114 protein-coding genes, 11 tRNA genes, 1 rRNA gene and 1 pseudogene are annotated in these 110359 nt (G+C 40.2%); 6 read left to right on the top strand and 121 right to left on the bottom strand.

Features of this window, described 5'->3' with window-relative positions; translation table 11 throughout:
- The 15 genes from KH286_RS08230 to KH286_RS08160 form a co-directional block, all read right to left on the bottom strand.
- Window positions 1–72, bottom strand: a 16S ribosomal RNA gene (locus tag KH286_RS08230); the annotation flags it as partial.
- Window positions 73–406: 334 nt separating this feature from the next.
- Window positions 407–482, bottom strand: a tRNA-Lys gene (locus KH286_RS08225).
- A 4-nt stretch (window positions 483–486) separates the two neighbouring features.
- Window positions 487–561, bottom strand: a tRNA-Gln gene (locus tag KH286_RS08220).
- A 24-nt stretch (window positions 562–585) separates the two neighbouring features.
- Window positions 586–661: transfer RNA gene (locus KH286_RS08215), tRNA-His, on the bottom strand.
- Window positions 662–879: 218 nt separating this feature from the next.
- Window positions 880–1719: a polyamine aminopropyltransferase gene (gene speE, locus KH286_RS08210; RefSeq protein WP_008715076.1), complete on the bottom strand. Its 840-nt coding sequence runs from the start codon at window positions 1717–1719 to the stop codon at window positions 880–882.
- Between the two features lie 83 nt (window positions 1720–1802).
- Window positions 1803–2432, bottom strand: a complete 630-nt coding sequence (locus KH286_RS08205) for a hypothetical protein (protein WP_008715074.1) — start codon at window positions 2430–2432, stop codon at window positions 1803–1805.
- Window positions 2433–2436: 4 nt separating this feature from the next.
- Window positions 2437–2871, bottom strand: a complete 435-nt coding sequence (locus KH286_RS08200; protein ID WP_004695336.1) for a peptidylprolyl isomerase — start codon at window positions 2869–2871, stop codon at window positions 2437–2439.
- Window positions 2868–3575: a tRNA threonylcarbamoyladenosine dehydratase gene (locus KH286_RS08195; RefSeq protein ID WP_195394831.1), complete on the bottom strand. Its 708-nt coding sequence runs from the start codon at window positions 3573–3575 to the stop codon at window positions 2868–2870. Before KH286_RS08195 ends, KH286_RS08200 begins: the two co-directional genes overlap by 4 nt.
- Window positions 3575–3949, bottom strand: a complete 375-nt coding sequence (locus tag KH286_RS08190; protein ID WP_004695332.1) for a VOC family protein — start codon at window positions 3947–3949, stop codon at window positions 3575–3577. The genes KH286_RS08195 and KH286_RS08190 overlap by 1 nt, the downstream gene beginning before the upstream one ends.
- A 92-nt stretch (window positions 3950–4041) precedes the next feature.
- Window positions 4042–7125 carry an AAA family ATPase gene (locus KH286_RS08185; protein WP_278617823.1) on the bottom strand — a complete coding sequence of 1028 codons (3084 nt, stop codon included), beginning with the start codon at window positions 7123–7125 and terminating at the stop codon, window positions 4042–4044.
- Window positions 7126–8358: an exonuclease SbcCD subunit D gene (locus KH286_RS08180; RefSeq protein ID WP_278617822.1), complete on the bottom strand. Its 1233-nt coding sequence runs from the start codon at window positions 8356–8358 to the stop codon at window positions 7126–7128.
- Window positions 8359–8593: 235 nt separating this feature from the next.
- Window positions 8594–9430, bottom strand: coding sequence for a deoxyribonuclease IV (locus KH286_RS08175; protein WP_278617821.1), 837 nt, complete (start codon window positions 9428–9430; stop codon window positions 8594–8596).
- 193 nt (window positions 9431–9623) lie between these two features.
- Window positions 9624–10043 carry a Fur family transcriptional regulator gene (locus tag KH286_RS08170; protein ID WP_004695325.1) on the bottom strand — a complete coding sequence of 140 codons (420 nt, stop codon included), beginning with the start codon at window positions 10041–10043 and terminating at the stop codon, window positions 9624–9626.
- 170 nt (window positions 10044–10213) lie between these two features.
- Entirely contained in the window at window positions 10214–11779 is a 1566-nt protein-coding gene (locus KH286_RS08165; RefSeq protein WP_278617820.1) for a DEAD/DEAH box helicase, read from the bottom strand.
- A gap of 699 nt (window positions 11780–12478) precedes the next feature.
- Window positions 12479–13429, bottom strand: coding sequence for a hypothetical protein (locus KH286_RS08160; protein ID WP_278617819.1), 951 nt, complete (start codon window positions 13427–13429; stop codon window positions 12479–12481).
- A gap of 304 nt (window positions 13430–13733) precedes the next feature.
- Between KH286_RS08160 and KH286_RS08155 the strand changes: the two genes are divergently transcribed.
- Entirely contained in the window at window positions 13734–14309 is a 576-nt protein-coding gene (locus KH286_RS08155) for a hypothetical protein (protein WP_278617818.1), read from the top strand.
- Between the two features lie 62 nt (window positions 14310–14371).
- Here the strand turns inward: KH286_RS08155 and KH286_RS08150 are convergent, their stop codons facing one another.
- The 5 genes from KH286_RS08150 to recQ all read right to left on the bottom strand — a co-directional run bounded on the left by KH286_RS08150 (window position 14372) and on the right by recQ (window position 21838).
- Window positions 14372–15856, bottom strand: a complete 1485-nt coding sequence (locus tag KH286_RS08150; RefSeq protein ID WP_004696787.1) for an aldehyde dehydrogenase family protein — start codon at window positions 15854–15856, stop codon at window positions 14372–14374.
- A 261-nt stretch (window positions 15857–16117) separates the two neighbouring features.
- Window positions 16118–18430, bottom strand: coding sequence for a Tex family protein (locus tag KH286_RS08145; protein ID WP_278617817.1), 2313 nt, complete (start codon window positions 18428–18430; stop codon window positions 16118–16120).
- A complete protein-coding gene (locus KH286_RS08140; protein ID WP_008715045.1) occupies window positions 18427–18921 on the bottom strand; it encodes a dihydrofolate reductase in 495 nt (164 codons plus the stop codon). The genes KH286_RS08145 and KH286_RS08140 overlap by 4 nt, the downstream gene beginning before the upstream one ends.
- A 131-nt stretch (window positions 18922–19052) precedes the next feature.
- Window positions 19053–19844 carry a thymidylate synthase gene (locus KH286_RS08135; protein ID WP_012864704.1) on the bottom strand — a complete coding sequence of 264 codons (792 nt, stop codon included), beginning with the start codon at window positions 19842–19844 and terminating at the stop codon, window positions 19053–19055.
- 125 nt (window positions 19845–19969) lie between these two features.
- Entirely contained in the window at window positions 19970–21838 is a 1869-nt protein-coding gene (recQ, locus tag KH286_RS08130) for a DNA helicase RecQ (protein ID WP_278470433.1), read from the bottom strand.
- 317 nt (window positions 21839–22155) lie between these two features.
- On the opposite strand from recQ, the gene putP reads away from it, so the two are divergent.
- Complete coding sequence (gene putP, locus KH286_RS08125; RefSeq protein ID WP_024061612.1) at window positions 22156–23643, top strand: sodium/proline symporter PutP; 1488 nt, start codon at window positions 22156–22158, stop codon at window positions 23641–23643.
- A gap of 46 nt (window positions 23644–23689) precedes the next feature.
- Here putP and KH286_RS08120 read toward each other — a convergent pair whose 3' ends face one another.
- The 3 genes from KH286_RS08120 to nifJ all read right to left on the bottom strand — a co-directional run bounded on the left by KH286_RS08120 (window position 23690) and on the right by nifJ (window position 30489).
- Window positions 23690–24718: a helix-turn-helix transcriptional regulator gene (locus KH286_RS08120; protein ID WP_278617816.1), complete on the bottom strand. Its 1029-nt coding sequence runs from the start codon at window positions 24716–24718 to the stop codon at window positions 23690–23692.
- Between the two features lie 360 nt (window positions 24719–25078).
- Window positions 25079–26695 (bottom strand): methyltransferase regulatory domain-containing protein, encoded by a 1617-nt coding sequence (locus KH286_RS08115; RefSeq protein ID WP_024061614.1) that lies wholly within the window; start codon window positions 26693–26695, stop codon window positions 25079–25081.
- Window positions 26696–26952: 257 nt separating this feature from the next.
- Entirely contained in the window at window positions 26953–30489 is a 3537-nt protein-coding gene (gene nifJ, locus KH286_RS08110) for a pyruvate:ferredoxin (flavodoxin) oxidoreductase (protein ID WP_278617815.1), read from the bottom strand.
- A gap of 386 nt (window positions 30490–30875) precedes the next feature.
- Between nifJ and KH286_RS08105 the strand changes: the two genes are divergently transcribed.
- The gene (locus KH286_RS08105; RefSeq protein WP_008602616.1) at window positions 30876–31799 is read left to right on the top strand and encodes a LysR family transcriptional regulator; all 924 of its coding nucleotides are present in this window, start codon (window positions 30876–30878) and stop codon (window positions 31797–31799) included.
- Window positions 31799–32218 (top strand): hypothetical protein, encoded by a 420-nt coding sequence (locus KH286_RS08100; protein ID WP_012864710.1) that lies wholly within the window; start codon window positions 31799–31801, stop codon window positions 32216–32218. Before KH286_RS08105 ends, KH286_RS08100 begins: the two co-directional genes overlap by 1 nt.
- A 158-nt stretch (window positions 32219–32376) precedes the next feature.
- Here the strand turns inward: KH286_RS08100 and KH286_RS08095 are convergent, their stop codons facing one another.
- From KH286_RS08095 to rpsD, 49 genes are all read right to left on the bottom strand, one after another.
- Window positions 32377–32994: an SAP domain-containing protein gene (locus KH286_RS08095; protein ID WP_012864711.1), complete on the bottom strand. Its 618-nt coding sequence runs from the start codon at window positions 32992–32994 to the stop codon at window positions 32377–32379.
- 131 nt (window positions 32995–33125) lie between these two features.
- The gene (locus KH286_RS08090; protein ID WP_012864712.1) at window positions 33126–34439 is read right to left on the bottom strand and encodes an MFS transporter; all 1314 of its coding nucleotides are present in this window, start codon (window positions 34437–34439) and stop codon (window positions 33126–33128) included.
- Window positions 34440–34681: 242 nt separating this feature from the next.
- Entirely contained in the window at window positions 34682–35038 is a 357-nt protein-coding gene (locus tag KH286_RS08085) for a cupin domain-containing protein (RefSeq protein WP_012864713.1), read from the bottom strand.
- A gap of 28 nt (window positions 35039–35066) precedes the next feature.
- Window positions 35067–35942, bottom strand: a complete 876-nt coding sequence (locus tag KH286_RS08080) for a DUF4261 domain-containing protein (protein WP_024061617.1) — start codon at window positions 35940–35942, stop codon at window positions 35067–35069.
- Window positions 35943–35966: 24 nt separating this feature from the next.
- Window positions 35967–36965, bottom strand: a complete 999-nt coding sequence (locus KH286_RS08075; protein WP_012864715.1) for a hypothetical protein — start codon at window positions 36963–36965, stop codon at window positions 35967–35969.
- Window positions 36966–36997: 32 nt separating this feature from the next.
- Window positions 36998–37498: a hypothetical protein gene (locus KH286_RS08070; RefSeq protein WP_008602610.1), complete on the bottom strand. Its 501-nt coding sequence runs from the start codon at window positions 37496–37498 to the stop codon at window positions 36998–37000.
- Between the two features lie 225 nt (window positions 37499–37723).
- The gene (gene citF / locus KH286_RS08065; RefSeq protein WP_024061618.1) at window positions 37724–39271 is read right to left on the bottom strand and encodes a citrate lyase subunit alpha; all 1548 of its coding nucleotides are present in this window, start codon (window positions 39269–39271) and stop codon (window positions 37724–37726) included.
- Window positions 39261–40226 carry an HpcH/HpaI aldolase/citrate lyase family protein gene (locus KH286_RS08060; RefSeq protein ID WP_004695279.1) on the bottom strand — a complete coding sequence of 322 codons (966 nt, stop codon included), beginning with the start codon at window positions 40224–40226 and terminating at the stop codon, window positions 39261–39263. The genes citF and KH286_RS08060 overlap by 11 nt, the downstream gene beginning before the upstream one ends.
- Entirely contained in the window at window positions 40226–40495 is a 270-nt protein-coding gene (citD, locus tag KH286_RS08055; RefSeq protein WP_008715023.1) for a citrate lyase acyl carrier protein, read from the bottom strand. The genes KH286_RS08060 and citD overlap by 1 nt, the downstream gene beginning before the upstream one ends.
- Window positions 40496–40617: 122 nt before the next feature.
- Window positions 40618–42021, bottom strand: a complete 1404-nt coding sequence (locus KH286_RS08050; RefSeq protein ID WP_008715021.1) for an anion permease — start codon at window positions 42019–42021, stop codon at window positions 40618–40620.
- A gap of 385 nt (window positions 42022–42406) precedes the next feature.
- The gene (locus tag KH286_RS08045) at window positions 42407–43318 is read right to left on the bottom strand and encodes a LysR family transcriptional regulator (protein WP_060919687.1); all 912 of its coding nucleotides are present in this window, start codon (window positions 43316–43318) and stop codon (window positions 42407–42409) included.
- A gap of 13 nt (window positions 43319–43331) precedes the next feature.
- On the bottom strand, window positions 43332–44075 hold the full coding sequence (locus tag KH286_RS08040; RefSeq protein WP_004695271.1) for a Bax inhibitor-1/YccA family protein: 744 nt from the start codon (window positions 44073–44075) through the stop codon (window positions 43332–43334).
- A gap of 35 nt (window positions 44076–44110) precedes the next feature.
- Window positions 44111–45859 (bottom strand): pyruvate kinase, encoded by a 1749-nt coding sequence (pyk, locus tag KH286_RS08035; RefSeq protein ID WP_008715016.1) that lies wholly within the window; start codon window positions 45857–45859, stop codon window positions 44111–44113.
- Window positions 45860–45952: 93 nt separating this feature from the next.
- The gene (locus tag KH286_RS08030; RefSeq protein ID WP_278617814.1) at window positions 45953–49360 is read right to left on the bottom strand and encodes a DNA polymerase III subunit alpha; all 3408 of its coding nucleotides are present in this window, start codon (window positions 49358–49360) and stop codon (window positions 45953–45955) included.
- Window positions 49361–49372: 12 nt separating this feature from the next.
- Window positions 49373–50140 (bottom strand): M48 family metallopeptidase, encoded by a 768-nt coding sequence (locus KH286_RS08025; RefSeq protein WP_042975903.1) that lies wholly within the window; start codon window positions 50138–50140, stop codon window positions 49373–49375.
- 245 nt (window positions 50141–50385) lie between these two features.
- Window positions 50386–51150 carry a DUF3969 family protein gene (locus KH286_RS08020; protein ID WP_039965274.1) on the bottom strand — a complete coding sequence of 255 codons (765 nt, stop codon included), beginning with the start codon at window positions 51148–51150 and terminating at the stop codon, window positions 50386–50388.
- Window positions 51151–51287: 137 nt separating this feature from the next.
- Window positions 51288–52160, bottom strand: a complete 873-nt coding sequence (locus KH286_RS08015; protein WP_004696814.1) for a hypothetical protein — start codon at window positions 52158–52160, stop codon at window positions 51288–51290.
- Window positions 52161–52198: 38 nt separating this feature from the next.
- Window positions 52199–53086: an immunity protein YezG family protein gene (locus KH286_RS08010; protein WP_278617813.1), complete on the bottom strand. Its 888-nt coding sequence runs from the start codon at window positions 53084–53086 to the stop codon at window positions 52199–52201.
- A gap of 75 nt (window positions 53087–53161) precedes the next feature.
- Window positions 53162–53506 carry a hypothetical protein gene (locus KH286_RS08005; protein WP_278617812.1) on the bottom strand — a complete coding sequence of 115 codons (345 nt, stop codon included), beginning with the start codon at window positions 53504–53506 and terminating at the stop codon, window positions 53162–53164.
- Between the two features lie 224 nt (window positions 53507–53730).
- Window positions 53731–54192, bottom strand: coding sequence for a helix-turn-helix domain-containing protein (locus tag KH286_RS08000; protein ID WP_278617811.1), 462 nt, complete (start codon window positions 54190–54192; stop codon window positions 53731–53733).
- A 46-nt stretch (window positions 54193–54238) separates the two neighbouring features.
- Entirely contained in the window at window positions 54239–55543 is a 1305-nt protein-coding gene (gene hemL / locus KH286_RS07995; protein ID WP_278617810.1) for a glutamate-1-semialdehyde 2,1-aminomutase, read from the bottom strand.
- 9 nt (window positions 55544–55552) lie between these two features.
- Window positions 55553–56527, bottom strand: coding sequence for a porphobilinogen synthase (gene hemB, locus KH286_RS07990; protein WP_008602583.1), 975 nt, complete (start codon window positions 56525–56527; stop codon window positions 55553–55555).
- Between the two features lie 9 nt (window positions 56528–56536).
- Window positions 56537–58045: a uroporphyrinogen-III C-methyltransferase gene (gene cobA / locus KH286_RS07985; RefSeq protein WP_205113009.1), complete on the bottom strand. Its 1509-nt coding sequence runs from the start codon at window positions 58043–58045 to the stop codon at window positions 56537–56539.
- Window positions 58042–58980 carry a hydroxymethylbilane synthase gene (hemC, locus tag KH286_RS07980; RefSeq protein ID WP_120055999.1) on the bottom strand — a complete coding sequence of 313 codons (939 nt, stop codon included), beginning with the start codon at window positions 58978–58980 and terminating at the stop codon, window positions 58042–58044. The genes cobA and hemC overlap by 4 nt, the downstream gene beginning before the upstream one ends.
- Before the next feature lie 4 nt (window positions 58981–58984).
- The gene (gene hemA / locus KH286_RS07975) at window positions 58985–60256 is read right to left on the bottom strand and encodes a glutamyl-tRNA reductase (RefSeq protein ID WP_004695233.1); all 1272 of its coding nucleotides are present in this window, start codon (window positions 60254–60256) and stop codon (window positions 58985–58987) included.
- Window positions 60225–60872 (bottom strand): precorrin-2 dehydrogenase/sirohydrochlorin ferrochelatase family protein, encoded by a 648-nt coding sequence (locus tag KH286_RS07970; protein WP_008714985.1) that lies wholly within the window; start codon window positions 60870–60872, stop codon window positions 60225–60227. The genes hemA and KH286_RS07970 overlap by 32 nt, the downstream gene beginning before the upstream one ends.
- A gap of 57 nt (window positions 60873–60929) precedes the next feature.
- Window positions 60930–61715 carry an RNA-binding protein gene (locus tag KH286_RS07965; RefSeq protein ID WP_008714983.1) on the bottom strand — a complete coding sequence of 262 codons (786 nt, stop codon included), beginning with the start codon at window positions 61713–61715 and terminating at the stop codon, window positions 60930–60932.
- Window positions 61716–61717: 2 nt separating this feature from the next.
- Window positions 61718–62512, bottom strand: a complete 795-nt coding sequence (proC, locus tag KH286_RS07960; RefSeq protein ID WP_038125708.1) for a pyrroline-5-carboxylate reductase — start codon at window positions 62510–62512, stop codon at window positions 61718–61720.
- A gap of 26 nt (window positions 62513–62538) precedes the next feature.
- Window positions 62539–63036: a cell division protein SepF gene (locus KH286_RS07955; RefSeq protein WP_004695224.1), complete on the bottom strand. Its 498-nt coding sequence runs from the start codon at window positions 63034–63036 to the stop codon at window positions 62539–62541.
- A 53-nt stretch (window positions 63037–63089) separates the two neighbouring features.
- Window positions 63090–63776, bottom strand: coding sequence for a YggS family pyridoxal phosphate-dependent enzyme (locus KH286_RS07950; protein WP_021148483.1), 687 nt, complete (start codon window positions 63774–63776; stop codon window positions 63090–63092).
- 176 nt (window positions 63777–63952) lie between these two features.
- Window positions 63953–64807, bottom strand: a complete 855-nt coding sequence (locus KH286_RS07945; RefSeq protein WP_155086561.1) for a polyphenol oxidase family protein — start codon at window positions 64805–64807, stop codon at window positions 63953–63955.
- Window positions 64808–64816: 9 nt separating this feature from the next.
- On the bottom strand, window positions 64817–66544 hold the full coding sequence (locus KH286_RS07940) for a TIGR03960 family B12-binding radical SAM protein (protein ID WP_278617809.1): 1728 nt from the start codon (window positions 66542–66544) through the stop codon (window positions 64817–64819).
- A 115-nt stretch (window positions 66545–66659) separates the two neighbouring features.
- A complete protein-coding gene (locus KH286_RS07935; protein WP_278617808.1) occupies window positions 66660–67364 on the bottom strand; it encodes a DUF421 domain-containing protein in 705 nt (234 codons plus the stop codon).
- Window positions 67365–67376: 12 nt separating this feature from the next.
- Window positions 67377–67838, bottom strand: a complete 462-nt coding sequence (locus KH286_RS07930; protein WP_008602566.1) for a DUF3290 family protein — start codon at window positions 67836–67838, stop codon at window positions 67377–67379.
- Window positions 67839–68011: 173 nt separating this feature from the next.
- Window positions 68012–69019, bottom strand: a complete 1008-nt coding sequence (ilvC, locus tag KH286_RS07925) for a ketol-acid reductoisomerase (protein WP_004695212.1) — start codon at window positions 69017–69019, stop codon at window positions 68012–68014.
- 141 nt (window positions 69020–69160) lie between these two features.
- Entirely contained in the window at window positions 69161–69946 is a 786-nt protein-coding gene (locus KH286_RS07920) for an ABC transporter ATP-binding protein (RefSeq protein WP_008714969.1), read from the bottom strand.
- An 11-nt stretch (window positions 69947–69957) separates the two neighbouring features.
- On the bottom strand, window positions 69958–70446 hold the full coding sequence (ilvN, locus tag KH286_RS07915) for an acetolactate synthase small subunit (protein ID WP_278617807.1): 489 nt from the start codon (window positions 70444–70446) through the stop codon (window positions 69958–69960).
- On the bottom strand, window positions 70446–72155 hold the full coding sequence (ilvB, locus tag KH286_RS07910; RefSeq protein ID WP_038125703.1) for a biosynthetic-type acetolactate synthase large subunit: 1710 nt from the start codon (window positions 72153–72155) through the stop codon (window positions 70446–70448). The genes ilvN and ilvB overlap by 1 nt, the downstream gene beginning before the upstream one ends.
- 18 nt (window positions 72156–72173) lie before the next feature.
- On the bottom strand, window positions 72174–73397 hold the full coding sequence (ilvA, locus tag KH286_RS07905; protein ID WP_004696872.1) for a threonine ammonia-lyase: 1224 nt from the start codon (window positions 73395–73397) through the stop codon (window positions 72174–72176).
- Window positions 73398–73439: 42 nt separating this feature from the next.
- Entirely contained in the window at window positions 73440–75110 is a 1671-nt protein-coding gene (ilvD, locus tag KH286_RS07900) for a dihydroxy-acid dehydratase (protein WP_278451808.1), read from the bottom strand.
- A 535-nt stretch (window positions 75111–75645) separates the two neighbouring features.
- The gene (locus KH286_RS07895) at window positions 75646–77049 is read right to left on the bottom strand and encodes a DASS family sodium-coupled anion symporter (protein WP_008602554.1); all 1404 of its coding nucleotides are present in this window, start codon (window positions 77047–77049) and stop codon (window positions 75646–75648) included.
- 16 nt (window positions 77050–77065) lie between these two features.
- Complete coding sequence (locus tag KH286_RS07890) at window positions 77066–77509, bottom strand: cupin domain-containing protein (protein ID WP_278451807.1); 444 nt, start codon at window positions 77507–77509, stop codon at window positions 77066–77068.
- Window positions 77510–77577: 68 nt separating this feature from the next.
- Window positions 77578–77886, bottom strand: a complete 309-nt coding sequence (locus tag KH286_RS07885) for a heavy-metal-associated domain-containing protein (protein WP_278451806.1) — start codon at window positions 77884–77886, stop codon at window positions 77578–77580.
- Window positions 77887–77900: 14 nt separating this feature from the next.
- A complete protein-coding gene (locus KH286_RS07880; RefSeq protein ID WP_008602548.1) occupies window positions 77901–78143 on the bottom strand; it encodes a Sec-independent protein translocase subunit TatA/TatB in 243 nt (80 codons plus the stop codon).
- Window positions 78144–78179: 36 nt separating this feature from the next.
- Complete coding sequence (pgl, locus tag KH286_RS07875; protein WP_077707619.1) at window positions 78180–78935, bottom strand: 6-phosphogluconolactonase; 756 nt, start codon at window positions 78933–78935, stop codon at window positions 78180–78182.
- A gap of 170 nt (window positions 78936–79105) precedes the next feature.
- Entirely contained in the window at window positions 79106–79897 is a 792-nt protein-coding gene (locus KH286_RS07870) for an enoyl-CoA hydratase (RefSeq protein WP_004695189.1), read from the bottom strand.
- 187 nt (window positions 79898–80084) lie between these two features.
- Window positions 80085–80477, bottom strand: coding sequence for a 30S ribosomal protein S9 (gene rpsI, locus KH286_RS07865; RefSeq protein ID WP_004695188.1), 393 nt, complete (start codon window positions 80475–80477; stop codon window positions 80085–80087).
- Window positions 80478–80497: 20 nt separating this feature from the next.
- Complete coding sequence (rplM, locus tag KH286_RS07860; protein ID WP_227037376.1) at window positions 80498–80938, bottom strand: 50S ribosomal protein L13; 441 nt, start codon at window positions 80936–80938, stop codon at window positions 80498–80500.
- 214 nt (window positions 80939–81152) lie between these two features.
- Window positions 81153–81740 carry a 30S ribosomal protein S4 gene (rpsD, locus tag KH286_RS07855; RefSeq protein WP_008602541.1) on the bottom strand — a complete coding sequence of 196 codons (588 nt, stop codon included), beginning with the start codon at window positions 81738–81740 and terminating at the stop codon, window positions 81153–81155.
- Between the two features lie 297 nt (window positions 81741–82037).
- Between rpsD and KH286_RS07850 the strand changes: the two genes are divergently transcribed.
- Complete coding sequence (locus KH286_RS07850; RefSeq protein WP_004695178.1) at window positions 82038–82937, top strand: LysR family transcriptional regulator; 900 nt, start codon at window positions 82038–82040, stop codon at window positions 82935–82937.
- A 222-nt stretch (window positions 82938–83159) separates the two neighbouring features.
- Complete coding sequence (locus tag KH286_RS07845) at window positions 83160–83399, top strand: YnfA family protein (protein WP_423838150.1); 240 nt, start codon at window positions 83160–83162, stop codon at window positions 83397–83399.
- Window positions 83400–83413: 14 nt separating this feature from the next.
- On the opposite strand, the gene KH286_RS07840 is transcribed toward KH286_RS07845, so the two are convergent.
- The 49 genes and pseudogenes from KH286_RS07840 to tuf all read right to left on the bottom strand — a co-directional run.
- Window positions 83414–83488 (bottom strand) — tRNA-Glu (locus tag KH286_RS07840).
- Window positions 83489–83496: 8 nt separating this feature from the next.
- A tRNA-Asn gene (locus KH286_RS07835) sits at window positions 83497–83572 on the bottom strand.
- A gap of 7 nt (window positions 83573–83579) precedes the next feature.
- Window positions 83580–83654 (bottom strand) — tRNA-Gly (locus tag KH286_RS07830).
- Between the two features lie 3 nt (window positions 83655–83657).
- Window positions 83658–83733: transfer RNA gene (locus tag KH286_RS07825), tRNA-Val, on the bottom strand.
- A gap of 5 nt (window positions 83734–83738) precedes the next feature.
- Window positions 83739–83813 (bottom strand) — tRNA-Glu (locus tag KH286_RS07820).
- 5 nt (window positions 83814–83818) lie between these two features.
- Window positions 83819–83894 (bottom strand) — tRNA-Lys (locus KH286_RS07815).
- Between the two features lie 3 nt (window positions 83895–83897).
- Window positions 83898–83973 (bottom strand) — tRNA-Asn (locus tag KH286_RS07810).
- A gap of 5 nt (window positions 83974–83978) precedes the next feature.
- A tRNA-Gly gene (locus KH286_RS07805) sits at window positions 83979–84053 on the bottom strand.
- A gap of 198 nt (window positions 84054–84251) precedes the next feature.
- A complete protein-coding gene (locus KH286_RS07800) occupies window positions 84252–85370 on the bottom strand; it encodes a nicotinate-nucleotide--dimethylbenzimidazole phosphoribosyltransferase (protein ID WP_008602537.1) in 1119 nt (372 codons plus the stop codon).
- Window positions 85367–86404, bottom strand: coding sequence for a nicotinate-nucleotide--dimethylbenzimidazole phosphoribosyltransferase (locus KH286_RS07795; protein WP_008602535.1), 1038 nt, complete (start codon window positions 86402–86404; stop codon window positions 85367–85369). Before KH286_RS07795 ends, KH286_RS07800 begins: the two co-directional genes overlap by 4 nt.
- A 123-nt stretch (window positions 86405–86527) precedes the next feature.
- Window positions 86528–87415: a prephenate dehydrogenase gene (locus tag KH286_RS07790; RefSeq protein ID WP_008602533.1), complete on the bottom strand. Its 888-nt coding sequence runs from the start codon at window positions 87413–87415 to the stop codon at window positions 86528–86530.
- Window positions 87416–87522: 107 nt separating this feature from the next.
- Window positions 87523–88869 carry an MATE family efflux transporter gene (locus KH286_RS07785; RefSeq protein ID WP_008602531.1) on the bottom strand — a complete coding sequence of 449 codons (1347 nt, stop codon included), beginning with the start codon at window positions 88867–88869 and terminating at the stop codon, window positions 87523–87525.
- Between the two features lie 205 nt (window positions 88870–89074).
- Entirely contained in the window at window positions 89075–89947 is an 873-nt protein-coding gene (locus KH286_RS07780) for a 2-oxoacid:ferredoxin oxidoreductase subunit beta (RefSeq protein ID WP_008602530.1), read from the bottom strand.
- A 1-nt stretch (window position 89948) separates the two neighbouring features.
- Complete coding sequence (locus KH286_RS07775) at window positions 89949–91700, bottom strand: 2-oxoacid:acceptor oxidoreductase subunit alpha (protein WP_004698101.1); 1752 nt, start codon at window positions 91698–91700, stop codon at window positions 89949–89951.
- A 296-nt stretch (window positions 91701–91996) separates the two neighbouring features.
- Window positions 91997–92782: a tRNA pseudouridine(38-40) synthase TruA gene (gene truA / locus KH286_RS07770; protein ID WP_008602528.1), complete on the bottom strand. Its 786-nt coding sequence runs from the start codon at window positions 92780–92782 to the stop codon at window positions 91997–91999.
- A complete protein-coding gene (locus KH286_RS07765; protein ID WP_008602525.1) occupies window positions 92779–93582 on the bottom strand; it encodes an energy-coupling factor transporter transmembrane component T family protein in 804 nt (267 codons plus the stop codon). The genes truA and KH286_RS07765 overlap by 4 nt, the downstream gene beginning before the upstream one ends.
- Complete coding sequence (locus tag KH286_RS07760; RefSeq protein ID WP_024062823.1) at window positions 93572–94432, bottom strand: energy-coupling factor transporter ATPase; 861 nt, start codon at window positions 94430–94432, stop codon at window positions 93572–93574. The genes KH286_RS07765 and KH286_RS07760 overlap by 11 nt, the downstream gene beginning before the upstream one ends.
- The gene (locus tag KH286_RS07755; RefSeq protein WP_039965263.1) at window positions 94432–95340 is read right to left on the bottom strand and encodes an energy-coupling factor transporter ATPase; all 909 of its coding nucleotides are present in this window, start codon (window positions 95338–95340) and stop codon (window positions 94432–94434) included. The genes KH286_RS07760 and KH286_RS07755 overlap by 1 nt, the downstream gene beginning before the upstream one ends.
- Before the next feature lie 283 nt (window positions 95341–95623).
- Entirely contained in the window at window positions 95624–95959 is a 336-nt protein-coding gene (gene rplQ, locus KH286_RS07750; protein ID WP_004695155.1) for a 50S ribosomal protein L17, read from the bottom strand.
- 12 nt (window positions 95960–95971) lie between these two features.
- A complete protein-coding gene (locus KH286_RS07745; RefSeq protein ID WP_008602523.1) occupies window positions 95972–96976 on the bottom strand; it encodes a DNA-directed RNA polymerase subunit alpha in 1005 nt (334 codons plus the stop codon).
- A gap of 70 nt (window positions 96977–97046) precedes the next feature.
- Window positions 97047–97436, bottom strand: coding sequence for a 30S ribosomal protein S11 (rpsK, locus tag KH286_RS07740; RefSeq protein WP_004695151.1), 390 nt, complete (start codon window positions 97434–97436; stop codon window positions 97047–97049).
- 19 nt (window positions 97437–97455) lie between these two features.
- Entirely contained in the window at window positions 97456–97824 is a 369-nt protein-coding gene (gene rpsM / locus KH286_RS07735; RefSeq protein ID WP_004695149.1) for a 30S ribosomal protein S13, read from the bottom strand.
- 23 nt (window positions 97825–97847) lie between these two features.
- Complete coding sequence (gene rpmJ / locus KH286_RS07730; RefSeq protein WP_004695148.1) at window positions 97848–97961, bottom strand: 50S ribosomal protein L36; 114 nt, start codon at window positions 97959–97961, stop codon at window positions 97848–97850.
- 26 nt (window positions 97962–97987) lie between these two features.
- Window positions 97988–98206, bottom strand: a complete 219-nt coding sequence (infA, locus tag KH286_RS07725) for a translation initiation factor IF-1 (RefSeq protein ID WP_004695147.1) — start codon at window positions 98204–98206, stop codon at window positions 97988–97990.
- Window positions 98207–98228: 22 nt separating this feature from the next.
- The gene (map, locus tag KH286_RS07720; protein WP_008602519.1) at window positions 98229–98999 is read right to left on the bottom strand and encodes a type I methionyl aminopeptidase; all 771 of its coding nucleotides are present in this window, start codon (window positions 98997–98999) and stop codon (window positions 98229–98231) included.
- A 3-nt stretch (window positions 99000–99002) separates the two neighbouring features.
- Window positions 99003–99566 (bottom strand): adenylate kinase, encoded by a 564-nt coding sequence (locus tag KH286_RS07715; protein ID WP_004695145.1) that lies wholly within the window; start codon window positions 99564–99566, stop codon window positions 99003–99005.
- A 12-nt stretch (window positions 99567–99578) separates the two neighbouring features.
- Window positions 99579–100841 (bottom strand): preprotein translocase subunit SecY, encoded by a 1263-nt coding sequence (gene secY / locus KH286_RS07710; RefSeq protein WP_004695143.1) that lies wholly within the window; start codon window positions 100839–100841, stop codon window positions 99579–99581.
- Window position 100842: 1 nt separating this feature from the next.
- A complete protein-coding gene (gene rplO / locus KH286_RS07705; RefSeq protein WP_004695141.1) occupies window positions 100843–101289 on the bottom strand; it encodes a 50S ribosomal protein L15 in 447 nt (148 codons plus the stop codon).
- A 22-nt stretch (window positions 101290–101311) separates the two neighbouring features.
- A complete protein-coding gene (gene rpmD / locus KH286_RS07700; RefSeq protein ID WP_004695138.1) occupies window positions 101312–101491 on the bottom strand; it encodes a 50S ribosomal protein L30 in 180 nt (59 codons plus the stop codon).
- A 14-nt stretch (window positions 101492–101505) separates the two neighbouring features.
- Window positions 101506–102009: a 30S ribosomal protein S5 gene (rpsE, locus tag KH286_RS07695; protein WP_004695136.1), complete on the bottom strand. Its 504-nt coding sequence runs from the start codon at window positions 102007–102009 to the stop codon at window positions 101506–101508.
- 18 nt (window positions 102010–102027) lie between these two features.
- On the bottom strand, window positions 102028–102408 hold the full coding sequence (rplR, locus tag KH286_RS07690) for a 50S ribosomal protein L18 (RefSeq protein WP_005385510.1): 381 nt from the start codon (window positions 102406–102408) through the stop codon (window positions 102028–102030).
- 17 nt (window positions 102409–102425) lie between these two features.
- The gene (gene rplF, locus KH286_RS07685; protein ID WP_004695131.1) at window positions 102426–102971 is read right to left on the bottom strand and encodes a 50S ribosomal protein L6; all 546 of its coding nucleotides are present in this window, start codon (window positions 102969–102971) and stop codon (window positions 102426–102428) included.
- A 24-nt stretch (window positions 102972–102995) separates the two neighbouring features.
- Window positions 102996–103382 (bottom strand): 30S ribosomal protein S8, encoded by a 387-nt coding sequence (gene rpsH, locus KH286_RS07680; RefSeq protein WP_004695128.1) that lies wholly within the window; start codon window positions 103380–103382, stop codon window positions 102996–102998.
- A gap of 27 nt (window positions 103383–103409) precedes the next feature.
- Complete coding sequence (gene rpsN, locus KH286_RS07675) at window positions 103410–103679, bottom strand: 30S ribosomal protein S14 (protein WP_004695122.1); 270 nt, start codon at window positions 103677–103679, stop codon at window positions 103410–103412.
- Between the two features lie 16 nt (window positions 103680–103695).
- Entirely contained in the window at window positions 103696–104235 is a 540-nt protein-coding gene (gene rplE, locus KH286_RS07670) for a 50S ribosomal protein L5 (protein ID WP_004695119.1), read from the bottom strand.
- 23 nt (window positions 104236–104258) lie between these two features.
- Window positions 104259–104579, bottom strand: a complete 321-nt coding sequence (gene rplX / locus KH286_RS07665) for a 50S ribosomal protein L24 (RefSeq protein WP_004695118.1) — start codon at window positions 104577–104579, stop codon at window positions 104259–104261.
- 18 nt (window positions 104580–104597) lie between these two features.
- Window positions 104598–104966 carry a 50S ribosomal protein L14 gene (gene rplN / locus KH286_RS07660; protein WP_004695117.1) on the bottom strand — a complete coding sequence of 123 codons (369 nt, stop codon included), beginning with the start codon at window positions 104964–104966 and terminating at the stop codon, window positions 104598–104600.
- Between the two features lie 24 nt (window positions 104967–104990).
- Window positions 104991–105251, bottom strand: a complete 261-nt coding sequence (rpsQ, locus tag KH286_RS07655) for a 30S ribosomal protein S17 (RefSeq protein ID WP_004695116.1) — start codon at window positions 105249–105251, stop codon at window positions 104991–104993.
- A 39-nt stretch (window positions 105252–105290) separates the two neighbouring features.
- Window positions 105291–105494 carry a 50S ribosomal protein L29 gene (rpmC, locus tag KH286_RS07650; RefSeq protein ID WP_004695115.1) on the bottom strand — a complete coding sequence of 68 codons (204 nt, stop codon included), beginning with the start codon at window positions 105492–105494 and terminating at the stop codon, window positions 105291–105293.
- Window positions 105484–105921 carry a 50S ribosomal protein L16 gene (gene rplP, locus KH286_RS07645; protein ID WP_004695114.1) on the bottom strand — a complete coding sequence of 146 codons (438 nt, stop codon included), beginning with the start codon at window positions 105919–105921 and terminating at the stop codon, window positions 105484–105486. Before rplP ends, rpmC begins: the two co-directional genes overlap by 11 nt.
- Window positions 105921–106589: a 30S ribosomal protein S3 gene (gene rpsC / locus KH286_RS07640; RefSeq protein ID WP_004695113.1), complete on the bottom strand. Its 669-nt coding sequence runs from the start codon at window positions 106587–106589 to the stop codon at window positions 105921–105923. Before rpsC ends, rplP begins: the two co-directional genes overlap by 1 nt.
- Before the next feature lie 16 nt (window positions 106590–106605).
- Window positions 106606–106941, bottom strand: a complete 336-nt coding sequence (gene rplV / locus KH286_RS07635) for a 50S ribosomal protein L22 (RefSeq protein ID WP_004695112.1) — start codon at window positions 106939–106941, stop codon at window positions 106606–106608.
- A 13-nt stretch (window positions 106942–106954) separates the two neighbouring features.
- Window positions 106955–107236, bottom strand: coding sequence for a 30S ribosomal protein S19 (gene rpsS / locus KH286_RS07630; RefSeq protein ID WP_004695110.1), 282 nt, complete (start codon window positions 107234–107236; stop codon window positions 106955–106957).
- Between the two features lie 23 nt (window positions 107237–107259).
- Window positions 107260–108090, bottom strand: a complete 831-nt coding sequence (rplB, locus tag KH286_RS07625) for a 50S ribosomal protein L2 (protein WP_004695109.1) — start codon at window positions 108088–108090, stop codon at window positions 107260–107262.
- Between the two features lie 26 nt (window positions 108091–108116).
- Window positions 108117–108401: a 50S ribosomal protein L23 gene (gene rplW, locus KH286_RS07620; protein ID WP_004695108.1), complete on the bottom strand. Its 285-nt coding sequence runs from the start codon at window positions 108399–108401 to the stop codon at window positions 108117–108119.
- Window positions 108401–109024 (bottom strand): 50S ribosomal protein L4, encoded by a 624-nt coding sequence (rplD, locus tag KH286_RS07615; protein WP_004695105.1) that lies wholly within the window; start codon window positions 109022–109024, stop codon window positions 108401–108403. The genes rplW and rplD overlap by 1 nt, the downstream gene beginning before the upstream one ends.
- A gap of 26 nt (window positions 109025–109050) precedes the next feature.
- The gene (gene rplC / locus KH286_RS07610) at window positions 109051–109692 is read right to left on the bottom strand and encodes a 50S ribosomal protein L3 (protein WP_004695102.1); all 642 of its coding nucleotides are present in this window, start codon (window positions 109690–109692) and stop codon (window positions 109051–109053) included.
- A 12-nt stretch (window positions 109693–109704) separates the two neighbouring features.
- Window positions 109705–110016 carry a 30S ribosomal protein S10 gene (rpsJ, locus tag KH286_RS07605; protein WP_004695100.1) on the bottom strand — a complete coding sequence of 104 codons (312 nt, stop codon included), beginning with the start codon at window positions 110014–110016 and terminating at the stop codon, window positions 109705–109707.
- A gap of 180 nt (window positions 110017–110196) precedes the next feature.
- Window positions 110197–110359 (bottom strand): annotated as a pseudogene (tuf, locus tag KH286_RS07600) (elongation factor Tu); the annotation flags it as partial.

Raw genomic sequence — 110359 nt, 5'->3', positions numbered from 1 at the left:
TCTTCGTTCGACTTGCATGTGTTAAGCACGCCGCCAGCGTTCGTCCTGAGCCAGGATCAAACTCTCCAAGATATCTTGAAGCTATTTGAATAGCTCATTCGTTTTGTTGTCGCTACATTGAAGTAGCTTTGAATTATGGTTGGTTTTGACTATGTCAAAACCCGCACTCTGGCATATGTTCAATCATATGATTGATTACCTATCATTGTTCAGTTTTCAAAGATCTGTTACGTTAGTTCTGCGCCCTAACGACTTGTATAGTATATCAATCTAACCTTAAATCGTCAACCTCTTTTCCAAAGATTTTTTCAACCGATTTTTGATTAAATTTATACTCACAATCATAACCAAAATCTCTAAAAATAGAGATAGAAAACTCACAAACCGAAGTTTGTGAGTTTTAATTTGGTGACTCACCCGCGACTCGAACGCGGGACACCCTGATTAAAAGTCAGGTGCTCTGCCAACTGAGCTAGTGAGTCATGTTGGCAGGGGTGGCTGGGATCGAACCAGCGCATAACGGAGTCAAAGTCCGTTGCCTTACCACTTGGCGACACCCCTACAGTGATTACGATGTGTAGGTTATGGGGTGAGTAGTGGGGATCGAACCCACGCGTAACGGAGCCACAATCCGCCGTGTTAACCGCTTCACCATACCCACCACCTTGTAGGTATCGAAGACATTGTCTTCGTAACAAAGAGAATTATATCTTTTCTAGAGATTTGTGTCAACACCTTTTTCTCAATTTCATTAATTTTTACAAACGAAACTTTTAATTGTGTTATCTCTAATATAAGCCCTTTAATCCCCATATAAATAAGGAAGCACTATCGGAAACTTTCGTTTCACAAATGGTGCTTCCCCATTATACATATTATTTACTTAGTTGGCAAATAATTTTTTACAAAATTTGGCAATGCAAATGCAGCTTTTTGAATATCCGCATTATAATACTTAGTTTCAAAGTTTTGTTCACGGTTTGGAGTCCATGTTAGAGGATCAAATGTTTTGGAACCCAATGTAAAACAATGCATTCCTGCAGGATAGATTGGAATAAAAGCTGTATATAAGCGAGCAATTGGGAAATGGCTATTAACGTAACCAAAAACTTTTTCCACTAATGGTTTATGTAACATCGGAGATTCTGTTTGTTGTACAAACAAGCCATCAGCTTTCAAAGCTTTTAATGTATTCTTATAGAATTCTTCTGTAAATAAGCCTTCACCAGGACCGATTGGATCGGAACAATCCACGATAATTACATCATAGTAATCTTCTGCTTCTGCCATGAAACCAATACCATCACCAATTTTTACAGTCAATTTAGGGTGGTTTTCAATCATAGCTTTAGCAATAGTTGGTAGATATTGTTTTGCCAACTCTACAACCTTACCATCGATTTCAACCATTGTTACTTCTTTTACACAATCATGACGTACACATTCTCTAGCTACGCCACCATCACCACCACCGATAATCAAGACACGTTCAGGATTAGGATGTAAGAACAAAGGGATATGGCTCATCATTTCATGATAGATAAACTCTTCACGCTCAGATGTTTGAAAAACGCCATCTAAAGCGAGCATCATACCATACTCTTTTGATTTAAAAACTTCAATTTTTTGAAACTCAGATTCCCCAGAGTAAAGCACTTCTTCCGCTTCAGCGCTTAGACGTAAGTGAGGTGTTTGTTCCTCAGTAATCCATTGACTCATGTAGTACCTCCTACTATTTATACTACAATACGCATCGCAAATCACTGCGATGCGTATATATATTACTTTAATTACCCTGTTACTTACTCTTTGCGACTAATGTAACAGAATCCACCGCCTAAAATAGTGTCTTTCATCCAATTCGCCAAAGAAAAATCACGAATTTCACCTTCATCAAAGATGCCACAGCGGATATCATCACCGTCCATAAACATCTTGTGAATCGGAACCCAATGCCATGTATAAAGAGCCTTTTCTTTTCCTTTATGACGATTCAAAAATGCTACAGGCACATCTTGTTCCAAGGCATCATGAATAAATTGAGCTGCAGCCTCCACCTCTACGCGTGATGCACAGAAAGGAGATACATTTAGCATATGCACATCATAAGACAAACCTTCGTCCTCTAATAAACGAACAAGGCCTCGTTCCATCCATTGAGTTTTATAAACACCGCCACCAAAGCGTGGTTTTACATATTTCCAAACTAAGTTCATCCGTTCTAAAGCAAGCGTTTGGTCGGATGTGGTTTCTAGATCTAATAAGCCATCCCTAAATAGCGAATAGCCCAATACTTGTGATGCCGATGTAGGCCCACAACCAGACAAGCGTTGCCACTCATCAGTGAACCACTCTTGGTCATACCCATATGATGTTTTACCATTTACATCGATATATAGCCATTCTGGATGTTTAATAGATACTTCATTCATGAGATTAACCTTCGATTACTTCTACAGTTTCCATGATAGCACCTTGTTGGATACCATCAACTACATCCATACCTTCAATGACTTTACCAAATACGGTATGTACACCATCTAAATGAGGTTGTGGCTCATATACAATAAAGAACTGACTACCACCAGTATTAGGGCCACGGTGAGCCATAGATAAAGCACCGCGCTCATGTTTATGCGGATTGCCAACTAATTCATCTTTAATTGTATAACCAGGACCACCTGTACCGTTGCCATTAGGACAACCACCTTGTGCTACGAAACCAGGAATTACACGGTGAAAACGAAGACCATTGTAGAAGCCTTTGTTAATCAAGTCGATAAAGTTTTGTACTGTGCCAGGCGCTTCTTTTTCAAATAATTCAATTACGATATCGCCGCCGTCAGCCATATGGATTTTCGCTTTTTTCATTGTTCAGGTACCTCCAAAATTGTACGCAACACATGTGCTGCTAATATAAAACCTGCCATGGGTGGCACAAAACTACATGTCCCAGGACTTGTGGCATCACCACGGAACTGTGGTTTTTTCGGTTTTTCAGTAGAAAATAAAACTAATTGTTTTTTTATACCCCGTTTTTTGAGTTCCCGACGCATAACGCGTGCCAAAGGACATGTATGAGACTTATTGATATCTGCAATCATAAGTTTTTCTGGGTAAAAGCGATTACCTCCGCCCATACAAGAAATAACAGGGATGCTTTCACGTTGACAAACCTCAATGATATTAAGTTTCGCCGTTACCATATCGATGGCGTCAATAACATAATCAACGTTCAAGCTTTGAATAAATCCAGGATAGTTTTCCTCAGTATACATAATATCATGAGTTTCTATCACCACATCAGGATTGATAGAAAGAGCTCGCGCCTTTGCTACCTCTACCTTACGTTCCCCAATCGTATTATGAGTCGTAATCATTTGACGGTTCAAATTGCTAGGCGCTATGGAATCTCCATCGATAATGACGATGCGACCTACACCAGCTCGCACCAATGCCTCAAGGGCACCACCACCTACGCCACCTACACCAAAGAGCGCGATAGACGTGTCTCTTAATGTTTGGATTTTATCAGGACCAACCAACCACTCTAAACGGGTTAACATATATTCCATTAATATTTCCCCGCCGGAATGATTTCTGTCCAATATCCATCTGGATCTGCTATGAAATAAATACCCATATCAGCATTCTCATAAGCAACAACGCCCATTTCTTTATGCTTTTTAAGAGCCGCTTCATAGTCATCTACATAGAATGCCAAGTGGAATTCATTATCCCCCAAATTATAAGGACGATCCCAGTCACGCAACCATGTAAGTTCTAATTCATGTGCTGTATAAGGACTTTTTAAATACACGAGGGTAAAAGCACCGCTTGGGTCTTCCAAACGACGAGACTCCTCGAGCAATAACGCCTCTTTATAGAATGCTAGACTTTTATCAAGGTCTTTAACATTTATATTATTATGAGCAAACGAAAACTTCATAGAACCCCCTTCGTAAATACAGGATGTTTTTGTAGGAATTCTCCTCTTTTTATAGTAACACATTTGGCAAATCTATATCTAGTTTATGATATCTAGTTAACAACAAATTTTGCCGTACTACCGTCGTCACCTCGAGTCACTTCTAAATGAGCAGGTATACGAGACTTTAACTCAGGTACATGAGAAATGATGCTGATGAGACGTCCTGACGATTGCAACTGTAACAATGTTTCCATGGCGAGTTCCAACGTATCTGGATCGAGTGTACCAAAACCTTCATCAATAAACATCGTATCCATATGGATGCCACCAGCATAGCTTTGGATAACATCCGCTAATCCCAAGGCAAGCGCCATAGAGGCCAAGAATGTTTCACCACCAGATAAGGTATTTGCTGGTCTAGATTGGCCTGTAAAAGCATCCATAACCGCCAAGTCGAGGCCTTGCTTGCCACGACCACCACCTGTATAGTCGGATCTTTCCAAAGAATATCTGTTGCGACTCATCTTTTGAAGTCGTAAATTAGCAGCATATACAACCTCATCTAAAATCGCCCCCAGTACATAGCGTTCAAAGGTAACATTTTTAAAGCCTTGCTCCCCACCATTAGCGAGATCATTTAATCGGCTTAAGAACTTCACCTTTTCACGAGCCTCACCCATAGCAGCTTCAAGTTCTTCTAATGAGTTGAGCGTAGTTTCAATATGCTTTGTTTCTTTATCCCATGCCGCTAAATTACCTACTAGTGTATCCCGATGCTCTACTGCTGTAGAATAAATTTCATCAGTAATAATATCACTTGGCTTAACCACAGTTTCTGTGGCTTTTAATGCCGCATCATATACAGCTTGTGCTTTATTAAAGGCTTCAGTCAAAACGTTCAGCTGTGTTCTATAGATCTCTATCTCTTTAATCTCACGTAAAGACTCTACAAAATCATTCTCTGTTAAAGAAATGGATTGTAATGACTTTGTATAATTCTTATACATCAAAATAAGATTTTTTGTTTCTTCTTTTACTTGAGAGGACAAAGTTTCTAAGCGTCCGCGTTTGGCATTCAATTGTTCTCGAGCAGTATCTAAATTAGTTTTGCTAACTTTCACCTGCTCATCGTAGAGTGTAATATCACTATCCAATGACTCTAGCTGTTTTTGCCATGCATCTATATCCGCGGTTGGTAAGGTTTTAGATAGAGCATCAATATTAGCTTGTACTGAGCTAATGCGAATCTCCAAGTCGTGTAGATTTTTAAGTAATTCATTATGGGCAAGCTCTAAAGTTGCCAACTTATCTCTAGCTACTTTTAACTTGTGCTCATTGTCAGCTATAGTGTTACTTAACAATTCAGACTTATCACGTAAAACTATGAGTTGATCCATTTTAGCTAATAAATCTTGTTGAACAGATATAGCGCTCTCCTCAGAAAAAGCGTCCATAGATAACTTTAGCGTAGAAACTTGCGCGGCTACTTGCTTAGTTAACTCATCAAGACGAGTAACTAAGGTTTTCTGTTGTCCCACTTCGCTAGCTTGCTTTTGCAGTGCCACGTCACGGGTTTTGCGAGCCTCTTCAATTTCATCCTTAGTCGGATACATCTCCGGCTTAGCAGCTAACCGTGGATGATCTGTAGAGCCACAAACCGGACAAGGCTCATTATCTACAACTAAATGAACTAGCTCAAAGGCACGTCCTTCTTGCATTAGATGCTCTAATCGTTCAAGATGTACCTTTGCAACCTGCAAGGTTTCATCTAAAGACGCTAACGTTTGACCTTTATCGTCGATTTCTTTTTGTACCTTATTAATTTCTTCTAGCAATTCAGAATATCTATATAAATCATTTAGTTGCCCTTGAATAACAGTAGTATTCTCTAAAAATTTATTATTATCTTGTAACTGTTTACGCAAAGCTTCTAAGTCGTTTTCTAAAGTCTTTACAAGCTTCCGTTGTTTAGCTAAGGCATCTTCGCTTTTTTTACTATCTAATTCTTCTAAATTACTCTGTAATGTGGACAATTCCTTTTTCAATACATCTAATTCATTAAACTTCTCTGCTTGTTGTTGAAATTGAGCCAAAGTAGTTCTTTTATCTTGTATACTTTCAGCTCGACCTTCTAAGTCACTGTATAAGTCTAAACATTTAGCCTCATGTTGAGTTGCTAGTTCTACATGTTCTTTCGCATCTGAAAGGGCCTGTTCTAAAGTTCTTAATACAGCTTGTTTCTCAATATATTGTTTATATAATTCATGAGTTGGTGCCAAAGAGTTAAGGAACTGAACCTTTTCGCTTAGATTTACACGCTCAGTTTCCCTTGCTTTCACGAGTTCAAGTTTCGAAGTAGCCTCAGCAAAAGATTGTTGAGCCTGATTATATAAAGACCATTGATTTCGGAGCACATTAAACTGTTCTACCACGGTTACTGCCTCATCTCGTTCTACAGCGAGAGCATCTCGATGTGGGCCCCGATTCGCTAGTAACTCACGCACATGCTCAATGGTTACCATTGGAGTCGCTCCATCATGAGGGATAGACTGCATAAATACAGTTTGCTTAGTTAGATTTTCTTCAATACCTGCCTTTGCTTCATCATAGGCAGCCTTTAGTGTTTCTTGTAATTTTCGATATAGCTCCGTTTTAAAGAGTGTATGTAGTAATTCCTCACGTTCACTCGTAGAGGCAACTAGCAACTTTCGGAATTCCCCTTGAGGTAATAGCACAACTTGTAAGAACTGATCCTTGCGAAAGCCTATAATTTGCTGAATGGTATCGCGAATGGCGGCAGCCGAGGTAGCAATAACCTTCCACTCACCATCTTTCTTTTCATATACAGTAGCGCTAGCATTCTGCTCACGCATCCCTGTACCACGTTTCTTTGCTACCATCTGTTTCGGTAACCGTTCAACACGATATTGTGCATCGCCAATAGCAAAGGAGAAATCGACACGAGTCATACGATGAGGTTCTGCAAAGTCACTGCGAATAGCATCTGTTTTACGGACTTCTCCACTCGGCTCACCATACAAGGCATACACCATGGCATCTAAGATTGATGTTTTCCCTGCCCCCGTAGGGCCAGCAATAAGAAACATGGAATGGTCTTGGAGCTCGTTAAAGTCCAATGTCACCGAATCACGATACGGACCAAAGGCTTCTATAGTTAATAATATAGGCTTCATTTAGTCCTCCTTAAGAATTCGGTCCCATACAGAGTTGATATATTGCTGTTCTTGCTCTGTTAAAGGTTCCTTCCACACAGTTTCTGCAAATTGATTAAATAATTGACGCTCATTTAATTCTTTAAAAACCGCATCGCCCATCTCTGCTATTGGTCCTGCCACGCGACCAACTAAATCAATGGTCATACAACGATGATAAACCTGTCGCAATTTAGCCATCCCATCCATAATCGGCATCGTATCAAGTAAACGAGCTTGCACATAATCATCCCTATGTTTAGCCTGTAATACTTTATCATTTAACAGGTCTTCAAAATATCCTTCCAAAATGACTACGTCTCGCTTCGCCTCTACAGGAATCGTGTTAATTTCTACGCTTCCCTTTGTATCCATATCAATGATGGTGAAAGACTTCTTCTGCATATGTTCATCAAAGGAATATTTTAATGGAGATCCACTATAGCGAATATGATCAGCTCCCATTCGCTGAGGCCCATGCAAATGTCCCAAAGCAGTATAGTGAAAATCTTTAAAGACTTGAGGATTTACCTGTTCACTACCACCTACAGACAAGGTACGCTCTGAGCCCCCTACTTCACCTCCCATAACAAAGGCATGGCTAATGGCGATACTGCACATCCCCTTAGGTACTTGTTTATACAGGTAATTACTCCAAGCCTGATACATTTGGTCATAATTATGCAGGTTCAAAGCGCTTTCACAATTTTGTTCATAACACGGTGTTACTATGTCAGCAATTTCAGTATCGGTAGTTTCTGTATTAGTAGACTCTACATCAGCAAATAAAGCCTCTCCTATGCGCCGGGGTTCACTAAAAGGCATAGGACAAATTGCCACCTTGCCATCTGTCCCTTCAAATTCAAAAGGTTTTAAAGCGTGATGAGGAGAACCCCAAATATGAATACCCGATTGTCCCAACATGGAGCGCCCCACTTCAAGACGTTCCGCCCCATCATGATTACCGCTCACCACAAAGAGAGGCACCTTGTAGTCCATAGCGAGACGAGTAATTATGGAGTCCCACAGTTCGATAGCTTCAATGGGTGGCACCGCTCTATCAAAAATATCCCCTGCGAGCAATATGCCATCGATATTTTCATCTTTCAAAATAGTAAAAAACTGATGTTCCAACACATGAGCTTGGTCTTCTGTTAAGTACTGGCCATAAAAAATACGCCCTAAATGCCAATCGGCAGTATGTAAAAAACGCATTTCGTCCCCCCTTTCCAGTTCTTCCTACACCTTACACAATGTATGTATTCAAATGCAAAAACAAACGCTTAATCCCATAACTTTATGGAAGTTCAATAACGTTATATAGCTTTAATAGCATTAATAGTTTTAATAGTTTTAATAGTTTTAATAACTTTATGTGTTTGCAATAACTAGTATAGCATTAAGTATTCTACATATTTATTATATAACTAAATTAACATCTGTAATTTAATTATTTATTCTCTACGATAGAGCGCAACATAGCAATTTCTTTTGCGTATCCGTCTAATTCATTTGGCGTTTCCAAATAGAATGGCAGGTTCGTTAATTTAGGATGCGTTACAACGCGAGCAATAGCATCGATACCAATATGTCCTTCCCCAATTTTTTCATGACGATCTTTATGGGCACCCATAGGGTTTTTAGAGTCATTTAAATGAATGGCTTTCAAACGATCAAGACCTACAATTCGATTGAATTCGTCAATAACGCCATCAAGATTGTTTACGATGTCATAACCACCTTCATGAATGTGGCAAGTATCAACGCACACCCCCATGTACTCTTTTAGCTTTACGCCATCGATAATGCGCGCAATTTCTTCAAAACGGGAACCAATTTCTGTACCTTTACCAGCCATTACTTCCAAAAGGACTGTTGTCTTCATGCCTGGGAATAAGATTTCATTCAAGCACTCTACAATGTATTCAATACCTTGATCTACGCCTTGTTTCACATGGCTACCTGGGTGAAAGTTATACATTTGACCTGGCAAATATTCCATACGCTCTAAATCTTCCATCATAGATTGCTTCGCAAAAGCGCGTAAATCCTCTTTAGCGGCACATGGGTTATAGGTATACGGTGCATGTGCTAACAAGGTACCAAAGTTGTGTTCTTTCATATATGCGCTAAGGTTATTCATATCCTCAACATCGAGTGCTCGCATGCCCCCTCCACGAGGGTTACGCGTAAAGTATTGGAAGGTATTGCCCCCAATTTTAGTAGCTTCCTTGCCCATATGTAAATAACCTTTGCTAATTGATAAGTGACTGCCTATTACAAACATAATACTCCTTTATATATGATTATACGATTTCTACAATTTTATAATTAGAAAATGCTTAACTCTAATATCTATTGTATTATGCTTATATCTATTTATAGCTATTCTATAACACTAATAGATATAAGATACAAGATATACAATAACTAATATAACCCCTGCCGTGAAGGAGCCCTTCAACAACAGGGGTTATCTATTAATGACTTTCTTTTTTTGCGCACTCAGGGCAAACACCTTCGAAGGTAATATGTTGACCTGTGATTTGATATTCGCTACCTTGATCAGCAATCGTTTTGATAGCTTTCAAATCAATGCCCATCATATCCTCTACCTTATTACAACGGATGCAACGGATATGGGAATGAGCTTGTGTATCCCAATCGTAATGAGCGCGCTCATCACCAACTTCTAGAATTTTAACAAGACCGATTTTTTCAAAAATCTCCATCGTCTTGTACACTGTAGCCAAGCTCATGCTTGGATGTTCTGGGCGCAACGTATGATACAACATTTCAGCGGTTGGATGATCATGATGACCACGCAAAGCATCATAAATCGCAATACGCTGTGGGGTTACTTTAAACCCCTGGCTACGCAAAATTTGTGCGATATCCATAATAATCTACCTTTCTCCACTTGGAAATCTATTAGGCATAGGCCATTATCGACCGTTTACAAGAAATAATTATTATTTATTATACCAAAATTCTCAATACTTATCAAGATAAATAGTATTAACTATTAAGTAATAAAAAATGTGGATTGCTAAAAGCAATCCACATCCTATTAGTCTTTAAAATAAGGTTTAAAACCTTCACTTTGATGACGAGTTTTTTTATCTCCACGTGGACGATCAGATTTGCGATCATCTCTGCGGCGGTCACCTTTACGGTCATTGCGACGATCACTTCTACGATCATCGCGACTGCGACGTGGACGGTCGTCACGACGACGGTCACCATCTCTACGACGATCACCATCACGACGGCGACGATCACTACGACCACTTTCACGACGACGGCGTACGCGCAATGGTTTTTCCTCTGTAATATTTACAGGAGTAGTATCTGGTTCTTTTGTTAACAATTTAAGAGCTGCCGCCAAAAGTGTTACGGAATCTGTATCATTCAACAATTCCTCAGCACTAGATTTGAAAGGCGCCAATGCTTCTAGATTATCTGTCATTTCAACGAGGCTTTCAATTGCCAAACGTTGTTGACCTTCAAGAACTTCACCTAATGAAGGTGCACGACGACGTGCAATTTTACGTTTTGTTAAACGCTCGATAGCATGTAAATGCTCCATTTCACGAGGGATAACGAACGTGAAAGCTTGACCTGCTTTACCGGCACGACCTGTACGACCTACGCGGTGTGTGTAGCTTTCAGGATCTTGAGGCATATCATAATTATATACATGAGACACGCCAGAAATATCAAGACCACGAGCTGCCACATCTGTAGCCACGAGAATATCAATGGTACCTTCGCGGAATTGGCGAATTACGCTGTCTCGCTTTTGTTGAGACAAGTCGCCATGGATGCCTTCCGCCATGTAACCACGTTTCTTAAGACCTTCTGTCACTTCATCAACACGACGTTTTGTACGTGTAAAGATAATAGCCAGTTCAGGTGTTTGGATATCAAACAAACGGCAAAGAACATCGAATTTTTGACGGTCTTGCACTTCGATATAGTATTGTTCGATCAAGTCCATCGTAACTTGAGTCGGTTTCATGCGAATCAATGTTGGCTCTGTCAAATATGTTTCAGCTAATTGTTGGATAGCCTTAGGCATAGTTGCAGAGAACAACAATGTTTGATGGTCTTCTGGGATAGCACCCAAGATTTTATTGATATCATCAACAAAGCCCATATTTAACATTTCGTCGGCTTCGTCCAATACCACAACTTTCACATGGTCAAATTTAATAGAACCACGATCCATATGATCCATCAATCGGCCAGGAGTGGCAACGATGATTTGAGGATTCTTTTTCAAGGCACGGAACTGACGATTAATATCTTGACCGCCGTAGATTGGCAATGCTGTGATATTCGTGTACTGAGCCATTTTGTTAAGCTCTTCAGCTACTTGAATAGCTAATTCTCGTGTAGGGGATAAAATAACTACTTGAACGTGACGCTCATTCCCGTCTACGCGTTCCAATACAGGCAAGCCAAATGCTGCTGTCTTACCAGTACCTGTTTGAGCTTGGCCGATTATGTCTTTACCGCTCATGGCTACTGGGATAGCTTCCTGTTGAATTGGCGTAGGCTCTTCAAAGCCCATATCGTTTAACGCTCTTAGAACAGGTTCGCTAATCATTAATTGTTCAAATTTTTCTAACATCTAAATGTGTTTCCTCCTATCGCGCACGAACTATGCGCATTTAAATAGTATATCATATTTTGAAAGTGAGCGCTATAAGAGTTATTTTGAATCTAAACTAAATCTGTTTTCTTCTCGTCCAAAAACGTTCCATTAAAACGATTCCACCTGATACACATAGCAAAACAATATAGGATAAATTAATAGGAGTATACAAGCATTCAACAAGAACAACCCATATAATTAATAGTAATTTAGAAATCCATTTCGTTCTTATTTTATCAACGATCATAAATATAGATAAATTGATAATTATTTTAATAATTATCGCAGAGATGATAACTATTGATGTAAATTCTTCTCTATAATCCGTCAGTTCATATAAGGGATATAATAAATAACTTAATAAAACGCTAAGTATTATTAAAAACCAAATATTTAATCCCTTTAAAAGTTTAGATTTACTATAATAAAATACTCCAACAAAAAGAAAGAGTAAAACACTAAGCAATATTCCTATAATTAATAGATAATCAAAATGAATCATAGTTTATCCTGTCCTTTGACCATTTTCTAAATAGAATTTCTTGTAAATCATTTATGTTTAACATTTTACTTATTTGAAACAGATCCATGAAATGCTCCTCAACTATACTTTACGGATAAGTTTATTACGTCTTACTTTCATTCAGTACATATACGCTTCACTATGTATGTATTCTATTTACTTAAGTATTGCTGTAGGGTTTGATTTTCTAACGGCCCTAATTGTAAAGCCTTCCGATTTTTAATTGCATCAATGGTTAATGCTTCAAAGGTAACTTTATCAAAATCAGAAAACTCGTTAAAGGAGTTAAACACTATGAATCGTTGATTTATTAAATTAGGTAATACCGTTAAATCTTTCGTCCTTACTTTATTTAACTCATTTCGTGCATAAGATTCATATCTCTCATCTCCTGAATTATTCTTGCTAAACCGACCTATATCGAGATTATCAGAATAATAGCTATATATAGCTTTCTGAGAGAAATCAATTTTAGTCAATTTTCCGAATTCAAAATTATAATAAGCATTATTTCTTAAAATATGCTCACTACCATACTTACCAATAATATGCCCTGTAGAAAGATCTACTATATCATTATGCTTAATCAAGTCTTCCTTTCTGTACGATACATAGAAAGGTAACTTTATAGGATGTCCAGCATGTGAACCTGTATATCGTTTCTCGCTATCAAAAAAGATTTCATTCCATATATCTCTATCACTTTCATCAAGACTAGAAATATTAGGGTATAACTCATCAAGACTCACATTAAATTGTGTTTCTTTAACATCTTTCCGAGGAATGAAAGTATTATATTTATTAAGATCTTTATTCCAAGCATCTAACAAACTTATATTTTCATCAAAAATACCAATACCGTCTAAAGTTATATAATAGAGTTTATTATCTACCTCATGAACAGCAACTACATTATCAGCAATCTTACGATTTTCGTTGCCATAATATAATCCACTCTCTTGAAGTTCACTTAAATAAATCAAACTATTTTTAAAGTCACCACCTGCCAGGAGATATATCAATACTCCCAATATGAGGATATAAATCAGTATTAATAAGCCGATGATATAACCAAGCCATTTAATTACTCTCTTTAAATTCATAATAGCCCTCTCTAAGCAACACATTCTCATATGGCTACAATTATAACATACCCTATACTTTTACATATAATAGACTATTGTTAAGTACAAAAAAGGCGCCTCTTTCGGGCTGCTTCTTTATTATGGTTTATTGAGAGTTGTGTGGTATTAATCAGCTATATAAGTAAACATTTAATTTAGATATAATATAATCAAAATAGTGTACTCCAAAATGTACTCCAAAATTCTGCCAATAAATTAAACAATGTCTGTTAAGCAATTACGATTTACTAAACTTCCTAAAGTAGTATAAAAGGAATATACAATGAAACCTTTTACCCTAAAACGATTTATATTATTGCCACTGATTATACTATCCCTCATACTAACAACGGGTTGTCATCTTCTCTCACATTATAGTGAAGATGAGGTACAACAATATATAAATGAGGATTATCCTAATCTAACATATCACTTGGAGTCTCATAGAAACAATAGATGGCAAGTCACCTTTGACAAATATCCACAAATGCCCGTTGAAATATCTGAAGTCTTGCACACCTCTGCACCTGTTGTACCACAAGTGGAGCGAATACTGATAACCAACATCCCGTTAATAACTGCATTCCCATTAATGAAAAACTATATAACAGAAGAGGAGTTATCCTATGCTACATTCGATACATCTTCTTTGTATATTGAAATGCCTATTCCCTATTCGGCCATACAAAACCAAGATGTAACAAATTTTTACAATCGAATGGATCAATTCTGCAAAGAATATGCAACAACATATCCAGACTTCAAAGAAGATATATATATTAGAATTATTATAAAACCTTCTGATGGTTCTAATGCACCAGAGGCGTATAGAAAAATATTCCGTTTATCTCAATATTAATAAAGAGGCACCTCTTTCAAGGTGCCTCTTTGTTATAGTTCATCGGAGAAGTTTATATGTTATTAATCTAAGTCGTAGAACCCAGATGGTTTATCACTCAAGTTTACGATGATGTTTTTCATTTGAGTGTAGTGCTCAAGGATAACTTTATGAGTTTCACGACCGATACCGGATTGTTTATAGCCGCCAAATGGAGCGCCTGCAGGGATTGAGTTGTATGTATTTACCCACATACGCCCTGTTTCGATACCGCGAGCTACGCGGATAGCACGGTTGATGTTTTGAGTAAATACGCCACCGCCAAGGCCGTATAAGCTGTCATTTGCTTGTTCAATAACTTCTTCTTCGCTGTGGAATTTGATGACAACAGCTACAGGGCCGAAGATTTCTTCGCGAGCTACACGCATATCATTTGTAGCATCTACAATAAGTGTAGGTCTTACAAAGCAACCTTTACCAAGTTCGCCATCAGTAACACGTACACCACCGGCTACAATGCGAGCTCCTTCTTCTTTTGCAAGGTCTACATAACTCAATACTTTATTAACTTGGTCTTCGTAAATCAAGGAGCCAAGTTGAGTAGATGAATCCCAAGGCAAACCAACTTTCACCTTATCGAATAGTGCAGCAAGTTCAGCTACGAATTTATCGTAAATTGTATCTTGTACGAAGATACGGGAACCAGCGCAGCATACTTGACCTTGGTTAAAAAGAATACCGAGCATTGCCCCGTCAAGAGCTTGTTTCCAGTTCGCATCTTCAAAGAAGATATTCGCAGATTTACCACCTAATTCCAATGTGGCAGGAATCAAGCGTTCAGATGCTGCTTTATATACATCTAGACCTACCTCTGTAGAGCCTGTGAAAGCAAGTTTGCTAAAACCAGGATGATCAAGGATATATTGACCGGATTTAGAACCTTTACCAGTTACGATGTTTACAACACCTGGTGGCAAGATTTCTTTCAAAATATCGCCAAGTTCTAATAAGCTAAGAGATGTGTGGCTAGAAGGTTTGATAACAACTGTACAGCCTGCTGCAAGAGCTGGAGCCAATTTCCAAGCGGCCATTAGGAATGGGAAGTTCCAAGGCACAACTTGACCTACAACGCCAATCGGTTCACGAACGATGAGACTCAATGTATTTTCGTCAAATACTTGTGCAGAGCCTTCTTCGGAACGAAGCACGCCTGCAAAGTAACGGAAATGGTCCGCCCCAAGTGGAATATCCACGTTCAATGTTTCACGGATTGGCTTACCATTGTCGTATGTTTCAACTTGTGCCAAATGTTCTTTGTGAGTATCGATAGCATCCGCAATTTTCAATAAATAATCAGCACGTTCTACTTGAGAAACGTTTTTCCACGTTTTGAAAGCTTCTGTTGCAGCCTCTACAGCTTTATCAACATCGCCATATGTAGCCTCTGCACAGATAGCGAGTTGTTCGCCATTAGCAGGGTTATATACTTTAAATTCAGCACCGTCAGATGCCTTTACCCATTCATTATTAATTAAAAGTCCATATCTTTCTTTAAGGTTCAAGCTCATTGCATTACCTCCTCTTTAGGAATATGATTTAGGAATTTCCCCTCTATGGTTTCATCATACTCCCTATATCTAATTTTTTCAATTAGATATATCATTTTCGATATATCTGTTCTGCATTAATATACATAGTTTTTAGCTATATAGAAAAACCACACCCTCTAAAACCATAGAGGGTGCGGTTTTTGGTATAATGACTTTTAGTCAAGAATGCCTATCATTTAAAATCTATTAATGTAGATTAACTAGTCTTCTAAGAAATTATCAGTTTCGACGATCCCCATTATTAAGAGAACCATTATGGCGATTATCATTTTGACGTCCGCCATTATTACGGTTGTTGTTTCGGTTATCATTATTTCTACGTTGGCCATTATTATTTCTATTATGGTTATTATCGTTATTCTTTGGTTTTTCTGGTTGTAATGCTTTTACAGACAGACCGATGCGATTGCGCTTTACGTCAACAGAAATGATTTGAGCTTCGATAATATCACCTACAGCAAGCACATCAGATGGATGTTGACGGCTATTGCAAAGCTCGCTGCGATGTAATAGACCATTCGTTTTAAGCCCAAAGTCTACAAAAGCTCCGAAATCAACTACGTTATGAACAGTACCTTTTACAACGGTACCGACCTTGATATCTTCAAGGCTCACTACGTGTTTTCTGGTCAATGGAGCCGGTAAATCTTCCCGAGGGTCGCGACCTGGTTTAGCAAGAGCCGCCAAGATATCCCGAACAGTCGGCACGCCCGCATCAAGCTTGGCAGCCATTTTATCGGCATCCACAAGAGGTAATTTTACTTGCAATGCTTCTAATTGAGATTTATCTTGTAAGTCTTTTAAGGTAAAGCCTAATTCACCAATGATGCGCTCTGCCAATTCATAAGACTCTGGATGAACGGATGTATTATCCAGTGGATTTTTACCGTGTTGTAAGCGCAAGAAACCAGCACATTGTGTAAAGGCTGCAGGGCCTAAACGAGGTACTTTTAGCAATTCCTTACGGCTTTTAAACACACCATTCTCTTGACGGTATGCAACAATATTTTTAGCCACCGCACTAGAAATGCCTGCAACATGTTGCAAGATAGCTGGAGATGCAGTATTTAGCTCTACCCCAACGTGGTTTACTACAGTTTCAACTACTTGGTCTAAGGTATGTGTCAATTGTTTTTGATTTACATCATGTTGATATTGACCTACGCCGATAGATTTAGGATCGATTTTAACAGATTCAGCCAATGGATCTTGTACACGGCGTCCAATCGATACAGCACCGCGAATGGTAACGTCTAAATCTGGTAACTCATCGATAGCCAATTTAGATGCTGAGTACACAGATGCGCCCGCTTCATTAGTAATGATATAGTGGCAATCTAATTTTTCCTCTTCAATCATAGTAGATGCAAATTGCTCTGTTTCGTAAGATGCAGTACCATTACCAATGGACAAGAGCGTCACCTTAAATCTACGAATCTTATCAGCCAATACCTTTTGAGCTTCCTTGCGAAGCTTTTCACTATTTGTTAAGTAGTAAGCACCGTAATCGAGCACATTGCCTTGTTGATCAATGATAGCCATCTTACAGCCGGTGCGGTAACCAGGGTCGAGACCCATGATGACGTGCCCTGCTAGTGGCGGTTGTAACAATAGATTTTTAAGATTCACACCGAATACCTTGATAGCTTGCTCGTCCGCATTTTCCGTCAATTCATTGCGGATTTCACGCTCTAAAGCTGGGAAAATAAGGCGTTTGTACGCATCGGCTACGGCGGCTGCTTTATAGTCTGCAAAGATCGACTTCGGATTTTTCTCTAACTTTTGAACCATATAAGCGACATAGGTGTCACCTGGTACAGTTAGAGCTAGTTTTAAAACACCTAATTTTTCACCGCGATTTACCGCCAAAATACGGTGCGACGGCATTTGACGAACTGGCTCAGCATATTCAGCGTATTGCAAGAATTGTTGTTGTTCTTCCTCTTCACCGCTCAATTCAGCTTGAATAAAGCCTTCATTCCACATCTTCTTACGCAAGTACGCCCGGAAGTCTGCACTATCGCTGACGATTTCCGCTACGATATCAGAAGCACCTTGTATGGCATCCTCTGGTGTAGGAACCTCTTCTGTTATGTATTCTTTTGCGATCTCTAGCGGATCACCAGAGATAACTGTATCGTTAAGGATCATTTCCGCTAACGGCTCCAAGCCACGTTCACGGGCAATCATGGCGCGCGTACGTTTCTTAGGACGGTACGGTAAATATAAATCCTCTAACTCTTGAAGCTTTGTTGCTGCCTCTAAGGATTTCATCAACTCGTCTGTCATCTTTTCTTGCTCTGTAATAGAAGCAATGATTTCTTGGCGACGTGTTTCTAAATTGCGCAAGTATTTAATGCGTTCTTCAATGGTGCGCAATTGCTCATCTTGCAATTCGCCCGTTACCTCTTTACGATACCGCGCAATAAACGGCACCGTATTGCCTTCGTCCAGCAATTCTACTGCAGCTTGCACCTGCTTTGGCTTAACATTTAATTCACTGCCGATAAGGGCAAACATTCTTTCACTCATTTAGCTGCCTTTCTGCGATAGGTTACAAAACGATGAGGATATTGATTCTTTTCATCCACAATGCCGTCTACAACGGATTCGATAGTGAAAGCATCCTCTGAGAATTCAGGGAAAAATGCATCCCCATCAAATTCGTGGTCCACTTCAGTGATATACATAGTATCTACATAAGGTAGAAAAGCTTCGTATACTTGAGCGCCACCAATAACGTAGGCCGCATCAAGAGCACGTGCTGCTTCAGCAGCCGCCTCAGGGTTATGGAAAATCTTAACACCTTCTGGTGCATCAAAGCCTTTATCACGAGTAATTACCCAATGCTCACGATTTGGCAACAAGAACGGTAAGCTTTCAAAGGTCTTACGGCCCATGATAATAACATGTCCTGTTGTTTTTTCCTTAAAGAATTTCAAATCATTTGGCAAATGCCAAATCAAAGTATTATCTTTACCGATTACACGATTATGTGCTACGGCTACGATTAATGCTAACATACTGCCCTCTTTCAGTTAATACTATATGGCAACAGTCATAAATTATACTATTTAGCAATGGCTATAAACATAATACTATATAGCAATAGCCATACATATTATGCTATTTAACAATTGTCATGAATACAATGCTATACAGCAACAGTCATGGATAATTTACCTAAATGTTCATATCCATCTAAGGTAATGTCCTCTGGTGTGAAGTCATAGAAGTCTTTTACCTCAGGATTCACGATAATTTTTGGAGCAGGCAACGCTTGATTGCGACGTGCTAATTGCTCACGCAATGCATCTACGTGATTTTCATAGATATGGGCATTGTTGATAACATGTGTAAATTTACCTGGTTTTAAACCTGTTACTTGAGCAATCATACATTGTAATGCCGCATATTGAGCCGTGTTAAACGGAACGCCAAGCCCCATGTCGCCACTGCGTTGGATGAGCATGCAGTTCAAGTAACCATCCCCTACATCCCATAAGGTTTCATACGCACATGGTTGCAACGCCATATCATCTAAATCTTCAATATTCCAAAGGGTTACAATCATTCGGCGGCTATCAGGATCTTCTTTAATCGTTTTGATAAGCTTATCTAGTTGTTTGTACTTCGCAATTTGGTAGCCGTATGCTTTACCAATAGTACCATCTTCACGCATCCATTCATCCCATACGTGCACATTCATTTCTTGCAATTTGCGCACGTCATTGGACTGCATTTGCCAAATCCACAATAATTCTTTCACAGCTGTTTTAAAAGCTACAAATTTAGTGGTTAAAATTGGAAATTCCTCTTGCAAGTCAAATTGCATGATTTGTTGAGGCAATTTGTACGTTGCAATGCCTGTGCGATTTTGACCATAAATGCCATGATCTAAAATATTTTCAATAATACCGAGGTATTGTGTATCTGCTAAGCTCATTTATCCCCCTAGATCTATATATAATAAGCAAAAAATACTAACGTATATCTTGCTAGTCTTACTAAAATATATAGTACTATCATACTAAAAAATATACAGTACTACCATATATACAGTAAAATTTATTATCCCTTATATTCTGCAATGGCCTGTAAAAAGGTAAGTCCATATTTTTTTAATTTTGCTTCCCCTACGCCTTTAACATTGCCAAACTCACCTAATGTTGTAGGTCGTAAATTTGCCAAATCTATGAGTACTGTGTCAGGAAAGATAAGATACGGTCTAAGACCCGCTTTTTCTGCCAAGTATTTGCGATGTTGACGTAAATGTTCAAATAAGCCGCCCGATGTAGAGCTGGACTTTCCTCGCACCACTGAGGCAGCAGACTTACTAGTGCGAGAAGGCACAGACACATGTTGTCTAATTTCCTCTACCTCTTTACGACCTGCTAATACTTCCTCTGCACCAGCCGTTAAGGATAATATAGGGTATTTTCCAGTCGAACTGCGCAAGTAGCCAGATGCTACAAACTGTTGGATAAGTCCTTTAATAGATTTTTCATCTACATTGCTCAGTAAGCCAAAGACAGGCAATGCATCATGTCCAGCACGCATAATACGATCCGTTCGCTCCCCGCGGACGATAGAGGTTATCATTGATGCCCCATATCGCTCATCGGTGCCCATGATGGCACGAAAAATAGCTTTTGCTTCCTTCGTAACATTGACCTTATCAGCAGAACCCTTACAAGAGCTACAATTATCACAAGTAGTCCAAACGGTGCTTTCACCAAAGTAATTAAGCATATATTTACGCAAGCAATTACTACAGAAACAGTAATCAATCATGGACTGCAATTTGCGTAACTCCACATCTTGTCGTTCCGGCGTTTCGATAGATTGTTCAATTAAATACTTATGAACCTGTACATCCTGCCCACTATAAAGCAAGATACATTCAGCAGGTGCCCCATCACGGCCAGCTCGTCCTGCCTCCTGATAATAGGACTCCATATTACGCGGCATTTGATAATGTAGCACATAGCGTACATTGCTTTTATCAATGCCCATACCAAAGGCATTCGTCGCCACCATAACCTGTAATTTATCGTCTGCATAGGCATTCTGCATTTCATGGCGCACCTCGTCGTTGAGTCCTCCGTGGTAATGGCCAGCTTTGATGCCCGCACGGGTTAAATTTTCATAAACCCGATCTACATCCTTGCGCGTTGCACAATAGATAATACCATTTTCATTGGCGTGCTCTCGCACATAATGGACAACGTAATCCATCCGCTTCGGTGTGCGGATAACAGAGAACGATAAATTAGGCCGATCAAAACCCGTCACGTATACATTAGCCGTATCTAGACCTAATAATTTTTTTATATCATTTTCTACATATTTCGTCGCCGTCGCCGTAAAAGCCCCCACGATAGGTCTCTTTGGTAATGAATTGAGCCACTCTCCGATAAGTCGATAAGACGGTCTAAAATCATGGCCCCACTCAGAGATACAGTGAGCCTCATCCACGATAACTTGAGCAATCGGTAACGCTCGCAGTACATTACAGAAAAAATTAGAGCTCAACCGCTCTGGCGCAATATATAAGAGTTTAATTTTGCCACTGCGTACTTCGTACATGGTTTTATTAAACTCTGCTTGGGTAAGCGTACTATTGATAAGTGACGCTGGTATATTCTGTACTAAAAGACCATCCACTTGGTCTTTCATAAGAGAAATAAGCGGAGAAAACACAATAGTCAAGCCCGGCTTACAAAGCGCAGGAATCTGGAAACAGATAGACTTCCCTGCCCCTGTCGGCATGATTCCAATTACATCTTCATTCCGCAACAAGGATGCAATAGGAGCCTCTTGAGCCGGTCTAAAGGAGGTATACCCAAAGTAGGTCTCTAACATACGCAACGCTTGTTGTTTCGTCACAACTTGATACGGTTTAGGTACTTCATGCTTAGTGCCTACTTGTTGTTCCATAAGGTCCTCCTTTCACGTTCCAGAAATGTAAATATTAATCTCGATGACTACTGACCAATATTTCGTATACCCAATACGAAATATCGTTTTTACATTCTTTTATTTTATCATATTTCGTTCGGTATGGGACTCATTAGTATATGATTTCATAAGCAACAATCTAATGCGTATCTCTAAAGTATATGGGCTAAATTGGTATAGGAATCTTATTAATATCACCAATTTTTTTACCCTCTAAAGTACTAATATGTGGTACAATAAAAATTATTTACTATACTATAGAATATAACTAGAACCTAAGGAGGTCTTATATAGGCATGACACAAGACAACTTAATGATTATTATCGCCTTTGCCTTATACCTAGGACTCATGATGTATATCGGGGTCTACTACTATCGCAAATCAAACAGCATTGGTGATTACATCCTCGGTGGCCGACAACTAGGACCATGGATCACAGCACTCAGTGCAGAGGCATCAGATATGAGTGGTTGGATGCTCATGGGTGTGCCTGGTCTAGCGTATACTACGGGGATTTCTGGTGTATGGATTGCCGTAGGCCTCACATTAGGTACATGGGCGAACTGGAAATTCGTTTCTAGACGCTTACGTAACCATACTGAGGTAGCCAGTGATAGCTTAACATTACCGGATTATTTGAAGAATCGTTTTCATGATCAATCCCATTCGGTAGCTGTCATTTCCGCCTTATTTATCTTGATTTTCTTCTTGATTTATACATCATCAGGATTCGTGGCAGGGGGCAAATTGTTCAATACCATCTTTGGTCTTGATTACACCGTATCCCTCTTTATCACCGCTGGCATCGTCGTATTTTATACCTTCCTTGGCGGATTCCTTGCCGTATCTTGGACAGACTGTATTCAAGGCGCATTAATGTTCTTTGCCATCTTGGCAGTACCAATTACAGCAGCCATGTACATGGGTGGCCCTATTGAAACATTCCAACTCATCCAACATGAGTTTCCACAAGGACTTAGCTTGTTTGGTAATCCATCTGATTGGTTTACTTGGGCTATCGGCCTAATTTCTTCTCTTGGTTGGGGTCTTGGCTACTTCGGTCAACCTCACATCCTAGTGCGCTTTATGGCTATCTCTGATGCGAAAGAGCTTAAGAAATCTACGAATATCGCCATGGTATGGGTTATCTTATCCCTTATGGCAGCTATTGCAGTAGGTCTCATCGGTCATGTTTACATGCTGCCAGATAAATTAGTAGGCACTGATGCGGAAACAATATTCCTCATCATGACTGAACGGCTCTTTACTCCATTTGTAGCAGGCCTTATCTGGTCCGCTGTATTGGCCGCTATTATGAGTACCGCATCTGCTCAATTATTAGTAACAGCCTCTGCTATTTCTAATGACTTCTATGCTAATATCATCCATCCAAAAGCAAGCGATAAAGAGCTTGTATTAGTAAGCCGTATCGTAGTACTTCTAGTGGCATTGATTGCCATCTATATGGCTATGGATCCAGACAGCTATATCTTGACGATGGTAGCCTATGCATGGGCAGGCTTCGGTGCAGCCTTCGGTCCAGCAATCTTGTTCTCCTTGTTCTGGAAGCGCATGACGCGTCACGGCTGTATCGCTGGTATTGTTGTAGGTGGTTTAACAGTACTCATTTGGAAACAATTTGGATTCTTTGGCCTATATGAAATTGTGCCAGGCTTCATCTTCTCTTCTATCGCAATCTATATTGTAAGCCTCATGGGTAAATTGCCTCCACGTCCGGTTCTAAAAGACTATAGAGAAGCAGAAAAAATGCACGTTCTATAAGAAAACATAAAAAAGCTAGTTGATTCACCGATCAACTAGCTTTTATTTATGAGTATTGGTGTAAACCTTCCTCAATTGCGGCTTTTACCTCTGTCACTAAAGAAGCTGGAGTAAGCACTTTTACACTTTGCATATATTGGAGCGCCCAATATTTAAAGGCGTCATGATTAACACGTACACGACATACAACATTATCAGCTGTTATATTTGTAAACTCTACATTGCCATCGAACCAATCTAAAATTTGATTTACGATGGAACGTCTAGCTTTAAACGTAACAGTAATAGATTCACCACCGAACATATAAATATGTTCCTTTACGTATTGTGACACATTAAAGGTGCGTTGTTGTTGATATCCCTTTATCTCCCGCAAAGGTTTTCTACGTTCATTTAGCACCGTAATATGTGCAATTCGATCAACGCGTAATGTAGACATGTCATCATAATTTTCGTGATTTCCTACCATGTAATAATGTCCTCGATTCATTACTAGTTGGAATGGATTAAATACATACTTCCGTTCCTTATGATCTGGGCCAAGATTAATATGTAATCGCTTATCCACATCTGGTTGGCAATAGGCCAATGAAATTTTTCTACCCTTTTGTATTGCTTCTTCTATGAGATCAATATTAAGAAATAAATCTTGGCTTCTATGAAGGTACCCCGTATTACTTTCAATATCAATACCATGAGGCTTAAAATAGGAGCTACCCAATTTTGCAACACGCCCGATTAAATCTTTACGTTGAGATGCAGTAATATGGCGAGATGCCAATATACCATCAATCAATAATCGCAATTCAGAATCTTCAAAGGTATGAATCATATAGAAATCAGTACGTCGAATTGTGCCATCTGCTCCCACAGCAGACTCTTCACATTGAATACTAAAATCTCCAGATTCATATAAATCATTTAAATGACGGCCTAAGGTTTTCCGATCGACGGATACCTCGTACCGTTCGGCTAATATACTGCGAATCTCCTCTTGAGATAACGTATGATTAGCATCTGTTTCGTCTTTCAGGATTTCTAGTATATATACTAGAACTGCCTTCTTAGATGCCATAAAAGACTCCTTTTACAAATAATACAATTAATACAACTTTATCAACTAATACAATTTATAGAATCATCCACAACACATCGGATGATATTTACAAAATACCCATACACATTATACCATATTTTCATGAACGGCTCATTTTTTCCTCATTAAAATTATCGATTTACTATACTTTTTCAGCAATATAAAATAACTAAAAGTAATAAATATAAAATAAAAGTAAATTTAATTATATAAAACAAAACCCGTTAACACTTAGTACATAAATATGTTATAAGTGTAACGGGTTTATATTTTAGCTATAAAATCAGCAGAATATAATACAGACTCATAGCAACAGGATCAAATAAAGGGAGCTATCACTTAGGAAATACTACCTGTTTTCTTACTTCTAACAAAGCCCAAATGTTCCATACGCGTTGTTAATTCATTATAAAAAGCTTCAGCCATGGCATTTTGATGCTTTGTAGTTTGAGACTGATCTGCACTAAAGAGAGCCTCTTTAATCTTTTTAATTACCGTAGATTTCGCTTTTGGTTTGTTCAATAACTCCATAAATAATAAATCCTCTTCAGAAATATCACCAATAGCATCATTGAACATATCTGCTCCATACATATATTCACTACCACCATGAACAATAGCCTTTACAAAGTTTGTAAAACGGGCAGGTATATAAGATAAGCCCTCCATATACTCTTCTTTTACAGGGAATGTTTTATAGAAGCGAATACCACCACGTACCATATGCTCTACTACAGCTTTATACAAGCTACATACAGCAGGTTCTAATTCATCATTAGATGCATGAGCCGCCTCATGAGCCGCTTTCAAAATAGCGAAGGCCTCGATCATATTGAACGTACCACCATCTTTGATAAGCGCTTGGAACGTATCTCTTACGAGCTCATTTTCAAACATTTCCAGTGCTTCCTCATCAAAGAGAATTTGGAAAACAAAGCTATTTACAGTTGTACGTACAGGAATTGTATTCACTTCAGCCGGATTCGCAATAGCATAGTTGATATCTTTTGCAGCGCTAGCTTTACAAATAATAGACTTGCGGAATGTTGTATCTAGTATAAAATCTAAATATTGTTCTTGATCCGCTTGGCTATTAGGAGCCAGTTGTTCAAGTTTAGCTGCTATACTTTCATCGTAGGTACGAACCATAGATAGTGTAAGGTCTGCATCGCATACATACGCAAGATCATGCGCTTTCAAATGATCATTGAATTGATAGAAATAGCATGGATCATTATGAGGCTCTAGATGATCATGACCTACATAATAGTCATCCTTTTGCATGACAGAGCGCAATGCACCAAGAAATTTACTATTTCGTTCTTTAAGATTATCATAGTTAAGAATCTGAGCACCCACAAGACTGCCTACGGTCTTCCCGCGCAATACCTTTTCCTTATGAGTCAAATTATCTTGATCACGATTAGCAAATAGCATAAGCTGACGAACCTCTTCCATAGTATGCCAGCCTGGATACGTATTGTACGACACATAGGCAATGCCATTATCAGCCAAATGACTAGAAATAATATTGAGCAATTTATCCTTCATTTCATCACTAATCCAAGAGTAGAATCCATGGGCAATAATGTAATCGAAGGTCCCCATCGATTCCTCAAAATTCAAGATGTTTCCTTGTATCAAGGATACATTATCTAGTTTGGCATCACTGATGATTTGATTGCCCTTCTCTACTTGGTCTTGTGAAAGCTCAATCCCTACAAAGGTCGCCTCTGAATTAAATACGGCTTGAGAAATAATATTACCGCCATAAGTAGCACCTAGTTCAAGAACGCGAGCTGTCTTCGCAGGTGGAGTATTTAGCCCTACAAGAGCACCATACGCTTCTAAATAGGCCGGCGTCGTAAAAGGAAATGGATAGGATTTATAGCCTAACTCTTTATATATCGTTTGTTGCATGTCTTCCGTTGTCATTTGTGTATTATCCTTAGCCATATGTACCTCTATATTTAATATTAGAATTATCCAAAATATGTATTGCTAAAATTATGCATGACTCCTTATCATTATACCAAATTCCTAGTATATTACCTATGTTTTAAGCAGTTAATACGTAAGTAATACAATAGCAACTAGCACTATAACTGATTTATGGAAGATACTTAATATGATATTTAGAAAACCAAATTTACATACAAAAGAGGCACCCTCGAAAGGGTGCCTCATATAGTTTTCAGTCGTTAAATAACGAATTATTTTACGTCTTCAAAACCTTTTTGTAAACGAACATAGCTTAAGCGACGTTCTTTAGCATCTTGTTCAGTTTTAGCGAACAATTCTTCTGCCACATCTGGAGCCGCTTTAGCCAAGGAAGCGTAACGTACTTCACCTTTAAGGAAGTCTTGGAAGCTTTCAGTTGGTTCTTTGGAATCCAAGGAGAATGGATTTTTACCTTCTTCTTTAAGTTGAGGGTTGTATCTGTAAAGATCCCAGTAACCAGCTGCAACTGCTTTACGTTGTTCTTCTTGAGCTTTACCCATACCAGCTTTGATACCATGGTTGATACATGGGCTGTAAGCGATAATCAAGGATGGACCTGGATATGCTTCAGCTTCTGCAACAGCTTTCATCAATTGGTTTTTATCTGCACCCATAGCTACTTGTGCTACGTATACATAACCATAAGACATAGCCATCATGCCAAGGTCTTTCTTCTTAGTACGTTTACCAGAAGCTGCGAATTGTGCAACTGCTGCTACATTAGTGGATTTGGAAGCTTGACCACCAGTGTTGGAATATACTTCTGTATCGAATACGAAGATGTTGATGTCTTCGCCAGAAGCTAATACATGGTCAACACCGCCGAAGCCGATATCATATGCCCAACCGTCACCACCGAAGATCCAGTGGGAACGTTTGATTAAGAATTGTTTTTTCTCAAGAATTTCTTTCAATTCAGGAGTTGTAGCGCCTTCAGCTTCGATAGCTGCTACTAGACGTTCGGAACGTTGACGAGTAGCTGCACCAAGGTTAGCAAATTCAATCCATTGTTCCAAAGCTTCTTTCAATTCGCCAGTAGTAGTTTCAACTGCTTTAGAAGCCAATTCTACTAATTGTTGACGAATTTTCTTAACGCCGATGTACATACCATAACCATACTCAGCATTATCTTCGAACAAGGAGTTTGCCCAAGAAGGACCATGACCTTGTTGGTTAGTTGTGTATGGAGATGCAGGCATGGAAGCACCCCAGATAGAGGAACAACCAGTTGCATTGGCAATCATCATACGGTCACCGAACAATTGAGTTAACAATTTAGCGTAAGGAGTTTCACCACAACCTGCGCAAGCACCGGAGAATTCGAACAATGGTTGTTCAAATTGGGAACCTTTAACAGTTTCCTTCTTCATAGGATTTTCTTTTACAGGAAGGTTAACACCATAGTTCCAAGCTTCAGCTTGTTCGATTTCAGTATCGATGGATGTCATTACAATAGCTTTGCCTTTAGGAGCTGGACAGATATCAACACAGTTACCGCAACCCAAGCAATCTAATGGGGATACAGCGATACGGAATTGAAGATCTTTAGCACCCAATGCAGGGATTGTATCGAAATGTTCTGGAGCTGCAGCCACTTCTGCTTCAGTTGCCAAAATTGGACGAATTGTAGCATGTGGACATACGAAGGAACATTGGTTACATTGAATACAGTTTTCAGGCAACCATTTTGGAACGAACAATGCAGGACCGCGTTTTTCGAATTTAGCAGTACCAGCAGGTAATGTACCATCTTCATAGCCAGAGAATTTGGATACAGGAAGATCATAACCAGCTTGTGCATTGATTGGTTGTGCAATATTTTGAACGAAGGATGGGCAAGATTCGCAACCAGGTTTAACTGCATGATTGCCATCATCTACTGCATCTTTCCAGCTAGCAGGAACATCTACTTTTACCAAAGCGTTAACACCTTGATCGATAGCAGCATTGTTCATGTCAACGATATTTTGACCTTTTTTACCGTAAGAAGTTACTACGGATTCTTTAAGGTATTTAACAGCATCATCTACAGGGATGATTTCAGTCAATTTGAAGAATGCAGCTTGCGTTACCATGTTGATACGACCGCCCAAACCGATTTCGGAAGCGATTTTCGCAGCATTGATGATGTAGAAGTTCAATTCTTTTTCTGCGATTTGACGACGTAATTTAGCAGGTAAATGTTCATCCAATTCTTCAGGAGACCAAGTACAGTTCAATAAGAATGTACCGCCTTTTTTGATGCCGCGAATCAAGTCGTATTCATGTACATAAGATTGACGGTGACATGCTACGAATTGAGGTTCAGTAATCAAGTAAGGCAAGTTGATTGGATTTTTACCAAAACGAAGGTGAGACATTGTTACGCCACCAGATTTTTTGGAGTCGTAGTCAAAGTATGCTTGAGCATACATATCAGTGTGGTCACCGATGATTTTGATAGCGGATTTATTCGCACCTACAGTACCGTCAGAACCGAAGCCCCAGAATTTACATTCAGTCAAACCAGGAGTTTCAACTTCTACGCCTTCAGCACGATCTAAGGACAAGAATGTAACATCATCATTGATACCCAATGTGAAGAATTTCTTACCATTTTCAGCAGCTAAATTATCGAATACAGCAACGATGTCTGCAGGGATAACGTCTTTGGAGCTCAAACCATAACGACCAGCGATAACTTTTACATTACGGCCACCGTCAACTACAGCTGCTTGTACGTCTAAGAACAATGGTTCAGCCAAAGCACCTGGTTCTTTAGTACGGTCAAGAACTGCAATGCGTTCTACAGTTTTAGGAAGAGCTTTCAACAAACGATCTGTTGCGAATGGGCGGAACAAATGAACGTTGATAAAACCAACTTTGCGACCCAATTTGTTGAGGTAATCCACAGTGGATTCTACAACTTGAGCGGAAGAACCCATAGTTACAACAACATCAGTAGCATCAGGAGCACCATGATAGTTGAACAATTGGTAGTTAGTACCTGCCAATTTGTTAACTTCGTTCATGTAGTGTTCTACAACGTCAGGAACGTTCAAGTAGAATTTGTTGGATGCTTCACGATGTTGGAAGTAAACGTCAGGGTTTTCAGCAGTACCACGAGTTACAGGAGCATCTGGATTCAAAGCATTTTTACGGAAAGCTTTAACAGCATCCATGTCAACCAATGGTTTTAAATCTTCATAGTCCCAGATTTGAATTTTTTGAATTTCGTGGGATGTACGGAAACCGTCAAAGAAGTTGATGAAAGGTACGCGAGTTTTAATAGCTGTCAAGTGAGCTACAGCGGACAAGTCCATTACTTCTTGTACAGAGGATTCAGCTAACATAGCACAGCCAGCTGCACGAGCAGCCATTACGTCTTGGTGGTCACCAAAGATAGCCAAAGCATGTGCAGCCAATGCACGAGCAGCTACTTGGAATACACCTGGAAGTAATTCGCCTGCTACTTTATATAAGTTAGGAAGCATCAATAACAAACCTTGGGAAGATGTGAAAGTTGTTGTTAATGCACCAGCTTGTAAAGAACCGTGGGTTGCAGCAGCAGCACCTGCTTCAGATTGCATTTCTACAACTTGAACAGTGTTGCCGAAGATGTTTTTTCGACCAGATGCAGCCCATTCATCAATGTGTTCTGGCATTGGAGAAGATGGAGTGATTGGATAAATCGCAGCAACTTCTGTAAAACCATAAGAAACGTGAGCAGCCGCTTGGTTGCCGTCCATAGTTTTAAATTTACGACTCATGTGATTATTGCCTCCTTAAGCATTTAGCAAAAATAGAACACTTGCTTAATCTATCATTATGTTTAGGAATAACAACCATTACAAACTTGCGCACATGAAAAAATAATGCAATAATATATATGTTATATATAATATGGCATTATGTGTGAGCATACTTTTTTGTGATGGGCACAACCATAATTCCTAATATCATAACTTGATATAGCCCTATATGCTAATTATAACGTGCTGGGCCCTATCAACGCAACACATACAGTGACTGTCGCTTTGCCAATATTGCTATCCATGCTTTACATAAAGTAATAGCTAATTGCATTACAGTAATAACTATTCTCATTTAGTTAGGTCACGTCCTATAACCAAGTTTTATTTTTAGGGGGTTAATTATGGATTTTCATCATTTGAAATACTTCGTTGAAGTAGCTGATCAAAAAAGCTTTAGTAAGGCTGCAAGGAATTTACACATCTCCCAATCTGCAATCAGCCGTACAATTAAAGCTTTAGAAGACGAACTTGGTGTTGTTCTCTTCATGCGTAATGCTAAATCTGTAGAACTTACTGATGGGGGTACCATCTTCTTAACCCACGCTAAACGCGTTGTGTTTATGTTTGAACATCTAAAAACTGATTTTGAAAACGAGTTTCGTTTGGAACAAGGTTCCATCAGAATTGGTATTCCACCAATTACTGATGCTCCCATTTTTGCCCAGTTATTAGGTGAATTTAAAAAAGTATATCCACAAATCGAATTGGAACTCTACGAACAAGGTTCTAAAAAGGTTGAGATCAGCGTTCAGGAAGGTTTAATCGATATTGGCATCATCTGTACTAAACCAAACCCTAAAGAATTTGAATCTTTCTACCTTACAAGTGACCCACTATCCGTTATCATTCCTAAATCTAGCCCTTTGGCAAAAGAAAAAGAAATTCGCTTAGAAATGCTAGCTGATGAATCCTTTGTATTGCATAAAGACGATTTCAACTTACATGATGAAATCATCAAAGCTTGTAAACACACCGGCTTCCAACCGCATATCGTGTTTGAAACGAGCCAACGTGATCTCATGTTACAAACAGTTAGTGCAAACCTTGCTATTGCATTATTACCATCTCGCCTCTGCCCTGAGGTAGGTGAAAATACGGAGGTTGGTTCTAAGGTTGTCGTAAGACCTCTCGTACCTGAAATTATTCATACCCTTTATGTAATTTGGAAAAAGGGTCATTACCTCTCCCACGCTTCTCGCTTGTGGTTAGACTTCGTAAACTCCAAATTACCATTACCTGGATTACAACTCGAGGATCGTCAATAATGAACAAACCATCTGGGCTCGCATGTAAATTGCGAGCCCTTTTGAAAGCTAAAGAAGCGCCCATGTGGGGCGTTATCATTGTGCTGGTTATCGTTATCATATTCCAGCAAATACAAATCTCTGAATTACAATGGCGTGTCGATGAAGACCACGATGGCTCTACCATCGACAGTGTAGCAGGTCGTCTTTACATTCTTGAAGGGATGGCTAATAAACATAGCGACCAACTAGACGAAATCCTAAAAGATATTCGTCAGCTACAAAATGACGGTGCCAAGTACGACTGGGAACTAAAACAATTACAATGGTTGCATCCAGAACTCAAAGTACAACCACCAGAGGCAAACCCACACCCATTCAAATCCACAGATCTAAACCTCGATATGAATCCTGGGAAAGTGCCTGATGTAACAAAATAAAATCAATAAAGAAATCAGGAATAAATAAAAGCACCTTATATACCTACAAAAGTCATCACAAATGACTCTTCTCATAGGATATAAGGTGCTTTTATCATTATTCTATTATAAATTTAATTGCTAGTTTTCCCATACGTCTCTGCAATGACAAGTTACTTCTACTTGCGATACGCTTCTAATTTATATGCATATTCACTTAAAAGATCCTTTGAATAGATTTTTTCATTTTTTGAATCTCTAACTTCTTTCCAAATAATAGATGCTACTTTTAATTTATTCGAATAATTGCCACTACATTCGTCTGCACAAAAATCCTTAAAAAATTGATTCCATTGACAAGCCGAATTGTCATACTTTGCATAATCTGATTCACCATAATATACTTTCAGCAAATCTCCAATGGTAAAGCTAATATTTTTTTCACTTTTTACTTTTCTCCAAGCAGTAGCCATATCAGCATTAAATTTAAATCGTGAAACACCTATTAAATCAGAAAAATATTCTCTAAACTTCGTATTAAAAGAAAAATTACATTCAAGTAATGGTGTATCTAAAGTAATATTTTCCACTTGTTTTTTTCTATTTTTTATTGATGATTTTTTAATTAAATTGCCTTTAAAGTACTGCTCAATAATATGATTGAGTTCTTGTTTTATTCCCCTATATTCTAATCCTAATGATTTACATATTTGTGAAAGTTCATCACGATACCAATAATATTTTTTAAATTCATCAAATGATGTAATTTCATCAAACTTAGGTCTACACTCTTTCAATATTCTGTCTCCTCAAGTTTAAATAATACTATTTTGTAAATTGTAACATAAAATTGAATAGTACCCAAAATCACACCATTGAAGCATTCGTTAAATATTTTCCTATGAAGTTATCTATAATATAACTCTACTTAATCCTCTTTATGCTCCATAGATTTTGGAAGTGTCAAAATTAATAGACCAGCAAGGAACATACAAGCCCCCATTACATAGTAGCCATAAGCAAAGCTACCTGTGTGACCATTGATGAATCCAAGCATATAAGGACCTACCCAGCCCCCCATGTTACCTGAAGAGTTAATGAGTCCCATCGCCCCCGCTGCAGCAGCGCCAGATAAGAAGGTTGTTGGCATGGTCCACCATACACCCATACCACCGTAAACACCTACTGCAGTTAAGCATATAAAGAATAAGCTAACTTCTGGAGACAGACTGTGTGGTGTTGCTAAGAAACCAATAGTACCAATGAACAATGTAGTAGCAACGTGCCAACGTTTTTCATTGCGCTTTTCAGAAGAGTAACCACAGTATATTTGTACAAGTAAGGCTGCTGTCATTGGAATAGCAATAGACCACGCTACCACACTTGGTGGCCATCCAGATAAGCTTTTAAGAACTTGAGGCATCCAAAAACTAAAGCCCCAGAAACCAATAACCCACAAGAAATAGATTAACGCTAGGCGCAATACTTTTGGGTCTTTCAACGCTTGCCAAGTAGTATATTTCTTTACCGCTTGCTTTTGTTGCTCTTCTTTTTCAAGCTCGGCTTTAATATATACCTTTTCTACATCAGTTACCCAAGATGCATGTTCAGGACGCTCTTTCATCCAGAATGCGAAAATGAACGCAAAGATCACAGCAGGAATAGCTTCAACGATAAAGAGTGTACGCCAACCATGTAGACCAAAGAACGTTGTATCCAATAAAATACCTGCCAATGGCCCACCAATGATGTTAGAGAACAATAAAGACGTCAACATCAAAGAGATCGCCTTCGCACGCTCCTTTGGCAAGAACCAATTTGGAATAAGTAATGAATAAATTACAGGATATAAAGAAGCCTCACATAGACCAAGTAAAAATCGATAAACATAAAATTCCAACTCAGTGGTCATCGTCGTCATAAGAATACATACGAGACCCCAACTAAACATGATACGCGCCACCCAATGCATAGCATTACAACGAGCTGCAATTAAAGATGCAGGCACTTCAAACAAAACATAACCAATAAAGAAAATGCCTGCCCCCATACCAAATACTTCTGGCGTCAACCACGGTAAATTCTCCTTCATAGTCAAGCCTGCATAAGCAATATTAACACGATCTAAGAAGGCAATAATAGAAACAATAAACAATGGTAAGACTACGTGAAGCATACGACGTTTCGTAAAATCTTTGAAATTGATGTCCCCACTTTGAGGCTCTAGTGTAGATGAGTTCATATAATTCCTTTCTGCTTATTAAAATATTACATACTTTACCATCTTAAAAGAACAAACGTCCTCTGTCAATGGAACTATATAAAATATAGAAATATCAAATAGGAATAGTGAAATCAAAATAATAGCATATAAAAATAGAAAAGGTATATTCGCTAGAAATGACTATATAAAATAAAAAAGCACTTTATAGTATAAATCTGTCTCTATTATAAGATAACAAAATACTATAAAGTGCTTTCATATTAATTAGTACTAACAGGATCATAATCAGCAGGCACAGGAGCGACGATACTCACAAAGATGACATCTTCTGTTCCAGTATTTTTTGCACCATGACATTCACCCTTTTTAGATACTATAACTTGCCCCTTTGTAAAAGGCACCTCCGTATCCGGCGTTGGATAAAATACCCCCTTGCCTTGCAATATAACCCATATATCATCAGAGTTATGATGGTAATGCTTTGGTAAGGTTTGACCAGCTTTAATAACCCATATTGAGCCACCTGTGGAATCAGTTTGATAAAATGGTGTCTTAACAGCTTTCTCCAAACTTTCAACTTTCACGAGTTCCATATCAAAAACACGTTGATCACTCATAATGCTCACACCTTTCATTGATTAACAACTAGCGAGTGCCCGATGCATATTCTCGCATATTAATATCTAGAACCTCTCGAACCGGGTGACTTAGAGAATCCTCATATTGTACTTTCCACTGAATATCCTGATTCATCTCGCCATTTTGTAACCCCGCAATGGTTCCCCCATCACCTATTAGATTATCATGTTCGAAAATATAATTCAACACATTATAAGCATGAAATACTACATGATTAGGATCTACACCGTGAAAGTGATACTGTAAATCAGGTAAAAATAATGTACTCATACCCACAGAATCTACCATCATATCATTGGTACCTTGAATACTAAAATAACGTACATTTACAGCATAATAAATAAAACGAGTTACCGCTTTATCTGAATGATTTTCAATCGATTCACGACTTAAGAACTTACGAGATGGACCAAATACAACAGCTTTACAAGATGGATATAGCTCCAACAGTGCATCTACATATTTCACTAGCATATCGGCCCGTTCTTTAGCCTCTAAACCAGAGGCTAACATATCCGTAGCAAACACCCTGTATTGACACTCTGTCAACAACTCATCCACATTGGGACAATCCCACACCTGACTACGTTCAAAATCATCTAATACAGGCTTATCGATTTTCTCACAATCCGTCACCATTAACGTCGGTGAAATATCTGCATCAGTATCCTCGTAATGCACCTTATAATTCTGAGGAGCAAAACCAGCAGACTCACGACGGTGATCAAAACAATCAACAGGTCCTAGATGCTTCGTAAATATCTCTATCATTGTATCCCGATCAGGCATATCACACTGCTTCGGCATTAATAACTCAACGAAAAAAATACCACCTGGTCGGACTGAAGTATCTGTTAAATCTTGTTTAAAAACTTGGCTCATATGCGCTCTCCTAATTTTTAACTATTATTCTGATGAGTGTATTAATTTATACCATTTTACAATACCTTCAGGAATTAAATAATTTTCACTTTCCATCTTAGCCTTTACCCATCGGTATAAGTCATTTGGAGTAATAATATGAATCAAATCACTTTGAACGTTTGATTTATTTACTATACCTTCTGATGTAAATAGATATACTTCTTTTTTTCGCTTTTGGTCATCTACCAAATCAACATAATTATTAAAATCTAAGGGAACACTCCCTTTTTTTACCTGAGGATATGCAAGCATCCCATTTTCTGGATTTACTAATACACATTCATATAGCTCAGTTGCAATTTTATTCGTAGATGGGATTGTCACATAACCTTTACGATCATATAAATATAGACAAACTAAATCTTCACAATCATTTGGTGATAAACAATCATAAAACAATTGTTGTAAAAATTCTTCATTTGACTTCTCTAATACCAAAGGTTTTCCCCAAAATGCATATTCAGCATATTCAAACATATAGTCTTTATTTATGCGTTGTATAGTTCGACCGCGAATAAAAGCTGTTGCTACTGCTCCTGGCACCTGACTTTCATCACCAATCCGTTCCCACTTAATTCCTGTAATTTGATTAGCTGCATCAAAATCTAATGCATCCTTGTCACAATTATAAGTAAAATTAGAATCTTCGTTCACACGTCCTAGATAATAAATACCATTATCGCGCATCCAAATATAGTCACCCTTTTCGACTTCACTCAACATATCAACAGCGACTAAACGTTTTTTTTGATTCATCCCATATAAACCATACGTTCTAATAACATCATAATACTGATCTATATTTTCTATTTGATTACGTTTTTCTTGTATTTCAATTATAGCCTCAGGATTATAGTGCTTTATATGGTCATCCTTAATACTCCATCCTAAAGCGGCAACATCATTATCTAAACAATACTTTGAAATTTTTTCTCCACTACTACTATCTGTTCTTGTTTGTAATCTCCATACAGACCCCATTGTGTCAACCTCCAAATTAAATAATACAAACTTCATACAATAAATACATTACCTTTTAATTTATAGTATACAGGATGATATTCAGTACTACAAATCGCCATCCATCGTTCTACAAACTTCTCAAAATCAATGTTAAAATTACAATTTAATAGAATTTGCATAGAGTTTTGCAATAGATATACTCGTTCAATTTCTAATCTATCTATTAAAGAATTTCTTATAAGTTCACCCTTAACAACTTGTTTAAATCTTGCATATAAATAATCAATACACTGATTTTTATATCCAAGTTTATAATTGCTAGCCACAAATAAACTACGATATGATAATTCACTCGGGAGAAAAGATTCCCATTCTAGTATTTCATGTCCATCTTCAACCATTCTAATATACATATCATTAATATCAATATAATCTCGAATCCAACATTCAACCATTAAGTAAATATTTAATTCTTGCTCCATTAAGTCATCTATATAAAAGTCCTTTAATCCATCTATATCAAATTCTACATTAGCTCTATATTGATACATAGATATCCCCCTAATATATAATCACATTCTTTTATATAGATATTATAACTTTATGAATGCCCAAATTTTCACCCATAGCATCATATTTAATATATAAAAATCTCACATTATCCCCTCCCTACGGCCCTACAATTCATAAAAATACAAAAAGGCCCTCTCCGTGGTCCGTAGACGAACTTCAGTCATGTGTGAGTTCGAGGACCATAGAGAGGGTCTTTGTTTTAATTATAGAGGTTTACGAACCACGTCAAGGATAGAACCATCGCGGTATTCTACGATTGCCACGATGTCTTCGTCTTTGTCGGATACAGGGATATCTTGTGGTTTACCTACCAAGTCGAATGCTAATTGTTGTAATTCTTCAATTGTGTAGATAGGCAAGTTGCTATCTTTGAAGCGTTCAATCAAATCAGTACGAGCTGGGTTGATTGCAATACCGTATTCAGTAACAAGTACATCAACGGAGGAGCCTGGTGTAATTACAGTTGCAACTTTGTCACGGATCATTGGCAAACGACCACGGATCAATGGACAAGTAATAACTGTACATTTAGCACCTGCTGCTGTATCGGAGTGACCGCCAGAAGCGCCCATCAATACACCGTTAGAGTCAGTCATTACGTTTACGTTGAAATCAAGGTCGATTTCAGTAGCACCAAGGAATACTACGTCTAGGTAGTTTGTAGTGCAGTCAGTCCATGGGTTAGCATACATGGAAGCGGACATTTCGATGTGTGCAGGGTTTTTATCTAAAGAAGCTGCTGCAGTTGTATCGAATGTTTGAGTATCGTAAATTGCACGAATCAAGCCTTCTTCAAGCATACCAGTTAAGATACCAGTAGCACCACCGATAGCGAAGCCACCTACTTCACCGCGTTTGCGAAGTTTTTCAGCGATGAATTTTGCAACTGTCAATGGAGCACCACCAGCGCCCAATTGGAATACGAAACCATCTTTAATGATGCCAGCTTGATCAAGGAATTCACCAGCTAGTTCAGCAATTTTAATTTGGATAGGGTTTTTAGTGAAACCTACCGCACCAGAAGCGATACCTTCTGGATCACCAATGCTTTCAACCTCAACAACATAATCTACGTCAGTTTGAGGGATTGCATAGTTGTGTACGTAATCAACCAAATTATCAGTGATGATAACAGTTGTGTCTGCATAGTGGGAGTCAACTTTAGCATAGCCAAGTGCACCACATGCGGATTTACCCATACGACCAGTAGCATTACCACGTGGATCAGCTGTAGGAGCACCCATGAAAGCTACGTCGATATGAACTTCACCAGATTCGATAGCACGAGCACGGCCACCGTGGGAACGAATCACTACAGGGCGTTTCAATACGCCAGGGTTTTGAGTTAAGAATTTACCAAGACGATCGCGCAAGCCAGATGTTTCAATAGCTGTTACAGTGCCGTCTTGAATCATTTCTACCAAGAACTCATGGCATGGTGACAAGGAAGAAGATGCGATAGTAATATCTTTGATACCTTTTGCTTGTACGCGTTCCATAACCATTTTCATTACATAGTCGCCATTGCGCAAGTGATGATGGAAGGACAATGTCATACCATCTTTTACGCCAGCTTTTTCGATTGCTTCATCGATGGAAGCAAGAACTTTATTTGTACCAACACGGCTCATGTGTACAGGTTTACCTGCACGATGAACTTTAGGTTCAATAGCGAATTCACCTTGATATACTTCGCGGCCTTCTAGTGCTGGGATATTTGTTGGGATATCGCGACCTACTTTATTTAACATCGTATTCTGCTCCTTCCTCTAATTCAACTTTAATGCCTGCTGCACGTGCTTTATCAACTACGCGTTGTGCACGAACTACGATAGGACCATCGATCATTTTACCATCTACGGAGATTACGCCTTTATTGTTGCGCAATGCATCTGCATAGCTGTTCAATACCTTAACGGAATGAGCGATTTCTTTTTCGTCAGGAGTGAATACTTCGTGGATAATTTTGATTTGGCTTGGGTGGATACAAGATTTGCCATCATAACCCAAAGCTTTAATGAATTCAACTTCTTCACGGAAACCTTGAGGGTCTTTCACATCGGAGAATACAGTATCGATTACTCGGATACCTGCTTCACGTGCTGCATGAAGGATTGTTTGACGAGCGAACAACAATTCAACAGCTGGTTTATGTTTACCTGTGCGAAGGTCTGCACGATAGTCTTCAGCGCCAAGAGCGATAGCAACTACGCGAGGGCCGTGGCAGATTTCACGAACATTGTATAAGCCACGAACGGATTCGATAGCTACGATAATATTGATTGTACCTTCTGGCCAGCCGTTAGCTTTTTCTACTTCTTCAATTTTCTTCGCTACGATTTCAACTTCAGAAACATCTTCAGTTTTAGGTAAACGAATCATATCAGGTTTAGCTGGAACGATAACATCAAGATCGTCATAGCCATAAGGAGTTTGTGTAGGATGGTTGATACGAACAACTGTTTCTGCACGGAATTTACGGGATTTCAATGCTTCTGCAGTTAAAAGACGAGCTGTGTCTTTTTCTGTAATTGGCACGGAATCTTCGATATCGATCATGATGGAGTCAGCACCGTGAATATCTGCACTGTTAATCATTTTAGGTGTATTACCTGGTACGAACATCATGGAACGAGACAAACGTTTTTTAGCAGCCTCTGTTAATGGGTTTGTTTTAACTTCTGGGAATGTTTTATCGTTAGCCATTATGCTTTGCTCCCCCTTTCCAATGCGCCCAACACGCGAGCTTTAATCGTGTAATCCCAAGCGTTTTTATCTTGTACGGTTACTTTTACGCCATCATAACCGGCTTCTTTCACTGTGTTCAAGATAACAGATTTAATTTGGTCGCCATATTGACGCATAACTTTGGATGTTAATTCGATTTCGATACCGCTAGCAATCGGTTCAACCGTTACTAATGCATCATTTTTTTCGTCGAAGCCAGCTTGTGCAGCTTTTACTAATTGTGCCATGTTGCATCCTTTCCTTGTGAAACATTTATAAAACTCAAGTCTGTACAGGCTCGTCGCGAGAGCCTATACAGACATTGAATACTAACAATTAAATTCTAACACTCCATAGTAATGATTTCTAATTACATGAAACCAGCGATTTTCCACCAAGGGATACCGATTACGTAGTTCAATACTAAACATACAACAGCGGAGATAAGACCAACTGTCCACCAGTCTTTTACATTGTTGTAACCAGCGGAGAAGATGATTGGACCAGGAGCCGCACCGTAGTGAGTTACGGAACCGCCATAGGAATTTGTACCAATTAAGATGAACGCTAATAATGTAGGATCGATTCCTGCGTTAATACCAACGATCAAGAATACTGGAAGCATTGCAGAAATGTATGCTGTACCTGATGCGAAGAAGTAACGAACCGCAACGGAGATTACAGAGATAAGGATAAGCATCATGAATGGATCTAAACCAAAGTTCATGTGAGTTTCTAAGAACTTAGCCAACCATTCGAAGAATTTTCCTTTGGTCAATGCAGAAGATAAGCCCAAGATGCCACCAAACCAAATCAATGTGTTCCAAGCTGCTTTAGTTTTGAGCAAATCATCCCAAGTAATAATGCCACATACAAATGTAGCAATCATCGCTACGATAGCCACTGCTGTAGCATCAATTTTAATACCAAATGTTGGAAGGATCCAACCTGTGATTGCAAGTAGTGCGATGGCGATAAGGCCTTTTTCAGACGCTTTCATAGGACCTAATTCTGCTAAACCATCAGCCGCAATTTTCTTGTTATCAATTTCTTTGACGGATGGACGTTCATACATATAGCCGATGAACGGAATACACATTAACATAATGAAGCCAGGTACGAACATAGCTAATGCCCATTGTCCCCAGTTCAAGGATACACCAGTCAATTTAGTAATGAAGTCTAATGCCAATAAGTTTGGCGCCATTGCTGTAGCGAATAAGAAGGATGTTACCTTTGTTGCAAAGTAACCATTCTGTAAAAGGTACGCACCTGCTTTTTTTGCAGTCTCACCAGGGTAAGAACCAACAGCTTCAGCGATGGACAAGTTGATAGGATATACGATACCTGCTGCACGAGCTGTGTTGGATGGAGTTGCTGGAGACAAGATCAAGTCAAGGAATGCCGTTACATAACCAAGACGAAGTGTTGTACTACCAAAAGCACGAACCAAGTAGTATGCGATACGATGACCAAGGCCAGTTTTACCAAATGCAACAGATAATGCAAAAGCTGCAAAGATTAACCATAATGCTGTATTGCTGTAACCAGCTAATACATCTTTAGTGTTGCTCAATAAGATAGAAGATGTAGCAACACCTAATAATACCGTAATAGGAACTGGGAATGGTTTTAATACCAAGCCCACGATAGTTGCTAAATAAATACCAAATAATTGCCATACTTGCGGTTTGAGACCATCTGGTGTGCCACCAAACCATGTGATTGCGACGATAGCAGCCATAACGCCAACGCGCCATAATTTGTCTTTCATGTGTGTCTTTCCCTTTCTGAATTAATTTAGGCATACATAAAATCATCTAGTCTTCAACAACATAATCGCTCGCGACGTCGATTACATTGATTAAGTCTACACTCATTATATATGTTTAAAAGAAATATGAATAATAGATTACCTTTATAGGGGTTATAAAAACTTTTATATCTACTAATCATACTTTTTATGCATTTTAAGCATAGAATTATAGTCCCAAATGAAAAAAATGCATGTATACCTCCTCAAAAGGATATACATGCACTTACATGGTACTATATTAATCTTAATCTATATTATGAGTTATTATATCGAAAAAGTCCAATACTGAAATAGCATGGATAAACAGTTAGAAAACCTCATAGATATGCTCTATTGATAATTCCTAGGACTTATATTCTCTAAGTATACTATTATCTACAACGGTGTGTTCCTTGTAATAATTACGGACATATTCAATAAAGGTTTTAACAACGATTAAATTTTCCGAATCTTTTGTGTACACCATATTGGTATCACGGGTGATATATTCACCATTTTTACTGCGTAATGGACTCACATAGATATCTTTGTCCTTACAGGATCCAAGTCCCATATACGTCAAGATAGACCATCCTAGACCTGCGCGCACAAAGTGACGACACGTACTCATAGAATTTACGTCCATCGCCACACTTGGAGGCTCGTCAAAATGTTCTGCACACCAAGTTTCAATAATATTTGCCACCGATGCATCTGTTTGGTATTTAATGAACGGTACCTTTACTAAGGATTCAGGCGGCACTAATTCTTTATATACAAGACAATATGGCTCTGCTAGTAACAGTTCAGACTTACCAGACACGTCATAGCCACCACGAGCAAAGGCGACCATACAGTCACCAGTATTAAACATTTTTACCACTTGATGGCTGAAAGCAGTCTTCACTTGGATATGAACATCAGGATATTGTTCGCGGAAAGCTCTCAATAAAGCCGGTAGTTCATAATCTGCAAAGTTGATAGATGATGCGATTTTCAAGGTCCCTTGAATCTTGCCAGAAGCGGAGTTCATAGCGTGCTCCAAAGCCTCTTCTTCTTGCATCATTCGCTTACAGTAATCATAGAAAATTTCGCCTTGTGCCGTGAGGGCAATCCCCTCAGCAGTCCGCAACAACAGAGAATGGCCCAAGGCTTTTTCCATATGGCGCAACCGATAACTCAACGCTGGTTGCGATAAAAATAATTTTTCTGCAGCCCTTGTAATATTGCCTTCATCGACAACAGTAACAAAGGTTTGCCATTCTCTATCGTCCATACAAACTCCTTTATTATCGCTTATTACCAAAGATGCGTAATAAGGATAAGAATAAGTTAATGAAATCTAGGTATAGGCTCAAAGCGCCTGTGATTTCAATGCGGTCTAAAATTGTTTCATCCTCCATGAGCGCCACTTGTGTCACATTATTCTTAATGCGGTTCACATCGATAGCTGTAAAGATAGAGAATACTACAACACCTACATAACCTAGAACTAAACTAACAGTATCACTAAAGCCACTGAGTACAGTCCAGTTAAAGAAGCGGGCCCCCATCATCACCAAGGATACGATGATCATGCCGAACAATGCCGCCATCACATATGGTGTAAGGGATGATAAATTACGTTTAGTTGTAGCCCCTACCACTGCAAAGCCAATGAAGAAAGCAAGCGTACCTATTAACGCCGGAATAACAACATCAAACACATTGTATCGCAATGATACCAAAGTCAATGTGAGACCATTCAAAGCACTATAGAGGAAGAACATACCTCGTAACGTCATTACATTAGCAGAATATGCACGAGCACTAAAAAGGAATACCACACCTAGCTCTACTAATAAGATAATATTAAAATTTTGGTACGCAAAGCGTAACCAATTTGGATTCACTAATGCAGCAAAGCCAACACCAATAGTTGTAAGTAAGCCTACAACCATCCATAAAAAAGAGCCTTTTAATCGTTGGGATACGATACTTTCAACCTGTGCAACCTCAGCTGCAGTAGGTCCTGTTACATTATATGGATTCATACTATCCCTCCTTATTTAATTATCACTTATAGAGATTATCGAGCATTGGCAATGCCCGCAAACACCTTACCACGTTCGCCATCGATAGTCACTTCTTGACCTTCAAGAAGCACTTCATGAGCATTTTTAGCGCCTAAGATAACAGGAATACCATAGGTAATGCCCGCAATAGCGCTGTCCGATGTATAACCATCTTCTACGGCAATAATGCCACCTGCTCGTTTTGCAATAGCCATCAATTCAGGCTCAATTGTGCCTACCACAAGGATATCACCATCTTTGAAACTTTCATAATTACCCTTATGATTAGCCGCAATGTATACATTACCTGTAACGGATTTACGTAAAATACCATTGCCAGACAAGAGTACTCGACCTGCAATGTGAACGCGAATCATGTTTGTAGTACCGGTTGCACCGGATGGCACACCAGCGGTAACAACTACAAGGTCACCAGACTCGATAGCCCCAGTACCAAGCGCACCAGTAATGGCTTGTTTTACCATTTCATCGGAGTTGATAATTTCATGTCCCTTAATAGCCTCTACGCCCCAGCATAATTGCATGCGACGAATAGTTTCCTCATGAGGTGTGACAGCGATGATTTTACAATCTGGACGATGACGCGCCACGCTAAGTGCGGTGTGGCCAGATTCAGTACATGTCAAAATAGCAGCGGCCCCGAGATTTTGAGCTACGCGCACACTAGCCAAGCATACGGCGCTTGTAGTAGTCATTTCTTCATCCTCACGAGCGCGGCTATAGCTATCGTAAATAGCAGCCTTTTCCGTTACCTCTGCAATGCGAGTCATGGTCGCAACAGCTTCTATAGGATAGGAACCATTGGCTGTTTCACCAGATAACATAATCGCATCGGTACCATCCAAAATGGCGTTAGCTACGTCACTTGCTTCCGCACGTGTTGGACGTGGATTTTGAATCATAGACTCAAGCATTTGTGTCGCCGTAATAACGGGTTTACCCAAGTTATTGCATTTTTCAATCATCATCTTTTGAAGTACTGGCACTTCTTCTGCAGGGATTTCTACACCGAGATCGCCACGCGCAACCATGAGGCCATCAGCTACTTCCAAGATTTCATCGATATTTTTAACGCCTTCTGCATTTTCGATTTTCGCGATAATCTTGATATCTTTTTTCTCAGACTCAAGAATGCGGCGAATAGCCACAATGTCTTTACCGCGTTGCATGAAGGATGCGGCCACAAAGTCTACCCCTTGTTGACAGCCAAAGCGCAAGTCCGCTTCATCCTGTTCAGATACAGGTGGCAAGCTTAGTGCTACACCTGGTACGGCTACACGCTTGCGGTTGCCGATTTCCCCGCTATTTTGAACAGTTGTAATGATATTATTGCCTTCGATAGCATCGATGGTAAGTGTTACAAGCCCATCAGCCAATAGAATTTTATCCCCTACGGACACATCACCTGTAAGACCTTTGTGGTTCACGGAGCTAAGCTCTTTTGTGCCTTCCACATCATCTGTAGTCAACGTAAATGGTTGACCAGCTTCGAGGAATACCTTGCCTTCTTTAAATAGACCGAGACGAACCTCAGGGCCTTTTGTGTCGAGCAATAATGCGATCGGTTTATTCACAATCATCGCTGCATCGCGCACCATTTGCATGCGTTCTGCTTGCTCTTCATGGGATCCGTGAGAGAAGTTAAAACGAGCTACGTTCATGCCCGCCCGCATCATATCTTCTAAGATACCAAATTTATCCGTTCCCGGACCTACAGTACATACTATCTTTGTACGTTTCATCTTTCCTCCTATGAAAGCACATCCAAGATTGGATCTTTCATTTCTTATTATATCAATGTTGGTGAAAGCTATCTGTGCCTCACACAACATATGTTATTGCACCTCTACGGAGCCTTCACCTAAAATAGATTCAATAGCCCTGATGGATTCATCACTAGGGTCAAAGCACATATTTGGTGGCAGATTAATCCGTTTTCGTTGACGGTGTAAATATAATGACGTTGGCACAGAGCCAGCAGTGCTAGTCAACACGCGTTTTAAGGCTTCGCTATTTTCTGGTGTATCATATTGGCTATAAATGTGGATTGCCACCTGTTTTGCCTGCCCATAGTTTACCTTTAATGGCGTAATACGGTCTGCAATGATTTGCACACCTTTTTCATCCGCATCAACCCGGCCTTTTACCTTAACAATCATATCGACTGCAATGAATTGCTGGCTTTGACTAAAGACCTTAGGGAATGCCACTACATTAGCCGCACCAGAATAATCTTCAATGCGAAGAATGGACATAACCTCATTGCGCTTCGTCATGCGGTCTGATTTATTTTCGATGAGACCGCCAAAGGTAATGGTTTGACCATCGTATTGCTCTGGATTTTCTACGAGAGCGCCCAGTTCAAAGAGGCCCTCCAACTCCTTCGCATATCCTTGCAATGGATGCCCCGTAATGTAAAAGCCGGTATATTCCTTTTCATCCTTTAACTTATCGTCTTCCGATAAATCCTCCACATTGGGAACAGGGATAAAATCGACAGATTCTTCCATATCGCCAAAGAGGTTCATAGTGCCCATAGCGGCATCCTTTTGCTCTTTAGCACCAACGGCTTGTGCGCTTTCATACATGTGCAACAATTGGTTACGATTTTCCTTGAAACCATCCATGGCACCACAACGAATGAGACTTTCAAGCAATCGTTTATTAACGACCTTATTATCCACCCGTTTGCAGAAGTCCACGATATCCGTATATAGACCATGCTCATTGCGCTCAGTAATCAAGCGATCGATGGCATTGTCCCCTACGTTCTTGATACCGCCAAGCCCGAAACGAATAGCATCGTCTTGTACGGCAAAGCTGCGCTCAGAATAGTTAATATCTGGACCTAAAACCTTAACATTGTGCTTCTTGCAGGAGTTGATGTAATACGTCAACTTTTGCATGTTCTGCATGAAGCTCGTCATGGTAGCCGCCATGAATTCAGGGAAATAATGGGCTTTCAAGTACGCCGTTTGGTACGCGATATACGCATAAGCCGCACTATGTGATTTATTAAAGCCGTAACCAGCGAAGTATACGAGCAAATCGAATACTTCATTCGCAACGGACTCGGTAATACCGTTCGCTACAGAGCCTTGAATAAAGGACTCCCGTTGTGCCTTTAGAACAGATTCCTTTTTCTTGCCCATAGCACGGCGCATCAAGTCCGCTTGACCAAGGGAGAAACCACCCATGGCGGACGCAATCTGCATAACCTGTTCTTGGTATAAGATTACACCAAAGGTATCTTTTAAAATCGGTTCTAAAATTGGATGTAAATAGGTAACCTCTTTTTTACCGTGACGGCGGTCGATAAAGTCCGCCACCATCCCAGAGCCTAGTGGGCCTGGACGATACAAGGCTACCAATGGAATTAAATCTTCAAAATGCTCAGGCTTAAGGTCCATTACAAGCTTTGTAATACCTTCCGACTCAAGCTGGAATACACCAGAGGTGTCGCCTTTTGTGAGAATGTCACACGCCGCCTTATCATCAAGCGGAATGGCATCTAAGTCTAGGTCAATACCACGGTTCGCCTTGATGAGCTTTAAGGCATCCCCCATAACCGTCAAGGTACGGAGGCCCAAGAAGTCCATTTTTAAAAGCCCTAATTCCTCGATGTTATCCTTATCGTACTGCGTTACAAAGCCTTCATCGTTGGCATTTTGTACTGGTACGTGGTCATCTAGAGGGTCCGCAGAAATTACGACGCCCGCCGCATGCGTGGACGAATTTCGCGCTATGCCTTCTAGCTTTTTACCAAAATCAAATAATTCTTTAACGTTTGGATCAGCTTCGTATAAAGCCTTTAACTCTTTACCTTGTAAAGCCTTATCCAAGGTAATCCCTAGTTCGTTGGGAATCATCTTAGCGATGCGGTTCACTTCAGCCAGTGGTAAGTCGAGCACACGACCTACGTCACGGATAACGGCACGAGCCGCCTCAGTACCAAAGGTAATAATCTGAGACACACGAGCTTGACCGTATTTTCTTGTCACATATTCGATGGCTTGACCACGCTTTTCATAGCAAAAGTCAATATCAATATCGGGCATGCTTACCCGCTCTGGATTTAAGAACCGTTCAAAGAGCAAGTCGTATTTCAATGGATCAAGGCCTGTAATACCTAATAGATAGGCTACTACAGAACCGGCCGCAGAACCACGTCCAGGACCTACTAAGATATCGTGCTCACGAGCATAGCGCACATAATCCCATACGATGAGGAAGTAGTCCTCAAAGCCCATGGTTCCAATAACATCTAACTCGTAGTCGAGACGTTTTTGTAACTCTTCAGAGGTCTCTCCATATAGGCGAGGAATTTCTCGTTCACAAACCTTACGTAAATAGGTCTTAGACGTTTCCCCTTCTGGCACATCAAAGTGTGGCAAATGATGTTCGTCGAAATTAAACTCTACATTGCAACGGTCTGCAATTTTTAAGGTGTTTTCGATAGCCCCTGGGATATGTCCAAATAACTCCGCCATCTCATCCCCAGACTTGAGATAAAACTCATCATTCGGGAATTTTAAGCGGTCTACCTCAGCACGGCGACGACCTGTAGATATACAAACCTTAATATCCTGCGCGTCTGCATCCTCTTTTAAAACATAGTGGAAATCATTAGACGCTACAATGCCAAGACCATATTCCTTGCTGAGCTTAATGAGTTCCTCTTGAGCCTTTGCCTCCTCTGGCAAACCATGATTTTGAATTTCTAAGAAAAAATTATCCTTGCCGTACGTCTCGATATGCCATTCGATGGAACGCTTGGCGCCTTCCATATTGTCTTGCAAAATATACTGAGGAATTTCTCCTTGAATACACGCACTAAGGGCAATAATCCCTTTGCTGTATTGGCGCAATAAATCTCGGTCTGCACGAGGACGATATAACATACCTTCCGTAGATGCTTTAGACACGATTTTAACAAGATTACGATACCCTTCCATAGTCTCCGCCAATAGGATGAGATGTTTTAATCTTTCACGGCTGCGACCTTCGGGACGATCAAATCGGTTGTTTTCCGTTACATATACTTCACAACCGATGATAGGCTTAACGCCTTGGGCTATACACTCTTTATAGAAATAAATGGCTGCGTACATATTGCCATGGTCCGTGATGGCAAGGGCGGGCTGATTTAACTCCTTCGCACGACGTACCATGTCAGGCAAACGACTTATGCCGTCTAGCAAACTAAACTCTGTATGACTATGTAAATGTACAAATGGCTGCATGGTACACCTCCTTTAAGGGCGATGAGCAAAATACACGTTCAATGACTTCTTACGAGCCTTCCAATCTGGCAAAAACTGTGCCACGAGATTGTGAAAGTTCTTGGAATGGTCTAAATATTTAAAATGAGCAAACTCATGAACCATAACGTACTCAATATACGCCTGTGGTCCCTCTAACAAACGGGTGTTCATCTTGACGAGCTGCTTTGCAGGCGTACAAGAACCCCAACGACTCTTCATTCGCTGCTGTTTTATGATTGGCATAGGCACATCAATACCTTGCTTGTGAAAGCGCTGATACACGACCTTTGCCCAGTGGACAAAGACCTTCTCCCCTAAATTACGCCAGTAACTCTGCATTAATTTATGCTTTGCTTCAAAGGTCGTACCCTGAGGTACAACCATGGTAAGAATGGCTTTCCCGTCAAAGCCTATGTGAGGCTTTCCATCCTGCTCAACTAAGCGCAACGTAACTGGAATGCCGAGGATGGATAAACTTTCACCATTCACATACTGCAACGCATCGACGCGCTTGGCATTCAATGCATCAATCTTGTAACGAGCCCGCTCAATGAAGGACATATTCTCGATGACAAACTTGTCCACCCTATAATCCGGCACATACCCATTCGCCGACACATGGATCACACCATCCTTTGTAATGCGCATGTTCATGTTCTTCACACGCTTGATGGTTAACTCATATTCAATTCTGTCGCCATTATAGGTAATAGACCTAGTTGTTGAAGTATTCATACCTTTTATTTTATCATAAAACACTCATGAAAACGTAGAATTCTGGTAATTTTAATAGAACTACTTAGATTTTAATCAATACTGATTTTTATTAGTTTTCAATATAAAAATGACACCTATACCAGTCCCTTATGAAAGGTATAGATGTCATTAAAATAAGCTTATAACATTTAACACTAAATATTATTTAAGGATAGAAGTTAATAAAGGTTAATCCCAAAATTAAAAGTAATCATAAGTATAGAACCAACTTAATAATCTTTTAGAATCTATAATCCCAAGTCTATAAACTTCCCTAAAACTTTAATTTGCCAGAACATCCCTCTAGTAGCTTTTAAATCAATGTCTGTTTTTAACTTATCAAAACTCACATCATAAAATGGTAATAATACCTGTAATGATGCTAATTTTGCTTTCATAGTAATTAATTCTTTACTTAATTGCCCGGATATATTAGTATCAACTATCTCCTGTAAATTGGAAATACATGCTTGAAAATCTTCATTCTGAATACGTTCACACGTATATATTTCAGACAAATAGGTCTGTTTAATACAACTTAAGATTGATTCAGAAATGAATTCAGGTTTTTGTAAGACTTCATACAATCCTAACAAAAACAACGCCCAAAATATCTCCTCTACATAATCGGTAAAGAAATAGATACCGAACTTCTTTTCATCATGTGTAGAAATCTTTAACGCTTCAGATAAAGTATTACCCTCTAACTCCCGTTCTATTAAAGCAATCCAACTACTGCATTCAATATCATCTAACATATCATTTAATGGTGGTATAGGAATCCTACGAGCCATCCACTCATCAACATCCTCTAAACTCATCCCATCTCCAATAATATTTAACAATTTATCGGACAGATGTGCTTTTCTACACATTAATCGAATTAACATACTAAATATGTAATATTCTAGAATGGTCAAATCAATATAATTTCGTCTATATGCCTTAACAGCGCCCAATATAAAGACCATTAAAAATGTATCTAAGCTTTTTTTATTTTTAAAATAAATCATAATTATACCTCTACCCACTATATTATTTTAGCTTTTGATTTACTGGTTTATCATTAACCCTTTTTATTTATAGTAATAAATAATATATATTCTTTAGCCAGCCTCCCCAACTAAGTATGAATACATTGAAAAGTTAATCACTCTAAATAGTTTTCTAACCTCATTTTATGTTCTGGTTTTAAGCTCATATTATCTCGTGCAGTGACTAACTTAACAAATAATTCTTCTATAACCTCCTTATCCTCTTTACTAAATTGACTATAATGATCTATAGCTATAATTTTATCTTTCAATTGTTTATCATGATTTCGTTCTTTGATTAATTCATTAATACTAAACTCTTTTGATTTACTAGAAACCATTTCATTAATAAAATTATAATTTAATAAGTTATTAGAATAGTACTTCCATACTATACCAGTTTCTAAATCTATCTTAGTAATGCTTCCAAAATCAACATTATAGAATATATTATTAGAAATTTTATACGTATCAATTTTCGATAATTTAGATCCTGTAGCTAAATTATAAATTCCACGGGTTTCGTAAGAAAAAAAGAATGGAAATCTAATGATACTTCCCTCCTCTATAGGAATTCTTTGCCTAAAATCAGCATAAAATTTGCTTTTCCAAACTTCCTGTTCCGAATCAGAAAAACGACTAAATTCTGGATATACATTAGTAATGTCATTTATTCTGATTTCATTAGATGGCTCTTTATGTAATATAAATACATGTTCGTTATTTAATTCATTATATACACCAATACCATTTGTAGTTATATAATATATTTTCCCTCGTACTTCATCAAAACCAAGAACATTAGAAGCAATTATATTAGTTGGCTCTTTGTAATATATTATACCTCCCCTCAGATCCAAATAGTGGATAAATGGGTGTATAAAATTTGTAGTAAAGAAAAGCCAAACACCCAAAATAATACCTACTACTATTAAACAAGAAAGACCTATTCTCTCAAGCCATTTTTTTGAGTTTCTTCCTATCCGCATGAAAGCTCATCCAATCAATTTCATCAACGAACTTAAAATCATTTATCTCCATAAGTTAGCTCTAAAGATACCTCACCATTAGATGTTAATGTATATACTAAACCAGAGAATGGGTTTTGATTATAGAATTTAAAAGTCTCAATCATCGCTAAAACTTCATTCTTTAAATCATACATAATTTCCGAAATAATAGCCGGCTCTTCATCATTATTTTCTACATACTTTGTAATATATGAATCATCCTCAGTTTTATAAACCCAAAGCTCTACAAAGGGATTATTAACATTCATATCAAAGTGTAATTTAGCACGATGCCAATTTAGAGGGGTTAATTTATATATATTTTTGGCCACTTTATTATGATGTTTTTCAAGTTCCGATTCCAAGCTTTTATACTTTAACTTAAACACCTTATCAATGGCAGTATAATTTTTTGCTAATACACGAGATTCCATATCTTCCAATAATAAAATACCTCGTGGACCTTTTAGCATTTCTTTATATACATGCGGATCAAATTCATCTTCATTTTCCAAAACACCAAAATTTTTATATACCCACTTATATCTATTTTGGAGCCAGTAATCGTCAGTTACAGGGTCATTATGAAATTCACAATGTGGCTCATAGTCATCGCGTAAAATATACATTGTTCCCCACGTCCATTGTTCTGTAGAGGCTTCATGAAGTAAACGTACATACGTTAAAATCTCACTAGTCCCAGCTTTTATAGATTTTACTTTTTCATCACTGCAATTATATAGCAAATCTCCATAACTAATGATCGAACCAGCCGGGGTTTTTACATAATAACAAGCCGAACTCATACCTGATTCTGTACATTCAAAAAACAAATAACACTTATACCAATGTCTTGGCATACAATCAATAAGTAAATCTCTTATTTTATTAATATATGTATTCATAGTAGTTCCTATTAATCTTCACTTTTCCAATTAAATCTATTTAAATCTTGATGAAATTAAATACAAACATACATGTTAATAAAAATAGCATTGGCAATGTAGAATAAAAATCTTTTTTAGCTTTTTATTGAGCATTGCTTTCACGTCAGGTGATAAACTAAAATCCGATTCAATAGCAGGAACTCTTAACCACATTTCTAATAAAAACAGAATTACAGATGTCAATTCTAATAAAAACCGCACTAATCTAGAATACCCTGCAAAAATAATATATAAGAAAATTATCACACCTATAGAAAGCTCTGTAATTAACAAAGATTTTGAGCGTTTAATTTTAATATGCTGTAATGTGAAGTATGGATTTTTAATGAAATACAGACAAAATAAAAATGCTAAAAATCCTGCAAATACTACTATCATAACTTTCTCCTATAAGACTAGTAAATATTTATTTCACTTCTATATTTAATTATATGTTAAACTAGCATATACCACCAAAGAATATTTTGTTATATACGGCAAAAAAAAAGCACCATCTATCGGGGGACGACTTATGTGTCGATTAGCTCCCCAAATAGATGGTGCTTTTGTTTTAAATTGTGCAAGTTAAGGAATACCCTCAATCTACAAGGTAGTATATTAAACTACTTTATATTCCGTCTTGCCACTAAGCTACCAGCACTGCTAGCTAGTCCAGCCCGATTGATATGTGGGTTCCCATGTTTGTACGTCTTTGGCTTGCTGTCTTTATCTTCTACTTTTGATTTCTCAAATTTAGCAAATAGATTGTCTAGCTCACGCAAGAGCGCACGTTTTTGTGAGTCTTTCAACTCGAATACATCACCTTTATAGGCGATGTATTTATTTTTTAGTACAGGACTGAGATCATAGATGGGCTCGTGTTCTTCTCCATTTACATCCAACAGCTCATCCAAGGTCAATCCATAATAGCGAGACAGGGCACAGAGTGTATCTAAATCTGGTTCGCGATACCCTGTTTCGTAATTTGAAAGCGCCGCATTACTGATACCTACGGCCTTTGCTACTTCGATTTGGCTTTTGCCCATGCGCACGCGAGCACGCTTTAAGTTCTTGTAAAACTGCATGTTCATCACCTGTATCGATACATAAACAACTACAAACTATAACTTCTTATAATAATGTATCACTGATTTTTTTGAAAGCTTCATCAGCTACTGCTAATGTGCGTTCCACTTCACTGCTCTTATGGCAGATAGATACGAAATTACTTTCATAAGGACTTGGCGCATAGTAAATACCATGGCTCAAGTTATGGTGGAAGAACATTTTGAATTGTTCTTCGTTGCAAGCTGCTGCATCATCAAAGTTCTTAACTGGTTTATCAGTGAAGAAGATGGTGAACATAGAGCCTACACGCTGTACTACAACAGGCACATTGTATTGTGCCGCCAATCTTTCAAAGCCTTCGCAAAGGGCAATCGTCGTATCTTCTACTTGTTTAAATACCGTTGGATCACGTTGCAAAATAGATAGTGTGGCAAGACCAGAGGTAACGGCAATAGGGTTACCGCTCAATGTACCGGCTTGGTAGATAGGACCAGCTGGTGCAATTTGGTTCATAATCTCGCGAGAGCCACCAAACACGGCAAGTGGCATGCCACCGCCAACGATTTTACCAAGGCATGTAAGGTCTGGTTTGATATTGTAACGTTTTTGAGCACCGCCACTACTAGCGCGGAAGCCACACATAACTTCGTCAAAGATCAACACAGCACCGTGAGCCTTAGTTACTTCGCGCAAGGTTTCGAGAAAACCTGGTACTGGAGGCACACAGCCCATATTACCTGCTACAGGTTCCACGATGATGGCCGCAATAGTATCGCCCATATCGTCGAATAATTTACGAACCGCTTCAGAATCATTGTACGGCAATGTTATGGTATTCTCTGCTACGCCTTGAGGAACGCCAGGGCTATCCGGCACGCCAAAGGTAGCAAGGCCAGAGCCAGCTTTTACCAAAAGCGCATCACTATGACCATGGTAACAGCCCACAAATTTCACGATACGATCGCGACCAGTATAGCCACGAGCAACGCGCAAGGCACTCATGGTAGCCTCTGTACCAGAGTTTACGAGGCGGATTACCTCCATAGACGGCATGAAGGCTTGTATCTTTTTAGCCAATTCTGTTTCTAGTAGTGTAGGCGCACCGTAACTAGTACCGCGAGGAATAGCCTCTTGCAGGCTCGCGATGACTTCAGGGTTCGCATGGCCCAAAATCATAGGGCCCCAGCTCAACACATAGTCGATGTATTCGTTGTTATCGATATCATAAATGCGGCTGCCACTGGCACTGCTGATAAATGGAGGGTTAGATCCTACGCTGCGATAGGAGCGAACCGGACTGTTTACGCCGCCCGGCATATAACGTTTAGCCTCTTCAAAGGCCTTTTCAGATTTACCGAGTTGGAACATAGTTCCTCCTTATTGTTGTAACCATTTAGCAATATCTAAGGCATGGTACGTAATGATGATTTTAGCACCAGCACGCTTCATGGAAAGCATTGTTTCCATAACGAGGCGTTCTTCATCGATGAGACCAGCCGCAGCAGCAGATTTAACCATCGCATATTCACCGGATACATTGTATACTGCAACTGGCAATTCATAGCGGTCACGCGTTTCACGAACGATGTCCAAGTAGGACAAGGCCGGTTTAATCATGATAATATCTGCACCTTCAGCGATGTCGAGTTCGATTTCTCTAAAAGCTTCTAAACGATTAGCCGGGTCCATTTGATAAGATTTGCGGTCACCAAATTTTGGCGCAGAATTAACAGCTCCGCGGAACGGACCATAGTAAGCAGATGCATATTTTGCTGCATAACTCATGATGGATACATTGGTATAACCTGCCGCATCAAGGGCTTCACGAATAGCACCTACGCGACCGTCCATCATATCGGATGGAGCCACCATATGTGCACCAGCTTCTGCTTGGCTTACCGCAACTTTACAAAGCAATGGTAATGTTTCGTCGTTCAAGATTTCATGGTCATCAATCATGCCACAGTGACCGGTAGAGGTATATTGGCACAAGCATACGTCAGAAATAACCAAAAGATTTGGCACGGCTTCGCGGATGGCTTTGATGGCTTGTTGTACTGGTTGGGACATATCCCAAGCAGAGGAACCTTGCTCATCTTTATATGTAGGAATACCAAAGATTTCTACACCACGCACACCAAGATCATAAGCCTCTTGAGCTACTTTCACAGCCTCATCAACAGACAAGTGATATTGACCTGGCAATGTGTCGATTTCTTTTTTGATACCTTCACCAGGCACGATAAATAATGGATAAATCAAATCAGTTACGTCGAGTGTCGTTTCGCGTACCAAATCACGCATTTCTGGATTGATACGCAAGCGGCGAGGACGGTATGTTAAATCGTACATGTAATCCTCCTAAATGTCTTTTACAATAGCGTTTACTAGGCCATCAGTTGTATATACATCACTGATGATGGCCGGTTTAAGACCTGCACTCATAGCGGTAGCAGCCGTAATTGGCCCAATACAAGCTATTTTAGTCTTACCTAACAATGCTAAAGCATCGTCACCCAATAATTGGATTGTATTTGTTACAGTAGAAGAACTTGTAAAGGTAATATAATCTACTGTGCCTTCTGTTAACGCTGTTACTAATGCTTCTTGTTGAGATGTATCTTGTGTTGTTTCGTATAAACGCAAAATATCTACATCCATATCGCGATGACGCAAGCAGCGTGGAATTACATCGCGTGCTACCTTTGGTTGAATCAACAATACAGAATCCCCTGCATTAAGTTCTTCTTCAAGAGCCTCCACAGCAGATTCAGCCTTATAGTCTACAGGAATGATGTCTGGTACGATGCCATATTTATGAAGTTCACGAGCCGTAGCACAGCCGATAGCCGCCACTTTAGAGTTGCCTAAAGCACGTGTATCTTTGCCTTCTTTATAAAGAGCATCGAAGAAGTAGCGAACCCCTTCACCAGATGTGAATACGATGCATTGGTATTGTTTTGTATTATTAATAATGCGTTTATCTTCCTCAAACAATTCCAATGGAGATGTTTTAATTGCCGCGGCTTCCACTACATTAGCGCCTTGAGCCGCTAATTTTTCGCGGAATGCACTTGCTTGGGAGCGAGCGCGTGTGACCACAACAGTTTTCCCAAATAAAGGTTTATTATCGAACCATTGTAATTTTTCACGAAGGTTTACTACATCACCTACTACAATGATAGCTGGCGCTTTTAATTGAGCCTTTGCTACATCTTCAACGACATGTTCAAGGGTAGAAACTAATACCTCTTGTACTGTTTTTGTTCCCCACCGAACAAGTGCTACTGGTGTAGAGGCTGCCCGGCCATGAGCCATCAACTTTTCGGCAATGACAGGCAAATTACCGACACCCATTACAAAGCAAAGTGTATCTACCGCCGTAGCAAGGCCTTCCCAATGGATACCGGATACTGCTTTTGTAGGATCCTCATGACCTGTTACCACCGCAAAGGATGTGGCCATAGCGCGTTGTGTTACAGGAATCCCTGCATAGGCAGGCGCTGCGATAGGAGATGTTACACCTGGCACGAACTCAAATGGCACACCGGCTTCGCCAAGAGCCATCGCTTCTTCACCGCCGCGACCAAATACGAGCGGATCACCGCCTTTTAATCGTGCTACGATTTTGCCTTCTTTACCTTTTTGGACTAATAGCTCATTGATTTCCCATTGATGCATTGTGTGATCTTTACATTGCTTACCAGCGTAAATCAGTTCAGCATCTGGACGTGCCCATTCTAACAGATGGGCATCCGCTAAATAGTCATATACAATTACATCTGCTTTTTCGATGCATTCACGGCCTTTTACAGTGATGAGTTTAACATCGCCAGGGCCCGCACCAATTAGATATACCATACCTGTCATTTTATGATTCCTTCCTCTATGAGAGCATCCACAATACGTTTGCCCCCTTCTTCGTATAAGGCTTTTGCAAGATTTTTACCAAGGATCTCGCCCTTTTTAGCGGGACCAGAGATTTCCCCTTCGTACACAGTTTTTCCATCGAGGGATGCAATCATAGCCTTTAAAGTCAATTGACCTTTATTGATGGTGCCATGTACGCCCATTGGCACTTGACAACCACCATTTAATTGACGCAAGAAACTGCGCTCCCCTTCAACGGCATAGCGCGTTGCTTCATCGTTGATAGGATCCAACATGTCAAGCATTTCCGTATCGTCGGCACGACACTCAATAGCGAGTGCCCCTTGTCCAACGGCAGGAATCATTTCGTCGGCCTTGAAGACTTGTGTAATTTGGTCTTCTAACCCCAATCGCTTAAGGCCTGCTTGAGCCAAGATAACACCGTCTAGCTTTTCCGTTTCAATTTTGCTCAAACGAGTCTGCACATTACCGCGAATCACCTCTACCTTTAGGTCAGGGCGAACATGTAGCAATTGAGCTTGACGGCGCAAACTACTGGTACCAACACGAGCGCCTTGTGGCAATTTGTCCAGTGTTTTATACACAGGACTCACTAGTGCATCATAAGGTACTTCACGAGCGGAGATGGCACCAAGAGTAAGGCCTTCAGGCAACTCTGTAGGCATGTCCTTTAAGCTATGTACAGCGATGTCGATATCGCCTTTATGCATAGCCGCTTCCAATTCAGCAGTAAATAAACCTTTACCACCAACTTGAGCCAGTGGTTTCTCTAAGATACGGTCACCCTTTGTATTAAAGTGAACCAGCTCTACCGTAATATTTGGGTACAGACGTTGTAATTCTGTACTAATATGTTCAGCCTGCCATAGGGCAAGGGCACTTTTTCGCGTGCCGATTCGAATATGATTTCTCATGGCATTAGCCTTCTTTCTCAAGATTAAACATATCTTTGAATAAGTCCCAGTACAAGCCTTCTTCCTCTGTACCAGCAATTTCGTTGAAGTGAATCATCGGTTCACGCAACATTTTACGGATGATCATGCGACTCATCGAGTCCATAACACGGCGCTCCTTATCGGAAATATCTGGCAATTTAGCTAATGCGCGATGTAACTCACGACGGCGAATCCGTTCTGCCTTTTCTGTAAGCAATGCCATCATCGGACGCACTGTTAAATAACTCAATTTATCCAACAACTCTTCAATAGCATCATGAATAATAGGCTCTGCACGACGAGCTTCCTCTTCTCGTTGTGCCTTGTTTTCTTCTACTACACTTTCAAGAGAATCAATATTAAATAGATAAATACCGTCCAAGTCTGCCACCGCAGGATCGATATCACGAGGTACCGCTATATCGATCATAACGATTGGTTCACCCTTGCGAAGAGTCGTAATTTTCTTCGCTTCTTTTTCAGTAATAATATAATGCGGTGCCCCTGTAGATGTGATAAGAATATCCGCATCTTTAGCATACTCTACAAAGTTATCGAGCTTAACAGCTTTACCATTAAAGCGTTCCGCTAACATTTCAGCCTTAGCAAAGGTTCTATTAGATACGAAAATCGTTTTTACACCCTTCGCTTGTAAATGAGTAGCTGTCAATTCACTCATCGTACCAGCACCCAAAATAAGTACTGTAGCTTCGGATAATGGCTTATCTAAACTGTCCTCCGCAAGATTGACCGCCGTGTAACTAACAGATACAGGCGTATTAGCAATGCCCGTATTAGTACGTACCTTTTTACCAACGCTAATAGCCCGTTGGAATAAAATATTAAAAATTGTTCCCGTACAGCCTGCGCTATAAGCCTGAATATAAGCCCCTTTTAATTGGCTCAAGATTTGGCCTTCCCCTAACACAAGGGAATCAAGACTAGCAGAAACGCGGAATAGATGCTCAATACAATCTCGTTCTTCGTAGAAGAAGAATGCATCTGCATCGATATGATCTGCTCCTTTTAAATCTTTTAACACTGCCAACATGTAATCCTTCGGGAATTCTACACCTTCTAAAGCAGCATAAATTTCCGTTCTATTACAGGTGGATAATATAACGCATTCTGAGATACAGTCAAATTCATAGAGGCGATTTAGTGCGGCAACTACCTCGTCTTTATCAAACGAGAAACGTTCACGCACCTCTACAGCGGCACTTCTATGATTTAGACCTAATACCACTAATTGCATAGTTTAGTTTCTCCTCTATAATCATCCACTCTCCCTTGAGAATGGCTTCAAATGTTTCTACCGTCAGATTGTCTCGCCAAAATTTCTGTCGAGCCTCTGGAGTAGGAAGTAGTAACTTTACTTCTTCTCTAAATATTTTAAGTCTAGGCATAGCCTTTTGCAACTGACCATAACGATTCATCATATCTTGTCGTACGAGACGATTGATACGAGGTCCTACATTATTGGCACTAATAGCAATATGAAGATCGCCGAGTTCAAGGGATGACGGCACAGTAAAGCTACACGCGCTCGGATCATCACTGCGGTTGGTCCACACGCGATGTTTTTTTCCTAGCTCATACAAGGTATCGTTTAGTTCATGATTATCGGTGCAGATAAACAGCAAACTACTCGAAATAATATGCTCTTCGTCGTCCATTGTGAAAGCCCGATCACACCAAGTGATGCGATTTCCCTTTGCCCATTGGCTAATCGTATCCGTCACAGTTGGAGCAATAACGACAATTTGGCAAGGCTCCTCAATAAAAAGCTGCATCCGTCGTTCCGCTACTTCTCCGCCGCCTACGAATAGGATTATATCTTCAGTTGTAGGTTGAAATGTTATGGATACCATGGCTGTCCTACTATATACAAAAAAATCGGCTTGATGGTCAAGCCGATTTTCAACTGCCTACATAAATCGTTTCAGATATACGCCGATACGCCCTTTACGAGAGGTACCTGTAATAGCTTCTACCTTCATTCGGCCACGACCACGCATGGAAATGACATCCCCTTCTTTAACCTCTTGGGATGCCCCCTTAGCTGGTTGCCAGTTTACTTGTAATAAGCCCGCATTGATAGCACTCACCAATTTAGTGCGAGATACACTAAAGCCAGAGCTTGCTACCGCATCTAAGCGCAAGGAAGCGACTGTAGTACGGACTTCTTTAATTTTTTCTTCTTTTGGTGCAATATCTGATAACTCAATAGTCTCTACAGATACAGAAACCATAGCAATTTTCGTAAAGTTTTGAATTACGAAATCAGCCACGCTTTCATCCACCATAATCTGAGCGCCCCCTTGCTGGACGATAACGTCCCCAAATTTGGAGCGATCAATGCCAAGGCCCATCAAGGAGCCTAGCACATCGCGGTGAGTGAGCAATCGGAACCGAGGGTCCCAATTCACCTTAAGAGCGCGAATACCCATATCCACAGTACCGTTAAAATCGCTGTCTACAAAAGCGATACGAATACGTTCCGCCCCTTCATAGCCACCGTCAGTTTTAACTGTTAACTGTGGGTAATTAGCCTTGATAGCATCTGCAATAACAAGGCCTGCAGGACTCGTAAAATCCGCCACACGGTATGGGCGACCTTTTACGACCTGCTCAGCCAAATCTAGCATGCGACGAGCTTCCTCGCCACTGCCACTGGCCTCGAAATATCGTATTAATTTACTAGTATCTGCCAAAATTATTTCCCCAACTCATTCGACCGAGCAAGACATGCTACTACGCCATCTTGGAGAGAACTGCGAAGTCCACCTTTTTCCATGGCACCAATACCCGCAATGGTGGTGCCACCAGGGCTTGTCACTTGATCTCGTAGTACCGCTGGATGATTGCCACTTTCAAGAGCCATCTTACCTGCACCGTACATCGTTTGAGCCGCTGCCTTTATAGCCAACTGACGTGGCAAACCAATGCGAACGCCCGCATCAGCCAATGCATCAAGGATGACAAACATATAGCCAGGGCCCGCACCAGATAGTGCGCCTAAGCGATCTAAATCGGCTTCGCTCACCACTGCTACCTCGCCTACAGCCTCAAATAAGGCTTGTACAGCACGACCTAAGTCAGTATTCACATCATCCCCGGCAAGTGCCGTCATGCCCGCACCGATAGAAGCCGGTGTATTTGGCATAGCTCTAAACCAGTTAGCTTGTGGAATCGCCGCATCAAGAGTATCTAATGTGACGCCAGCGGCAACGGAAATCATAACAGTCCCATAAGGTACTTCTTTTAAAGTCTCTAACACAGATGGTAACACTTGTGGTTTTACAGCCAATAAAATAGTGTTGTACTCGTTTACATTAGGCAATGTAGTAAAACCTACTACACCAAGCTCCTCTGCAAGAGCCTTACATTGTTCTTCGCGACGCACTAGAATGTGTGTATCACAGGCTTTCAACACACCATGCTGTAATGCACCGCGCAATAGAGCGCCCCCCATTGAGCCAACGCCTATACATAGGGTTTTACCTAACATAGTTATCACCACCATTTATAGAGAGATTATTTGTTTTCCCAAGAATATTCGTTTTGCTCAGTTGTGTTGCTTTCATTGTCATTATAATCAATGGAAATATTTACAGGTACACACATAAAAATGTCTTTACCTACTTTTTCCAATTTGCCATCCAATGCATAGGTCGCACCAGATACGAAATCTACAATACGAGCTGCTTCATGAGGGTCTGTATTTTCAAAATTAATCAATACAGGACGCATGTCGCGCAATTGATGTGTAATATTTTCAGAATCTTCAAATACTTTTGGTTCAATTACAACTACTTTCATAGCTGTTGGACGTTGTGTCATCGTAGATTGGCCTCCTACCTTGCGTGGATGAAATTCAGATGCACCGGACACGGGAGCCGCTGTTGCTACTGGGGTAGGTTCAGCTTCGTATTCCTCTTCATCTTCGTATTCGTAATCATCATATTCATAGTCATCATCAGTTCTGCCTAAGAATAAGTTTTTTGCTTTGTCTAAATAATCTCCCAATGCCATTTGGATTTCCTCCTAATACAATTAACGCTTCCGATTATCAGGTAACCCGAACCTTAGTAATATACACGTTCCCCAAAAATTGCTGTGCCTACACGAACGATGTTAGCCCCTTCTTCCAAAGCGACCTCAAAGTCGTGAGTCATCCCCATAGATAAATATTGAATCTGCCCTTCTTCAAAGTAGCGTTTCATATCCTCAAACAAGGCATTCGCTACGCGAAAGATTGGACGAGCTTCCTGTGGATCATCGAAAAATGGCGCCATACACATCAAGCCCCTTACGCGTACATGAGGCAATGTTTTTGCATAGTCTCGTATTTCTGGAAACTCTTCAACGGTCATTCCCGTTTTAGAAGCTTCGCGGGCCACATTGACTTGCAGCAATACATCTTGTATCTTGTCGTGCTTTGCAGCAACCTTTTCGATTTCATCTAATAATTTACGGCTATCCACAGAATGAATTAAATCAAACATAGGAACCGCTTGGCGCACCTTATTGACCTGTAAATGACCAATCAAATGCCATGTTAATTGTGGCCCCTTATAGGTTAGCTGTTTTTCTTTGGCCTCTTGTACTCGATTTTCCCCTACATGAGTGACACCGAGCCGTGCGACCTCTTCCACAGCCGACACAGGGTGGTTCTTTGTAACCGCCACTAATAATGCTGTATCTACGCGACCAACACGCGCCATAGCATTGGCCATGCGCTGCTGTATAGCGTGTAGGGATTCTTCAATCACGTGAATGCCCCCTTCAATCTATATATCATAATCATCAAATATATTTGTATAGACTATTCTATTATATAGTATTTAGGGTCAAATGTACATGATTTAGGGCTTATTCCCTCCACAAATCAAAGCATGTATATACTTAAAATATCATACTTTATTATGATTCCTGTGAAAGTCGAATTTTATCGGTCTTGTAACATCGCAAATAAGGCCATCCGACCTGTTAGGCCTGCCTCTCGACGATAAGAATAACAGTCTATTTCACTTACACTATCGGTACCACCAATTGTAATGTTCTCTGGAGGAACGCCATTTACAAGGAGATCCTCACCAATAAAGTTCCATAAATTGATATAAGCCTTGTCTAATTTATCGCCAGGATAATTGACAACATCAGATGCATCTCGGTCTGTCATATCTCTCCAGGCTAATTCAAAGCGTTTACCTAGTTCTACATCTACTTCAAAGGACTCTGGTCCAATACTAGGCCCAAGATATATATAGCAATCTTTGAACTCGGTCCCATAAGCCTCTTTCATGGCCTCAATAGTAAGTACTGGTAAGCGGCCAATGGCACCACGCCAACCTGCATGTGCCGTTGCAATCACATGATGTTTGGCATCGTAAATGCCTACGCCAACGCAATCTGCAGTGAACAGAAATAATGGCACATGAGGTAGATTTGTAAATACCGCATCACAATCATTGATGGCCGTATCTTCTCCAAAAGCACCGGCCCCAATAAGGTCTTCTGTGATTTCTACAGCCTTTAAACCATGGACTTGATTGCCACAAGAAATACGGTTTGGTTCAACACCTAAATATTTCGCAACAATAGCTCGATTTTCTCGTACACTCTGAGCTTCATCGCCTACATGAAAAGCTAGATTTAATGATTCATAAGGGGCTTTAGATACGCCACCATGACGATAGGTATCGCCCATAACAATAGGAAATCGCTCACTCCAGCTTGGCGTCTCATAAGACCATATACCATGAGGACCTTTCACATCTATACGTTTTACAAATTGATTCATCTATTACTCCTATTTACATACACCACAGCGTTTACAACCTGCTGCACATGGAGGTGTATATGCTTCATCAAGGGATCTTTGCCATTCCATTTCAAGATAGCCCTCCTGCATCCCCATGTCTAAATGGCTCCACGGCAAGAATTCATCAAAACTGCGTTCGCGATAATTCATATCGTCCATATCCAGGCCAGCCGCCTTCATTTCGGACTTAAAAGATTTACTGCCCCGATCGGCTGCACATGCTGCAATAACAGCACCTAAACGACGATCTCCACGAGCGAGAACTCCTTGAATGTACGCCTCTTTAGGAGACTCTACGAGAACTTCGATGCGGCGATTCTTTTGCAATGCTTTCTTTATATATTGTAATTTTTTCTCCACCGTTTTTTGATTATCCATGGCCATCCATTGAAATGGTGTAAAAGGCTTAGGAATAAACGGATTAATACTGAGCGTCAAACGACCTTTACAGCCTACCTCAGCCATATGAGCCTGTGTTCTCTCCGCAAGACCTACAATAGCCTCAATATCTTCATCGGTTTCCGTTGGCAGTCCAATCATTATATACAAGCGCATATGCTGAATACCTGACTTTGCAGATAAAGTGGCTGCATTTTGTAAATGCTCTTCACTGATACCCTTGTTAATGACGCGACGCAACCGTTCACTACCCGTTTCTGGTGCAATGGTAATCGTCTTTTGTCCACTATCTGCTAGTCCATCCACCACGGCTTGTGTTAACGAGTCAGCACGCAAGGATGCACAAGAGTAACGCATATCTTTAGAGCGAATATAATTAACTAGCTCATCTACCTCAGGATAATCCGAAATAGCAGCGCCCATGAGGCCTACCTTTTTACCTAGCTTTTCTGCGCGCTCTACGCCTTCTTTCAAAATGTCTAAAGGACGTACACGAGGTACGCGGAAACAATACCCAGCCATACAGAATCGGCAATGACGACCACATCCACGGGCTACTTCGATGATATACATAGCACCAAACTCAGTATAATTCGTAGCCACTACCGTTTCACCACCGCTAGTAAGCATTTCAAAGTGACGTTTAATCCTCTTAGGTACGCCCTCTGTAATATCATAGCCTTTGAATTTACCGTCCTCGCTATAGATGGGTACATATAAGGACGGTACGTACACACCTGATACATCCGCTAACTGACGTAAAATAGCATGGCGATCTAGACCCTCCATTTTCCCATCTCGAATGATATCTAGGACGCGACTAACGATGCCTTCCCCTTCACCGATAATGAAAGCATCAATAAAATCAGCAAAAGGCTCTGGATTAAAGGTCGCACAAGGGCCACCAGCTATAACAATAGGGTCAAACTCGGTGCGGTCTTTCCCCATAATAGGTACACGACCATGGCGCAACATCAATGGAATATGGAAATAATCCATTTCAAAGGTGACATCAAAGGCCACTACATCAAATTGATGCATAGGCCGCTGTGTTTCAATACTCATGAGTGGAGTCTTAGTCTTATCGTAAGCTTCCAATTCCTTTTTCTCAGGCAAGAAAATACGTTCACATACGCTATCATTTCGTAAGTTAATTTCCTCATAAATAATATGAAGCCCAAGATTACTCATACCTACAAAATATGTATTTGGATAGACGATAGCTACCTTTTGCTCCGCATGAGGATTTACAGTTACGCGGCTATCTTCATCTTTATATAATTCTTGTAATCGATCAATTAAATCTTTACGATTCACTAATTTCCTTTCTATATAAGCCCACTACGAATAGTGGGCTTAATAAAAACTAAATACTATGTATCTATTATTAAAATGTTAATAGATTTATACGTTTCATATTCCAAGCTATATATTAAAGCTTTAATTTGCTCTTAGTCTTATTTTTTATAGAGCTTACTAAATTAGGTCTCTCTCTTTTATCATAAGGATATACAACAACTTTTCCATCTTTATATTCTGCAATATATATATCCTTAACAGAGTATCCTTGAGCTTGGATTTCTTGTTCAAGCCACTCTCTATCTTTTTCAATTACATCGAGGGTAAACTGATTAATTTGACCATCATCGATAAGATCAAATCGGATATTATCTTCACCGAATTGAACCACGTTGAGCTGACCGTTTTGCTCCAATACGGCACGCTTAACATCCGTAACATATTGAACACCGGCAGCACGAAGTTTTAATTTAAGTTCAGCCGCTTGTATACCATAACGCATACATTCTTCTGTTAGAATATGACCTTTTTCGATTACTATAACTGGATGACCATCAAGAATTGCTTTAAAAATACGAAGATTCCCTTTTAAAAACTTAAGAGTCATTACGAGGATAGTCCATAAAATAAGGACTAACATAAATTGTAAAATACCAATTTGATCATTGTAAATAATGGCACCGATAATACCACCAAGTACGTAGTTTTGCAGTTGATCTAAGGCAGAGGTTGGGGCTAAATTGCCCTTACCCATTAAATTGATTTGTAAAATAATCGCCAAGAGACCGATGGCGAGTTTTGCAAAGACCATCCCATAGACGGCCATAGCTTCTGTCATATGTGGTCCTCCTTATTGTAATGCATCCTCTTTATCGTGAATTCGATCTATAGGGCTTACCTTATAAACACGTGTAATAGTATAGGTTGAAAATTCTGGATTAAATTGAACCTCATAGTAAGCGTCACTTACTTTTAAAATCATACCATTACGAATCTTTAAGGAGTTAACCGCCAATTGGTCGCTCGGTACGGAACGATCTGAACTAAAAGAATGTAAAAATTGAGCCATACGAGAGGAGTCCTCAGAATAGGTTTTCATCCGATTATACTCTTGGTATTCAAGCCCTAAGAAGAACACTACGATTAAAGACAATATAATCATCAGGTCACGATAGCGACTAGTAAAACCATTTCGCAATACTTGTACTCCCAAAATGAGTAATGCTAACAGAACAGCTACAATTATAATAAAGCCCCAAGTTTGACCTATTACAGCCTGACTTTCAACATAGGCTAATGTGTAAAAATCCATGCTACACTCCTTTCAAATATTACTTTTTATTATACCATATTTGATTCCAATATTTTCGATGTAATCGTCAAGATGGCCCAAAATAATGTAAGAAAAGATAAAAAATAGTGACCCCTTACGGGGTCGCTTTTAATAAGCATATAATCTCACAAAAGATTACCTAAGTAATACTCTTATTTTAACCAGCTCATCAAGTTGCGAAGTTCTGCGCCAACTGGTTCAATTGGATGATTAGCAGCTGCTTCACGATGTTCTTTAAGGAATTTTTGACCATTTTTAGAATCTGCTAAGAATTCATCAGCAAATTTACCAGATTGAATATCCGCCAAGATTTGTTCCATAGCTTTTTTAGTATCTGCAGTGATTACGCGAGGACCTGCATGGTAATCGCCGTATTCAGCAGTGTTGGAGATGGAGTGGCGCATTTTTTGGAAGCCACCTTCGTAGATAAGGTCTACGATTAATTTCATTTCATGCAAGCATTCGAAGTAAGCGTTAACAGGTTCATAACCAGCTTCAGTTAATACTTCAAAGCCAGTTTTGATCAACTCAGTAACACCACCACACAATACAGCTTGTTCACCAAAGAGGTCAGTTTCAGTTTCGGATTTGAAGTTAGTTTCCAAAATACCAGAACGGCCACCACCGATACCAGATGCCCATGCTAATGCCACTTCTTCAGTATCGCCAGATGGGTCTTTTTCTACAGCGTACAAACAAGGAACGCCAGAACCTTCTTGGTATGTACGACGAACTAAATGACCAGGACCTTTAGGAGCTACCATGAATACATTGATGTCTTCACGAGGTACGATTTTACCAAAGTGAATGTTAAAGCCATGAGCAAATGCCAAGTACGCACCTTGTTTCAAGTTTGGAGCAATATCTTGTGCATATACGTCTGCTTGCAATTCGTCTGGAATCAATACCATAACGATATCAGCGCCTTTAACGGCTTCTGCAGTTTCTTTTACTGTAAGACCTGCTTCTTCAGCCGCTTTCCAGCTAGAAGAACCACCGCGAAGACCAATTGTTACGTCCATACCATTTTCTTTCAAGTTCAATGCATGAGCATGACCTTGGGAACCGTAACCTAACACTGTAATTTTTTTGCCTTCCAATTTGCTTAAATTACAATCTGCATCATAATAAACTGTAGTACCTAAAATTTTACCTGCCATATTAGACAACCTCCAAACATATTCAATAGAATATAGATTATATATACTGTACACAATCTAACAAATTTTTGCAAGATGTGGCGTACATTAATTTAGTATCAGTAAGCCGAGTTTTAAGCCTCTGATAAAAAAATTTGATAACTAGCGAACCATCACCCATGGACGATCATCTTTCCATACAACTTGTACGGAAAGTCCAAAGACATCAGATAAAATATCATCAGTTAGTACCTTGTGTTTAGGACCTGCATGAATCATCTTACCCTCTCGCAAGATAGCTACATGAGTAATAAACGATAGTATCTCTTCAATTTGATGTGACACATAGATAATCGGTGTCTGCTGCTCAGCTACCAAAGTGGATACGGTGCGTAAAAACTGCTCCCTCGCTGGTAAGTCCAAACCAGAGCAAGGCTCATCCAAAATCAATAATTCTGGATTTGCCATAATAGACCTCGCTAACAATACCCGGCGCTGTTCGCCAGCAGATAAGGTGCGAAAACGATGACCTTCCAAATAGTCTAGTCCAAATTCAGATAATAATTGCATACCTCGTTGGCGCACCTCAGGTGCTACCTCTTGGTATATACCAATACTACTAAATGCACCAGAAATAACGATATCTTCAACGACTTGTTTATCCAAGGTTGACTGAAATTGTCCAAGCGCAGAGCTAACAAATCCTAATCTAGCCTTGATTTTGGGCCACGCATATTTACCAAATTCCTTGCCAAACACACGTAAAGTACCCGTTGTGGGAATTTGATAAGCAGGTATCATGCTGAGCAGCGTCGATTTACCAGCCCCATTAAGCCCTAATAAAGCCCAATGTTCACCGTCCTCTATATGCCAATTTACATTATCTAAAATAGGTCTACCATCACGGCGAAAGCAGACATTTTCATAATGGAGTAATTCACGCCCCACGTTATCAACTCCTACATTTTTTCTCCGCGGCTCATAGCGGTGATACCTGTTTTGGCAATTTCAAGAATACCATAAGTTTCCATAATTTGAATGAAGCCACGTAATTTTTCTACACTGCCAATGACTTCAATGATCATAGATGTAGGAGAAATATCTAACACATTACCACGATATACATCGGCAATCTGTACAATTTGTGATCTTGTAGAAGCAGATGCTTTTACCTTGATAAGCATTAACTCACGGCATACCACATCATGATCTTCAAACACTTTAACCTTAACAACATCGATAAGCTTGTAGATTTGCTTTTGCACTTGATCGAGAATTCGGTCATCGGCCTCTACAGTAATAGTAATACGTGCATAACCTGGCTGATTTGTAATGCCAGATGTCATTTTTGTAACGTTAAAGCCACGACGGTTAAAGAGTGCCAAGATACGTGTACCAATACCCTGTGCATTTTTTGCAATGATTAAGACTTGATGTTCTTTCGCCATTATAGCACCCCTTTCTTCCCCATCATACCGCTTATCGTGCCGCCTGCTGGAATCATTGGTAATACATTATCCTCTCGTTCAACGCGACAATCCAAGACAATGCTTTCATCCGATGTAATGTATGATTTAAATTCTTTATTGAAAGTTTCAACATTATCTAGACGAGCTGCTTTCAAGTCAAATGCATCTGCGAGTTTCAAGAAGTTCGGACTCACTTCTAAGTCCACATAGGAATAGCGTCTATTATTGAATATTTCTTGCCATTGACGAACCATACCAAGATAGCCATTATTAATAATAACAATCTTAATTGGCAAATTATATTGGCGCACCATCATGAGCTCTTCACAAGTCATCTGGAATCCACCATCACCGACAACGAGGATAACTTGTTTCTTAGGCGCCCCTACTTGAGCACCGATAGCCGCCGGCAAGCCATACCCCATGGTACCCGCACCGCCAGAGGTAACGATAGTATGAGGTTTTTTATGAGTTAAGAATTGAGCCGCCCACATTTGATGTTGGCCTACATCACTTACGATTATGGCATCATCCTTGGCAATTTTATTAAGCTCAGATAACACATATTGTGCATGCAATACACCATTTTTAGACTCAGGTATCACCATAGGGTATTCCGCTTGCCATTCTCGGATTTGCTCAAGCCACGCTTCATGCGTTGTAGGTTCTACAAGAGCATTAAGCTCCGTTAATACCTGTTTTAAATCCCCTACGATAGGCACATTGATTGTAACATTCTTATCAATTTCAGCTGGGTCAATATCGATATGGATGATTTTAGCTTTTTTACAGAAGAAGTCTGGATGGCCTGTGATGCGGTCATGGAAACGAATCCCTGCAGCAATCACGAGATCAGCCTCATCTGTACTATTATTAGCTGCAACAGAACCGTGCATACCAACCATACCAAGGGCCAATTCGTGATCTCCCGGGAAGCCACCAAGGCCAACTAATGTATTCGTCACTGGGATTTGAGCCTTTTCAGCTAATTCTTTAAGCTCATCCATAGCACCAGACTTCAATACGCCTGCCCCAGCAATAATAAGTGGACGCTTTGCATTTTTGATGAGAGTAGCTGCTTTTTTGATTTGACCTTGATGACCTTTATAGGTTGGATCATAGCCTTCAAGATGAATAGGTACTTCGTACAATTTGTTGTATTCCGCCATGGATATTTTTTCGGTTTGAATATCCTTCGGAATATCAATGAGTACAGGGCCTGGACGACCTGTGCCAGCAATAAAGTACGCCTCTTTAATGATGCGAGGCAAATCATGAATATCTTGAACAAGATAGTTATGCTTGGTTATAGGCATCGTAATGCCTTGGATATCCGCCTCTTGAAAGGAGTCCTTACCGATAAAAGGGCGACCAACCTGACCAGTAATGGCCACCATAGGTACGGAGTCCATGTACGCAGTCATAATACCTGTTACAAGATTCGTTGCGCCAGGACCAGACGTAGCAAGACATACACCTACGCGACCAGATACGCGAGCATAGCCATCTGCCGCATGAGCTGCACCTTGTTCATGACGGACGAAGTAATGTTTAATTTCAGGGAAGCTATAAATTTCATCATAAATTGGGATTACTGCGCCACCTGGATAACCGAACATATCGGTTACGCCTAAGCGATGCAATGTTTCAAGGACAATGCGTGCCCCATTGATTGTTTCTGCGCTCATAGGAACCCTTTCAACCAGCTATTCAGACAATATTTCGCTGGAATTTAAACGTTTAATAATGTAACCATTATGTTTGAAAGTATCAATAATGTGTTGGATATGCTCTTCACCATTTGTTTCTACCGTTACTTGCAATTCCACTTCATGGAAACGGTCAAGGTTTTTGAACTGATTATGGTCGAGTTTAATAACATTTGCATCTGCATCCGCCAGCATTTGAGATACCGCAACCAATTGACCTGGTTTATCAGGAAGATTAACGGAGAAGGTAAAGATACGACCACGCAATACGAGACCTTTATTAATCATGGACGATATAGTAAGTACGTCGATATTACCACCGCTGACGATAGCTACCACCTTTTTGTCGCGGCACTCTAATTTCTTAAGACCAGCGAGTGGTAAAATACCAGAATTTTCGGCTACTAACTTATGTTTTTCAACAAGCAATAAAAATGCTTCCATCAATTCATAATCAGAAACGGTAATAATTTCATCTACATATTGCTTGATATATTCTAATGTAGTTTCTCCAATTTGACGTACTGCCGTACCATCTGCAATCGTCGCCACTTCATCGAGAGGTACAGGATGATCAGCCTTTAAGGCAGCTAGGGCACTCGCTGCACCTTCTGGTTCTACACCGATAATCTTAACGCGGGGATTTTTTAATTTCGCAGCAGCCGCAATACCAGATACGATACCACCGCCCCCAACAGGAACGAGCAAAATATCCGCATCAGGCAATTCATCAAGAACTTCAAGGGCAATCGTACCTTGCCCTTCTATTACATCTTCATCATTAAACGGATGAACGAACACATAACCGTGTTCTTTTTGCAACTCCATCGCCTTTTGATAGGCTTCGTCATAAATCTCGCCAAATAGTACAACATCTGCACCATATTGTTTTGTAGCATTCACCTTGATAAGAGGTGTATGTTTCGGCATGACAATAGTCGCTTTAATGCCAAGACGTTTCGCAGCAAGGGCCACGCCTTGTGCATGATTACCGGCAGACGCAGCGATAACACCGCGCGCCTTTTCTTCTTCTGTTAGTTTTGCAATTTTATTATAGGCTCCACGAACCTTAAATGAGCCTGTTATTTGCAAGTTTTCTGGCTTGATGTATACATCATTGCCACACTCGTCAGAAAACACATCACTATGAAGTAACTTCGTTTTCACAGTGATTGTGCTCAAGCGCTCACGAGCCTCCATAAAATCATATAACTTATACATATACACGGTCTCCTCTAGTTAGTATTAAATGAAAGTCGAGTATTAGTCTTCAAATACTTCGATAGCACCTTGTGCAGCAGAGGATACGTGAAGAGCGTATTTTTTAAGATATCCAGTTACATTGGATTTGAATGGTTTCAATGCAGCTTTACGACGAGCGATTTCATCATCAGATACAGCTAGTTCCAATTTACCGTTTGGAATATCGATGTTGATAATATCACCATCTTCAACGATAGCAATGGTACCGCCTGCAGCTGCTTCTGGAGATACATGTCCTATGGATGCACCACGAGTCGCACCAGAGAAGCGTCCATCTGTCAACAAAGCTACATCTTTATCTAGACCCATACCAGCAATCATAGATGTTGGGGTCAACATTTCACGCATACCAGGACCACCTTTAGGGCCTTCGTAGCGGATAACTACAACATCACCTTTTACGATTTTACCGCCCGTAATAGCTTCAACCGCTTCTTCTTCGCTGTTGAATACCTTTGCTGGACCAGAGTGAACAAGCATATCTGCATCTACGGCACCGGCTTTTACAACGGAACCATCTACAGCAAGGTTACCTTTGAGAACCGCGATACCACCAGTTTCATGTACTGGATTATCCCATGGATGGATAACATCTTCATCCACAACATGAGCGGCCGCTGCAATTTCACCTTGTGTTTTAAGAGCAACAGTTTTGCAATCTGTATGAAGGCGACCATTTTCTGCTAAACGTTTCAACACGGCAGATACACCACCTGCAGCGTACAAGTCTTCAATGAAGTATACGCCAGATGGAGATAATTTAGATAATTGAGGTGTAGTTTGGGCGATGCGATCGAAATCGTCTAAGGATAATGGTACACCTGCTTCGTGAGCAATAGCCGGTAAATGAAGCGCTGTATTAGAGGAGCCACCCAAAGCCATATCAAGAGCTACCGCATTTTCAAAGGCTTCACGAGTCATAATATCTTTAGGGCGAAGGTTTGCTTTTAATACCTCTACCGCTTGCATACCCGCTAATTTTGCTAAGCGCAAACGTTCAGAATATACCGCTGGAATTGTACCATTTCCTGGAAGACCCATACCGAGAGCTTCTGTTAAACAGTTCATTGTATTTGCCGTATACATACCAGAGCAAGAGCCACATGTAGGACATGCCGTATTTTCGATATCAGCTAACTCAGCATCATCCATTTCACCAGTTTGATGTTTGCCTACGGCCTCGAATACGTCGGACAAACCAATTTTTTTACCTTTATGTACACCAGCAAGCATAGCCCCACCAGATACGAATACAGATGGGATATTAAGGCGCGCAGCTGCAATCAACATGCCTGGCACTACCTTATCACAGTTTGGAATGAATACCATCGCATCGAATGGTGTAGCCATAGCAGTAGCTTCGATGGAATCTGCAATGATATTACGTGTAACTAAGGAGTATTTCATGCCGATATGGTTCATTGCCAAACCATCGCAAATACCGATAGTATTGAACTCGATTGGCACACCACCTGCGTTGCGGATACCGTCTTTTACGGCTTGTACAATATTTTTCAGGCCTACGTGACCAGGGATAATTTCATTGAAAGAATTGGCAATACCGATGACTGGTCTACCCATTTCTTCATCAACAAAACCTAGAGCTTTTAGTAAAGATCTGTGTGGTGCACGTGCTACGCCTGTTTTCAAATTGTCACTTCTACAACTCATGTTAATCTCCTCACTTTTGAAAGCATCCACTTGGACAGCTTTCACGACGCATAAAAAAAGACGATTCCAATGAATCGTCTTAAAAGTTTACAAATGATATTCCTTTTGTTTACAGAATTCCTATATACATAAATAATCCTATGTACCCCTTGGAAAATATACACATAAGAAACAAACCATATAGTCAAATCTTATTGATTGTATATTAAACCATTCGCGGAACTTCTAAGACAAAAACGTGTTAAGTTGTTGTTCATAATTCGAATGTCATTAATAATCACGACTAGCGCAATAATCAATAAGCTAATGACTAAACCTAACATGTTTCCTCCTAAAATATTCTGTAATAATAATCACGGAATAATAATAACACGTTATATTATCCCGCGCAAGATAATTCACAATAAATTCTATAGATTCATCATAGTTTTTTTATGAAGTTCACCATACCCAAAAACTATAGCAAACCTAGTAAGGTATAAAAAATATAGATATAACAAGAAAAATCCCTCACCGTAGTGAGGGATTGAATATATTATAAAATACCAAAGAGCCACATGCCAAAAGTGCCGCCCCAGAAATGAATGAGGAAGCTCACCACGGAAATGGCAAGACCTACGCGCCACCATGTACCTTGTGGCACATAGCCAGCACCGAAGAAGATTGGTGTTACACCTGAACTATAATGAGTCAATGTACAGCCAGGACTGTTCATCAAACCAAAGAGCAATATCGTAAACGGAATAGGAGCCCCCATCGCCACTAAAATGGCTGCAAAGGCGGAGAATAAAGCTGTAATACGCGCCGTACCACTGGCAAAGAAATACTGAGAGTACACAAAGGTAGCGGAAATGATAAAGGATGCCCAGAACCAGTCAAAGCCAGCTAAATGTTGACTTACAAAGTCTGCAAACACAGCAACTACACCGAGTTTACCAAGCAGCCCAGCCATGCCCACAAGCGTACCCATCCAGATAAGGATATCCCAACCGGTACGTTCACCCAAAATATCCTCCCAAGTAAGAGAGCCAGTCACAACACACGCCAGAACCCCCATCATCGCTACTACTGTAGGATGAAGCTTAGTCCAAATTGCTGTAGCCCAAAGCAAGATGCAAAGTACAAAGATAATAGCAACAGAAATTTCAGCCTTCGTAATAGGTCCAAGAGCATCTAGTTCTTTTTGAGCCATTACAGCAGCCTCTGGTGTTTCCTTGATTTCTGGTGGATAGATTTTATAGATAAACCAAGGCATCAAAATCATACAAATCACACCAGGAATGACACCTGCTTGGAACCATTCCCACCAAGATATATCATAGCCAAACAGTTTAGCACCTAAAGACGTAATAAGCAAATTACCGCTACATGCGGTCAAGAAGATCGTCACAGTAATAGTGTTAATAGTATGTGCCGTCGTCATCAAGTACGCCCCAATGCGGCGGGCCGTATTACCATAAGGTTCAGAACCAAAAGCTAAGGAAATATTTTGTACAATGGGGAATACAATACCACCTCCACGCGCCGTATTAGATGGTGTAGCTGGAGAAATAATCAAGTCCGTACAAGCCAACGCATAGGCAAGCTTTAATGAGCTTGTGCCAAAAGAGCGAATCAAGGTGTACGCAATACGCTTACCAAGGCCAGAATTAATAATACCTCGTGAAAAGAATACGGCCGCTACGATAAGCCACACATTCGCCTCTGCATAGCCACCTAGAGCCTGTACCATAGTGATGGAATTAGTGGCTACGGCTACAACAATACCAAAAAGCGCCATAATACCCGTTGGCCAGGGACGTAAGATAAAGCCCACAATAGTAGCCGTAAAGATAGCTAATAAATGCCAACCTTCAGGCTTGATTGCCTCTGTATGAGGTAAAAACCAAATAACGAGGCCCACTAAAACGGTAAGGGCCGCTCGTGTAAAAGTATTCATAGAACCTCCATCAGGCTTAACAACTTTCCAAGAATTCTTTGATTTTAGGATTTGCTCGTAACATTTCCATCTCTTCAGGGGATAATAATTTTACCTTATCTCGATCTTGATTTACCAAGCAAAGAAAACCAATATAATCGCCCTTATTAGCACGGAACTGATGAATTGTTTTGCCTGGAATTTCGATAAAATCACCAGTTTCTACATCGTGGATTTCATCGCCCAATAAGACTTGCCCCTTGCCGCGAAATATCATAACCATATGCGTATGATCGTGATACTCCAAGGTAGAATATCCCCCTGGCAAACATTCAAAATAGCGGAATTGACACGGAATATCATAAGCACCATCATATAATACTTGACGTGTTACATCTTTAAAAGGACTACCATCTTGTTTATATACCAAGGTTTCAATACCATTCCACTTAAAATTTTTAGCATCAAACTTACGTATCATCGTATTACCTCTTTAAACAAAAAAGGGCTGCATCGAAACAAGGTTTCAATACAGCTCCATCGGTTCGATTATTTGAAGAGACGTTTCAAAGTGCCTAGTAATCCATGACTATGTTTTTGTACACCGTCTGCAACGCCTGTCACTTCAAAGCCAGTTCGTTCAATGGCTTTTGTAATAACTTCTACAGATACTTTTGTTGGATCAAGAGAAACGGTAGCTGTCTTTTCTGGCAAATCTACTTCTGCACTTAATACGCCAGGCAAACCTAGAGATGCACCTTCAACTGTTTCTTTACAGTTGTTGCACATCATCCCCGGTACAGTAAATACCTTTGTTACAACGCCATTATCTTCGCCACAACCACAATCTTTGCACATAGTGTTACCTCCTATTAATCCTTAGCTTCTTTATGTTTATCGTCGTTCTTAGCCCCTGCTGTTACGTCGATAGTAGTCGCTTTCTTAACGGCTTCTTTCGTTTCATCAACAGCCTTTTTAGGCCCCGAAATAGCATCTTTAAACTCATTGATGCCTTTACCAATAGCTTTACCGACTTCAGGCAATTTACCAGGTCCGAAGATAACTAGAGCAATCACTAATATAACTATTAATTCAGGTGTTCCTATAGACCCCATATGTATCTCCTTTATTTTTACTACTACTTATACTCTTTAGTGTACATCATCATAGGCTGCCTTGTCCACATACCAGGTCATAGCTTCTTGTGAAAGCACCGCTCCAGGCAATACACGACCAATGCGTTTTTCCCAAGGTAAATCCTCGTAATCTTCGCGTTGATACAATACCTTTGTCAAAGCAGTTCGCTTACTTTCACCAGTTACGGTAAACCAAACCGCATCAGATTTTGCTAAGAACGAAAAGGTCATAGAAATACGTTCCCACACCTTTCCATCCTCAACAGCTACCACGTCTTGATCTGTGACACGCAATGCATGAGAACCTGCAAATAGACCGGCTGTATGACCATCTTCGCCAAGATCGAGCAATGCCAAATCTAGGCCACTTTTTTTACAAGCCTTGAGAACATTCTTAACCTCTTTCTCGTATTCCGCTGCCGCTTCTATTACAGTTTTAGAATCTGTATTGATTGGCAAGAAATGAGCCGCCCCTTTCGCCTTACACAACAAATAAGGTTTCACGCGATTGAAGTAATTATCCTCATGAGATTGCGGTAAGAATCGCTCATCAGTCCACACAAAGAATATGCGTTCCCAATTGAGGCGCTCTATATATTCTGGGGAATTAAGCAATTCTAATAAACCATTAATAACAGTCCCGCCCGTAATACCAACAACACACGTTTCAGTGCGATTGATTTCCTCGTTGGTGAAAGCAATAAAATCCTCTGCCAATGCTTGAACTACATCGCTAGGGCTGTCATAACATTTAATTGTATCTTGAGCCATGTAATAATGACCTCCTAAAACTATTTCAATAGTTCTATTATATACACTTTTTCTGTGTAATGAAAGCAAAACCGATGCAACTCAATAGTTGGAGCCACATCGGTTCTAATTATATTTGTATTTACCTATGAATTACAGGAAATTCCATTCCGTATATTCATAAATCAATATTATTGTTGACCAAATTTAGGACGGCGACGCTCTGTGAAAGCACGGACTCCTTCTTTGAAGTCCTCTGAAAGACCTAATGCACATTGGTTTTCTACTTCAAACTTCTTGTACTCTTCCCAACCCGCTAAGAAGCTATTCCACATCATTTCCTTCATAACGCGGTAAGATTGTGCAGGCCCTTTTGCCAATTTCTCAACAAGGCGTCTTGTAGCAGTCTCTAAATCTTCTAATTCACAAACCTTATACACAAAGCCAAGTTCCTTACCCTTTTCAGCAGATACGGCTTCACCGGTCATGACAATATGCATAGCACGATTCATACCAATAGAGCGAGTTAACAAGAATAACCCGCCCGCATCAGGAGCAAGACCTACATTTACGAAGGCTTGAATAAAGCGTACGTTATTAGCAGCCACAACAAAGTCCGCTGCCAAAGCCATATTAAATGCCGCTCCTGCTGCAGCACCTTGAAGGCTCATGATAACAGGTTTTGGTAATTTCTTCATAGCCATAGAAATCTCAGCTACCAGCTCAACAATTTCAAATAAAGACTCAGTATCCCCTTCGTTTACAGCGCGCTCCATCTCTGTTAAATCGCCACCCGCAGAGAATACCTTACCCTCTGCATTAATGAGCAATGCACGCACGCTTTCATCATTATGAGCTTTATCTAAGACCTCAAGGATCTCCTTGCACATCTCGATATTAAAACCATTGGCTACGGTTGGCCGATTAAAGGTCAACGTACCAATACCGTTGTCCACTACGTACTGAATTGTATTATAAATCATATGATTTCTCCTATATAAAAATCTATTTTCGAAAAAATTCGATTATTATATATCTATTATAGGAGAATTAAATATAGATGTAAATGAAAGAATGAAAATTAAACTGACTTGAGTATTAAAAATTATCTAATAATGCAAAAACACCTGCAGACATTGTCTGCAGGTGTAATACCCTGTATTCCAAATATTAACGTTTGGAGAATTGGCTTGCTTTGCGGGCTTTTTTAAGACCGTATTTTTTACGTTCTTTCATACGTGGGTCACGAGTCAAGAAGCCAGCTTTTTTCAAAGATTGACGAAGTTCGCCATCTACGTCCAATAACGCACGGGAGATACCGTGACGAATTGCACCAGCTTGACCGGAAGGACCACCACCAGCTACAGTTGCGATAACATCGTATTGTTCAACTGTGTTAGTCAAGTTCAAAGGTTGTTTTACGATCAATTCCAAAGTTTGGCGACCGAAATAATCATTAAGTTCACGTTTGTTAACAGTGATTTTACCTGTTCCCGGTACCAGACGAACTCTAGCAACGGAAGATTTTCTACGACCAGTGCCGTAATATTGTGCTACTGCCATTATATATTCCTCCCTCTAGATTATCGTACGGAAATTTCTAACACTTCTGGTTTTTGAGCTGTATGTGGATGCTCAGGACCAGCGTATACGTTTAATTTACGGTATTGTTGTGCACCCAATTTGTTTTTTGGAAGCATGCCACGAACTGCCATTTCAACAACACGTTCAGGTTGTTTTTCAAGCATCATGGACAATTTAGTGAAACGGGAACCACCTGGGTAACCAGAGTGACGGAAGTATTCCTTTTGTTCCAATTTTTTACCAGTTACGCGAATTTTTTCTGCGTTTACAACGATCACATGGTCACCAGTATCTACGTGTGGTGTGAAAGTTGGTTTATTTTTGCCCCGAAGAACTTTTGCAACTTCGGCAGCAAGGCGTCCTAAAGTTTTACCTTCAGCGTCAACAACATACCATTTCCGTTCGATTGTGTTCGGATTGGCCATATATGTAGTTTTCATGCTGCATATCCTCCTAATAACGTCATAATTCTACCAAAATCAGCTTGTCCTTTGCTTCCGGGGCTAATGGAAACACGACTAAAGCTTACTCAAAATAGTATACAGATTTTGGTTGTCTATGTCAATTGTTTTTTGCACTGTCATAGCCCTTTGACACTAATATTCATAAAGAAAAAACCACCCAATTCTGAGTGGTTTTCCCAAAAGCGCCAAATTATTTGGAGTACAATTCGACGATAAGTGTTTCGTTAACTTCGATAGGAAGTTCTTCACGTTGAGGAAGACGAGTGAAAGTAGCTTTGAAGCCGTCCAAGTCTTTTTCAATGTAAGGAAGTTCGAAAGAACGAAGTTCTTGGAAATTAGTTTTGAACATTTCGTTGTCACGAGATGCTTCGCGTAATTCGATTACATCGCCTGGTTTGCAGGAGAAGGAAGGAATGTCTACACGACGACCGTTTACCAAGATGTGGCCATGGTTTACCATTTGACGAGCTTGACGAATGGAGTTACCGAAGCCGATGCGATATACAAGGTTATCAAGGCGTTGTTCCAAAAGGATCAACATGTTTTGACCTGTAACACCTTGCATTTTTTTCGCTTTATCATAATAGCGTACGAACTGGCGTTCTAGCAAGTTGTAGTAAGCTTTAACTTTTTGTTTTTCTAATAATTGTGTGCCATACTCAGACATTTTCTTCTGACGTTGGTCTTTTTTGACGCGATTCAAGGCTTTTGCGTGACCGAATACGTTCACACCAAAGCGACGACAAAGTTTGAATCGAGCCTCTCTTCTCGTTGCCATGTGATTATCACCTCATAAGATTAAAATAAACTTGTACCTACACATAATGGTACCCAAGTATAATATCATTTTCATCTACTTATGTCAATTATCGATACTTGTGAAAGTTATTGAAATAAGTGCATAATCACATTTTTTGATTACACTTTTTTACGATAATACTACTCTCTATATCGATTGTGCATGTTTCATCATATTTTATAGATTTAGATGAAAAATCAATTATAGTATGCTACAATATGAATAAGTAAGGTAATAGGTATCATTGGATTCTTATAACTAAATTGGGGGAATAGCATGAAAGAGTTACCTACAATGCAAGAGCTACAAAGTTTTATTACCTATAATAAAACAGGAAGCTTTACATTAGCAGCACAATCTATGAATATTACACAATCAGCTTTCAGCGCTCAAATGAAAAAATTAGAGCGTTTAGTTGGTGTAAAATTAATCTCCCGTTCTACAAGAGGTAGCCGTTTAACACCAGAAGGTGAGTTATTTCTACCAGAAGCAGAACAAGTTCTCGACACATTGGAACGAGCGATCCAATCCATTCGTTTGGCCAGCAAGGTTGAACGACCAATTCTAAACATTGGCGTATTACGTAGTCTCGGGGATATCCGTCTAAATGGTTACGTATCCCACTTCTTCCAAAACCATCCTGAATTCTCTGTCAGTATTTACGACATGGAGGAAGAAGAATTGATGCTCGACTTGCGCGAAAATCGCATCGACATTGCATTACTCTATTTGCCAAACAATAAGGATATGTCTGCATACGAATCCACTGCACTTAGAGAAGATGAGTTTGTATACTATGCGCCAAACTTAGTGAACGGTATGGAAACGGCTAGTTTGAAAGCTATCCAGCAGCAACCATTGCTCATGTATCCTCCTAAATACTTTATGTACCGCACATTAAAAAACTATGTTGGAAACGGTCAGCAAAACCTACATATCCGCGGTAGTCGCCTGTCCAATCCATATACAATGATTGACTATTGTCAAAAGAATAAATCTGGCTGCATTGTAGCACGTCAAATTTTAAGTTCCTTAAATATCAATGATGGCTTTGTACCTTTAGAAAAACCATTCAAACTTCAAGTGTGTTTCGCATTTAAGAAGAACAATTCTAAAACAGAAACCATGCATACCTTCATGGATTATGTACAAAGCGAATCACCACCACGTTTATAAAAAATAACAAAACCCCGTATACTTTTTTAGGTGTACGGGGTTTTGTTATATTTACAACACGACTCAATTCCATCACTGCTAAAATCTATATTTAAGTAAATTTTCTCTTTCATTCTAAACAGTTAATAGTCTAAGGGTATAAAATAATTGCTCTCTTCTAACTCAGGTTGTAAAATAGAGAATAGATTTCAATTAATACTGCAAGAATACAGTGAGGTTACTATGCTCTTATCTATTCTCTTCTTTATATTGGCAGGACTTGCGGAAATCGGTGGTGGCTATCTCGTATGGCTTTATATGCGCGATGACAAAGGACCGATTTACCTGATCGCAGGTGCATTTATATTATTTTTATACGGTATTATCCCTACCTTTCAACCAGAAGCTAGTTTTGGTAAAGTTTACGCCGCCTATGGCGGTGTATTCATTGCCCTCTCTATTCTCTGGGGATGGCCCAGCTGAGCTAATCGTCCATGTGGTGACCCGTCCGGGAATCGAACCCGGGATACCGCCGTGAAAGGGCGGTGTCTTAACCGCTTGACCAACGGGCCAATAAAAATGGCTCCTCGAGTAGGACTCGAACCTACGACCGATCGGTTAACAGCCGATTGCTCTACCGACTGAGCTATCGAGGAATGTTTATGGAGCGGGAAACGAGATTCGAACTCGCGACCCCCGCCTTGGCAAGGCGGTGCTCTACCGCTGAGCTATTCCCGCAAATGGTGGACGATGACAGGATCGAACTGCCGACATCCTGCTTGTAAGGCAGGCGCTCTCCCAGCTGAGCTAATCGTCCATATGTGGTGACCCGTCCGGGAATCGAACCCGGGATACCGCCGTGAAAGGGCGGTGTCTTAACCGCTTGACCAACGGGCCAGAAATGGTGACTCACCCGCGACTCGAACGCGGGACACCCTGATTAAAAGTCAGGTGCTCTGCCAACTGAGCTAGTGAGTCAAGTGGCTCCTCGAGTAGGACTCGAACCTACGACCGATCGGTTAACAGCCGATTGCTCTACCGACTGAGCTATCGAGGAATGTATGGAGCGGGAAACGAGATTCGAACTCGCGACCCCCGCCTTGGCAAGGCGGTGCTCTACCGCTGAGCTATTCCCGCATACAGAACCGATAATTACTATAACATAATTATCAATCTGTCGTCAAGGATGAATTAAGTCCATCCTGACTGCCATATAATAATATCAATTTACACATATAGTGTCAATGGTTTTTCCGTAAAGTTCCTTGAAAATATAGCATACAAGAACATCTTTTACCCGAGAAAGGGGGATATACAATCCCCCTTTAAAATAGATTATTCTTTATCCTTTTGTCTACCTTTACCAGCCCCATCTTCAGCCACGCTAACTTCCGCTTCGATGAAGGTCTTCATGTCATTTAGCATATGCATGGATGCATCGATTATAGATAGTCCCATAGTTGAACCTAAGGCTTCATCGATTAGCAGATTATAGTGCAAATAAGGCTTTACCCCTAAGAAACGACATTGTTCCTTATGTATAGGTTCATCATGTATAGGCTCATCATAGACAGCTGATGGGAACACATAGTCCTTAACTAGGGGATCAATGGTAACCGCCGCCAAAATAGCTGCACCAGTTACTACATTATCAAAGACTACAGCCATGCGATGGCTAGCAGCCCCCAAGATGAAGGCCGTTAAAAACGCAATATCTAAACCACCTGCTACATGAAGCAAGTTCAATACCGCATCACGGCGCTCGCTTTCACTCAAAGCAGACCAATCATCAACACCGATATTAAATCGATCTACAAAAGAATGAATATGAGCAGCACGTTGCTCTACTGTAGGTCCATATTCATTATGAACGAGAATATCCTCATACGCACAACCTGTGATCGTCGCCGTCGTGACAAGAGAATCTAGAAAGGCCCTCTCCCCTACGTTACCAATCGCCACCACTTGTAATCCATCAGCATGTAATCTATCTGCATAGGTAAAGCCGAGCTCAAGAGCACGCTCTAATTCCTCACGAGAAATAGCAGGTTCTACGCCAAAGAAATGGGATCCTTTTCGAATCACCTGTTGCTCAATATTTGCTAAATCAGAAGTGTCTTGTTCTAGACCTACATTCACCACGTGTACAACAGCATTTAATTTAGCTGCAGCCCCTTGTGTAGCTGTTCTTCCCTCATTAAAGCGTTTTATGGCAGCATAACTTTCACTACCATGTTGATTATTTTGCGGTCCATCTACCAAGTGATCAGCTGCCACAACGAGCACACCTTGACGCAAATGATTCGGTTTAGGGTCTCCTAAAATTCCTGCAAAACGCTCCGCTATAGTTTCTAACGTAGCCAGGCTATAGATAGGCTTTGTCAAATTATCAATACGGAATCGACATATTTCCATTGCTTGTGTATCTAACGGCTCAACTTTGAAAGTTCTCATTTATTACCTCCTGTAATGGCCATATACATATGCACCGCAAGATCTAGCATCCCCATTTGTATGGACCCACCAGAAGCCTCACCTAAACAAAGGCCTAAATCTACATAGGCTTCAAGGCCTAAATTTTCTAAGGAAGATTTGGCCGCTTTTTCAGCAGATAAATGTGAAGCCATCACATAATCCATCGCTTTTGGAGCCAATGTTTTAGCCACCAATGCACAAGCCGATGTATTAAATCCATCGATAATAACTAACCCATGATTTGCTGCAGCGCCTAAGATAACACCCACAATACAAGCAAATTCAAAACCGCCTACAGAAGATAAAATACCAAGAGCATCATCCTTACTAATATCCTTATATTTTTCTAGCACATCATGAACGATCCGCTGTTTTAGTTTGAGTCGTTCATCGGAAATATTCGTTCCTCGTCCCGTCGCCTCTTCCGCTGTAAGTCCTGCAAACTTAGCGGTCATAAGGGCACTAGCTGTCGTATTCGATATGCCCATTTCGCCTACTAAAAATACATTGAAGCCTTCATCAATTTTTTCTTTTACTAGACGAATCCCTGTTTCGATGCCCTCCACGGCTTGTTCGCGCGTCATGGCGGGCTCTTCTACGAAGTTTTTCGTACCCATCCCAAGTTTATGAATACGAAGGCCTGGAACCCAACTCATATCCGCATCAATGCCCATGTCGATAACTTCCATTTGAGCTCCACAGTAATTCGCTAGAGAATTAGCGCCAGCCCCCTTAGGAATCAGGTAATTTTGTGTCATCCCAACGGTCGTTTCTTTTGGATACGCACTGACGCCCATATCAGCTACGCCATGATCTGCAGAAGCAATAATCATACATGGTTTTGGCACGGTTACCTGCTCTTGATTTGTAGCCGCCCCATATTGAGCCACAACATCTACAAGACTACCATATAGTTCCACCGGCGATTCTGCATTCCAACTATTAAATATATATTGTTCAATCTCTAGGCTGCGACCTGTAATAGCGCCACAAGTTTCTTGTAACAAACTCATAAAAGCTCCCTTAACATAATATATTTACATACTCATATCGATATATAGTATACACGATTCTTGATATATGTCATGTTTTTTCAGTTACATTTACTCTCTTATAGGATACAAAACTACGCCATTTTAATTATCCTTGATTTGACCAGTTAAATACGGTAACTTTCCTCGAATCTCGCGACTTCGTTCAAGATAGCTTTCTAATTCTTGTCCTTCGTCATCTTGTGAAAGTATCACTTTAACATGTTCAATTTCTGATTCAATTTGTGTAAGGCCTTCAATAACATTATGACGATTGCCATAGATAATTTCGCGCCACATCGATGGTAATCCACCAGCCACACGTGTACAGTCTCTAAAGCCCCCTGCGGACAATTTCATACGCAATTCGCCCAATTCATCGCCTCCCGAAACTTGTGTTAAAATAGAGGCCAATAAGTGAGGCATATGACTAACCATAGCCAGATATGCATCATGAGCATAAATATCGACAAACTCGATACGAGACCCTAAGGCACGACCCATGTCAGCTAATTCTTGAGCTACTTCTTCACTATATACATCAGATGCCTTATCTTCTAACACGATCCAGCCCATACCTTTGAATAGGTTTTTATGAGATACTTCATACCCACCCTTTTCGGATCCTGCCATAGGATGGACAGATACGAAAACGGTCCCCTTAGGAATCGATTCATAAACGGCTCGTACAAAGTTTTCCTTCGCACTAGATACATCGGTTACGACTTGCCCCGGTCTAAATAGATGAGCCGTTTCAGTAAAAAGCCGTGCGTTTGTATCAGGTGGCAAGGAGAACACAACGATATCTGAGTTCTTAATCAATGGCTCAACTTCAGTCCACGCAGCTTTTACCACACCATCTTGAATGGCCGCATCACAGACCTCTTGACGACGTGCATAGCCTACTACCTCATAATCTGTATATTCCTTTAAGGCCTTTGCCAAGGATCCACCTAATAGGCCTAAGCCAATAATGCCTACTGTCTTACTCATATAAACCTACTTTCAAGTAAAACTAGCAATATCTATTCTCCAATATAATGCTAGTTATATTACATTATTATTTAGCTAATTGTAAATCAAAATTAGGGAGAATGAAATTAAGCTTCGATAAGATGCTTGTTTCTCCATTTACCGCTATACCAACGATATATAAACAATAAACCTCGCAAGATTTCATCAGCGGCCATGGCAATCCATATACCAACAAGGCCCCAACCCCAGTAAATACCAAATAGATACGATAATGGCACGGCGCATAACCACATGCCAAAGATTCCCACTAGCATAGGTGTACGAATATCACCGGCAGCCTGCAAACAACCAACCATAACGATATTTACTGCACGTCCTAACTCAAGAAAGATCTCAACCAGTAATACATTATGTGCTAACTCTAGGATTTCCGGATCCGAAGTAAACACAGAGACAACAAAATCACTAGTCACATAGAAGAATGTAGCAAGACCTACGTTAATAGCAATCGCTAAATACATGGACTTCCATACACGACTAGTAACCTCCTCTTGGCGTTTAGCGCCCATTAGGAAACCTACGATAACTTGTGAAGCATTGGATAGTGCTATGGTGTATACATAACAAAGCATGGCGATAACAGATACATAAACTTTAGTATTAATAACTGCTAAGCCTAAAATATTGACCATTTTCATAATCGTAGTTTGAGATAATTGATAGCTCAATGTTTCTCCACCAGAAGGAACACTGATATGCAATAAAGATTTAACCGTATGCCACGGAAATGGTTTTAAGAATGTAAAGCTCACCTCTAAGGTTAATAATTTCTTAAAAGTATATCCAATAATCACGAGCCCTACCACTTTAGATAGCCATGTTGAAATAGAAACGCCTAATACCCCAAGACTTGGTATTGGACCATGTCCAAAGATTAATACATAGTTTGTTAGAATATGAATGATATTCATCACAAGAGCAATGTACATGGTAACGCGTGTTAATGAGTGACCTCTAAATACGGCTACTAACGCATAATACATCGCTTGTATCGGTAGCCCTGCAGCAACGATAGTAGTATATATCGACGTATCACTCATCGTTTCTGGTGGTATACCTAGCCATGTAAAGATCCATTCATGGCAAGTAATAAAGAATACTGCCGCTATAGATGAAAAGAGAAAATTCATCACTAAGCTGACCGTACATACCTCTGATAGCTTGGACTGGTTTCTCGCTCCTAAATATTGGGCAATCAAAATCGTCGTAGCTGTACTCATGACGATGATGAGCATAATAAAGATATTTAAAATCTGATTGGCATTAGCTACCGCTGCTACCGCTTGAGGCGAGTAGTGACTCATCATCAATTGGTCTATATTACCTACTAGCATCTGTAGGAACACTTCAATAAATATAGGCCAACTCAAAGTCCAGATAGATAGACTAATCCCCTTTTCGTATGCTTTCATAAAAACCTCTGCAATGAATACGATACGATTGCAATGAATATCATACAATGTCCTTATTATATCACGTTATATAACCACATGGGACAAATCGCAGAAAGCAATATACTAAATAGTTTTTCATAAAATAGTACATACAAAAAACGTGCCACCCAAAGGTGACACGTTTCTTTAATCAGCATCCTACCTAATGGGTACGATACTAATATTATTTAAATTGATTGCAAAGACTATCAAATAATGCTTGGTCAGGTTTTACAACATCTTCAGTCAATGGACGAGGATGTGGTCCGCCATTTGCTGCAGCCATTGCTTTTTCAAAGGAAGGTTTAGATGTATTTTGATAGATAAGGCCTGTAACCAAACCATCAGTATCACCCAAAGTTTTAAGCGCTGTTGCACGATCTGTTGGGTCATAACCTTCAGGCAATGCTACTAAATGTTCTTTGAACCAATCATAGCTATTGCGTTTGTTGTATGTAACACATGGGCTAAATACATTGATGAAGGAGAAGCCCTCATGATCCATAGCTTGTTGAATCAAATCAACGAGCTCTTTACGATTCACCATATAGCTTTGCGCTACAAATGTAGCACCTGCTGCAATCGCAGTTTCACAAACGGACAATGGAGACTCAAACGCACCATGAGGAGTTGTTTTTGTAACAAAACCGATGTCAGAACGAGGGGATGCTTGACCTTTAGTCAAACCATATACATGGTTATCCATTACTACGTATGTCATGTTTACATTACGTTTAAAAGCATGAATGGTGTGACCCATACCGATAGCAAAGGCATCACCGTCACCAGAAAATGCAATAACTTCTAGGTCTTGGTTAGCAAGCTTAACGCCTTGCGCATAAGGAAGCGCACGGCCATGAGTTGTATGCGCACCATAAGCGTAAAAATAGCCACCGATACGGCTAGAACAACCGATACCGGAAATTACGGCTAATTTTTCTGGTGGAATATTTTTCGCTACTACAGCGTCAGTAATCGCCGCTTGAACCCCATAATGGCCACAGCCTGGACACCAGTTAGGACGAATATCATTTCTGTAATCTTTAGCTGTTGTCATATTATAGGACCTCCTTAATCGCATTTTTCACATAACTTTTTGTGAATGGATTACCATCGTATTTCAAGCAGCTAGAAATCTTATGTTTCTTATGCATGTTGATTTTAAATAAGTTAGCCAATTGACCAGTTTTATTGTGTTCTACAATAACTACTTTTTTCGCAGCATCAAAGAACGGTTGTAATTGCTTTGCTGGGAATGGTTTAATTAAGCGCAATTGTAAGTGATTAACTTTAACGCCTTCTTGATCAAATTCAGCAACGGCTTCTTCAATAGCACCACGGCTAGAAGCCATACCTACAACGAGTACATCTGCTTCGTCGTATTTAGCATTATTCAAGAATGGTTCATAGTTATCAGCTACAGTTTCCAATTTGCGGAAACGTTTATCAGTTTGCGCTACGTGCATTGTAGGCGCTTCTGCTGGTTTACCTTCTTCATTATGCTCTAAACCTGTGGAAAGGAATAGACCATTTTTCATGCCTGGAATTGTACGCGGAGAAATGCCATCTTCAGTCAATTCAAAGCGTTTGAAGTAGTTAGGTTGTACCAATTCAGGAAGTTCAGCTTCTTTCATCATTTTACCGCGATTAATAGGTACACGATTCAAATCGAAGGAAGGAACGGATTGTTTATTCAAACCTTGTTGTAAGTCAGGCATAAAAATAACTGGACATTGATACATTTCTGCCAAGTTGAAAGCTTTTTGAATTTCATAGAAGCATTCTTCGATAGATGTTGGAGAAATTACGATACCAGAGTAGTCGCCATGTGCATTGTAGCAAGCCGCATCAATATCGGATTGTTCAACTTTTGTAGCCATACCAGTGGATGGGCCAGAACGTTGAACGTCGATAACAACCATTGGCAATTCAGCCATAGAAGCCATAGACAAGGATTCTGCCATCAAGGAAAGACCTGGGCCAGAAGTACATGTGAAACCACGAACACCTGCGTATACGCCACCCATAGCTGTCATACATGCTGCGATTTCGTCTTCTGTTTGAACAACAGTTGAGCCCAACTTATCCATAGTTTTAATCATGTATTCCATAACTTCGGATGCTGGTGTAATAGGATAAGAGGCCATAAAACGGGAGCCTGCTGCAATAGCACCAAGAGCACATGCTTCGTTACCTAATAAGAACATTTGATCTTTCTTACCAGGCGCTGGCAATGTATCGATTTCAACATCGCCTAATTTTTCCATTACAAGGCTATGACCATCATCGAAAGCAGCCAAGTTTTTATCAATAATCTCTTGGGATTTCTTTGCAAATTTCTCAGTAATAGCATCTTTAAACATCTTAGTATCAAAGCCAAGAAGCGCTACGGACATTCCAAGGGCTACGATATTACGCATCAACAAGGAGCCTTGTTTCATTGCTGTTTCAGAGATAGGCAAAGATAAGCAATTAATCTTTGTACCTTCAAATTTAGAAAAGTCTGGATTAACTTTGCTATCACAGATGATATATCCACCATCGCGTACTTCGGAACCGTGCATATCAACGGTTTCTTGATCAAGGGAAAGCAAGAAGTCTACCCCTTCACCAATGGACATAATTTGTTCCAATGCTACGCGCAATGCGAATGTAGTATGACCACCTTTGATGCGAGATGCAAATAAACGTTGGCTATACAAAGAGTAGCCTTCTTTAGCAAGGATTGTGGCCATAATTTCGCCGCAACTCTCGATACCTTCACCTTGTTGGCCGCCCATTTTCCAGATAAAATCTTTACGTTTTTGCAAGAGATTCACCCTCCTTAGGATAAAAATTACACTGCTGACAAGAGTCTACCTTACTATGTTAATGTTTTATAGTACGAACCTGTCTTATATCGTCATTGTATCATGTATATTTTAGGTTTACAATGTATCATTTCACATAATAATAGGTATAAATTAAGGTATTATAACTAAAAATTATAAGAAAAAAAGGATACTACTTTTGAAGTAGTATCCTTTTAGTATTTATGCTCAACGTTTTATACTTTCACATCAAAAAAAGAGTCTATATAAAATTATATAGAATATTTATTCTCGAATCATCTAAAATATTTATTCCGTAATACCTCTTGTTGTCGCTCTTCAGTGAAGAATATTTCTTCTAAACATAAGCCTTGAGCAGGTGCAGTTTTCCCTATAGCACGCCGGTCTTTAGCGGCTAAATATCCTTTAATATCCTCAACCTTACGACGACCGAGACCTATATCTACAAGTAAGCCTGCAATATTGCGAACCATATGATATAAAAAACCATCACCAATCACAGAAATCGTCACCTGTGAACCTCGGGCCTCAACACGAATTCCCATAATTGTCTTTACAGGATCCGCCGAAGTTGAGTTGGTTCCCTTTAGGGTTGTAAAGTCATGTGTACCTACTAGTTCATTACCTGCAGCCTGCATACGAGCAATATTTAAGGGCTTTTTCACATGCCAATGATATCGTTGCGTCAAAGGATCTGCAATGAGCTGATTATGAATCGTATATATATATTCTTTACCGTATATATTCCACCGTGGCTTCCAATCTAGCGGAATTTCTACCGCTTCTAGAACGACTATATCCTTAGGAATATGAGCTATCATGGCGCGAGGAATATTTTCTACTGGTATAGTCCCCGACGTTTGAAATGTACAAACTTGAAATTTAGCATGCACACCCGCATCCGTACGAGAGGCACCATAAATTTGGATCGGTTCATTACAAATACGTGATAAACCATATTCCAAACATCCTTGTACCGTTAACCCCTTATCATTAGGTTGCTTTTGATAACCTGCTAAATCTGTACCATCATAAGCCACTATGATCTGTATGTTTCTCATAGATCTAACCACCACAATGCGACAAGTACAATAGTTACCAAAACAACAGCGCCAACACCAATATAATCGACATAAGTAACTTGTAATTCCTTCATACGCGTACGGTTGACACCACCTCTATAGCAACGCGCTTCCATAGCGATAGCTAATTCATCGGCCCGTCGAAACGCACTGATAAATAATGGCACTAAAAGTGGCACCATGTTTTTCGCTCGTTGAATAATAGAGCCTGTCACAAAGTCTGCACCACGAGCAGATTGTGCTTTCATAATACGATCTGTCTCATCCAATAAGGTAGGGATGAAACGCAACGCAATAGTCATCATCATGGCTAGTTCATGAGCAGGAACACCAATGCGACGGAATGGATTGAGCAAGTGCTCGATGCCATCAGTTAAGCGAATCGGTGATGTGGTATAGGTCAACAAAGAAGAGAACAAGATTAAGAAGATTAATCGTGCCGCCATTTGAAGACCCATTGCCACCCCATGATCCGTAATATTAATAATTCCCCATTGGAAAATTGGATTACCAGGCGTCGTAAAAATATGAATACCCATGGTAAATACGATGATAATCCAAAGCGGTTTAATAGCAGACCACATCAGGCGTAATGGCAAACGCGATAATAGCATTGCAAAGATGGTGAAACCACCTACTATGCCATAGGCTAGTGGAGAATTTGCCAAGAAGATAGCCACTACGAAGATGGTAGTAGCAATAATCTTTGCTCGCGGGTCCATGCGATGCAAGAAGGAATTCCCTGGGAAGTATTGACCAATAGTAATGTTATTTAACATGGCTACCTCCCTCTAGAATTGCTTGTACCGCATCATCTACAGACAGTACGCGATTAGATACATCAAAGCCTTGTTCACGCAAATATTCCATGGTAACAGATACTGGTGGAACATCTACACCCACAGCTTGTAACTCATCACGATGATTATTAAAGATGTCCATCGGCTCACCATCGAGAACGACACGCCCTTTATCGAGTACTACGAGACGGGAAGCCATGCGAGAAATATCTTCCATATTGTGAGATACAAGAATTACAGTTATTCCCTTTTCTTTATGAAGTCGAATGATTTCTTCAAAAATTTCTTCCCGTCCAAATGGATCAAGACCAGCAGATGGTTCATCAAGCACAAGGAAATCTGGGTTCATAGCCACTACACCAGCAATAGCAACGCGGCGCATTTGACCACCAGATAAATGAAATGGAGAACGTTCTGCATATGTATCGTAATCGAGTCCTACGAACTTCATCGCATCTCGCACACGCTCGTCTACGTCATCAGCACTAAGCCCTAAATTTTTAGGACCAAAGGCGATATCCTGAGCAATGGTTTCTTCAAACAATTGATGCTCTGGGTATTGGAATACCATACCAACCTTATGGCGCATTTTTTTAGCTTCCTCTGTGGAAGCGCTAATATCTACACCATTGACCGTAACGGTACCAGTTGTAGGATGTAATAGACCATTTAGATGCTGTACAAAGGTAGATTTACCGGAACCAGTATGACCGATAACACCTAAAAACTCCCCATTTTCAATGGTAAGAGATACGCCACGAAGTGCAGTCTTTTCAAAAGGAGTACCCATGCCGTAAGTATATGTAATATTATCTAATACGATCGCCATTAGTGGGTTTCCTCCCCTCTTGAAGCATCTGTTGAGTGTATAGCGGATAATTGCTTGCCTAACTTTGAGCCTTTAAGGCCCTCTGCTAACTCTTCATTATTAATGATGCTCTTACCAACTTCATACCCTTTAGCATTCAGTTTAAAAGCAATTTCTGATGCCACCGGTACATCGAGGCCCAGACCTTTTAAGGTATCTACATGGCTAAAGATTTCACGAGGCGTACCATCATGTAATTTCACACCATTTTTCATAACCACAACGCGGTCTGCCGTAACAGCTTCCTCCATGAAGTGTGTAATATATACAATGGTAATACCTTCTTCTTTATTGAGCTTATGAACTGTTTCAAGAACCTCACGACGACCTTTGGGGTCGAGCATAGCTGTTGGTTCATCAAGAACAATGCAATCAGGCTTCATCGCTAATACACCTGCGATAGCAATACGTTGTTTTTGTCCACCCGATAATAAATGGGGCCCATGTTCTCTATATTCAGTCATATTAACAGCGGCTAACGCTGCATCGACACGTTGTCTAATTTCTGCACTAGGAATACCTAAGTTTTCTGGACCAAAGGCAACGTCCTCTTCTACGACGGCCGCTACGATTTGGTTATCAGGATTTTGAAATACCATCCCCACATGTTGGCGAATCTCCCAAATATGCGCTTCATCTCGCGTATCAAAACCACACACGTTGATATATCCTTCGCTAGGTTGTAATAGCACATTAAAATGCTTGGCAAGCGTACTTTTACCACTGCCATTAGTACCAATGATACAAACAAATTCGCCGTGCTTAATGGTTAGACTCACATCGTCTAAGGCACGTACATCATTGCCGTTTTCATCAGTATAAATATGACTCATATGATTGACCTCAATCATAATGTCTTGTTCATTCATGGATAACCTCATATCTTTCTAGTCAATTTCGTTTCTATGAAAGTAGAACCATTTGCATCATCTATCATACTCATACTGTGCATGATTCCCTTATTTCAATTTATCCTATTGATAGAACTGGAATTTAATAATGTCTTAGATATTATGCAAAAAGTTGACAATACATATTCATTATTTACGATAACTGCTAACATATTACGATATTATACTAGTCGATTGTACCATAAAATTGACAATAAAAAAACGGTGCTGCAACGTAAGTTACAACACCGTATGAGTTTGATTAAACTAACTCGATAATAGCCAAAGGTGCAGCGTCACCTTTGCGGAGACCAGTTTTGATTACACGAGTGTAACCACCTTGGCGGTCTGCATATTTTGGAGCAATTGTATCAAACAATTTTTTTACTACACTTTCATCCATGAGGTATGCAAGAACTTGGCGACGTGCATGAAGATCACCACGTTTAGCCAAAGTTACCATTTGATCAGCTAAAGAACGAAGTTCTTTCGCTTTAGCTTCAGTCGTTTCAATACGCTCATATTGGAAGAAAGATGTTAACATGCTACGGAACAACGCTTTACGAGCGGAGCTGTCGCGGCCTAATTTTCTGTACATTCGTCTTCCTCCTTATTCGCCTTTTTGTTTAAGTTGAAAACCACCTGGGTGATTATTGAGTTTTTCCTCAATTTCATCGATAGATTTTTTACCTAAGTTGCGAACTTTTCCTAAGTCATCAATGGTTTTGTCTAGCAGGTCTGCAATTGTATTAATGCCAGCACGTTTCAAGCAGTTATACGCACGAACAGAGAGTTCCAACTCGTCGATGGAAATCTTTGCTGGGCCGTCATCTACAGCTGGTTCTTCATTATCGGAACCTACTGGATCTATAACGATACCGCCTTCACCAGTGTTTACATCTACAACATCTGCAGAATGCGCTAATTTAGTGAAGTTCCCTAAATAACCAATCATAATGGCAGCAGATTTTGCCACTGCATCAGCAGCAGTAATGGAGCCATCAGTCCAAACTTCTAATGTAAGCTTGTCGAAGTCCATTTCATTGCCTACACGAACATCACTCACTTCGTATTTAGCACGAAGAATTGGAGAGAAGATGGAATCGATTGGAATACAACCAATAACATCAGTATCTTTTTTATTCTTCGTTGAAGGAACATAGCCTTTACCTCGTTCGATTACTACGTCCATTACGAGATGAGCTGTCTCATCCATTGTCGCAATCACGAGTTCAGGATTCAATACTTCTACCTCTGGCGGGAATTGTTCAGCTAAATCAGTAGCTGTCAATATTCCATCCTTTTGGAAGTCGAAATGAACTTCCAAAGGTAATTGTGCTTCTTCTTCAACTTTGATGCACAATTGCTTTAAGTTAAGGATGATATCCGTAACATCTTCGCGAATACCAGGAATAGTAGAGAATTCATGAAGAACTCCATCAATTTTGATAGAGGTGATAGCTGCCCCATCCAAGGATGAAAGCAAAATTCTGCGTAAGCTATTACCGAGAGTGATCCCATAACCACGATCTAATGGTTCACATACGAACTTACCATAACGACCGCCATCGGCGATGTCCACTTTCTCGATTTTAAGTTTCTTTTCTTCGCTCATCAGGAACATCCTCCTATATAACACACGTTCATAGTTAATTATAGCACCGTATCATATCGGTCACTATAAATTATACACGACGGCGTTTTGGAGGGCGACAACCATTGTGAGGAATTGGAGTTACGTCTTTAATGGAAGTAACTTCAAGACCTGCAGCTTGTAAAGCACGGATTGCAGCTTCACGGCCGGATCCAGGACCTTTTACGAATACTTCAACAGTGCGAAGACCATGTTCCATTGCAGCTTTAGCAGCTTGTTCAGCAGCCATTTGAGCAGCAAATGGAGTGGATTTACGAGAACCACGGAAGCCCAAGCCACCAGCGGAAGCCCAAGACAACGCATTACCGTTTGTATCTGTCAAAGTTACGATAGTGTTATTGAATGTAGAACGAATATGAGCCGCACCGGATTCAATATGTTTCTTTTCTTTTCTTTTAGTTCTAACAACTTTTTTAGCCACGCTTTATCCCTCCTTTATCTTATTTCTTTTTACCAGCAATTGCTTTTCTAGGACCTTTGCGAGTACGTGCATTCGTTTTAGTACGTTGACCACGAAGTGGTAAACCCATACGATGACGTTTGCCTCGATAGGAGTTGATTTCAATTAAGCGTTTAATGTTAAGAGCTTCTTCACGACGAAGGTCACCTTCTACTTTGTAATCAGCATCTAACAATTCACGGATTTTCGCTACTTCATCTTCAGAAAGATCGCGAACGCGTGTGTCAGGATTGATGCCAGTTTTAGCAATAATTTCAGATGCTAAAGTTGGACCAATACCATAAATATAAGTTAAACCAATTTCCACTCGTTTATCACGAGGTAAATCTACACCGGCGATACGTGCCATCTAATCATCCACCTCCTATCAGATTATCCTTGTTTTTGTTTATGTTTTGGATTTTCGCAAATAACCATTACACGGCCTTTGCGTTTAATGATTTTACATTTTTCGCATATCTTTTTAACTGATGGTTGAACCTTCATTAGTACCTCCTTTGTGGACCCTATGCTTATTTAAAGCGATAGGTGATGCGACCACGATTTAAGTCATACGGTGTCAGTTCCATAGTAACTTTATCACCAGGAAGAATACGGATAAAATTCATACGCATTTTACCTGACACATGAGCCAATACGATATGACCATTTTCCAATTCAACTTGGAACATGGCATTCGGTAATGCCTCAACGACCGTACCTTCCACCTCAATAACGTCTTCTTTTGACATATCTTTTCCTCCGGTTACCTGTTTATTTAATTAACCGCGGTTCTTCCCGCATAGTTAATATTTCAGGGCCGTTTTCTGTAACAACCACTGTATGTTCGAAATGAGCAGCAGGTTTACCATCTACTGTAACTGCTGTCCAGTCATCCCCTAATACACGAACACGATGTGTCCCTAGAGTTATCATCGGTTCAATACACAATACCATACCTGGTTTCATAAGAGGTCCTTGATCAGGACTACCATAGTTTGGTATTTGCGGATCTTCATGCATTTCGCGGCCTAAACCATGACCTACGAAGTCGCGTACGACACCGTAACCATGTTTCTCACAATACGTTTGAACAGCGTGACCGATAGCACCAATACGGTTACCGACTTTCACTTGTTCAATTCCCTTGAACAGACTTTCCTCTGTAACTTTTAACAATTTCATCACATCGGGTTTGACGTGACCAATAGGAATCGTCACAGCCGAATCGCCGTGATATCCATCAATAGATGATACGAGATCAATACTGAGGACATCGCCGTTTTTAAGCTTACGCTTAGCGCTCGGAATACCATGAACGACTTCTTCGTTAATAGAAGCACAGATTGTAGCGGGGAATCCATAGTACCCTTTACAACTTGGTATACCACCGTGGCTGCGAATATATTCTTCGGCAATTGTATCTAACTCAAGCGTCGTGATGCCAGGTTTAGCCTTTTCTACTAACAAGGACAACGTGTCTGCTGTAAGCTTACTTGCCTTGCGGATACATTCAATCTCATGGGGCGATTTTAAAATAATCATAGATTATTTCTCCAACGCCTTAATGATGTCAGCAAATACTGCGTCTACATCTTGTAAACCATTGATTTCTTGATACAATCCGCTATTGCGATAGTAATCAATTAATGGTTTAGTAGATTCTTCGTACACAGCTAGACGTTTCTGTACTGTTTCAGGGTTATCATCAGCACGATTTTCTAGAACAGCTCGTTCGCTAATACGTTTAACCAATTCCTCAGAAGGAACGTTTAAGTTAAGTACAGCGTCCAAAGAAATTCCTAATTCTTTAAGGATTGCATCCAAAGATACAGCTTGCGCTGTAGTTCTTGGGAATCCATCAAGAATAAATCCAGATTTGCAGTCATCTTTCACCAAGCGATCACGTACGATACCAACAGTTACACTATCTGGTACCAATTGACCGGCATCGATGTATTTCTTAGCCTCAACTCCAAGAGGTGTTTCGTTCTTAATCGCAGCGCGGAACATATCACCTGTTGAAATTTGGGGAATACCGTATTTTTCAATAAGTCGAGCTGCCTGAGTGCCTTTACCAGCACCAGGAGGTCCCATTAATAGAATATACATATTGTTTCCCTCCTATTTCACAAAGCCTTTATAGTGGCGTGTTACCATGAGCGACTCAATTTGTTGCATTGTATCAAGTGCTACACCTACAACGATGAGAAGAGCCGTACCACCAAAGTATACGCCTTGGACGCCGGTTATACTACCGAGGAAATTCGGTATAATAGCAACGACAGCTAAGAATACAGCGCCAGCCAAAGTGATCTTGGTCATCACGTTATCCACATAATCAGCAGTTGGTTTACCCGCACGAATACCTGGGATAAAACCACCGTATTTTTTCATATTATCTGCCATATCTGTAATGTTGATAGAGATTGCAGTATAGAAATACGTAAAGATAAAGATCAATATCGCATACAATGCCGTTTGTAACGGCGTCCCCCATGTAAATAAATCAGCAGCTTTATGAACAAATTCATTGTCAATAAATTGTGCAATTGTTACAGGGAACATCAACACAGATGACGCAAAGATAATTGGGATTACACCTGCCTGATTGACTTTCAACGGCAAGAATGTAGAGTGACCACCGTACATTTTACGCCCTACTACGCGTTTTGCGTATTGGATAGGAATGCGACGTTGGCCTTGTGTAACTGCCACTACGACAGCGATCATCGCAAGTGCAATTACAGCAAATAAGAATGCTTGGAACATGTTAATGGTTCCGTTTTGGATATATTGATAAATAGTTTCGAGACCATCTGGCAATCGAGCTACGATACCAGCAAAGATGATCAAGGAAATACCATTACCTATACCATATGCTGTGATTTGCTCACCAATCCACATCAACAAACATGTGCCTGCTGTGAGGATGATGGCCACAACGAATACGCTAAGGAAATCATTATTTACCAAAGCGTTGTTTGCTCTAAGAGCAAATGCCATACCAGCGGCTTGTACAAAGCCAAGGACTACGGTGCCATAACGAGTTACCTTCGCTATTTTCTTACGCCCGTCTTCACCATCTTTACTCCATGCTTCAAACTGAGGAACTACAGACTGAAGCAGTTGCATGATGATGGAAGCATTAATGTAAGGGGTAATACTCATCGCAAAGATAGAGAACTTACTTAGCGCACCACCAGCAAACAAGTCTAATAGACCAAATAGGTTACCGGATGTAAACAAGGATTCGATAACAGATGCATCTACACCTGGTACTGGGATGTGAATGCCGGCTCTAAACACAGCAAACATCATCAATGTGTACAAAATCTTGTTACGTAACTCAGTAATCTTAAAGATGTTCGAGAGGCTATCTAGCACCCTAGATCACCTCAACTTTTCCGCCTGCTGCTGTGATTTTTTCTTCAGCAGCTTTAGTGAAGCCATTAGCGATAACAGTCAAGTTTTTAGTTTCCAATGTGCCGTTACCTAAAATACGAATACCATCGCGTACATTTTTCAAAATGCCAGCTTCAATAAGAGCTACTGGATCAACTGTTGCACCATCTTCAAAGCGATTTAATTGTGCTACGTTAACTTCAGCATATTGTTTAGCAAAAACGCTGTTGTTGAAACCGCGTTTTGGTAAACGACGATAAAGAGGCATTTGGCCGCCTTCAAAACCGGAGCGAACGCCACCGCCAGAACGGGAGTTTTGACCTTTTTGACCACGACCAGATGTTTTACCCAAGCCAGAACCTAAACCACGGCCTACACGAGTACGAGTTTTTTTAGAACCAGCTGCTGGTTGTAATTCATGAAGTTTCATTCAGTGCACCTCCTTATCAGTATTAAACTTCTTCAACTTTTACTAAATGTCTAACTTTATGAAGCATACCTTCGATTTGAGGTGTTACTTCTTTTACGACTTGAGAATTAGTTTTTTTCAAGCCCAAAGCTTTAACTGTCGCGCGTTGATCTTCAGGACGACCGATTAAGCTTCTTGTTAATGTTACTTTAACTTGTGCCATTTCTTGTCTCCTTATTACGCGTTATAGATTTCTTCAACGGTTTTACCACGAAGCTCAGCAACTTCGCTAGCGCGTTTCAAATCTTTCAAACCTTCGATTGTAGCGCGAACCATATTGTTAGGGTTAGAAGAGCCCAAAGATTTAGTCAAGATGTTACGAACACCTACTAATTCCAATACGGCACGAACAGGGCCACCAGCGATAACGCCAGTACCTTCAGCAGCTGGTTTCAAGAATACGCGGCCTGCACCGAATACGCCTGTTACGCTGTGAGGGATTGTACCATTTTTAATAGCTACGTTTACAATATTTTTCTTAGCATCATCGATACCTTTGCGAATTGCTTCTGGTACTTCCGCTGCTTTACCTAAGCCAACGCCTACATAACCGTTGCCATCACCAACAACTACAAGAGCGCTGAAGGAAAAACGACGACCGCCTTTAACTACTTTGGCTACGCGGTTGATGAATACTACTCTTTCTTTAAGATCAAGACTGGTGTAGTCAATTCTCGCCATGTCTATAGTTCCTCCTTCTTAGAATTTTAAGCCTGCTTCACGAGCACCTTCTGCAAGGGCTGCTACGCGGCCGTGGTAAATGTAACCACCACGGTCAAACACTACAGTGTCAATGCCTTTAGCGATAGCTTTTTTAGCAACTGCTTCACCAACAGCTTTAGCAGCAGCTACGTTACCACCATAGGATAAGTTCAAATCTTTATCTAAAGAGCTAGCAGCAACCAAAGTTGTACCTGCTACGTCATCGATTACTTGTGCGTAAATGTTGCTCAAAGAACGGTAAACGTTCAAACGTGGGCAAGTTGCCGTACCAGAGATGTGACGGCGAATACGAAGATGACGTTTTGCTCGAGCGATATTTCTACTAGATTTACGAGGCAAGATATTCACTCCTTTCATTCATATAGATGATATTACTATTTACCTTTTGCACCAGCTTTACCAGCTTTGCGACGAACAACTTCGCCTTCATAGCGGATACCTTTACCTTTGTAAGGTTCAGGTTTTCTCCATTTACGGATATCAGCTGCTACTGCACCTACAACTTCTTTGTCTGCACCAGACACAACGATTTTGTTAGGAGCTGGAACGTCGATTGTAATACCAGCTGGAGCTTCCATTTCTACTGGATGAGAGAAGCCAAGTGTAAGAGCTAATTTATTGCCTTGTTTAGCCGCTCTGTAACCAACACCGTTGATTTCAAGAGTTTTTGTAAATCCTTCAGATACGCCTGTTACCATATTAGCAACAAGAGCGCGAGTCAAACCGTGAAGGGAACGATGATTTTTATCGTCGGAAGGACGAGTTACTGTGATTGTGTTACCTTCTACAGTGATATTCATATCTGGATGCAAATCGCGAGATAATTCACCTTTAGGGCCTTTTACGTTCATATGATGGTTATCATATGTAACAGTAACGCCTGCAGGGATCTCGATAGGCATTCTACCGATACGTGACATTATTTCTACCTCCTATTGCTACTATTACCAAACGTATGCGATTACTTCGCCACCAAGACCTTCTTTACGAGCTTGTTTGTCGCTCATAACGCCTTTGGACGTAGAAATAACTGCGATACCCAAACCACCAAGTACACGAGGAAGTTCTTCCTTTTTCGCGTAAACACGTAAACCTGGTTTGGAAATACGTTTAATTCCTGTAATAACTTTCTCGTTATTGGAACCATATTTCAAAGTTACTTTTAAAGTGTTTTCTTCTTTTTCAACGTTCTTTACAAAGCCTTCTTGTAAAAGGATGTCAAGAACGGCTGCTTTCATTCTAGATGCAGGAATGTTTACCGTTTCATGAAGTGCAGCGTTTGCATTACGGATGCGCGTAAGCATATCCGCGATAGGATCGGTCATTACCATAATCTAAAAACCTCCTCTCGTCTAATATTACCAGCTGGCTTTTTTAACACCAGGAATTTGTCCTTTGTACGCCAATTCACGGAACGCAATACGGCTGATACCGAATTTACGCATATAGCCGTGAGGACGACCAGTTAAGTTGCAACGGTTGTGCAAGCGTGTTGGGGATGCATTTGCTGGTAATTTGGATAAGCCTTCATAATCACCTGCTGCTTTTAACGCTTCACGTTTAGCTGCATATTTTTCAACGATTTTAGCGCGTTTCTTTTCGCGTTCAATCATAGATTTTTTAGCCATCTATATGTTCCTCCTATTATTTTTCAAAAGGCATACCGAATTGAGTCAACAATTCACGAGCTTCTTCATCTGTCTTAGCACTTGTTACGATAATGATATCCATACCAGTAACACGTTCTACCTGATCATATTCGATTTCAGGGAAGATGAGCTGTTCTTTAAGACCCAAAGCGTAGTTACCACGGCCATCGAATGCAGTAGCGCTGATACCGCGGAAGTCACGTACACGAGGTAATGCCGCATTGATCAATCTATCAAGGAATTCATACATGCGTTCGCCACGAAGAGTAACTTTTGTACCCAACGCCATGCCTTCACGAACTTTGAAGTTCGCAATGGATTTTTTAGCTTTTGTGATAACAGGTTTTTGACCAGCAATAATAGTCAAGTCATTAACTGCTGCTTCCAATGCTTTTGCATTGCCTACTGCATCACCTACGCCGATGTTGATAACGATTTTTTCCAATTTAGGAATTTCCATTACATTGCCGTATTGGAATTTTTCTTGCATACTCTTTTTGATTTCAGAGTTGTATTGTTCAAACAAACGAGACATTTATGTAGCTCCTCCTTTCCTGATTATTTAAGTACTGTACCGGATTTAACAGTAGCGCGAACGAATTTACCGTCCTTGCCTTCTACCTTTTTGATACGAGTAGCTGTTTTAGTTTCTGGGTCGACAACCATTACGTTAGAAACATGAATGCCAGCTTCTTTAGTAACGATGCCGCCTTGTGGGTTAGCTTGGGAAGGTTTTGTGTGACGTTTTACAGTGTTAACGCCTTCAACAAATACGCGTTCTTTTTTAGGTTCAGTTGCGATAACTGTACCTTGCTTACCTTTATCTTTACCGGAGATAACAACAACTGTATCGCCTTTTTTGATTTGTAGCTTAGCCATATGCTGCGTTCCTCCTTCTTATAATACTTCTGGAGCCAAAGAAACGATTTTCATGAAGTCTTTTTCACGAAGTTCTCTAGCTACAGGTCCAAAGATACGAGTACCACGAGGGGTCTTGTCATCTTTAATAACTACTGCTGCGTTTTCATCGAAACGAATATAGGAACCGTCTTGACGGCGGATACCTTTTTTAGAACGAACAATAACAGCTTTAACTACGTCGCCTTTCTTGACAACGCCACCGGGTGATGCATCTTTTACAGAAGCAACGATTACGTCACCGATATTGCCGAATTTGCGATAAGAACCGCCCATGACTTGGATGCACATAATACGTTTAGCACCAGTGTTGTCGGCAACATTCAAAATTGTTTGTTGCTGGATCATCGTCTATTCCTCCTTACATCACTCTTATTTTTGTCTTTCAAGAATTTCAACAACTCTCCAACATTTATCTTTAGAAAGTGGACGAGTTTCTACAATTTTAACTGTATCGCCAATTTGACACTCATTATTTTCATCATGAGCTTTGAAGCGTTTTGTGCTAACCATTGGCTTGTTATATAATGCGTGAGGTACTTTACGTTCAACAGCAACAACAACAGTTTTGTCCATTTTGTCGCTAACAACTTTACCTACGCGGACTTTACGTACGTTTCTTTCTTCTGCCACGATTTTAAGCCTCCTTTTCAAACTTTAACAAATCTGTTATTATGCGTTTTCAGATTTAAGTTCAACTTCACGTTGTACAGTTTTAATACGAGCGATTGTCTTCTTAACTTCACGAATGCGCATAGGATTTTCTAATTGACCTGTTGCAAGCTGAAAACGGAGGTTAAATAACTCTTCCTTAAGACCGGAAACTTTTTGTTCCATTTCGGCAGCGCTCATATTGCGAATGTCATTAACCTTCATTTACGTCACCACCCAATTCTTTACCCTTAACAACAAATTTGCATTTGATTGGAAGTTTATGGCTTGCAAGACGCATAGCTTCACGAGCTGTAGCTTCTGGCACACCGTCCATTTCAAACATTACACGACCTGGTTTAACCACTGCTACCCAGTATTCAGGAGAACCTTTACCGGAACCCATACGAGTACCAGCTGGTTTAGCTGTGATTGGTTTGTCAGGGAAAATTTTAATCCATACTTTACCACCACGTTTGATATAACGAGTCATAGCAATACGGGCAGCTTCGATTTGACGGTTAGTGATCCAAGATGGTTCGCATGCTACCAAGCCGAACTCACCATGAGACACTGTATTACCGCGCATAGCACGACCTTTCATACGGCCGCGGAATTGCTTACGATGTTTTACGCGCTTTGGAATAAGCATTACTTGCCACCTTCTTCCTTCTTAGCAGGTGCTTGTTTTGCTTCTGGCAAAACTTCACCTTTGTAAATCCATACTTTAATGCCGATACAACCATATGTTGTATGGGCTTCAGCAGTACCGTAGTCGATGTCTGCACGAAGTGTATGCAAAGGAATAGAACCTTCACGATAGGATTCGCTACGAGCGATTTCAGCACCGCCAAGACGACCGCTTACCATGATTTTAATACCTTTTGCACCTAAGCGCATTGTACGACCTACAGCTTGTTTCATTGCACGACGGAAGCCGATACGACGTTCCAATTGGCCCGCAATGTTTTCAGCAACTAATGTTGCATCCATGTCTGCTTGTTTAATTTCTGCAATGTTAACGTCCACTTGTTTATCAGTGAAACGAGTCATTGCTTTTTTGATATCTTCGATACCAGCACCACCACGACCGATAACCATACCTGGTTTCGCAGTGTGGATAGTCAATTTAATACGTTTATTTGTACGCTCGATTTCAATGCGGGAAATACCAGCAATGAAAAGGGTTTCTTTCAAGAAGTTACGAATTTTTACGTCTTCATGAAGATTAGCAGCGAAATCTTTATCTGCATACCATTTTGCGTCCCAATCTTTTACGATACCGACACGCAAACCGTGTGGATTAACTTTTTGACCCACTCTGTTTCCCTCCTTCTTAAGCTCTTTCTTTAACTACTACTGTTACGTGGCTAGTACGTTTCAAAATTTTGAAAGCTTGACCACGGGAACGAGGATGAATGCGTTTTAATGTAGGGCCTTGATCAACGAAGATCTCGGATACGTAAAGATTGTCAACATTCATATCGAAATTATGTTCAGCGTTTGCGATTGCAGAACGCATAACTTTTTCTACTACATCAGCGCCAACTTTCGGAGTGAACTTCAAGATGGCAAATGCTTCGCCGATGTTTTTACCGCGCACTAAATCTGCAACGATACGGATTTTACGAGGCGCGATTCGGATATGTCTAGCGATTGCTTTTGCTTCCATGTATTATTTCCTCCTATTTTTTGCCTGTAGATTTTTCGTCCTTACCATGACCTCTATAAGTACGTGTAGGAGCGAACTCACCTAATTTATGACCTACCATATCTTCTGTAATGAATACAGGTACATGTTTGCGACCATCATGCACAGCAATTGTGTGGCCTACAAAACTTGGGATAATAGTAGAGGCACGGGACCAGGTTTTTACAACTTTCTTTTCGTTAGTTTCGTTTAAAGCTTCAACTTTCTTAAGCAAATGATCTGCTACGAAAGGGCCTTTTTTAATAGATCTGGACACTATTTTATCTCCTTTCCTTTATCCTATTTTGTACGACGTTTAATGATTAAGCTGTTAGAAGCTTTTTTCTTGTCGCGAGTTTTAACACCATGTGCTGGTTTGCCCCAAGGTGTAACAGGATGTTTACGACCAACAGGAGATTTACCTTCACCACCACCATGTGGATGGTCACAAGGGTTCATTACAACACCACGGTTGCCAGGGCGAACACCCATCCAACGATGACGACCAGCTTTACCGATTACAAGGTTGCTGTGGTCAGCGTTACCAACAACACCAATTGTTGCACGGCACTCTTGACGAACACGACGCATTTCACCAGATGGTAAACGAAGAATAGCGTAGCCATTATCTTTACCCATCAATTGAGCAGATGTACCAGCGGAACGAACGATTTGACCACCTTTACCGATTTTCAATTCGATATTGTGGATTTGTGTACCGTCTGGAATATTAGCCAATGGTAAGCAGTTACCAGGTTTAATATCAGACTCAGGACCGGAGAATACAACGTCACCAACTTTTAGACCGTTAGGAGCTAAAATGTAGCGTTTTTCACCATCAGCGTAGTTAAGCAAAGCGATACGAGAAGAACGGTTAGGATCATACTCAATTGTTGCTACTTTAGCTGGAATATTATCTTTAGTACGTTTGAAGTCAATAATACGGTATTGACGTTTGTGACCGCCACCTTGGTGACGAACTGTCATTTTACCAGTATTGTTACGACCACCTTTTTGAGAAATCTTAGCGAGCAAGGATTTTTCTGGTTTGCTTGCTGTGATTTCGTCGAAGGCGGATACTGTCATAAACCGGCGACCAGCGGAGTACGGTTTAAATGATTTAATTGCCATTAGTGGGCCTCCTTACAACTAGACTCTTAGACACCTTCAAAGAATTCAATGGATTCGCCAGCTTTTAAGGTTACGATAGCTTTTTTATAATCGCTACGTTTACCTTGTGTACGACCCATGCGTTTAGTCTTACCTAAAACACGAATAGTAGCTACTTTTTCTACTTTTACATTGAAGATTTTTTCAACTGCTTGACGGATTTGCACTTTATTTGCAGTCAAAGGCACACGGAAAGTGTATTTGCCTTCTTCCATAAGCATAGTGGATTTTTCGGTAATAACCGGGCGGATTAGTACATCATGTAATTGCATTATCCGAGCACCTCCTCGATTTTTGCGACAGCGCCTTTAGTAATGAAGAGCTTATCGTAATGAAGAAGATCGAAAATGTTCATACCTTCGCAAGCCAAAGCTTTAACACCTTGGATATTACGAGCGGAACGTTCAACATTTACATCACCTTCAGTGATGAACAATACTTTTGCATCACCAACGTTGAAGCTGTTAATAATGTTCAACACTTCTTTTGTTTTAGGAGCTGCTAATGTGATTTCTTCCAAAACGTATAATTCGCTATTATTCACTTTATCGCTAAGAGCAGATTTAACTGCTAAACGTCTAGCCTTACGAGGCATAGCTTTGTAATAGCTGCGAGGTTGTGGACCAAATGTAGTACCACCACCGATCCAGATTGGGGAACGGCTGGAGCCTGCACGAGCACGGCCAGTACCTTTTTGTTTCCAAGGTTTGCGGCCACCGCCACGAACCATACCTCTAGTTTTTGTTGCATGTGTGCCGAGACGTTCGTTAGACAATTGACGAACTACGGCTTGATGCATTACGGCTTCGTTAACTTCAACGCCGAATACTGCATCGTTTAACTGTATTTCACCGACTTTAACGCCGGATTGATTATATGTTGCTACTGTAGGCATTACATAATCCTCCTTTCGACAAATGATTATTTAACAGGTTTAACCGTGTTGCGAACCATAACCAAGCTACCTTTAGCGCCTGGGATACCACCTTTAACCAATAAAAGGTTACGTTCAGCATCAACTTTCACAACGGATAAGCGTTGTACGGTAACTCTGTAACCACCCATTTGTCCAGGGAGTTTTTTACCTTTGTATACCTTACCGCCGCCACCGGAGATCATAGGACCGATGGAACCAGGTTCACGGTGAGATTTAGAACCATGAGTTTCAGGACCACGGGAGAAGTTATGGCGTTTAATTGTGCCAGCAAAACCCTTACCTTTACCTGTACCCACTACGTCCACCAATTCACCTTCTGCGAAGATATCAGCTGCCAGAGTTTGGCCTACTGTGTAGTCAGCTGCATTAGCTACGCGAACTTCGCGAAGATATTTCACTGGAGCTACGCCAGCTTTGTCGAACTGACCTTTTACAGGTTTTGTTAAATGTTTTTCTTTAATGGAACCGTAACCAATTTGTACTGCTTCGTAGCCGTCTGTTTCTACAGTCTTTACGCGCACTACAACGCTTGGGGTAGTTTCCACTACTGTTACAGGAACTAATTGGCCTTCAGCTGTGAAGACTTGTGTCATTCCTAATTTTTTACCCAAAATAGCTTTAGACATTATCGCACCTCCTTATAGTTTTATTTCAATAGATACACCAGCTGGTAAATCTAAACGAGTGATAGCATCTACTGTTTTCGAATTTGGTTCAAGAATATCGATTAAGCGTTTATGTGTACGCATTTCGAATTGTTCACGAGAATCTTTGTTTACGTGTACAGAACGAAGAATTGTGAAGATATTCTTTTCTGTTGGCAATGGAATCGGACCAGATACCATAGCGCCATTTCTTTTTGCAGTGTCTACGATCTTAGCAGCGCTTTGATCGAGAGCTTTGTGGTCGTATGCCTTAAGGCGAATACGGATTTTTTGCTGTTTAGCCATTATTAATAATTCCTCCTGTCGTCCATTTCGTGAATGGGCTGCTCCATAGAAATTCTCCTCCGCAGAGGCAACCTTCTACTTCATAGTTTAAAAACACAACACGAGAGCGGCATTATCTGCCGCTCTGAGTGCTGCATGTATTGTGCTCAACGCATTCTACGATGAGCATAAAAGGTTAAATTAACCTTCGATTTCTGTTACTACGCCAGCGCCTACTGTATGGCCACCTTCGCGGATCGCGAAGCGAAGACCTTCTTCGATAGCGATTGGAGTAATCAATTCGATTTCCATTGTTACGTTATCGCCAGGCATACACATTTCTACACCTTCAGGAAGGTTTACA

It is taken from the genome of Veillonella parvula (assembly GCF_018378075.1).
GTDB lineage: Bacteria > Bacillota > Negativicutes > Veillonellales > Veillonellaceae > Veillonella > Veillonella parvula_K.
The sequence above is the reverse complement of the archived record's forward strand: the minus strand, read 5'-3'. Positions and strand labels throughout refer to the sequence as shown.

What these genes read in the sequence shown, in the direction of transcription:
- KH286_RS08045 (WP_060919687.1), bottom strand. Translation starts at nt 43,318, where the DNA reads ATGGACGATAGAGAATGGCAAACCTTTGTTACTGTTGTCGATGAAGGC.
- KH286_RS07930 (WP_008602566.1), bottom strand. Translation starts at nt 67,838, where the DNA reads ATGGATTTTTACACATTAGCCTATGTTGAAAGTCAGGCTGTAATAGGT.
- KH286_RS08115 (WP_024061614.1), bottom strand. Translation starts at nt 26,695, where the DNA reads ATGGCTAAGGATAATACACAAATGACAACGGAAGACATGCAACAAACG.
- KH286_RS07880 (WP_008602548.1), bottom strand. Translation starts at nt 78,143, where the DNA reads ATGGGGTCTATAGGAACACCTGAATTAATAGTTATATTAGTGATTGCT.
- rplQ (WP_004695155.1), bottom strand. Translation starts at nt 95,959, where the DNA reads ATGTACAGAAAATTAGGCCGCGACAGCTCCGCTCGTAAAGCGTTGTTC.
- rplF (WP_004695131.1), bottom strand. Translation starts at nt 102,971, where the DNA reads ATGTCACGTATCGGTAGAATGCCTATCGAGATCCCTGCAGGCGTTACT.
- truA (WP_008602528.1), bottom strand. Translation starts at nt 92,782, where the DNA reads ATGAGAAACATACAGATCATAGTGGCTTATGATGGTACAGATTTAGCA.
- rpsD (WP_008602541.1), bottom strand. Translation starts at nt 81,740, where the DNA reads ATGGCAACGAGAAGAGAGGCTCGATTCAAACTTTGTCGTCGCTTTGGT.
- KH286_RS08105 (WP_008602616.1), top strand. Translation starts at nt 30,876, where the DNA reads ATGGATTTTCATCATTTGAAATACTTCGTTGAAGTAGCTGATCAAAAA.
- KH286_RS07760 (WP_024062823.1), bottom strand. Translation starts at nt 94,432, where the DNA reads ATGGCGATCGTATTAGATAATATTACATATACTTACGGCATGGGTACT.
- hemL (WP_278617810.1), bottom strand. Translation starts at nt 55,543, where the DNA reads ATGTTCCAACTCGGTAAATCTGAAAAGGCCTTTGAAGAGGCTAAACGT.
- KH286_RS07755 (WP_039965263.1), bottom strand. Translation starts at nt 95,340, where the DNA reads ATGAATGAACAAGACATTATGATTGAGGTCAATCATATGAGTCATATT.
- KH286_RS07800 (WP_008602537.1), bottom strand. Translation starts at nt 85,370, where the DNA reads ATGAGAACTTTCAAAGTTGAGCCGTTAGATACACAAGCAATGGAAATA.
- KH286_RS07870 (WP_004695189.1), bottom strand. Translation starts at nt 79,897, where the DNA reads ATGATTTATAATACAATTCAGTACGTAGTGGACAACGGTATTGGTACG.
- nifJ (WP_278617815.1), bottom strand. Translation starts at nt 30,489, where the DNA reads ATGAGTCGTAAATTTAAAACTATGGACGGCAACCAAGCGGCTGCTCAC.
- proC (WP_038125708.1), bottom strand. Translation starts at nt 62,512, where the DNA reads ATGTTAGGTAAAACCCTATGTATAGGCGTTGGCTCAATGGGGGGCGCT.
- KH286_RS08140 (WP_008715045.1), bottom strand. Translation starts at nt 18,921, where the DNA reads ATGTTAGCATTAATCGTAGCCGTAGCACATAATCGTGTAATCGGTAAA.
- KH286_RS08090 (WP_012864712.1), bottom strand. Translation starts at nt 34,439, where the DNA reads ATGAACTCATCTACACTAGAGCCTCAAAGTGGGGACATCAATTTCAAA.
- KH286_RS07715 (WP_004695145.1), bottom strand. Translation starts at nt 99,566, where the DNA reads ATGTATATTCTATTAATGGGACCTCCTGGTGCTGGTAAAGGCACTCAG.
- rplD (WP_004695105.1), bottom strand. Translation starts at nt 109,024, where the DNA reads ATGCCTACAGTAGCAACATATAATCAATCCGGCGTTAAAGTCGGTGAA.
- KH286_RS07850 (WP_004695178.1), top strand. Translation starts at nt 82,038, where the DNA reads ATGAAAGAGTTACCTACAATGCAAGAGCTACAAAGTTTTATTACCTAT.
- KH286_RS08005 (WP_278617812.1), bottom strand. Translation starts at nt 53,506, where the DNA reads ATGATAGTAGTATTTGCAGGATTTTTAGCATTTTTATTTTGTCTGTAT.
- rplN (WP_004695117.1), bottom strand. Translation starts at nt 104,966, where the DNA reads ATGATCCAGCAACAAACAATTTTGAATGTTGCCGACAACACTGGTGCT.
- KH286_RS07790 (WP_008602533.1), bottom strand. Translation starts at nt 87,415, where the DNA reads ATGAGTAAGACAGTAGGCATTATTGGCTTAGGCCTATTAGGTGGATCC.
- rpsE (WP_004695136.1), bottom strand. Translation starts at nt 102,009, where the DNA reads ATGGCGAGAATTGACTACACCAGTCTTGATCTTAAAGAAAGAGTAGTA.
- pgl (WP_077707619.1), bottom strand. Translation starts at nt 78,935, where the DNA reads ATGGCTCAAGATACAATTAAATGTTATGACAGCCCTAGCGATGTAGTT.
- KH286_RS08180 (WP_278617822.1), bottom strand. Translation starts at nt 8,358, where the DNA reads ATGCGTTTTTTACATACTGCCGATTGGCATTTAGGGCGTATTTTTTAT.
- ilvC (WP_004695212.1), bottom strand. Translation starts at nt 69,019, where the DNA reads ATGGCAGGTAAAATTTTAGGTACTACAGTTTATTATGATGCAGATTGT.
- KH286_RS08070 (WP_008602610.1), bottom strand. Translation starts at nt 37,498, where the DNA reads ATGTATCAATATAGAGCTAATGTAGAATTTGATATAGATGGATTAAAG.
- rpmC (WP_004695115.1), bottom strand. Translation starts at nt 105,494, where the DNA reads ATGAAGGTTAATGACATTCGCAATATGAGCGCTGCCGAAATGGAACAA.
- map (WP_008602519.1), bottom strand. Translation starts at nt 98,999, where the DNA reads ATGATTATTTTAAAATCGCCCCATGAGATTGAATGTATCCGCAAGGCA.
- KH286_RS08175 (WP_278617821.1), bottom strand. Translation starts at nt 9,430, where the DNA reads ATGTTTGTAATAGGCAGTCACTTATCAATTAGCAAAGGTTATTTACAT.
- rpsI (WP_004695188.1), bottom strand. Translation starts at nt 80,477, where the DNA reads ATGGCAGTAGCACAATATTACGGCACTGGTCGTAGAAAATCTTCCGTT.
- KH286_RS08000 (WP_278617811.1), bottom strand. Translation starts at nt 54,192, where the DNA reads ATGCAGTTTTACAAGAACTTAAAGCGTGCTCGCGTGCGCATGGGCAAA.
- rpsM (WP_004695149.1), bottom strand. Translation starts at nt 97,824, where the DNA reads ATGGCACGTATCGCCGGTGTAGATTTACCTCGTGATAAACGAGTGGAA.
- KH286_RS07780 (WP_008602530.1), bottom strand. Translation starts at nt 89,947, where the DNA reads ATGACAACAGCTAAAGATTACAGAAATGATATTCGTCCTAACTGGTGT.
- KH286_RS07745 (WP_008602523.1), bottom strand. Translation starts at nt 96,976, where the DNA reads ATGAGCGAAGAAAAGAAACTTAAAATCGAGAAAGTGGACATCGCCGAT.
- citF (WP_024061618.1), bottom strand. Translation starts at nt 39,271, where the DNA reads ATGTTAAATAAAGTAGGTCGCGATATCCCAACAAATATCCCAGCACTA.
- rplP (WP_004695114.1), bottom strand. Translation starts at nt 105,921, where the DNA reads ATGCTTATTCCAAAGCGCGTAAAACATCGTAAGCAATTCCGCGGCCGT.
- rplE (WP_004695119.1), bottom strand. Translation starts at nt 104,235, where the DNA reads ATGTCTCGTTTGTTTGAACAATACAACTCTGAAATCAAAAAGAGTATG.
- KH286_RS08165 (WP_278617820.1), bottom strand. Translation starts at nt 11,779, where the DNA reads ATGTTAGAAAAATTTGAACAATTAATGATTAGCGAACCTGTTCTAAGA.
- rplR (WP_005385510.1), bottom strand. Translation starts at nt 102,408, where the DNA reads ATGAAAGGAGTGAATATCTTGCCTCGTAAATCTAGTAGAAATATCGCT.
- KH286_RS08135 (WP_012864704.1), bottom strand. Translation starts at nt 19,844, where the DNA reads ATGAGCTTAGCAGATACACAATACCTCGGTATTATTGAAAATATTTTA.
- KH286_RS07890 (WP_278451807.1), bottom strand. Translation starts at nt 77,509, where the DNA reads ATGATACGTAAGTTTGATGCTAAAAATTTTAAGTGGAATGGTATTGAA.
- KH286_RS08155 (WP_278617818.1), top strand. Translation starts at nt 13,734, where the DNA reads ATGAAACCTTTTACCCTAAAACGATTTATATTATTGCCACTGATTATA.
- KH286_RS08200 (WP_004695336.1), bottom strand. Translation starts at nt 2,871, where the DNA reads ATGAAAAAAGCGAAAATCCATATGGCTGACGGCGGCGATATCGTAATT.
- speE (WP_008715076.1), bottom strand. Translation starts at nt 1,719, where the DNA reads ATGAGTCAATGGATTACTGAGGAACAAACACCTCACTTACGTCTAAGC.
- KH286_RS07955 (WP_004695224.1), bottom strand. Translation starts at nt 63,036, where the DNA reads ATGGCATTGGGAGATTATTTAGACAAAGCAAAAAACTTATTCTTAGGC.
- KH286_RS08080 (WP_024061617.1), bottom strand. Translation starts at nt 35,942, where the DNA reads ATGAGCCAAGTTTTTAAACAAGATTTAACAGATACTTCAGTCCGACCA.
- KH286_RS08015 (WP_004696814.1), bottom strand. Translation starts at nt 52,160, where the DNA reads ATGCGGATAGGAAGAAACTCAAAAAAATGGCTTGAGAGAATAGGTCTT.
- ilvN (WP_278617807.1), bottom strand. Translation starts at nt 70,446, where the DNA reads ATGGCGAAAGAACATCAAGTCTTAATCATTGCAAAAAATGCACAGGGT.
- KH286_RS07765 (WP_008602525.1), bottom strand. Translation starts at nt 93,582, where the DNA reads ATGTTAAATAACATTACTATTGGTCAATACTTCCCAGGGAATTCCTTC.
- rplX (WP_004695118.1), bottom strand. Translation starts at nt 104,579, where the DNA reads ATGGCTAAGCTACAAATCAAAAAAGGCGATACAGTTGTTGTTATCTCC.
- hemB (WP_008602583.1), bottom strand. Translation starts at nt 56,527, where the DNA reads ATGTACGATTTAACATACCGTCCTCGCCGCTTGCGTATCAATCCAGAA.
- KH286_RS07945 (WP_155086561.1), bottom strand. Translation starts at nt 64,807, where the DNA reads ATGAATCAATTTGTAAAACGTATAGATGTGAAAGGTCCTCATGGTATA.
- KH286_RS07785 (WP_008602531.1), bottom strand. Translation starts at nt 88,869, where the DNA reads ATGAAAGCATACGAAAAGGGGATTAGTCTATCTATCTGGACTTTGAGT.
- KH286_RS08085 (WP_012864713.1), bottom strand. Translation starts at nt 35,038, where the DNA reads ATGAGTGATCAACGTGTTTTTGATATGGAACTCGTGAAAGTTGAAAGT.
- ilvA (WP_004696872.1), bottom strand. Translation starts at nt 73,397, where the DNA reads ATGTATAAGTTATATGATTTTATGGAGGCTCGTGAGCGCTTGAGCACA.
- rpsJ (WP_004695100.1), bottom strand. Translation starts at nt 110,016, where the DNA reads ATGGCTAAACAGCAAAAAATCCGTATTCGCCTTAAGGCATACGACCAC.
- rplB (WP_004695109.1), bottom strand. Translation starts at nt 108,090, where the DNA reads ATGGCAATTAAATCATTTAAACCGTACTCCGCTGGTCGCCGGTTTATG.
- KH286_RS07795 (WP_008602535.1), bottom strand. Translation starts at nt 86,404, where the DNA reads ATGAGTTTGTTACAAGAAACTTGTGGCGCTATTACAGGTCGCAGCCTA.
- KH286_RS08050 (WP_008715021.1), bottom strand. Translation starts at nt 42,021, where the DNA reads ATGAAAGACAAATTATGGCGCGTTGGCGTTATGGCTGCTATCGTCGCA.
- rpmD (WP_004695138.1), bottom strand. Translation starts at nt 101,491, where the DNA reads ATGGCACAAGTTAAAGTAACATTAACAAGAAGCTTAATCGGTCGTCCT.
- KH286_RS08030 (WP_278617814.1), bottom strand. Translation starts at nt 49,360, where the DNA reads ATGCAGCCATTTGTACATTTACATAGTCATACAGAGTTTAGTTTGCTA.
- KH286_RS08060 (WP_004695279.1), bottom strand. Translation starts at nt 40,226, where the DNA reads ATGGCTAACGATAAAACATTCCCAGAAGTTAAAACAAACCCATTAACA.
- infA (WP_004695147.1), bottom strand. Translation starts at nt 98,206, where the DNA reads ATGTCAAAAGAAGACGTTATTGAGGTGGAAGGTACGGTCGTTGAGGCA.
- KH286_RS08195 (WP_195394831.1), bottom strand. Translation starts at nt 3,575, where the DNA reads ATGGAATATATGTTAACCCGTTTAGAGTGGTTGGTTGGTCCTGATAAA.
- KH286_RS08120 (WP_278617816.1), bottom strand. Translation starts at nt 24,718, where the DNA reads ATGGCATCTAAGAAGGCAGTTCTAGTATATATACTAGAAATCCTGAAA.
- KH286_RS08205 (WP_008715074.1), bottom strand. Translation starts at nt 2,432, where the DNA reads ATGAATGAAGTATCTATTAAACATCCAGAATGGCTATATATCGATGTA.
- KH286_RS08170 (WP_004695325.1), bottom strand. Translation starts at nt 10,043, where the DNA reads ATGGATATCGCACAAATTTTGCGTAGCCAGGGGTTTAAAGTAACCCCA.
- rplW (WP_004695108.1), bottom strand. Translation starts at nt 108,401, where the DNA reads ATGCAATTACATGATGTACTAATCCGCCCGGTTATTACCGAAAAATCC.
- KH286_RS07970 (WP_008714985.1), bottom strand. Translation starts at nt 60,872, where the DNA reads ATGGTATCCATAACATTTCAACCTACAACTGAAGATATAATCCTATTC.
- KH286_RS08145 (WP_278617817.1), bottom strand. Translation starts at nt 18,430, where the DNA reads ATGAGTGAAAGAATGTTTGCCCTTATCGGCAGTGAATTAAATGTTAAG.
- KH286_RS08010 (WP_278617813.1), bottom strand. Translation starts at nt 53,086, where the DNA reads ATGAATACATATATTAATAAAATAAGAGATTTACTTATTGATTGTATG.
- ilvD (WP_278451808.1), bottom strand. Translation starts at nt 75,110, where the DNA reads ATGAGTTGTAGAAGTGACAATTTGAAAACAGGCGTAGCACGTGCACCA.
- KH286_RS07935 (WP_278617808.1), bottom strand. Translation starts at nt 67,364, where the DNA reads ATGACAGAAGCTATGGCCGTCTATGGGATGGTCTTTGCAAAACTCGCC.
- KH286_RS08160 (WP_278617819.1), bottom strand. Translation starts at nt 13,429, where the DNA reads ATGAATTTAAAGAGAGTAATTAAATGGCTTGGTTATATCATCGGCTTA.
- rpsH (WP_004695128.1), bottom strand. Translation starts at nt 103,382, where the DNA reads ATGGTAATGACCGATCCTATCGCGGATATGCTTACGCGCATCCGTAAT.
- hemC (WP_120055999.1), bottom strand. Translation starts at nt 58,980, where the DNA reads ATGAGAAATCATATTCGAATCGGCACGCGAAAAAGTGCCCTTGCCCTA.
- hemA (WP_004695233.1), bottom strand. Translation starts at nt 60,256, where the DNA reads ATGCAATTAGTGGTATTAGGTCTAAATCATAGAAGTGCCGCTGTAGAG.
- rpmJ (WP_004695148.1), bottom strand. Translation starts at nt 97,961, where the DNA reads ATGAAGGTTCAACCATCAGTTAAAAAGATATGCGAAAAATGTAAAATC.
- rplV (WP_004695112.1), bottom strand. Translation starts at nt 106,941, where the DNA reads ATGGAAGCAAAAGCAATCGCTAGACATATCCGAATCGCGCCTCGTAAA.
- rplO (WP_004695141.1), bottom strand. Translation starts at nt 101,289, where the DNA reads ATGAAACTTCATGAATTACAACCAGCAGCTGGTTCTAAAAAAACTCGT.
- KH286_RS08100 (WP_012864710.1), top strand. Translation starts at nt 31,799, where the DNA reads ATGAACAAACCATCTGGGCTCGCATGTAAATTGCGAGCCCTTTTGAAA.
- rplM (WP_227037376.1), bottom strand. Translation starts at nt 80,938, where the DNA reads ATGAAAACTACATATATGGCCAATCCGAACACAATCGAACGGAAATGG.
- KH286_RS07885 (WP_278451806.1), bottom strand. Translation starts at nt 77,886, where the DNA reads ATGTGCAAAGATTGTGGTTGTGGCGAAGATAATGGCGTTGTAACAAAG.
- putP (WP_024061612.1), top strand. Translation starts at nt 22,156, where the DNA reads ATGACACAAGACAACTTAATGATTATTATCGCCTTTGCCTTATACCTA.
- citD (WP_008715023.1), bottom strand. Translation starts at nt 40,495, where the DNA reads ATGGCACAATTAGTAAAAGCTGCACAAGCTGGCTTCGACGAAAAAAAT.
- KH286_RS08020 (WP_039965274.1), bottom strand. Translation starts at nt 51,150, where the DNA reads ATGATTTATTTTAAAAATAAAAAAAGCTTAGATACATTTTTAATGGTC.
- rplC (WP_004695102.1), bottom strand. Translation starts at nt 109,692, where the DNA reads ATGTCTAAAGCTATTTTGGGTAAAAAATTAGGAATGACACAAGTCTTC.
- KH286_RS08190 (WP_004695332.1), bottom strand. Translation starts at nt 3,949, where the DNA reads ATGAAGTTTTCGTTTGCTCATAATAATATAAATGTTAAAGACCTTGAT.
- recQ (WP_278470433.1), bottom strand. Translation starts at nt 21,838, where the DNA reads ATGGAACAACAAGTAGGCACTAAGCATGAAGTACCTAAACCGTATCAA.
- KH286_RS07895 (WP_008602554.1), bottom strand. Translation starts at nt 77,049, where the DNA reads ATGAATACTTTTACACGAGCGGCCCTTACCGTTTTAGTGGGCCTCGTT.
- KH286_RS08150 (WP_004696787.1), bottom strand. Translation starts at nt 15,856, where the DNA reads ATGAGCTTGAACCTTAAAGAAAGATATGGACTTTTAATTAATAATGAA.
- KH286_RS08185 (WP_278617823.1), bottom strand. Translation starts at nt 7,125, where the DNA reads ATGAAGCCTATATTATTAACTATAGAAGCCTTTGGTCCGTATCGTGAT.
- KH286_RS07845 (WP_423838150.1), top strand. Translation starts at nt 83,160, where the DNA reads ATGCTCTTATCTATTCTCTTCTTTATATTGGCAGGACTTGCGGAAATC.
- ilvB (WP_038125703.1), bottom strand. Translation starts at nt 72,155, where the DNA reads ATGAGCGCAGAAACAATCAATGGGGCACGCATTGTCCTTGAAACATTG.
- cobA (WP_205113009.1), bottom strand. Translation starts at nt 58,045, where the DNA reads ATGACAGGTATGGTATATCTAATTGGTGCGGGCCCTGGCGATGTTAAA.
- KH286_RS08075 (WP_012864715.1), bottom strand. Translation starts at nt 36,965, where the DNA reads ATGGGGTCTGTATGGAGATTACAAACAAGAACAGATAGTAGTAGTGGA.
- KH286_RS08040 (WP_004695271.1), bottom strand. Translation starts at nt 44,075, where the DNA reads ATGAATCCATATAATGTAACAGGACCTACTGCAGCTGAGGTTGCACAG.
- rpsN (WP_004695122.1), bottom strand. Translation starts at nt 103,679, where the DNA reads ATGGCTAAAAAATCTATGATTGAACGCGAAAAGAAACGCGCTAAAATC.
- pyk (WP_008715016.1), bottom strand. Translation starts at nt 45,859, where the DNA reads ATGAAACGTACAAAGATAGTATGTACTGTAGGTCCGGGAACGGATAAA.